Raw genomic sequence first — 112,763 nt, forward strand, 5'->3', positions numbered from 1 at the left:
GACGAGAAAATCCCAGATGTGGTACCGAGCACCGCCACCCACTTCCACCGGCTGGCACGCCGCCGCGACCGACAGCGCGTGCGCCAACGACAGCCGCGCGAAGGCGGGCGTGTCGCGGTGGATCGCGATCGCGCCGAGCGCGGCCCGGCGCAGGCCGAACGGGTCGCCCCGGCCGCTGGGCAGGCCGACGGTCACGGCGAGACCCGTCAGCGAGTCGAGCCGGTCGGCGAGGGCGACAAGCGCACCGCGGGGCCCGGCGTGTTCATCGGTGGCCAGGGCGAGCGCGATGGTCGCGACGCGGTCGGCGCGGTCGGCTGTATGACGCACGGAATCCCTACTTGATGGGGTAGACGGTCGTTGGCACGAACGTTTCCACCTCGACCGGCTCTCCGGCGCGCAGTTTCAGCAGTTGCCGCACGGCCAGGTCGGCGACCTTCTGGGAATCTTGCGCAACGGTGGCCCGAAACGGCGTCCCGCCCGACCGGATCACCGCCAGCGCCTCATCGGTGCCGTCGACGCCTATCACGGCGATGTCGGCGGACCCGGTGCCGGCTGTGGTCCGTTGCTGGATCGCGTCGACGGCGCCCAGGGCCATCTCGTCGTTGGTGCAGAAAATGATGTGCGGGTGTTCGCCCTTCTGGCCGAGCTGCGTGAGGTGCCGGTCGACGATTTCACGGCACCGTTCAACCATGCATTGCAGTCGATGGAAGAACTGTAGGGTGGTTACGGCGTGCCGTCGAGGAACATGCGCAGCCGGGCGAAGGTGCGCTGGTCATCGCCTGGGACATGCCCGTTGACCGCGCGGCACGCCCAGCCCAGGCGCAGCGCCAGTTTGGCCGCGGCCACGAGGTCGCCGCCGAATCGCTCGGCGAAGGGCGCCAGATAGGCGTCGCGGAACGGGGCCGTGTCAACGGAGTTGGCGACATCGTCGAGGCCCCACGCCAGCATGCCTTCGAGGGTCACGGACAGGGTGAAGAACGGGTGCGAGACGCACGCGTCTCCCCAGTCGAGCACGAGGTGCCGGCCATCGCGCACGAACACCTGCGCGTCGTGCAGGTCGTCGTGCTGCACGAGCTCGGGCAGCCCGTATGAAGCGAGCTCGGCACACATGTCGGCGACCATCGGCGCCGCGTCGCGGAACCGCCGCTCGGCGGCGAACTCGTCCATCAGGCGCTCGTATGCCTTTGGCAGCACCGCGAGCCGCATGTCCGGCAGGCCCATGGCGAGCAGGTCGTCCACGTCGCCTGCCAGGTCAAGCTGGACACCGGCATAGCGCGACAGGATGTCGTGCCACCGGTCGAGGCTGCGCTCCCGCGCCGACACCACGCGCAGGCTCTCCCCGGCATCGGACATCAGCATCCAGCCGGACACGGTGTCCGCGGCGAGCAGCGGGGGCACGACATCCGGGCGGCGCAAGGCGATCCGTTGCACCACCGCGGCCTCGTGCCGCAGCGAGTCGGCGTTGGCCTTGAACCAGACATCGCCAGCATCGGTCGGCACCCGCAGCACCGTCGACCACAGGACCAGGTGCGGCTGCTCGATGTCGCCCGTGCGGGCGACGCCCAGCTCGCCCAGCCGGGCATCGATCCACGTGTGCACCCCGGCCAGCCAATCGGGGTCCCGCCAACGCTGCTCATCCACGGCGACGAGACTAGCGAGGATCGCCTGCCCGCGACACCTGTTATTCCGGCAGAGCCTCGCCGGTTTCGAGCAGCGTCTTGAGCCCCGACAGCAGGTGCGGCCACCCGTCGCCGACCATGGTCGCCAGCGTGCTGCCGGGCTCGAAATCGCCGTGCGTCACGGTCAGTTTGACGACAGCTCCGGCCGGCTCGATGTCGAACGTGACCTTCGACCGACGCTCGGTGGAGATTTTCTCGTACACCTCGGGGGTCACGCCGACCGCTTCGGCGAACTCCGGCGTGATGCTGTGCCACGTGTAGGAGAGCCGACTGTATGGATTGGACTCCAGCACCACCTGCTCGGGGTCATCCATGATGGTGCCCTTCATGTCCCAGACGATGCGCGAGCCCGGCTTCCAGTCGCTCTTGAAGGTCACGCCCCAGTAGCGGCTGGTGAACGAGGGATCGGTCAGCGCCTGCCACAGCTGCTCGGGCGTGGTCTTGATGTAGGTCTTGTAGACGAAATCGTTGTCTGCCATGGCTGTTGCCTCCAGTGCCTCTTTCAGGTCGTCGAGCGCGCGCACGCGCTCGCGGGCGTATCGCCCGATCCAGCGTTCGGCGATGGCGTTGACCGGTGCGGCGTTGAGGAAGTGAAGCTTCTCCCGCCCCCGCCAGGACGTGGTCACCAGGTCGGCCGCCTCAAGCACGGCCAGGTGCTTGCTCACCGACTGCCGCGCCATGTCGAGGCCCTCGCACAGCTCGCGCAGGGTCTGGCCGTTGCGCTCGTTGAGCCGGTCGAGCAACTTCCGCCGGCTCGGGTCGGCCAGCGCCTTGAAAATCTCGTCCACGCCGATCATCATCCCCACCAAACATGCAGCCGCGAGGCTGCATTACCCACGATAGGCAGCCAACTGGCTGCATGTCAACCACAGCTTTTTCGCAACAGGACCGCATGCGCTCGCCCATCCACTGGTCTCAAGCGAGAGACAAGGAGACAGACCGATGACAAAAAGATGGGCAAGCCTGCTGACGGTGTCGGCGATGGTGATCGCGCAGGGCGCGCTCTGGGCCGGCACCGCGCACGCCGCGACGGGCAACGTGTCCCTGAACGGCTCCGTGGTCCACTACGAGGCCGACAACGTGAACAACCTGATCACGATCACACACGTCGGTACCAACATCATCATTGACGACGTCTGGCCGATGACGGCGGGAGTGGGGTGCTGGACGCTCGACAGCACGAGGGTCGCCTGCGCCGACAGCGGGGTGACGGCCGTGCGGGTGGACGGCAACGATGGCGACGACCGGATCAACAGCGCGATGGACCTGCCGGTGGGGCTGTCCGGCGGGGACGGCGACGACGTGCTCTCCGGCGGCGACGGCAATGACACGCTGCGCGGCGGGCCGGGCTCGGACACCATGGCCGGTGACGGCGGGCGTGACGTCGTGACCTACTCCGGGCAGCTCCGCGGCATCCAGGCCGACCTTGAGGGCGACCGGGACGACGGCGCCTCCGGCGAGGGCGATCTGATCGACGCGGATGTCGAGGACCTGATCGGCGGCGACGGCGACGACACGCTGCGCGGAGACCACGGCAGCAACCGCCTGTACGGCAACGGCGGTGACGACACCGTCTTCGGTCGCAGCGGCGCGGACACGATCTACGGCGGCGCGGGCAACGACGTTCTCGAAGGCATGGACGACGACGACGATGTCTACGGCGGGGATGGCAACGACCGGATCGGCGGTGGCAACGGCGACGACTTCCTCTCCGGCGAGGCGGGCAACGATGTGCTGGAGGGCGGCTTCGGGTTCGACAGCCTCCTCGGCGGCGCCGGCAACGACCAGCTGTTTGGCCAGGGCGATCCCGATTTCATGGACGGCGGCCCGGACGGCGACATCTGCGAGGATTCGTCCACGTGGGTGGCCGTGAGCTGCGAATAATCCAACGGTCGTCCCTGCGAAGGGGCGGCCACAACATTTTCGCAACTGGTAGGAGCTACAAAGATGCGCATGAAGTGGTTGAGAGCCGTGCTCGCCGTCCCGTTGCTGCTCATGCCCACCGCCCCGGCGGCCGCGTCCGATACGTCGACGCCCATTCCGGCTTGGTGTGTCCGCGACCTCGCCATCCGTCCGGTGCAGATGGCCGAGGGCACGCTCGGCCCAGGCGACACCTCGCCCTTCACCTGGTTTGGTTTCACCGTGCACGCCACCGGCTGCCAGATGACCGGCGCGACCGTTGTCTATCGCACCGTGCCGCTGAGCACCGAGGAGGACGACCTCATCGCCGAAAGCGGCACGCTCACCTGGAATGCGTTCGACATGTCCACCCGCACTGTCTACTACAGAGTGTACAAAGACGACAATCGGGAGTCCGACGAGGAATTCGTGTTCAAGGTCGTCTGCGAGGAGTCGCAGGGCATCTCCGCCGGCACCTACGCCAGGGGAACCATCCTCAACGATGACGGGCTGACGTTCAGCTCCGAGCAGCTGGTCTATCACTACCACTGTCGGCAATAGACAGTAGTTCGGTGAGCCGTGCCAGTTCGTAATCGTCGGGCAGGGTGCGGCGCAGCGCCAGCGCGAGGCTCAAGTGTTCGGTCGCACTTGGAAAATCCTCTTTGATGAGGTACGCGTGTGCGACGTGGCCGAGCACGATCGACTCCACGTGCTGGTCGCCGAGCTCCCGGCACAGCGCCCTGGCCCGCGTGAGGTGGGCCAGGGCGGCGTCGTGGTCGCCCATCGCGAGCAGCGTCGCGCCGATGTCGGCCAGCGTGTCGGGCACCCTGTGCTGGTCGCCGATCCGCCGGTAGGTCTCGACCGACTCGTGCAGCGCGTCGAGCGCCTCCGTGAAGCGGGAGCCGTTGCGGTGAGCCAGCCCCAGCCCGTGCAGTACGGCGGCTTCCAGCGGGGCGTTGCCGGTTTCGCGGGCGAGTTCGAGTGCCCGCGTCAGATGGCTCACGTCGCTTCGCCCGGCCTGCGCTCCCGCGTACCCCACGTTGTTGAGCGCGACCGCGAGCGCTGCCGGACTGTTGCGGGACAACAACTCCAGCGCGCGTTCGAAGTGTGCCGCCGCCTCGTCGAAGCGGCGCATGCCCGCGTGGGCCACGGCCATGTTGTTGTGCAGGTGTCCTTCGTCTGCTCCGCTTGCCAACGGCAACGCCGACCCGAGCACTTCCAACGCCTCGTCATGGCGGCGGCTCGCGTTGTAGGCGGCACCGAGCGCACTGAGCATCAACGCCTCATAGGTGACATCCCCAAGTCGTTGCGCCGCAAGCACACCCAGCTTGCAGATCGCGATGCGGTCGGCGCCGCTGCCCCGCCGCATGAAGAACCCACCGAGCAGATATGTCAGCTCGCACACCGCGCGATGGCGCCCGGCCTCCAGCGCGCGCGCCACGACCGGCAGGAGATTGTCCCGTTCACGGTCGAGAAAGCCAACGGCCGCAGCCGATTCGAGCGGGAATGGCAGCGACTCCGGCGGGTGCTCGATAGTGGGCACGAGCCTGGTCCGGGTGGGGCTCAGCGCGGTGTTCGTCGCGGCGCAGACAGCGAGGTACCAGTCGAAGAGACGATTTTCGTCGCCCTCGGAAAGCTCGCGGGCGTAGAGCCGGATGAGGTCGTGGAACCGGTACCGTCCACTTTCGATTTCCGTGATGAGGTGTGCGGCGGCCAGCTCGTCGACGCTGCGGCGCACCCGGCCGAGCGAGACACCCGCCAGCGCGGCGGCCAGGTGCGGTCCGAAGGTGTCACCCGGGTGCAGGCCAAGCAGCCGGAACAGCCGCGCGGCCGGCTCGCTGAGCGCGTGATAGGCGGTGGCGAGGACGGCGCGGACGCCGCGCGAGTCGCCCGGCACGGACAGCACGTCGAGTCGATCGTCATCATCGGACAGCTCGGCGACCAGATCGGCGACGCGCTGGCGCGGGCGTGCGGCGAGTTTGGCTGCGGCGATGCGCAGCGCGAGGGGAAGCCGCCCGCACAGTTGGCTCAGCCGGACCGTCGCCTCCGGCTCGGCGTCCACTCTGGACTGTCCCAGCACCCGGGCGAGCAGTTCGGTGGCGTCGGCCCGGTCCATCGCGCCGAGCCTGACCGGGTGCACGGCGTGGTGGATGAGCAGCGCGGAAAGCTGTTGCCGGCTGGTGACGACGAGCGCGCTGCTCGTGCTCGACAACGCGGGCACGAGCGGGAGCACATGATCGGCCATGCCCGCGTTGTCGAGCACGAGCAGCACCTGGCGTTCTTCAACCACGGAACGGAAAAGTGCGGCCTGAGCGTCCACTTCGGAAGGGACGCGGTCGGCGGGCACGCCGAGCGTGCGCAGCACGTGCGCCAGGGCTTCGGACGGGGTGAGCGCGGAGTCGGGGTCGTGCCCGCGCAGATCGAGGAACAGCTGGCCGTCGGGGTAACGCTCGCGCGCCTCATGCGCCCACTGCAGAGCGAGGGCGGTCTTGCCCGCGCCCGCTGGGCCGGAGATGACGGCGATGGACGTGTCCGGCTTCCAGCCGCGCAGGTCCGCCAGCTCGGCGTAGCGGCCGGAAAAGTGCCCGGCGGGTGGGGGGAGTTGGGCAGGCGCCTGCTTGCGAACGTCGAGTGTCCTATCGCGACGCAGGATCGCGAGGTGGAGATCCTGGATCCGGGCGCCGGGCGCGATTCCGAGCTCATCGGACAGTCGCGAATAGAGGCGCTGATAGTGGTCGAGCGCGTCGGCTTGGCGGCCCGCACGGTACAAAGAAAGCATGAGAAGCTCAATTGTCCGCTCGCGCAACGGGTTCGCGGCGGCCAGCTTCTCCAATTCGGCCACGGCAGGCAGATGGTCGCCCAGCCGCAGCCGGATCTCCCACATCTCCTCGGCGGCGGCCAGGCGCAGGGCGCGCAGGCGTTCGCGCTCGGCGGTGGACCAGTCGTCCTCGCCAACGTCGTTGAGCGCGCCGCCGCGCCACAGGCCCAGCGCCGTCGCGTATTTGTCGGCCGACGACTCGGCGCGGGCCTCGCGCACCAGATCCTCGAACCGGTGGGCGTCGACGTCTCGCCGGTCGACGGCGAGGGCGTAGCCTGGGCCGCGGGTCACCAGCAGGTCGGGCAGGCCGCACGCGTCCAGTGCCTGGCGCACGCGGGCGACGTGACTCTGCAGCGTGCGCAGCGCGGTGCGGGGAGGGTTATCGCCCCACAGCGCGTCGATCAGGCGCGACTGCGTGACGACCGTGCCGGGTTCGAGGGCGAGCAGCGCGACCAGGGCCCGCTGCCGCGTGCCGGCCAGGCCCGTGGACGCGACCGGCCCGACCACCTCGACCGGTCCCAATATCCGCACCCGCACGATCAGAAGGATCGCATGCGGACGCCATCCAGGTCGTCGGGATCACGACTTGTACACGCGAAGGTGCAGATGCGTCACGCGATCACCCTGGACGATGCGTGGGTCGTCGGCGGGGTGGCGTAGATTCTGGCCGTGACATCACAGCATTCTGACCTGGCGCTGCGCCCGGCGAACCCGGAGGATGCGCCGATCGTGGCCCGGATCTGGCATGACGCCTGGGGCGACGGGCACCTCGGCAATGTTCCTGACGCACTGGTCGCCGTGCGGACCCGCGAGTGGTTCGACGCCTGGGCGGCGCAACGCGTGCCCCATGCCACCGTGGCAACCGTCGGCGGCGACATCGCGGGCTTCGTGGTGGTCGTCGACGACGAGGTCGAGCAGGTCTATGTGGACAGGCGCCACCGTGGCGCGGGCGTGGCCAACGTGTTGCTCGCCGAGGCGGAGCGTCAGGTCGCCGCCAACGGCCACGACCGCGCGTGGCTCGCCGTCGTCGGCGGCAACGCCCGCGCCCGCAGGTTCTATGAGCGCAACGGCTGGCACAGCGAGGGCCTGTTCGACTACCTCGCCACCACGGCCGACGGCCCGCTGCCCGTGCCGTGCCACCGCTACGTCAAGCCCGTATCCGCCACGACAACGACCTAGCCGGACGCCTCGCTGGCGCAAGGCCTCGCCTCGCGGTTCCGTTTCCAGCCAACTGGTGTGCTTCCGGTTGGCGGTCGCGCGCTTTGGGCCGAGGCGGTTTTACCGTCCGCGCAGCCGACCGTTGCTTTCTGCGGCCTACTGTTGGCCTTTGGCGGGTGGATACGCAGCAGCCATGATCCGGGCCAATCGCGTTACGTCATCAGGCCTGGCTCTGTCACGCACGAGTCCAAGTCCGGCTGGACCGATGGCTGATTGATGACTGCCACTATGCTTCGTGGGGACGGCATATCACGAGGTCAGGTGGCGATCATGGGATGGAAGGTTGCAGGCAACATAATCATCGTGCTGGCCATTGCGTTTCCCACCCTCGTGGCGCTTGATGGAGCCGCCTGCCTGTTTGGTCTTACCGAGGTCAGGCAGGTTCATATCGTCAGCGAAGAAGAGCGGTGGGGGGTCCAGCCACATATCGGGGAGCCGTCGAGCATCGAGTCGATCGATCTGCGCCATGGCTACTACACAGATTCTGCGGGCAAGCGCTGGAAGACGTTGCTCATCAGCGATTCCCTTGAGGTGGGAACGACCGTGACGGCGTACGGAACTCTTTTTGATCCTCCCTGGACAGAGACCAAGGTCAGCTTCGTAAGTCGAGGACAGGGCGCGTTCTTCATGTTCTGTGGAATTCTTCTCGCCCTTGTGGCGGTGATCGGCAGGAAGTGGCTGGACAACCCGGATCTGAAGCAGCCTAAAGACCAGGACCGCTGATCTCGGGCATGCCCGGAGGCTCGGTCGGGCGTGACCAGATCGAGCTCGACGCGTCACCGCTCGATCTCCCAGGAGAACTGCTCGGGCAGCGGACCGTCCACATGCGACGGCGGTTTGTCCAGGCCCCAGAACGACTCCGTCGGCGCTACGAACACCCCGCGCCGGTCCGTGTCGGACTCGGGCCCGGCGAGCCCATATGCCCGCGACCCGACCACGCACGAGTACACGGTCTTCACAGCCGCGGGTCCACGGGCTCCGACTCGCACGCGAGAATGCCGAACACCAGCTCGTGGAAGGCCCGCCCGGCCGCGACCGCGTCGAGCGCGGCGAGGCCGAGGGCGTGCTCGCGCAGGGCAAGGCTGCGCTTGCGCCCGAGCCGCCGCTGCCGAAGCTGCGCCAGCTGGTCGGGCTCGGTGTAGGACGGCCCGTAAATGATGCGCAGGTATTCACGCCCGCGGCACTTCACGCCGGGCTGCACCCGACCCCCGCCGAACGCCAACCCGTCGTAGGGCTTGACGACCATGCCCTCCCCGCCTGCGGCCGTGAGCTCCAGCCACCAATCAGTAACCGAAGCTTCGGCGTCGGGCGTGACCACGAGCCGCCGCGTGGGTGTGAAAAGCGAAGGGTCCGCCTCGACGAGCCGATCCGCGATCGCCAGGTGCCATCCGTGGTCGCGCGCGGCGTAGGAAACCCCTTTGCCGGCCAGCACAGCGAACGGCGCGAGCGTTACCTCCGCCTCGGAAACGTACGGCCGATAGGCGGCCGAATAGGCGTGCACACCGTCCAAAGCCGACTCCACGCGCCCCCGCAGCTCGCCGACCTCCAGCCCGCGCGCCGCCGCCTGGTCGAGCACCGAGAGCGCGACGGGCAGGGCCGCCCGCCCGGCGGCACCCACAGCCGCGAACCCCTGGATCAGGGTGTGCGCCTTGGCAGACCACGGCAGCAGCTCGCAGTCAAGCATCAGCCAGTCGGTGTCGAGCTCGTCCCAAACCCCGGCCGCGTCGATCGCCGCCCGCACCCGCGCGAGCAACGCCTCCGTCTTCGCACTGTCGAAAAAGGACCGACCGGTGCGGGTGTAGATGACCCCGGTCGAGCCGTCATCGGCAAACCGTTGCGCCGCAATCTCCTGCGAACGGCAGACAACCACGACCGCCCGCGAGCCCATGTGCTTCTCCTCGCACACCACCCGCTCCACGCCCGCCTTGCGCATGTCGGCCAGTGCCTCGATCGGGTGCTCCAGATAACCGTCCACACTGGACGACGGCGCGGGCGCCATGGTCGGCGGAAGCCAGAGCAGCCAGCGCGGATCGACGGCGTACCGGCTCATGACCTCAAGCGCGGCCGCCGCGTGCTCGGCCGGGACGGTTACGGTCCCGTAGTCCGTCGTGATGTGCCGCCGCCCCGTGACCTCCGACAGCTTCGACAAGCCTCCCGAAGCAATCGACGGGGCCTGCAACGGCCGGACCGGCTCGTAGTATTGCCGCTCCGCTTCAACAAAGACCAATTCCTTTTCCGGGTACCGCATCGCGGTCAGCCTGCCGCCGAACACCGCACCCGTGTCGAGGCAGATCGTGTTGTTCACCCACTCGGGGATGAGCACCGGCGTGTGTCCATAAACGACCATCGCGCGCCCGCGATAGTCGTTTGCCCATGGATATCGCACGGGCAATCCGTATTCATCGGTCTCGCCGGTCGTGTCACCGTACATGGCGAACGCACGGACCCGGCCCGACGCCCGCCCGTGGTATTCCTCCTTGAGCCCGGCGTGCGCCACGACCAGCCGCCCGCCATCGAGCACATAGTGCGAGATGAGGCCGTCCAAAAACGACACCAGCCCCTCGACGGGCGAGGTCTCCAATTGCGCAAGCGTCTCGCCGAGCCCGTGGCTCACCCTGACCTTGCGCCCCTGCAAATGCTTGAGCAGCTTCGCCTCATGGTTTCCGGAAACACACAAAGCCCGCCCGCGCGCCACCATGTCCATCACGAGCCGCAGCACGCCCGGCGAGTCGGGCCCGCGATCGACGAGATCGCCCACGAACACGGCCGTCCGCCCTGCCGGGTGCGCCCAACCGTCCACGGTGGACTCCCACCCGAGCTTGCCCAGCAACAGCTCCAGCTCGGCCCGGCAGCCATGCACATCGCCGATGATGTCGAACGGCCCGCTCAGCTCCCGCCGGTCGTTGAACAGCTTGTCGAACCGGACCTCCACATCGGACGGATCGGTGAGCACGTGCACCCTGCGGAATCCCTCGCGCTGCAGCTGCCCGATCGACCGGCGCAGATCGCGCCCCTGCCGGCGCAGCACCTCGCGCCCGAACTCCCGGTCGGGCCGGGCCTGCGTGCGCTCCCAGCACACCGCCTCGGGCGTGTTGAGCACGATGGCGACCGGGAGCACGTCATGCTCCCGCGCCACCCGCACCAGATCGGCCCGCGCGTGCGCCTGCACGTTGGTCGCGTCGACCACCGTGAGCCGCCCGGCGCGCAGCCGCTTGCCCGCAACATGGTGCAGCACCTCGAACGCGTCGCCCGAGGCCGACTGTTCGTTTTCGTCGTCGGCCACCATCGCGCGGAACGCGTCGCTCGACAGCACCTGCGTCGGCCGAAAATGCTTGCGGGCGAACGTCGACTTGCCCGAGCCCGAGATGCCAACGAGCACGACCAGTGACAGCTCCGGCAGATCCACAATGGACATCAGTTCACCCCGCTCCTTTTGAACAGCGCGAGTTGTGTGGGCGCGCCCAGCTGTGGGTCGTTGTCGCCCACCCCTCGCAAGTCGACCGTGTAACCGTAGGCTGAAGCCACCTCGTTGGCCCACGCCGCGAACTCCGCACGCGTCCATTCGAAACGGTGGTCGCGATGCCGCATCGTCCCGGCCGCCAGCGACTCGTAGCGCACGTTGTATTCAGCATTCGGCGTGGTGACGACGACAAACGCCGGGGCGGCATGCCCGAACACCGCTTCGCACAGGGCGGGCAACCGCGGCTCGTCCACGTGCTCGATGACCTCCATCAGCACGGCCGCGTCGAATCCCGCCAACCGATCGTCCACATAGGTCAGTGCGGTCTGGATCAGCTCCGCGCGCCCGCGCAGCCGCCGCGACGCGAGCTCGAGCGCGCGCACCGACACATCGGCCCCGACGACGCGCGTGTAACGCCTGCCCCGTACCAAATCGCTCAACAAAGCGCCCGCACCACACCCGAGATCGAGCACACTCTTCGCACCCGTCGACGCGAGCGCCTCAAGCACGGCCTCCCGCCGAAGCACATTGAGCGGTTTGCTCTCGTTGTCGAGGTCCTCCACCACGACCGCATCCGGAGCCAGCTCGTCGAAACGCGACTCGGCCTGCTTGGCGAGCGCACCTTGATGGGCAAGGAATCGCTTGGTAATCAACGACCTTTCGGGATGCGCGCCGAGCCAGCCCTCGCCCTTGTCCAGCAGCTTGTCGATTTCATCGGGCGCGACCCAATAATGCTTGGCATCATCCAGTACCGGAATAAGCACATAGAGATGGTTGAGTGCATCGGCAAGCCGCACCGTGCCGCTCAGCGTCAGGTCGACGTAGCGGCTGTCGCCCCACGCCGGGAAAGCCGGATCGAGCGGCACCGCAACACCGCGCACCTCCCACCCCAGGGGCGCGAAAAGCCGTTGCGCCAGGTCGATTCCGCCCTTGCAGCGCAGCGCGGGCACGCGCACCTCCAACGGGATCGGCGCAGCCGCAAGCTCCGGCCGGTCCCGGCTCTCACCCCGCGCCGCCGTGCGGAACACCCGGTTGAGTGCGGCCGACAACAGGCTGGACGCGGCGAACGGGCGATCATTAACATAACGGTTCAGCTGTTCGCCCGCGTTGTTCTCCAGACGCCGCGGATCGGCCTCCAGCAGGAGCGCAGCCGTGCAACGCCGCTCGGTCGCCTCGGGAAACACCACCGTGGCCGTGCCGTAGGGCAGGTCGAACCGGTGCACCCGATCCGGATGCTTCACCAGCAGATATCCCAGATCGGTCGCCGGCCGGTGAGTCGTGGTCAGGGTGAGTAGCACCCAGTCATCGTAGTGGGAGGGCGCGTGCGCCGTAATGTGGATTTCACCGTGCTGCTTGCCTACGCGGCCTTCGTGCTGATCGGCCTGAGCACGGGCGTGAGCGGCGTGCTCCTGCTGTCGCAAATGCACGATTACGGCGTGGACCGGGCGGTGATCGGCATCACGTTCTTCACCGGGTCCGGGGGCTTCCTGTTGGGCAGCACGACCGTCGGTGTGCTGATGAGCCGGTTCGGCACGCGTGCGGCGGTGGTCGCGGGCGGTGTGCTGTTCCTGGTCGCCGGGCTCTACACGGCCACACGCCCGTCGTTCGTGGTTTTCCTTGCGGTGCAAGTGGTTCTTGGCTACGGCACGGGCTTGCTGGAGTCGGTGCTCAACGCGCATCTGGCCGCGCTGCCCAACGCCACCAATCGGCTCAACCGGCTGCACGCGTTCTTCGGTGTGGGCGCGCTGCTCGGGCCGCTGCTCGCCACGTGGGTCACCGGATTCGCCTCATGGCCCATCGTCTGGCTGGTGCTCGGGCTCGCCGCGCTCCCACTCGTCGTGGGTTTCCGCATGGCGTATCCGAGCGTGGCGCGTGCGGCCGAGCCGGTGGTGGCCACGGGCGAGCGTGGCGTGTTGCGCCGGCCGGCTGTGCTTCTCGGCGCGGCGTTGCTCGCGGTCTACGTGGGCATCGAATTCTCCATGGGCAACTGGAGTTTCGGCTATCTGGTCCAGGAGCGCGGGCAGTCCGAGGCGATATCGGGCTATGCGGTCAGCGGGTACTGGTTCGGGCTCACCGCGGGCCGGTTCGTGCTCAGCCCGATCGTGGCGCGGCTGGGCCTGGGCACGGTGGGCCTGATGTACACGTGCCTGGTCGGCGTCGCCGGGTCGGTCGGCCTCACCTGGCTCGCGCCCATCGCGGGCCTCGCCGTGCTCGGCTTCTTCCTCGGGCCCATCTTCCCGACCACCATGGCGGTCACGCCGCAACTCGTTGAGCCGCGCATGGTCCCGTCCGCGATCGGGATGCTCAACGCCGGTTCGGTGGTGGGCGGTTCGCTCATGCCGTGGCTGGCCGGTGTGGTCGCGCAGGGCGTGGGCGTGTGGACGCTGCTGCCGTTCACCCTGGCGCTCGCCCTGCTCCAGCTGGCCGTCTGGTGGCCGATGGCGCGGGGGCTGGACGGCGTACCCCCTAAAAATCCAAATCCACCCACACCGCTGCATGATCCGAAGCAGCATGCTTCGCCGCTGTGATGTCCTCGTAGACGGTCCAGTGTTTGGACGCCTTGACGTTGCCGGAGTCGCCCCACAGGCCCTTGCGGAAGATGCCGCCATCGACCACCCGATCCGCCAACTCGGGCGACAGCAGGATGTAGTCGAGCCGGTTGCGCAGCGTGCACGACTGGAACGTGCCCGGCCGCTCGCGCTTGAGGTCCTTCGGGTCGAACACGCCGGTGAACTTCGGCAGCCGGTAGGCGTCGGTCAGCGGTGACTTCGGGCCGAGCAGGGCCTCCAGAGTGGGCGGCGGCAGCTCGGGGTGGTCGCGGTCGGGGCCCTTGTTGAGATCGCCCACCACCGCGACGAACTTCGCGCCCTCCTTGCGCATCTGCTTATAGATCTTCAACACCTGGTCGGCCTGCCTGGTGCGCAAGGGATCCGGGTCGCCACCGATGAACGACTGCGACTTGAGATGGTTGACCATTACGAACAGGTCGTCGCCCGATGGCAGGCGCAGGCTGAACACCGGGCAATCCCGGCTGAACAGCCGCCGCTTCGCGTTGGCCGGGTCGGGCACATCGACGTGGCTGCGCATCCACCGGATGTCGATTCCTTCGGCACACATGATGCCGACATCGATGCCGCGTAAGTCGTTACCGTCGATGAGCATGGCGTGCGGATACCTCCCGCGCAGCAGCTCGTCGTTGAACCGGGCCAGCGACGGCCGGCTCTCCGCCTCGACCACGCACAGCACGTCAGCGCGCACGTCCTTGATGACCTGCGCGGTCATCCGCGTGGCGATCTCGTCAACCGGCTCGGTGGCCAGCTCCACCCAACCGATCCAGTCCCCACGACCCTTCGCCACGATTCGCGGCTCACGGTGGGGCGGTGCGGAAAGGAAATCGCCGCGGTTTTCCCGCAGCAGTGCCCAGGCATCCTCGAATTGACGCTTGTTGAGCCTCAATCCTTCTTTGGTATGGACGATGATGCGCAGAGTTTCCAGCGCCCGCAGCATCACGGCCTTGTCGTCGTCGCTGTAGTCGCGCTGCGCGGCGATCCGGTTGAACGTCTCGAACGCCTCCAGCGCGGCCCGCCCCTTCGACCACGTGGCGGTATGGAGCGCCTTCGCCCGCGCGAACAGGTTTTCGACGTTGAACGTCGCGAGCCTGATGCTCATGCCCTCATTGTCACAACCGAAGCGGCACGCTGGGGCCGATAGTCCCAGATCTGATAGGCATGGTGCATGAGTACACCCTGGTTTCACCTCGCCATCCCCGTCGACGACCTGTCTGCCGCCCGTGCCTTCTACGGCGGGGTGCTCGGCCTGCCCGAGGGCCGCTCCGCCGAGCATTGGGTGGACTGGAACTTCTACGGCCACCAACTGGTGACGCATGTGGCTCCTGGCGCGGCAGCGAAGGCGACGAATCCCGTTGACGGGCATGAGGTCCCGGTGCCGCACTTCGGTTTGATCCTGTCGATCCCGGCCTTCCACCAGCTCGCCGAGCGCCTGCGCGCCGCGGGCACGAAGTTCGTCATCGAGCCATACCTGCGTTTCGAGGGCCTGCCGGGGGAGCAGTGGACGATGTTCCTCACCGATCCTGCCGGAAACGCCTTGGAGTTCAAGGCGTTCCGCGACGAGTCGCAGGTGTTCGCCAAATGAGCCGGGGGGTACTGGTCACGGGCGCGTCGCGCGGGATCGGGCGCGCCGTCGCGGATGCGTTCGAGGCAAACGGCGACCGGGTGGTCAGGCACAGCACGGGCCAGGGCGACCTGCGCGATCCCGAACAGGCCCGCACGGTGGTGCAGCGGGCGGTCGAGACCCTGGGCGGGATCGACGTTCTGGTCAACAACGCGGCTGTCTACATCGGACACCCGATCGCCACGACCTCCTACGAGGACTGGCAGGCGGCGTGGCGGGAGACGTTCGCGGTCAACGTCTTCGGCGCGGCCAACGTGACCTACTGCTCGGCCCGGCACATGATCGAGCGCGGTGCGGGCGGGCGGATCATCAACGTCGGCTCGCGCGGGGCATACCGGGGTGAGCCGGACCATCCGGCATACGGGGCCAGCAAGGCCGCATTGCACTCGTTCGGCCAGTCGCTCGCGGTCGCGCTCGGCCCGCACGGCATCGCCGTCGCCAGCGTCGCACCCGGGTTTGTGCACACCGAGCGCCAGCATGACGCGATCACCGGGCCGGAGGGCGAGCGGATCCGGGCGCAGAGCCCCTTCGGCCGGGTGGGCACGCCCGAGGAGGTCGCCGCGGCTGTGATGTACCTCGCATCAGGCCCCGCGACCTGGGCTTCCGGCACCGTACTCGACCTCAACGGGGCCTCCTATCTCCACTAAAAGCCGATCATCGGGAATTGAGTCGACCCGACTCAAGTTTCCTCTGACACCGGCACCTAGAGGCACCTAGATAGGAGAGAACAGGACATGAGCGCATTGACGTTGTGGACCCGTCGCGACCCGTTCGCGGAGTTCTTCGGTCCGGTCGGGATCGAGCGCGGCTTCGTTCCCGCCGCCGAGATCGTGCGCGACGGCGACGACGCGGTCGTCCGGCTGGAGCTGCCGGGCGTCGACCCGGACAAGGACGTGACCGTCGAGCTCGACCGCGGCCGGTTGGTCGTGCGCGGTGAGCGGCGCGACGAGCGGGCCGAGCAGGAGGATGGGCGGACGCTGCGTGAGGTGCGCTACGGCTCGTTCAAGCGGTCGTTCGTGCTTCCCGCCCACGTGACTTCCGAGGCGGTGAGCGCGTCCTACGACGCGGGCGTGCTGAGCGTGCGCATCACCAACGCCCACGTCAACAACGAAGCGAAGAAGATTAGCATTACCGTTTGATGCCAACGGCCGGGTGCTGTCCTATATGGACAGCGCCCGGCCGGCCCACGTTTCGGTGTGCTGCCCGATGGGTACCGTCCACATGTGATAGTTGACCGGCTACGCCCTGGCGACCACGTCTGCTGGGCATTCGATGCGGATGACACGGCAACGGAAGTGGTCACCGAATATGTCGAGAGCGGACTGCGCGACGAGCACAAGGTGCTCTACTTCGGCGCCGAGCTGCTTCCCGCCGCGCTGCTCGACACGCTCGACGGAGCCGATGGCCAGTTCGAGGCGAGCCCGGCCGCGCAGATTTTCCGGCCCGACGGCAGTTTCGAGCCCTCGCGCGCGGTCGAGACGATGGCGGGCCACATCGCCACCGCGCGCAGCGAAGGCTGGACCGGCCTGCGGGTGCTGGGCGAGATGGCATGGGCGGCCACGGACCGGCCCGTTGCGGTCAAGCGGCTGGCGCAGTTCGAGGCCGACGTCAACCAGCTGTTCATCGACGACTACGCGATGGCCGTATGTGCGTACAACCGCAGGCTTTTCAATTGGACCGACTTGAGCGAGGTCTGCGCGAGCCATCCGGGGGCGGTCACGTCCAATCATTCCATTGACTGGGACCCGTTGCTGCGCATGCGCCGCACAACCGATCCGTTTGGCGTCGCACTCTCCGGTGAGGCCGACGCGTCCAATCAGCGCTCGCTGGCCGCCGTGCTGCGCGCGCTCATCGCCGAGTCCAATGGCGACACTCTCACCGTCGACGCCACCGGCCTGCGCTTTGCCGACGTGTCCACGGCCCGCCAGATTATCGGCGCGGCGGAAGCGGTGCAGGGCGTCGTGCGGGTGGTCGGCGCGTCGCCCACGCTTGAGTGGTTGCTCAGCTTCGTGCCGAGCCGGCCCGTGCCGAACCTGACCGTGGAGCGTGCGTGACAGCTCTCTGCGGTAGTGTCCACGGCTGTGTCATTCACGTTTCACGTCGATCTGCGCGGGATCGTCGACCTGCTGAGCCATCACCTCTACGCGAGCCCCCGGGTCTACGTCCGCGAGCTGATGCAGAATGCCGTCGACGCCATCACGGCCGCGGGCCGCACAGCGGAGGGCCGCATCGACATCGAGACGCAGGCGGTCACCGGCGGACCGCTGCGCATCACCGACAACGGCATCGGTCTGACCGAGGCACAGGTCCACGAGCTGCTCGCCACGATCGGGCGCAGCTCCAAACGCGACGATCTGGGCTTCGCCCGGCACGAGTTCCTCGGCCAGTTCGGCATCGGGTTGCTGTCGTGCTTCCTGGTCGCCGACGAGATTGTGGTGCACACGCGCTGTGACGGTCACCCGGCGGTCGAATGGGTCGGCTCATCGGACGGAAGCTACCGCGTTTCCGTGCTTCCAGATTCAAACCTCCCCTTTGGTACGGTCGTGAGCCTGCAGCCGCGCCATGGTGCGCGCGAGTGGCTGGAGCCCGCGACGGTGCGCGAGTTGGCCACCCTCTACGGCTCGATGCTGCCGATCCCGGTGCGCGTCGACGGTGAGCCCATCACCTTGGGCCTGCGGCCGTGGGAGACCGCCGACGGCGAGTCGGCTCTGGCCCGCCGCACGCGGCTGTTGTCATACGCCGAGGAGCACTTCGGCTTCCTGCCGTTCGACATCATCGATCTGGAGGCGGCCGAGGCGGGCCTGCGCGGTGTGGCGTTCGTGCTTCCCGTGCCGTCGTCTCCGTCGTCGCGTGCGGCACACCGTGTCTATCTCAAGCAGATGCTCCTGGGTGAGGGCATCGAGGGACTGCTGCCCGAGTGGGCGTTCTTCGTGCGCTGCGTGGTCGACACCACCGAGCTGCGGCCCACCGCCAGCCGCGAGGCGCTGTATGAGGACAGTCTGCTCGAACAGGTGCGTGACGCGCTCGGCGACCAGCTGCGCGGCTGGATGACCCGGCTGGGCGCCACCGACCACCACCGGCTCGACGCGTTCCTGCGCATCCACCACCTGGGCGTCAAGGCGCTGGCCGCGCACGACGACGAGATGCTGCGGCTCGTGGCGCAGTGGTGGCCGTTCGAGACCACGGTCGGAGCCATGACCCTCGCGGAGTTTCGCGACCGGCACGGGCTCATCCGCTACGCGCCCTCGCTCGACGAGTTCCGCCAGATCGCCGCGGTCGCGTCCGCGCAAGGCATCGCGGTCGTCAACGCCGGTTATGTGTACGACGCCGACCTCATCGCGCGCCTGCCCGAGGTCGACAAGGAGGCGGTGGTCGAGCCGCTCGCGGCGACCGATCTGACCACCCGGCTGGACGAGCTCGAACCCGACGTCGAGCTCGGTCTGCGCCCGTTCCAGCTTGCGGCGCAACGCATCCTGGACCGGTTCGGGGTGGAGCTGCTGATCCGGGCGTTCGACCCGGTGAGCCTGCCCGCGCTGTACCTGCTCGACGGCGACACCGCGTTCAACATCGACCTGCGCCGGGGCCAGGAACAGGTCGACGACGTGTGGGCGTCGATCCTGGGCTCGTTCACCGCCGGGCGCACCGACCGCCCGCAGCTCGTGCTGAACCACCGCAATCCGTTGGTGCGCCAGGCGATGTCCATCGCCGAGCCCGACCTGGCGGTGCTCGCGGTGGAGGGCCTGTATGTGCAGGCGCTGCTGCTCGGGCACCAGCCGCTGCGCCCGGTCGACACGGCGGCGATGAACCAGTCGTTCCTCGGACTGCTGGGCCGTGCGATGAAGGCGCAGTCATGATTTTGTCCGAAGTGGAGCTCAGCCAGCGTTGGGTGCAGGCCTACGGCATGCCGCGCGGCCCGGCGAAGTTCGAGGCGCTCGACTACGTGCTGCGGCACGCCGACGCGGCCGGGCTTACCCAGCATGCGCTCAGCTGGCGCATGATGGCGCTCACCGAGTTCCACCACGGCGGCGACCCGGCGCGGGTGTTCCTCGCGTTCTCCCAGTGCCTGGCGGCGATCGACCGCGACCCGTCGCTTCAGTACAGCGAGCACAGTCTGCTGTGGACGTTCAAGTGGGTGGTGTGGGCGCTGCCGCAGTTCCCGGAGATCCCGCTGGAGCGCACGTTCGCCGTGCTCGACGATATGCAGGCGCGCTATCTGCGCGCCGGGCACAGCCTGCACGCCTTCTATCAGCACCGATGGCTGGTCTCCCACCACATCGGACTGTCCGATGCGGAGGAATGGTACGTCAGGCTCGTCACGGCCGAGCGAGACAGCCTGTCCGACTGCCGGCATTGCGTCCCGTCGTCGCAGGTGCGCCACCTGGCGACGATGGGACGCGACGAGGAGGCCATCGAGGTGGGCGCGCCGTTCACCAGTGGCGGCTGCACTGAGCAGCCCCAATGGATGCTCTCCGAGCTGCTTGTGCCATACCTGCGCACGGGCCGTTGGGAGCAGGCGGCCGACGCCCACCGGGTCGGCTACGCGCACATGCGCGGCGACCGGCACCACCTGGACAACATCGCGCAGCACGTGTTCTTCTGCGGTTTGAGCGGCAACGAGGTGCGCGGGCTGGAGCTCGTCGACCGGCATCGCGGCTGGCTCGACGCGCCGTCGTCGCCTTATGCCGCAATGGAGTTCGCGTCCGCGGCGGCGCTCGTGCTGCGCCGGGTCGGTGAGGCGGACGACGCGGCGCGCATGGCGCGCCTTGCCCGTGACATCGCCGCGCGGTTCGACGCCCGCAACGGCAACACCCATCAGAGCACCCGCATCGAGGCTCGCATGGCCGCCGAGCCGTTGGCCGAGCGTGTGGCGCTCACGGCCGTCGGCGGATATCGGCGCGGCATGCCGAAGGCCGCGGCCAGGCTGCTGGATCTCGTCGGCGAGCTGACCGCGCAGGGCGATCCGGAGACGGCGGCGAGCACGCTGTTCGCGGCGGCGCGCCATCTGCACGCGGCCGGGCAGGCCGACGACGCCATCGAGACCGCCGAGGAGGCGGTGCGCGCGCTCGACCGGCACGCTCTGACCGAGGAGGCGCTGCGCTGCCGGGCCCTGCTCTGGGAGCTCTACCTGGACTGGACGAACGACCGCGAACGGGCCGACGCGCTGCTCGACGAGCTGTTGGCCGCACCGAGCCTGCCCGAGGGCGTGCCGTCGCACGCCGACATGTGCCAGCGGGCGGGGCGTTACGTCGAGGCGGCCGCGCACCATCGGCAAGCCGGTGATCGGTTGGGCGAGCTGCGGGCGCTGCTGTGTGCGCTGCCCTCCGACGACGCGGCGACCCTCGCACACGCGGAGGCGGTGGCGGCCGGCGACTGGGCGCCCACGGAGCTCCTGGCCGCGCTCGACAGCTTCGCCGCGGAGGCGCTCTATCGCGCGGGCGACTACGTGGGCGCCGTTGCCCGCACAGAGGTGGGGCTGCGCCGCGAGCCCGGCGACGAATTCTCGGCGCGGCACCGGCTCCGGATGACGGCGGCGCAGGCGCTGGTGCGTTTGGGCAGACCGGCCGAGGCCGAACCGCTGGCGCGCGCCGAAACCGATGACTACTCGGTCGCCGGGCCCTGTGTGCTGGCTCTGGTCCTGCGGCGGCTCGGCCGCGACGCCGAGGCCGAAGCGGTGATGGACCTCTACGGGCTCGACGAGCACGATCTCTATCTGGAGTAGAGGAACCTCCAAATGTCCAGTGAGCAGGAACTGCAGCGCATGTTCGGCGACGCCATGGCCATGCCCGACAGCGTGGTCAAGATGGCCGCGCTGGACGCGGCGATCCGGCACGCCGACGCGGCCGGCAGCCAGAAGCTGGCGTTCCAGTTCCGGCACCAGGCGATCACGCCGTTCCACTTCGCGGGCGACGACCGGCGCGCGTTTCTGGCGTTCTCGCAGAGCCTGGCCGCGTACGACCGGGACCCGACGATCGCGCCCAACGCCGAGCACTCGATCCTGTGGCAGTTCAAATGGATGGTCAGCGCGCTGACCGAGTTCCCGGAGATCCCGCTGGACCGGACGTATGCGGTGCTTGCCGATATGCAGCAGCGGTACCAGCGTGCCGGCTACAGTCTGCACCCCGTGCACCAGCGGCGGTGCCAACTCGCGCTGCACATCGGCGACTTCGAGCAGGCGGCACGGTCCTATCACGACATGGTCACGGCCAAGCGGGACGGCATGTCCGACTGCGCGGTGTGCGTGCCGTCCGGGCAGACCCGCATCCTGTCGGCGATGGGCCGGTGGGAGGAGGCGCTGGAGGCGGGGCATCCGGCACGCAACGGGCGCTGCGCGCGGCAGCCGCAGTGGGTGCAGGCCTTTCTGCTGCAGCCCTATGTGCGGGCGGGGCGGGTCGATGAGGCGGCCGAGATGTTCCGCGCGTCCTATCGGCGCATGCGCGAGGCGCACACCTACCTGGGCGGCATCGGGCTGCACCTGTCGTTCCTCGCGGCGACGGGCAACGAGGTGCGCGGGCTGGAGTTGATCGAGCGGCACCTGCCGTGGCTGGACGTGTCGCACACGCCAGGTGACCGCATGCACTTCGCGTCGGCTGCGGTCAATGTGCTGCGGCGCTTATCGGACAACGGTTATGGCGCGCAGGAGACGGCGCGAGGGTCCACTGTGGACGAGCTCGCGGCTTCGCTGCGCGCCTATGCGCTGGAGCTCGCCGCGAAGTTCGACGCGCGCAACGGGACCGACCGGCAGGCCCGACTCGCGGAGGAGCGCATGACGGCGCCGCGGCTGGTGGGGGATCGGGTGCGGCTCACGGTGCTTTCGCCCGGTACCAAAAATGGCAAGGAAATGCTCGACGCGGCGCTGGCCATGAAGGACCAGAAGCAGGTGGAGGAGGCGCTGTCGGCGGCCGAGGAGGCCGCCACCGCGCTGGAGCGGGCCGGAGAGAGCGAAGACCTTTGGCGCGCAAGGCTTTTGCTGTGGGAGTTGTACAGCCGGGATTACCGGCACACGGAAGCGGCGCTCGCCGTGCTGGAACTTTTGCTGGGCAACGAAAACCTGCCGGAGCGCGGCAAGCTCGCCGAGCGCGGTGCGCGGATGGCGTGGGGTGAGAAAGCTTTCCCGCGCTGGGTCGTGGCCGCGGACCTCTATCGGGCGGAGGGCGACGGGCTGAGCGAGCTGCGGGCGCTGCGCTGGGCGATCGCGACGGGCGGGTCGGTGGAGCTGCTGGAGCGCGCCGATGCGATCGAGGGCGAGCAGACCGCGCCGTGGCAGGAGGAGCGGGGGCACCTCGACATCGCGGCGGCAGGCCTGTTGCGGCGCCAGGGACGGCCCGAGGCGGCGCTGGCCCGGGTCAGCCAGGCGTCGATCGCGCGCGACGACTGGCTGATCTGCTCCCTGCTGCTGGAGCTCGGCCGGCCGGCCGAGGCGGAGGCGCTGGCCAGGGAAACCGAGCAATACGACATGCTGGTGCCGGCGTTGCGCGCGCTCGGCCGGCACGAGGAGGCCAAGGCCGTGATGGACGAGCAGGACCTGGAGGAGGAAGACCTCCACCAGTGACCCGCGGCTCGAAGATCTCGTCGATCGTCTTCGCGACGAGCGCCGCATCGCCGGTGTTGACCGCCTCCTCCAACCGTCTGAACATCGCTTTGTTGCTTGCTTTCTGCACTGTCGACATTGGATCTCCTGTCATGTCAGCCACCCCACGCCACGAAGACGCTGAGCGCGAGCAGGATCAGCGTCATTACGATTCCCCGGGCTTCGCGCCGGCGGACGTGCACGATGAACCCGCCGGCCATCAGCAACCCCAGACCGATCGCGGCCAGCGGCACCAGGATGGGCGCAATGCCAAGTGCAGCGGGCAGGATCAGGCCCACCGCAGCCAGGATCTCCAGGACTCCGATGGCCTTGATGCTGCCGGTGCTGAAGTCTTCGGCCCATCCCATGCCGGCGGCGGCCAGCTTCTCCTTGAACTGGGCCAGCTTCACGACACCGCTTGCCGCGAAGACCACGGTCAGCAGTCCCGCAACGACCCGGACAGCGATGCTCATGGCTCAGGCTCCGGGGTTCCATCGGTCCAAGGCGGCATAGGCGGGCTGCCACTGGTCCCGGTAGGCCGCGCGCACCGGTTCCGGCAGGAGCGCCAGCATCCTCGCGGCGACCGGCTCGTCCGCGTCGTCGAGCATCCACGGGGTAAGCAAAGACGCGTCGGGACCGATCCGCTTCCCGCTGACCACGCCGAAGTGCTGCCACTGCTCCAGCGTCAGGGTCGCCTCGATCAGTGGCAGTGCCTCGCCCTCCTCGTGCCTCAGGTGTCCGCTCAGCGCATCGACCAGCACACCGGACAGTTCCCCGACGCGTTCCGGCCCGGAGTCACGGTCGGCCAACGCGGCGTCGATCGCCTCGATGAGCGGGTCGATCGCGGCGTGCTCGGCCTCCATCGCATCCAGCAGGGCCAGGTCACCGGGCCGGTCGGCCAGGGCATCGCGCATCGCCGGCCACAGCGCCTCGTCCTCGGCGCTGTGGTGGATGTGCAGGGCCTTCTTGAAGATCCCCCAGCCGACGGCGTTGGCGAGGACGATCCGGGGGTCGTCGCCGGCGTTCGCCGTTATCTTCGCGATGTGCTCCAGTTCGCGCCGCAGCGCGTTGTGCAACGCATACATTGCTGTCATGTCGAGTCTGCCGCTCATGGTTTCTCCCGTGTTCGGTTCGTGTGTTGCTCTCAGGAGTCCGACGACACAGCCCTGCGGAATGTGACGTCGCCGTGCCGGCCTCACATTCGGGCGCCCCATCTCGTCGGAGAAGCATGAGCATCGAGTACGAGATCGTGCGGGAGCGGCGGCAGCTGATCAACCTCGCGTACCGGTTGCTCGGCTCGCTTTCCGAGGCCGAGGATGTCGTGCAGGAGACCTATGCCCGCTGGTACGCCATGTCCCCGCAGCAGCAGGAGGCGATCGAGTCGCCCGGCGCCTGGCTGATGAAGGTCGCCAGCCGCATCTGTCTCGACGTGCTCGGCTCGGCACGGGTCAGGCGGGAACGCTACGTGGGCGAGTGGATCCCGGAGCCGCTGCCCGATGACCCGGCGGATCCGGGTGACCGGGTCACCCTCGACGAGTCGATCAATATGGCCTTCCTCGTGGTGCTGGAGACGATGACTCCCGCCGAACGCGTCGCGTTCATCCTCCACGAGGTCTTCCGCTACTCGTTCGCCGAAGTGGCCGAGATCGTCGGCCGGACTCCGGCGGCATGCCGCCAGCTGGCCACGTCGGCCCGCCGCCGGATTCGCGCGGCGCAGCCTCCAGCGACTCCCACCGCCCGGCAGGCCGGCATCGTCCGGGAGTTCAAGCGGGTGTGGGAAGCGCACGACATCGACGGCCTCATCGGCCTGCTCGACCCGGACGCCACGGTGGTCGCCGACGGCGGCGGCGTGGTCAGTGCGGCGCTGCGCCCGATCGAGGGCCGCGAGCACATCGCGCGCACCTACATGGATATCGCCCGGCTCGCACCCGACCTGACGCTCCTGGAGCGCATGGTCAACGGCCAGCCCGGCCTGGTGGTCCAGCAGGGCGGGGTCACCCTGACGGTGTTCGCGTTCGCCATCGTGAACGATCGGATCAAGCACATCTGGGCCGTCCGCAACCCCGACAAGCTCCACGCCTGGACCGCCCCGCGTTGATCATGAATTAGCGTCCATGTTCGACGGCGTGTTTATCCTAGTGCTAGGATAAAAGGGTGACACCCTCGGAACTCGTCTTGCTGGGCCTGCTCGCCGAGCGCCCGCGGCACGGCTACGAGCTGGAAGAGGTCATAACCGCGCGGGGGATGCGCGAGTGGACCGAGATCGGGTTCAGCTCGATCTATTACGTGCTCGGCAAGCTGCGGGAGCGCGGGCTCGTCAGCGAAACGGCCGCGCCATCGGCCCGCGGCAAACCCCGCAAGGTATATGAGCCGACGCCGGCCGGCCTGCGCGAGCTGGCAAAGGCGGCGGAGGCGGCGGTCGCGCAGCTCCGCCCCGTCTATCCCGCACTGCTCGTGGGGCTGGCCAACGAGCCCTCGATTCCGCGCGCCCGCCTCGTCGCCGCGCTCCAGACCCGCCTGCACGCGATCGACGAGCGCCTCGCGGCCGTGCGTGCGGCGGCAACCGCGCAGCCCGGCGTGCCGGACTTCGTGACCGCCATTTTCGATTACAGCCTGGGCCAGCTGGAGGCGGAAAAACGCTGGCTGGAAAACTATCTGGGAGGCAGGACCGTGCCGGCATATGACGTGAAGAAGGACCTCAAGCCCTTCTACGCGCCGAAAAACACCGATTGGGAGATCGTCGAGGTGTCCCCGATGCGTTACATCGGGATCGACGGCTCCGGCGACCCCAACACCGACAAGTCCTATTCGGACGCTGTCGAGGCGCTCTACACGATCGCATACACCATCAAGTTCGCCCATAAGGACAGGCCGTTCACGGTGGCTCCGCTTGAGGGACTGTGGTGGGCCGACGACCCGTCCACCTTCGTCGCCCGCCAGAAGGCGGCGTGGAAGTGGACGATGCTGATCAGCCAGCCACCGTGGATCACCGACGCCGACATCGAATCGGCCAAGCGGACCGCGCTGGCGAAGAAGAAGCTTCCCGCCATCGAGCGGGTGCGGGTGGTCTCGCTGTCCGAGGGGCCAAGCGCGCAACTGCTGCACATCGGCTCGTACGACGACGAAGGGCCCAAACTGGCCCGGCTGCACGAGGAATTCATGACCCGACACGGGCTCGACTTCAACGGAAGGCATCACGAGATCTACATCAGCGACCCCCGCCGCACCGAACCGGCGAAACTGAAGACCATCCTGCGCCAGCCGGTCAAGCCAAATTGATGGGAACCCATCCGGCCTCCGCCGGGCGCGTCTTGCCAAACGGTTCTCAGGGGGAGGAAACCCAATGCCATTTTTGGGTACCCGGACAACCTCGGCCGCGTTGGCCGCGTCGCTCGGCGCTCCAGCTGGAGGCCGGCAACACGGCATGGTTGGAGCTCGCGCGATGCCAACAAACCGACTGCTCCCGTATATCGTCCAATTTGCTCAGTCAGGCCCGCTCGCACGCGTTCCCGCCGTACAACTCCCAAGCGGAGCGGCTGCAGTCGCGCTCCCGCTGGACCTTCATGGCGCTGAGCCGCAACGGCGACACGCCGGGGCGCAGGCCGGCTGGCGATGTTGGCATCGTGGCCGTCCTGCTCCGTTCCCGCCGAGGTCAGCGCGGTGGAGGATTTGGCCGGGCGGTCCGGGCCTCGCGCCGAGCGGGTCTGGGCCGCATCCGGATGACCTATAGTGGATCTCCGTTTCGCGTGCGAATGGAGGTCTGCGATGAGAAACCGGCGAGTCAATCTGCTCGACATCGGGCTCGACACGTCGTTCGACGCCTCCATGACGTTTGTGCAGTCGACACTGCAGAACATCAACGCGGGCTGGGATGCGCCCATTGTGGACATCGACTTCGTCCGGTCGCGGGACCTCGGCACGGTGCTCGCCGCCTTCACCGCCAAGTGCGACGTGCTGCATGTCATGGCCCACGGGGATCACAGCGAGACACCCACGTTCAGCAGTAGCGACGGGACCACCGTGGTGTCGATGGAGAAGCTCGGCCTGCTCGCCGCCGATCAGGGCAAGGGCATCCGGACCGGCGCCGTGCTCGCTGATGGGTGCAAGACCGGCACGGGCGCGTGGCAGACCGCCGTGCGGGACTGCCTGCACGACAACGTGACCTATATCGGCACCTCGGCGCAGGTGGGCTGGCACGAGGGCACGGTCTTCTGTTCCGCCTTCTATGGCGCGCTGTTTCGCAACAAGGGCAAGGGGATGCCGGCCGCCGAACAGGCCGAGGACGCGGCATATCGGGCCATCCGCGCGTATATGGAGATCACCGGCAAGCCATGTCCGTACAAGGTGAAAATCCTCAAACCAAGCAGCTGGGCACGCCGGGCGTTTTCCTGAACGGGTAGGGGACGACATCGGGTCTTGCCTGGCCGACCGGGTGAGCGGCGGCTACGACAACCCGACACTTCACCAATCGTTCACCCGATAATGAGTCATCAGCGGCCGCACTAGCCTCCGGGGCACGACTGTCTGGAGGCCTGCCAAAATGCGGATATCCCGCCTTGTTGCCCTGTTCGGGTGCGCGATCGTCACCACGGCAGCGTGCTCGGCGCAGCCCGACGACCCGCCGGAGCGCCCCTATCCCGGCGCGTTCATCTACGGTTCCGACGGAAACGTGCAGAACGGATTCGGCGCCCAGTTCAAGGACCACCCCGGCATGCTGCACGGCATGAAGGGCACGGCCCCGGCCGTCCGGCTCGACGCGGGCTTCCGCAATCGCCTGACCGCGATGGACTCGGGCCTCAACGACACGCTGTTCGCGGGCGAGACCTACGACGCGGTCGTCATCGTGAGCATCGCCGCGCAGCTGGCCGGCTCGACCGACCCGAAAGCGATCGCCAAGCAGATCAGCGGGGTGACGGTCGGGGCCAACGTGTGCACCACGGTCGCCGACTGCCTCGCGCACGCGCGGGCCGGGCGCGACCCCGCCTATCGAGGCGCCACGCTGCGGCACGGCTTCACGCCCGCGGGTGAGCCGTCCACGGCCAGCTACGGGATCTATCACTTCGGCTCGGACAACCGGCTCGACGACGGCAAGACGGAGTATCTCAACACGGGCAACGAAAGCGCGGCGACGAACGAGCAGCCGCCGGCCCCGGTCGTGGCCGGCGGGCGCGAACGCGGGCAGCAGCTCGTGCTCGGTGGGCTGCTTCCGGTCGAGGGCGGGCTGTCGTTCGCGTACCCGCCGATGATCGCTGGGGCGAGGCTGGCCCTCAAGGAGGTCAACGAGGCGGGCGGGGTGCTGGGCCAGCCGGTGCAGTGGCGCGACGGCAACGATTTCACCGATCCCGCGAAGGCGCTTGCCACCGTGCAAAAACACAAGTCCGACGGAGTGCACGTCATCATCGGCGCGGGCGCGTCGGGCGTGAGCCTGGCCGTGCTGCCGGAGGTGGTCAAGGCAGGCATGATCCTGTTCTCCTCGTCGAACACCGCCGCCGCACTGAGCACTGTGGACGATGCGGGGCTGTACTTCCGCAGCGCGCCTTCGGACATCCTGCAGGCCCGTGCGCTCGCCGACGTGATGCTGCGCGACGGCCTGCGGCGGATCTGCATCGTCGCGCGGGGCGATGCGTACGGCGAGGGCCTGATGAAGGACGTGCAGAAGGAGCTCGTCGCGGCCGGGGTGTCCGAAGGCGACATCCGGACGTTCAAATATGAGGTGGGCGAGAACGGCATGCTTGCGACGCCCGGCCAGGTCGAAGGCGTGATCGGGCAGATCGCCGATTGGCGGCCGGACGGGGTACTGGTGATCGGGTTCGAAGAGTCGGCCGAGGTGATCAAAGGTATGGCGAAGACCGGCCTCAAGTTCCGCCGCTAGCCGTTGCCTGTCACGTGGTCAACAGCAGCACGACAAATTCCCGCACCGACTGTCGATGCCGCGGATCGCCGCGCGGTGCGGGCTCGGTTGCGCCCGGACCCTCCGCTCGGCGTTCACCCGCAGATATGGCATCACGCCGTCGCATTGTCGAGCGGTCCACCGGCGAAGCGCCGCCCGAGCCCACGGGTGTGAAACCGCGGCCAGGGTGCTCAAAGGTATGGCGAAGACTGGCCTCAAGTCCCGCCGGCAGCCACCCGACGGTCCGGTCAGGAGCCGCCGCATGGCCGTTGACCAGGGAATCGACCGGATGAAACGCTGATCGGGCCGGGTTCGCTGGCCGCGCGTGGACATGGATCGCCTCTGGCCGGGCCGATTCCGACCCCTCGCCCGCGGGCCCGGCGCAACCTCACCCCGTGATCAGTTGGCGTGTAGACATCGGCCATGCGGACGCCGGCGCGAGTCGCCGGCGTCCGCATGATCCCTAGCGTCGGGTCGGCGCGCCCTCGACGAGGTCCACCCGGATCGTCTGCGACGGGTGGCCCGCCGCGGTGCGCAGTTCCGCGACGGTGTCGAGGCCCTGCATGAACACGGTGGCGTCGTCCATGACGGGCAGCTGGATGTTTCCTTGCGCGTCAACGGTTCCAAACATGTCACCGTTGCGGCTGATGGAGTACATGTCCGGCGCGTACGCGTGGCGGCCCTGCCGATCCAGGGAAACCACCACCCGTTCCAGGGCACGCAGGCCGTTCATCGCGGCGGTCGCGTCGGCGCCGCGGTCGATGATGACCGCGAACGTGACCGTGCGCTGCCCGGCGACCTTCCCCCAGGCCTCCTCGACGGCGAGCGTGACCTGCACCGTGCGCCACAGCGCGTCGGGCGCGTTGAAGTCGACCTGGGTCGACTTCGGCGCGTCATCGGGATGGGCGAATCCCCGTCCGGCACGCACGTCGGTGATCCGTCCAATCACTACTCCGCTGCCGCGCGGTGCGGCCGGTGCCCCGTTGACGCTGAAACTCTGCGAGGGAAGCATCTCGGCGAACGACGTCTCGACCCACACCGCGTCGGTCGCGTGGCTGCGAGATCGTAGATGGTCGATGAGATAGTGGGAGTCGGCGTGCGCGGAGGCTTGGCGCGCCTCCCAGGCGGCGAGCCCCAGCACGGACAGCAGTCCCGCCGCCACCAGCCCGCCCGCGACGAACTTTTTGCGATTCAAGGCATCTCCCCAGATCAGTAGTTGTCGTTGAGGTGGTCGCGGTCGTGCGTGGAATACGCGAGCGCCGGTTTGGGATAGCCCTGCTGCATGCACGAGGTGCTCGATGTCCTGTGCGCGAGCCCGAGGGTGTGTCCGAGTTCGTGGCAGGCCAAGCCCCGCCGGTTGGCCGTCGTCGTGCCGGCCGTGAAGTTGATGTTGTATCGGACCGTGTGCCGCTCACACTCGTTGGCGGAGTTGTCGTCGTCGCAGGAGGCGAGGCCGACGACGCCACTGTTGCCGGGCGTCATCCAGTCGTGGCCGCAATAGTCGTCGTAACGCTGGTCGCGGACCACCACATCGGTGAGGTCGTCCAAAGTGGAATCGTAGACCGTGTTGACGGCGGTCGGGTTCAGGATGTTCGCACGGGCCCAGGTCGTGGCATTCTCGTTGTGCTCGGCCAGATCCACGTAATGAAAGGTGTGCGTGGCGTTGTCGGCCTCGTTCAGACCCCCGTCGCAGCCGGTGCTTCCCGTCGCGCCCGAGTAGTTGTCGGCGTGTGCCGGCCAGGCCGGTGACAATGCGGTGCAGGCGAGAGCAGCGGTCATGACCACCGCCAGCCGTCTGGGTGCGGGTATGAATTTCATGCAGCCATCATGATCGCGTGGATATGCGCCGGGCATGCAGATGAATTGAATCTCCTGGTCAACGCGCCTTTGGCGGACCCTAGTCGTGCTGCTGCGGGGCCGGGATGGGCTTGCCGGTGTCGGCCCAGACGTTGCCCGAGTTCTGTGCGAGCACGGTCTTGGTGCTGATGAGGATCGGGCAGTTGAAGAAGGACTTGCGGCCGAACCGGTTGCCGATGACACGATTGCCGGTCAGGGGCCGGCCGTCACGGTGGGCGAAGTTGAGCGTGCAGCCGCCGCCGTCGAGCCAGTTGTCCTCGACGAGCGAGTCGCTGGCCGAGGTCTGCCAGGCGGCGTTGGCCCGCTTGTCTGACGACAGGTCAATATTGTTGTGCCGCAACGTGATCCCGCTGTCGCCCTCGAAGGACTGCACCCCGTCGTTGTGCGTCGGGCCGCCGCCCTGGTTGGGGTCGGAGGCGAACCACTTCATGTCGTGGATGTAGGAGTCCTGAATGAGCACATTGGACTCCGCCTTCACCCCATCGACCACACCGTGGATGTTGACCCTATACATCTTCGTGTTGCGCGCCCACACGCCGTCGATGCCCGCCGACGGGCTCGCGGCGACGAACTCGGAGTCCTCGACCACCGTGTTGGTGCTCTTGCGCGTGTCCAGCAGGGACGCGTTGTTGGACGTGGCCCGCCCGCGGAAGACGCATTTGCGGAACGTCACGTTGGCCGCCGTCACCTTGACGAACCCGCGGAACTCCTTGCCGGTGATGACCTGCCCGGGCGTGGAGAACGTCTGGTCGCCCGTCACGACGGTCAGCTCCGTGCCGGCCGGCACGCCCGTGTTGTCGGCCATGGGTTTGCCGCCGCGCGGCCGCGCGGGCGACGAGGGAGAAGGCGATGGGGCGGGCGCCTGGGTCGCGGAAAGCAGCGTAGGCTCGGGCGAAGCGCTTGCCGAGGGGGAGGGCAGGACGAGGGTGGGCTCCGGCGAGGAGGAGCACCCCGCCACGGCGAGGGACAGGGCGAGCACCATCACCACCGAGCGCACCCGGCCACGCTAGCATGCGTGCATGCCGACCCGTTACGTCATCGTCGGAGGCGGGATCGTCGGGCTGGCGACCGCGCACCGGCTCATGCTGGACCGACCCGACGCCGACATCACGGTGCTGGAGAAGGAAAACGCGGTCGGCCTGCACCAGACCGGGCACAATTCGGGCGTGATTCACGCGGGCGTCTACTACAAACCGGGGAGCTTGAAGGCGCTGCTGTGCAAGGCCGGAAGCCGTTCCATGGTCGATTTTTGCACCGAGCACGGCATCCCGGTCACCGTGTGCGGCAAGCTCATCGTGGCCACCGATGAGAGCGAGATGGCGCGCCTGCGCGCGCTGCATGAGCGGTCGGTGGCCAACGGCCTGCAGGTCAAGCTGCTCGACGGTGCCGCGGCGAAGGAGTTCGAGCCGCATGTGTCGGCCGTGGCCGCGATGCATGTGGCCACCACCGGCATCACCGACTTCGCCCAGGTGTGCCGCGTCCTGGCCGACCTGCTCGGCAAGGGCGGGGCGCAGGTGCGGCTGGGCACGCGCGTGACCGGCATCCGGCCCGACCGCGTGCTCACCAACCACGGCGACATCCCGGTCGATGTGCTGGTCAACTGCGCCGGCCTGCACGCCGACCGGGTGGCCCGCCTGGCCGGCGCCGACCCGCGGGTGCGGATAGTCCCGTTCCGAGGCGAATATTATGAGCTGCGGCCCGATCGGCGAGATCTGGTGAAGGGATTGATTTATCCGGTACCCGATCCGCAGTTCCCGTTCCTCGGAGTGCACTTCACCACCATGGTCGACGGCAACGTGCACGCCGGCCCCAACGCTGTGCTGGCCTTCAAGCGGGAGGGCTACGGGTGGGGCAAGGTGAGCGTGCGCGACCTCGCAGACTCGGTCGGGTACCGCGGAATGTGGAATCTTGCACGCAAGCACTGGCGCCACGGACTCGATGAGGTGCGCAGATCCTTGTCCCGCAAGCGGTTCGCGGCGAGCCTCGCCCGGCTCGTGCCGGAGGTGACGCCCGCCGACCTGACCCCTTCGGGCGCGGGCGTGCGCGCCCAGGCCATCCGGCCCGACGGCGCGCTCGTGGACGACTTCCTCATCGTGCGGCGGGAGCGGCAGGTGCACGTGCTCAACGCGCCGTCGCCCGCCGCGACCAGCTCGCTGGAAATCGCCCGTCATATCGTGGGACAGTTGCCGACCGTCGCCGAATAAGGACCGAACGGCCGATGCGCTAAATGTCCGTTGTGGACGTTTCGTCACCAGCTGTACGTCACACGGTCCGGAAGATGACAACACTGCGGCCTGATCTCGTGATTTCCTTTCTCCCAATCAAAGGCATTGGGAGGAATTATGGTGCGGCGCCGTTCCTTGCGCGCGCTGTTGGTCGGGGCGCTGGTCGCAGGCGCCATCGGGCCGCTGCACGCGGCCTCGCCCGCGGCGGCGATCACGCTGCCCGCAGGGTTCCAGGAGCAGATCGTGTACTCCGGGCTGACCCAGCCGACGAACATCGAGTTCGCCTCCGACGGGCGCGTGTTCGTGGCCGAAAAGGGCGGGCGTATCAAGGTTTTCGACGGCCTGGCCGACACCACGCCCACGGTCTTCGCCGACCTGTCCACCAACGTGCACAACCAATGGGACCGCGGCCTGCTGGGCCTCGCGCTCGCGCCGAACTTCCCGACCGACCCGTATGTGTATGTGCTCTACACCTATGACGCGCCGCCCGGCCGGACCGCGCCGGTGTGGAACGACGTCTGCACCAACGCCAACGACGGCCGGTGCGTGGTGACCGGGCGGCTGTCCCGCCTGCGGGCCAACGGCAACGTGATGACCGGCAGCGAGCAGGTGCTGCTGCACGACTGGTGCCAGCAGTTCCCGAGCCACTCCATCGGCGACATCGCGTTCGGCGCCGACGGCATGCTCTATGTCACGGCCGGCGACGGCGCGAGCTTCAACGTCGTGGACTACGGAAACCTGCCGGCCGGGGCGCCCACCAACCCGTGCAGCGACCCGGCCAATGAAGGCGGTGCGCTGCGCTCGCAGGACGTGCGCACCCTCGCCGACGAGACCCAGCTCGACGGCACGCTGCTGCGGCTGGACCCGGCCACGGGCGCCGCGGCGCCGGGCAATCCGCTGATCGGGTCGGCCGACCTCGACGCGCGGCGCATCGTCGCCACCGGCCTGCGCAACCCGTTCCGGCTCACCATGCGGCCCGGCACCAACGAGGCGTGGATCGCCGACACCGGCTGGACGACGTGGGAGGAGATCGACCGCGTGGTCAACCCGACCGCGGGCGTCACCAACTTCGGCTGGCCCTGCTATGAGGGCCCCAACCGGCAGTCCGGTTACGACAGCGCCAACCTGCCGGTTTGTGAAAACCTCTATGCGGAGGGTACGAGCGCGCACGCGCAGCCGTTCGTCGCGTGGCACCATTCGAACAGATTGGTGCCCAACGAGACCTGCCCGACGGGCAGCTCGTCCTCGACGGGTGTCGCGTTCTATCCCACCAGCGGTGGGCCGTACCCGGCCACATACAACGGGGCCATGTTCTTCGCCGACTACTCGCGCAAGTGCATCTGGGCGGCCCTGCCCACGACCCCCGGCGGCCTGCCCAGCGCATCCAACATCATCACGTTCGGGTCGAGCTCGGCGAACCCGGTCGACCTGGAGGTCGGCCCTGGAGGCGAGCTGTACTACGCGGACCTGGGCGGCACCGTGCGGCGGGTGCGGTATTCGCCGGGCAACCAGACGCCGGAGGCGGTCATCGAGGCCACGCCGACCCAGGGCCCGGCCCCGCTGACCGTTTCGTTCCATGCCAACGGGTCGACCGACCCGGACCCGGCGGACGCGGGCAAGCTCACGTACGCCTGGGACTTCACCAACGACGGGACGACCGACGCGACCACGGCAACGGCTTCGTTCACCTACACGGGTGTGGGCAACTACACGGCGAAGCTCACGGTCACGGACACGCTCGGGGCCACCGACACGGCAACGGTCGCGATCACGCCCGGCAACGAGGCTCCGACCGCCACCATCAACTCGCCGGTCACCGGTACCACATGGAAAGTCGGCGACACGATCGCCTTCTCCGGCAGCGCAACCGATCCGCAGCAGGGCAACCTGGCCGCCTCGGCACTGACCTGGCATCTGCGCATGCAGCACTGCGACACGGGCGGCAGCTGTCACACGCACTTCCTGCAGGACTGGACGGGCGTGGCGAGCGGATCGTTCATCGCACCCGACCACGAGTATCCGTCCTATTTGGAGCTTGAGCTGGTGGCGACCGACCAGGGTGGGCTGAGCCACTCGGTGGTGCGCCGGCTCGACCCGAAGACCGTGGCGCTGACGTTCGCCAGCAACCCGAGCGGTCTGCAGCTCGCGGTCGGCTCGACCGCGGCCGCGACCCCGTTCACCCGCACGGTCATCCAGGGCTCGACCAACTCGGTCTCGGCGCCGTCGCCGCAGACGCTGAGCGGGACCGGCTACGCGTTCGGGACCTGGTCGGACGGCGGCGCGCAGAACCACGTCATCACCGCGCCGACCACGGCAACGACCTACACCGCTTCGTTCAACACGGCCGTGCAGGAGACGTTCGGCAACACGCAGGTGGGCAGCCTGACCGACAGCGGCGACATGAACTTCATGAACGGGTCGCGATTCGTCACCGGGCCCAACGCGCTGACCATCACGTCGATGTCGGTGTATATCCGATCGGTCCAGGCCGCGCCGAACGACCAGTTCCAGCTCGCGATCTACAGTGATGCGAGCGGGTCGCCGGCCAACCGGGTCGCCTCAAGCACGAGCGGGGCGCTGACGGCCAACTCGTGGAACAGCCGGCCGGTCTCGGCCACGCTCGCGCCCAACACGGCGTACTGGCTGATGTATAACACCAACGGCGACAACAACATGGCATATGCGACGGGTGCGGCCGGGCAGGGCGCGTGGAGCGCGGGCTCGCAACCATTCGGCACGTGGCCCGCCGCGTTCGGCGGCTCATACAAGACGAGCTATCTTTTCTCGATCTATGCCTCAGCCGGTACCGACACCAACCCACCGGTCGTCACGTCGACAGTGCCGGCATCGGGTGCGACCGGCGTGCCGGTCACCACGCCCGTCACCATCCAGTTCAGCGAGCCGATGACCGCGTCCACCATCACGGCCGGCAACATCGAGCTGCGCAACGGTGCGACACTGGTCAACTCGACCGTGGCCTACGACGTGGCCAACAACCGGGCCACCCTGACACCGGCGGCGGCGCTCGCGCCGACCACGACCTACGGGGTCACGGTCAAGGGCGGCACCAACGGCGTGGCCGATGTGGCGGGCAACCGCATGGCGGCAAACCACGCGTTCTCGTTCACCACGGGCACCGTCTCAAGTGGACAGATTCTTGGCTACAACCAGATCGGGACGCAGCTGGACTCCGGCGACATGAACTACATGAACGGCTCGCGGTTCGTCACGGGCGCAAACTCCATGACAGTCTCCGAAGCGTTCGTGTACATGAAGTCCGTACAGGCCGCGCCGAACAACCAGTTCCAGATCGCCATCTATACCGATTCGGGTGGCTCGCCCGGCACACTGGTCGCCTCCACCGCGAGCGCACCACTGACCGCCAACTCCTGGAACAGCGCACCGGTCGCGGCCACGCTCGCGCCGAACACGGCGTACTGGCTGATGTACAACACCAACGGCGACAACAATCTCAGCTATGACACGGCGACCACCGGGTCGGGCGCCTGGAGCACGACCGGCCGCACGTTCGGCACGTGGCCAAGCACCTTCGGCCCGGCCACGCTGAGCAACTTCAAGATGTCCATCTACGTCAGGTAGCGGCACCTGCCGTCAAGCAGCGCCGCGCGGGCCTGTCCCGCGCGGCGCTGCTCATTGCCCGGCCGGCACGACAGCCCGCAGACCAGGTCGTCTATGGACATGTACCGCGGAAGTTGTAGATGGAATTCAAACCCTTGCTGTACTCATGAATCGGCCGATCTCGGTAATGTCCGGGCGTGGCACTCCAGGATGAACTTGAGCCGATCCTTAGCAAGATCTGGTCCGAGGCCCAGGTGGCGTGGGACAAGTCCCTCAGCCACATCCCGGCCGAAGACCAGGCGCGAGACGCCGCGACATATCAGAAGGCCGCCAAGGAGTTCTACGGCACGGTCGAGGATCTGATAACCCGCTTCCGCAGATACTACGTTTTCGATGGACACGACTTCCAGGTGAACGTCGACCAGCTGGCCGATTCCAGCGGGGGCGGCGGACCGGCCGCCCGGCCACACGGCGGGACGGTGGACGGGTGCATCTTCTCCGCCAAGGAGAACTTCATGAAGCCCGTCGCCGACATGATTGACCAGGACGAGTGGATCGGACCGGCCGCCAAGACGTTCGAGTCGAACTTCCTCAAGAAGTTCGACACCGCTTCGCTGTGGCAAAGGCAGTATGCCAGGGAGCTCGCCATCGCCGCGGCCGCATTCCAGGTGGCCTCCAGCCGATCCAGGCGGGCAATCAAGTTCGTCGCGGAAAGCTGCCTGAGCGCGCTGAGCGGCGGCCGGCCGATGTATCAAGGCGAGTTGGGCTTCGCCGATACCTCCAAGGATCTGCCGGGCAAGAGCGCCGCAGAGGCGGTGGGGATCATTGCCGGCGTGATCGGCCTCTTCGCGACCGGCCCGGTCGGGCTCGCCCTAGGTGGGGTCGGGTTGGCCAGCGGCCTCTGGGGTGTGTCGAAAACCGGTAGCACGGAGCCTTACCTCCAGGTGGACCACACCGGGTCGCCGCAGGGCGTCGTAAGGAACACGGAGACCGCCATCAAGAACCTGGAGGAGTGGATCGCTGACCAGGATGAGGCGCTTTCCAAGGGGTTGAACGAAGATCTCGGCGCCTACGACTCCTTCGGCAGCCCGAATCTGAAGGTGCCGGCCCCAGGCATCGGCGCGGGCACATACAGGCAGCTCGACTTCTACGAGCGCCCCGGTGGGGAGAACCAGACCGTCATCTCGGTGGTCAAACTCGGCCGGGCGGGAGCCTATAACCTGCCGGATGCCGCCGCGCAATACGAGCAGGCGGCAAGCAACGTGGGAAGGTGCGAGGTCCCCGGCAGCCTGAGCCAGTTTTTCCCGCGGTCGGTCGGGCCCTTCAACACCGCCGTCGACCGGCTCGGTGACATCCTGCGCGACGTCGGTGAAAGCCTCAGACGAGCGGGCGACGTCATGCTGACCGCGGCGCGCAACTACGAGGCAACAGACGCGGACAGGGCGGAGATCATCCGGCAGATCGAGGTGGTCCCGTCACACCGCACCATCGCACCCACGAAGTGATCGCCGGACTTGCGCGAAGGCTGCGCATGACGCGACCAAAATGACCAAAACAATCGTTGGCTACACAAGCGTGACTTGGCTCACGGGGCCGGGCATGTTTCGGAAATGCTTCGACGGATTTTCATCGGTGTTATTCCCGCGGTGCTCCTGGCCGCCGCGGGTTGTGCTGAACAGTCGGTCGGTGGGGACACCGCATCGACCGGGCAGGCCATCGCCTACCCAACAAAGACTGTAAATATCATGGCGCCCGCAGGCGCCGGCGGCGGCTGGGACACCACGGCCCGGTCGCTGCAAAAGGCCCTGCAGGACGCGAACCTCCTCAATGGACAGTCGGCCGAGGTGCGCAACGTGACCGGCGCGGCCGGCACGATCGGCCTGGCCGAGCTGGTGAGCAGCCACGCCAAAAACCCGCACCAGCTGATGGTGACGGGGTTGGTGATGGTCGGCGGCGTCGTGACCAACAAGACGCCGGTGAGCCTGGCCGACACCACGCCGATCGCCACGCTGACCGCCGAGTCAGAGGTCATCGTTGTGCGCAGCGACTCCAAATACACCAGCCTCAAGCAGCTCGTCGATGACGTGAAGGCCAACCCGGCTTCGGTCAAGTGGGGCGGTGGCTCGGCGGGCGGCACCGACCAGATTCTGGTGGGGCTGCTGGCCAAGGCGGCGGGCGCGGACGCGAAGGCGGTCGCCAAGCAGTACGTGGCCTATTCGGGCGGCGGTGAGACCAAGGCCGGCCTGCTGTCGGGCGATGTGAGCGTGGCCGTGTCCGGCACGAGCGAGTTCGCCGACCTCATCAAGGCCGGAACCGTTCGCGCCCTCGCGGTTTCCAGCGCCAAGGCCGAGGATGGCGTGCCGTCCATCAAGGAGAGTGGGTACGACCTCGAGCTCATGAACTGGCGGGGGATCGTTGCCCCGCCCGGGATTACCGACGCCGAGCGCGCGGCGGTCATCGCTCTGCTGGACAAGCTGCACGCCTCGCCGGCGTGGCAGCAGACGCTCAAAGACAAGAAGTGGCAAGACTTCTACAAGTCGGGCGACGCCGCGAAGTCCTATTTCGACAGCGAGAGCACGCGCATCAAGGGTGTGCTGACCGAGATCGGGCTGGGGTAGTGGGCGTTCGCATCGCCGGTGCGGTCGTGCTCGCTGTCGGCATTGGACTGTTCGTCCAGGCGCTGACGGGGGCCAACGGGAGCGGGGCGAGCTACGCCCCGCTCCTGATCACGGGGATGTGGGTGGTCGTGGCGACGCTCTATCTGGTCAAGCACAGCGGGCCGCTGCAGGTGCGGTGGCGCACGCCACTGCTCCTGCTCGGTGTGCTTGTCGCGTATGCGGTGGTGCTCAAGTACACGGTCGTGGGCTATGTGCTGGCGACGTTCGTTTTCTTCGTGGTTGCGGCGCGCCTGATGAGCACGAAGCCACATTGGATACGTGACCTGTCGGTCGCGATCGGACTTTCGCTGGGGATCTATCTCGTGTTCACCAAGCTGCTCGGGATCTCGCTGCCCGCCGGGGTGTTGCCGATATGAGTGATCTGCTTGGCGGGTTCGCCGACGTGCTCACCGTGCAAAATCTGTTGTACGCGGCGATCGGTGTCACCATCGGCACGCTGGTGGGAGTGCTGCCGGGCATCGGGCCGGCGCTCACCATCGCGTTGCTGCTGCCGGTCGCCCTGAAACTGGACGATCCCACCGGCACCCTCATCATGTTCGCCGGGATCTACGCCGGCGGGATGTATGGCGGCTCCACCACCTCCATCCTGCTCAACACGCCCGGAGAGTCGGCGTCGGTGGCCACGTCGATCGAGGGCTATCAGATGGCGTTGCGCGGCCGGGCGCGGGCGGCCTTGGCGACGGCGGCGATCGGGTCGTTCGTGGCGGGCACGCTTTCCACGATCCTGCTGACGTTCGTGGCCAACCCGATGGCCAAACTGGCGGTCACGTTCCGCGCGTCGGACTACTTCGCGCTCTCGGTGCTCGCGATGGTTGCGGTCACGGCGCTGGTCGGGTCGTCGCTCATCCGCGGGCTCATGTCGCTGACGTTCGGGCTCTTCCTCGGGCTCATCGGGATCGACTCGCTCACCGGGCAGGCCCGGTTCACCTTCGGTGTGCCGTCGCTTTTGGACGGCGTGGACATCGTGGTCGTCATTGTCGGCCTGTTCGCGATCGGTGAGACGCTTTATATCGCCTCGCGCCTGCGTGAGCTGCCCTCGCAGGTGGCGCCGCTGTCCAAGCAGGGCATGACGAGAGATGACTGGCGGCGCTCGTGGAAGCCGTGGCTGCGCGGCACGGCGCTCGGGTTCCCGTTCGGCGCGCTGCCCTCGGGCGGAGCCGAACTCCCGACGTTCCTGTCCTATCTGAACGAGAAGCGGTTGTCCAAGCGCAAGGAGGAGTGGGGCAAGGGCGCCATCGAGGGTGTGGCTGGGCCGGAGGCCGCCAACAATGCGTCCTTCTCGGGTGTGCTCGTGCCGCTGCTGACGCTCGGCATCCCGACCTCGGCCACGGCCGCCGTGATGCTGGCCGCGTTTAACTATTTCGACCTGTCGCCCGGCCCGCAGCTGTTCGAGAAGTCTTCGGCGTTGGTGTGGGCGCTCATCGCGTCGTTGTTCATCGGCAACATCATGCTGCTCACGCTGAACCTGCCGATGATCCGGGTATGGGTGAAGGTGCTGCAGATCCCGCGGCCCGTGCTTTATTCGGGCATCCTGGTGTTCGCTACCTTGGGTGTGTATGCGGTGTCGGGCAACATCATCGATGTCCTCATCGCGTACGCCATCGGCATTATCGCCATGTTCATGCGGCATCTGGAGTTTCCGGTCGCGCCCGTCATCCTCGGTGTGATCCTGGGCCCGATGATGGAGACCCAGTTCCGCCGGGCCATGCTGCTGGCCGACAACGACCTGTCCGTCTTCGTGACCCGCCCGCTGACCCTGACCCTGCTGCTGCTCGCGGTCGCGGCGATCGGCCTGCCGCACCTGCCCAAGCTGTTCAAGCGCAACCGGTTGGCGTTGGGGGAGGACGACTGAGCGGCTAACGTTGCCACATGAGGTTGGGTAAGACGTCGGACACCGGGGCGGGCTACGTGCGCGAGATCGTGGACGAGCTCGTGCCGGTCTTCGAGCGGCTGGAGGCCAAGCATCCCGATGCCGACGTGGAGGTGTTCACGTGTTTCCGATGCCTGCCGGATGCGTTGGGGCGCAAGACTCATCGCCGATACGACAAGCGCGACAACGTGCTCTACCTCGATATGACGTTCAGCGAGGACCGATACGTCACACTGTCCAAGGAGGAGCAGCGGCGCGAGCTGAGCCACGAATTCTACGACTATCTCGGCGATAGTTTGCGCAAATATCGGTTCGCGGGGTTGGATGTGGACGCCTTCCTGCTCGACCTGCGGGCAGAGCTCCGCGAGATCGGCTGGCTCAAGGAGCCACGGGAAATCTACCTGTGCGCTGGCGCACAGCGCGACGAATGCGCATGCATCACGTGCATCCTCTACCCCAGCCCATAAAGCATTGCCAGATCAATGAGTTCGACGTCGGGCCGGTGCGCGGCGGAGCGTCGCAGCGCCACGCTGAACCCGGCCCGCCCAAACAGCAACAGCTTCGCCTCGCCCACCCCGATCAGCTCTCGCACATGCTCCAACCGGCGCAGGTGCTCCTCGCCCAGCACCCTGGTCGACGCCTTCGCCTCGCCTATCGCCAGCACCCGATCCGCGCCCGGCCCGCCCAGCACCACAACGTCGAGCTCGTGCCCGCCACGATGCTCGCGGCAGGCAACGGTCGCAGGTCGGATTCCTCTTGGGACACCCCCAATCATCTCACGCGGTGCGTAGCGGAGCGCCCATTCTCGAGAGATGGTCGCGAACGCCGGCCCATAGATCTTGGAGCTGATGGTCTCCTGCACCGACTTCCACACCTCGTTGCCATGACCGCTGACGATCAGTGCCTCGTTGTCCCGGATAATGAGCTCATGGAACCGGATCACCGGCTCGGTGATCCGGTAGATCGGGCGCCGTGCATGAAGCGCATCCTCGACCCGCTCCACTAACTGGATTTCTTCAAGCAAGGCCAATGGGTGGGCGAGTGCGTTGTCCGGACGCCCAAGGCGGCCCGCAATCTCGCTGCGCCGGCCCGCTCCACCCGCGATGGCGCTCAGCACCGAGAAGTACAGTGTGGCGTCGGTCAACTCCGGTTGCTCGTAAAGCAGGGTGTTGCCCTCACGGAAAATCGCTGAGGCAGGATTGAGTAGTCCACGGATCACCCAGTCGTCGAAGTCACGCACGCCCCGCACCGGTCCATGGCTCATGGCTAAGTAGGCGGGTGTCCCGCCGACTAATGCATACACCCGGAAGGCGAGATCTGCGTTGGTGTCTATGCCCCACAGCCGTGCAGCCTCCCGATAGTCCAAAGTAGGCAGGTTGAGCTCCATCGTGGCCCGTCCGCGCAGGGGCGCGGTTCCCAACAGCAGTTTTCGCATCGTTGTCAGCGCGCTGCCACAGAGGATCAGGCGGGTGCGGCTCTGCCGCATTGCCCGGCTTCGCGGGCTCAATGCGATCTGGATGAAGGAGGAAAGCCCCGGTTCGGTCTCGAGCAGATAGGGGAACTCATCCAACACCACCAGAGTCGGCTTGCTGTCCCGCTCACCGAGCCGGAGCAGACCGTCGACCGCTGCCTGCCAGTCGGTAAACGCCCCTACGGTGTCGGTATATGCTTGGTAGGCATGGCTGAGCGTGCGCAGGTTAGCCGGTCCATATCGCTGGGCCGCCGTGAACATGAAGCCATTGGTGGCCTCGCTCAGCAGCTCCAGCATGAACGTCTTGCCTTGGCGGCGCCTGCCGTAGAGCAGCCCTAGGGTCGCGCCGAGGTCGGGCTTTGTGGCGAAGTTGACCAGGGTTTTCCACTCCGAGTCGCGTTCCAGCAGTTCGGACGGCTTTCGATCATGCTGCCTCACTCCATCACATCTCCAGTTATGGTAACTCTACTTGTGATGAAGTGAAAATAGCAGCTACTGGGCCCAGCGGTAGCGGTGTTCGGGGCGGCCCGTGCCGCCGTAGCGCATGCGCACCTCTGCCCGGCCCGTCAGGACCAGATGTTCGAGGTAGCGGCGGGTGCTGACCCGCGACAGGCCGGCGAGCTCGGCGCATTCCGCTGCGGACAGGTCGGTGGCACTCGCCCTGAGGACCCCGGCTACCAGCGCCGCCGTGGTTTCTGTCAGACCCTTTGGCAAGGGGGTACCGGTTGAGGTGCGCAGCGTCCCGAAGAGCTTGTCTACATCGGACTGCGCTGCGGCCTCGCCCCGCGTGCCGAGGTGGTGCACGGCAGTACGGTACCGCTCCAGCCGGTCGCGCAGCGTGTCGAACGTGAACGGCTTGATGATGTATTGCACCACTCCACTGCGCAAAGCCGTGCGGATGGTCTCGACGTCGCGCGCCGCCGTGATGGCGAGGACGTCCACCTCGGACCCGCCGGAACGCAAGCGCCGCAACACCTCAAGCCCTGAGATGTCGGGCAGGTAGATGTCGAGCAGCACCAGGTCGGGCTTTTGCGCGGCGACCGCTTCGAGCGCCGCCTCGCCGGTGTGGGCCATGCCGATCACGGTGAACCCGGGCAGCTTCTCCACGAAACCCTTGTGCACGCGGGCCACCATGAAATCGTCGTCGACGATCAGCACACGGGTCATCGCGCCACCGCCCCCAGCTCGGCTGTGAACGTGGCCCCGTCCACCTTTACCGTGCCACCGCGCGATCGGCAGATCTGCCGCACGAGGGCCAGCCCCAGCCCGCGGTGGCCGCCCGTGCCCTTGGTCGTGAAGCCGCTCGTGAACACCTTGTCGGCCAAGGGCTTCGCGACCCCGTCGCCCGAGTCCCGCACGGTCACGGTCACCGCCGCTCCCGTCTGTCCGATCAGGACGTTGACCCAGCCGCCCGCCTCGACCGCGTCCACCGCGTTGTCGATGAGATTGCCGGCGACGGTGACGAGATCTGACGACAGCACCTCGTCGACCGGGCCGGGCAGGGACGTGGCCGGGTCGAGTTCGAGCCGCACGTGCTGCTCCGCCGCCACGCTCGACTTGGCGACGATGAGCGCGGCCAGCGCCGGGTCGGCGATGCGCGACTGGACCTCCCGGCTCAACGACTCCTGCGCCCGGCTGGCCTGCATGATGAAGTTGACCGCCTCCTCGTAGTGGCCGAGCTGCACCAGGCCCGAGATGGTGTGCAGGCGGTTGGTGAACTCGTGTGCCTGCGCCCGGAGCGTGTCGGTGGCGTGCCGGCTCACGTCCAGTTCCCGCTGCAGCGAGGTGAGCTCGGTCTGGTCCCGCAGGGTCGTGACGGACCCGACCGTCTGGCCGCGCACGAGCACCGGCATCCGGTTGAGCACGAGCACCCGGGAATGGTGCAGGACCACCTCGTCGGCCTGTGCTGACGCGCCGATCAGCATGTCGAGCCCGAGCGCCCGCAACGACGAGCCCACCGGGTTGCGCGGCAGGTCCAGTAGCCGGATGGCCTCGTCGTTGGCCAGCGTCACCCGCCCGCTGGTATCGACTCCCATCAAGCCTTCCTTGATCCCGTGCAGCATGGCCTCGCGGTGCTCGACCAGCCCGGCGATCTCATTGGGCTCCAGGCCCAGCGTCTGCCGCTTGACCCGGCGGGCCAGCAGCAGCGAGCCGGCAACCCCGATGGCCGAGCCCAGCAGCAGATACGTCAGCAGGTTGCGCGTCGAGTTGCTCAGCAGCTCCCACGTCGTCGGGTAGCTCTTGCCCACCGCGACCACGCCCAGCACCCGCCGTCCATTGGCCGCGTCGAGCACGGGTGCGTGCGCGACCAGAGCCCGGTCGATCACGCCCTCCCACGACCGCCCGGTGAGCGCGTCGCTGTCGCCCATTGCGGCCGGTCGGCCCTTGTCGGACCCGTTCAGCAGCATGCCATTGGCGTCGATCAGGAGCACAAAGCTCGGTCCCGACACGGCGCGGTTGGTCTCGGCCAGCGCGGCGAGCGAATCGTGCCAGGCCGCACTGCCGAAGCCTTGGCGCACCGAGTCGTTGGCCGCCAGGGCTTCGGCGGTCGAGCGCAGTCTCTCCCCCTGCTCGCTGCGGAACGCGCTGTCGGCCTCCGCCAGGGACACCGCCGCGACCGCGCCGACCACCAGCACGACGATGCCGAGCTGGAAGAGCAGGAACTGCCGGGCCAGTGAGACCTTCAACATGCCTTCCTCGGGTGGTTACGCTGGGGCGATGCTTCGCCGAACAGTACTCGCCGCTGCCCTGCTGGGTGTAGTGGCGGCCTGCGCGCGGCCACGCTCCGGCGACCTGCGGATCATGGTGCCGAACGCGCCGGGGTCCGGCTACGACATCACCGCGCGGACCATCGCGACCGCGCTCGACAACTCCGGGATCCGGCGCGGTGTCGAGGTGTTCAACCTGCCGGGCGGGCAGGGCGCCGTGGGACTGCAGCGGCTGGTTTATGAGCGCGGCAACGGTACCCTCATGATGCTTATGGGTTTGGGTCTTGTCGGTGCGCAACTGGAGGCCGGCCTGCCGGAAATCACCCCGATCGCCCGCCTGATCTCCGAGCCGGAGATCCTCGTGGTCACGCCCGACTCGCCGCTGCGGACCATCGACGACCTGGTGGCGGCGTGGCAGCGGGATCCGGACAATACGGCCGTCGGGGGAGGTTCCGCTCGGGGCGGGCCGGACCATTTGGCGCCGATGCTCATCGCCAGAGCGATCGGTGTCGAGCCGAAGCGGGTCAACTATCAGCAGTACGACGGCGGCGGAGCGCTGCTGGCGGCGATCCTGTCCCGGCAGGTGACGTTCGCGGTGTCAAGCGTGGGGGAGTGGGCCGGCCAGATCGACAAGGGCCAGCTGCGCGTGCTCGCGGTGACCGGCGACGAGCGCATCACGGGCGTGCGGGCTCCCACCCTGCGGCAGGCGGGCGTCGACGTCGTGTTCGCCAACTGGCGCGGGCTGGTCGCGCCGCCGGGACTGTCCACACACGACAGTTCGGCCTTGGCAGACCTGACGGAGCGGCTGCGCGGCTCGGCCGACTGGCGCGAGGCGATTGCGGGCCATCGATGGAGCGACGCGTACCTGGCGGGCCCCGGCTTCGGCTCCTTCCTGCGCGGCGAGCTGACCCGGGTGAGCCAGGTCCTCGGCGACCTCGGGCTGGGAGTGCCCTCGAACTAGTCTTGGCGCATGTGCACCGTGATCGTCAGCTTCGAGCCGGACTCGCCCACGCCGGTGCTCCTGGTGGGCGTGCGGGACGAGTTCCTGGATCGGCCGTGGGTCCGGCCGGGCCATCACTGGCCGCAGTGGCCCGAGCTGTCCGGCGGGCAGGACCTGCAGGCGGGCGGGACATGGTTGGCGGTCAACGAGGCCGTGCCGCGGGTCGCGTGCGTGCTCAATGGGATTGGCGAGCCGGCGGCCATTCGTCGATCGCGCGGTGAACTGCCGCTGCTCGCCGCGCGGGGCTTGGCGACCGAGGGCACGGGATACGACCCGTACCACCTGGTGGTCGCCTCGCCGCACGAGGTCTGGATGTCCACTTGGGACGGTGCCGAGCTGACGAGGCAGGAGCTCGGGCCGGGCCTGCACTTCATCGTGAACAGCGGGCTCGAAGGCGAGCTGGACTTCCCCGATCGGCGGGGGCGCGACGACATGCTGCGCCGGATCGCCCACTTCCGGCCGCGGCTGGCGTCCGTACCCAGGCCCGACCCGGTCAAGGACGACTGGGGCGACTGGCTGCCGATCGTCGAAGGGGACGGGCTCGAACCGCTCGAACCGCGCGCCATCGTGCTGCGGCGAGAGCTCGCGGACGGGCACTTCTGGGGCACGAGCTCCGTATCGCTGGTGGCCCTCGGCCGCGACACACATCGATACGACTTCATCGATAAGAGTCGCTAGATCGGCGCCGGTTCCACCGGCCGATCCATGTGCCGCAGCCGTTTTGTCGGTGGGGTGGTCTAACATCGAATACGTGTCCGGTCATGTTGATCAAAGGGCAGCTCTTGTCGCGTTGCTGCGTGAGCATGGGACGGGTTGGTCCGATATCGTCCATGACGTTCTCGAGCACGGCGATGCGATGACCGTCTTGGCCGCCAGGGTCGGTGCGGCGGACACCTTGCTGCCCGACGGCGAGGCCGTCGAGCGGGCCCTCGCCGCCGCGTCAGATTTGATCGCCGGCTGGGAGGCGTGCGGCATCGGAGTGCACTCCTTCTTCGATACGACCTACCCGGAGCAGTTGCGGAGCGTCCATCAGATGCCACCGCTGTTGTTCACGCGGGGGGCGCTTAAGCCCGATCCGCGAGCGGTCGCCATCGTGGGGACGCGCCAAGCGTCGGAGGAAGGCAAGCGGGCGGCCGCAAACGCCGCAGCGGCACTGACCGCATCGGGTGTGACGGTCGTGTCCGGCCTGGCCAAGGGAATCGACACCGCGGCACATCAGGCCACGCTGAGGTGCGGTGGCCGCACTGTCGCGGTGATCGGCACCGGCATCGACCGGTTCTACCCGGCGGAGAACGAGGCGCTCCAGCGTCGCATCGCCGCGGAAGGCTTGGTGCTGAGCCAGTTCTGGCCCGGATTCGCACCGACGAGGTTCAGCTTCCCTATGCGCAATGCGGTGATGAGTGGTTATGCGGCCGCAACCGTGGTCATCGAGGCCGCATACCGCAGCGGCGCCAGGATGCAGGCTCGGCTTGCCCTTGAGCACGGTCGGGCCGTGGTGCTTCGTCGCGAACTGCTGGCTCACGACTGGGCCCGCTCCTACGCGCAGCGACCCGGCGTTTACGTGGTGGGCAGCATCTCTGAGTTGCTCACCGTGGTCGACGAGATCATCAATAGCGTTCCCGTGAGCCCGGCGTCGCTTGAGGAGCTTCCCGATTTCGCAGCCGTCTGACCCATGGGCGATCGCTTATGACCATGTTGCCCGCCAGTCCAACTTTCTTAAGAACCCACTTCCGCCGGGTCCGGGGATATGCGTTGTCTGCCGCGGATACACCCGACCGGGCTATAACCGCTGCTTCAAGTGCAACGCCCACCATGGGATGGCCGGGGATAGCGTGGCGGACTTCGTTGTGCCCATTGCCTACAAGATCAATCAGCACTCGCACAATCTCTGGTCCTACAAGGCCGATCCACCTGTCGTGCAGGCTCAGGTAAGCCTCTCGGCGCTCCTGCGGGTCTTCCTTCGGACGCACTATCAGTGCCTGCGGGCAGCAGCGGGCGGCCGTTTCACCACATGGGCTCTCGTCCCAAGCACCAAAGGGCGCAGGGGAGCACACCCCATCGAAAGCCTATGGAATGGAGGCGGGTTGAGCCGTGTCCCGGCCACGGTCAACCCGCGCCACGACCCATCGAGCCGTGACTTCCACGCCGACTGGTTTCGAGTCGACTCGCCTTTGTCGGGTCATCGCACGCTCATCATCGATGACACGTGGACAACCGGAAGCCGCGCTCAATCCCTTGCTTATGCGATCAAACAGGCTGGTGCTGCGTCCGTCGTGACCGTCGTCCTCGGTCGCCACCTGAACCCGGAAACCCGAAACAACGAGGACATCATCAATCGACTTCGGGCTCAGCGACAGTTCCGCATCGAGCGCTGCGTGCTCGATGAAACGTCGAGTGGGCCTAGTCGATCACCTTGAGGAAGGCGTCGGCCAGGACGGCGTGGCCGGGAAGGTTGGGGTGGATGCGGTCGTCCGACCAGTCGGTGGGTTTGGAGGCGGCCAGGACGCGGTCGTAGGCGAGCTGGGTGGGCACGTGCAGTGCGCCGAACTCGCCCGCCAGCCGGGCGACGACCTCGCAGTATTGGTCGGTCATGGCCCGCTGCGGGTCGTTGCTGTCAGGCTCGATGATGTAGGGGTCGGCCAGGATGAGTTTGCAGGCCGTGGTTTCCACCGCCCGGCGCAGCAGGCTGCGATAGGTGTCTTCATATTCTTTGATGGGTACGCCTTCGTGCTCCCGCCCGTCGCTGAAGAAGCGCCACACGTCGTTGATGCCGATCATCACACTGAGCCAGTCGGGCCGGGCCTCGATGACGTCGGTGTCCCAGCGGGCGGCCAGGTGGCGCACGGTGTCGCCGCCGACGCCGTGGTTGGACCAGGTGAGCCCGAGCTCGGGATGGCGGGCGGTGACGAAACTGCGCACGAGGTTGAAGTATCCGTTGCCGAACGGCGGGTCGCCCCACGTCCGGCCGGCGTCGGTGATGCTGTCGCCGATGAACACAACCCGTTGACCCGCTTGGAAAATCATGCTTACACACCCTCCGGGTAGGACCACACCGCAACGTCGCGTGGATCAAGCTTAGCCGTGCCGATGAGCGGTGTTCCGCCCGGTGGAACGGCGACGGTCACCCGCTCACCGGAGTGGTTGAGCAGGAACAGATGCCGGCCGCGCCGGATCGCCTGCACGCCCTCGGGCAGGCCGGTCAGCACCGGCTGGACTCCGGCCTCGGCGCACGCGTTGTCCAGCAGCGTGCGCATCAGGCTTGGGGAAGGGCGGGTGGCTACATACCACGCGAGTCCTGCGCCATGGGCGTGCCGGGTCACCGCGGGCCGCCCGTCGTCGAACGTCGCGACCACGTCCGCGCCCTCAAGCGTGAGCCATTCCGACCATAGCGATGCCGTGTCACGCGTCCCGTTGAACGAGAGCATCGTTGGTTCGGACAACGGCCAGAACTCGTCCACGCGCAGGCCGAGCACCTCGCGCAGCGGCGCGGGATAGCCACCGGGATGAACCCGATCGTGCGCGTCGACAATGCCCGAGAAGTAGGACACCAGCAGGTGCCCTCCATTGTGGACATAGCGGGTCAGCGCGCTTCCGTCGTGCAGCAGATAGAGATTGGGCACCACCACCAGCTTGTAGCCGGACAGGTCCGCTGACGGGTGCACGACATCGCACGTCACATTGGCGTCGAACAGCGGCTCGTAGTGTGCCATCAGCGTCTCGAACAGGTCGATGCGGGCCGGATGCGCGTCGCCCTCGACCGCGTGCCAGTTGTCCCAGTCGTGCAACACCGCGACATCGGCCCGGATCCGCCCGCCGCCTTCGACAAGGGTGAGTTCCTGCCCCAGCGCCCGGATCTCCTCATACACACGGGTCTGCGTCCCGCCGTGCGGGACCATCGCCGAGTGGAACCGCTCCGCCCCGCCCAGCGACTGCCGCCATTGGAAGAACATCACCGCGTCGGCCCCCTGCGCCACGGCCTGCCAGCTCCACAGCCGCATCGTCCCGGGTGGCTTGGGCACGTTGTGCTCGCGCCAGTTGACCGCGCTCGGCGCCTGCTCCATCAACAGCCACGGCTGCCCGCCCCGGGCGGACCGCACCAGGTCGTATCCGAGTGCGGCCTCCTTGTGTGCCCGCCCCGACACCGGATCGGGGTAGCTGTCGAGGCTGACGACATCCTGTTCCAACGCCCATTTGAACGAGTCGATCGGCTTGTGCACCAGCCCGATGAAGTTCGTCGTCACGGGCTTGTCCGAAAACCGGCGCACGATCTCCCGCTCGGCCCGATAGCACTCGAGGAGAGCGTCGTCGCTGAACCGCGCGAAGTCCAGCCGCTGCCCCGGGTTGAGCAACGTCGGCGCCGTCCGCGGCGGGTGAATCTCCGCCCAGTCGCTGTAGCGCTGCGACCAGAAGCTGGTCGCCCAGGCCCGGTTCAGCTCGTCGATCGTGCCGTAGCGAGCACGCAGCCAGCGCCGGAAATCCTCCGCCGACACGTCGCAGAAGCATTGGCGCACATGGCATCCGAACTCGTTGCCGATGTGCCAGATGGTCAGCGCGGGATGGCCGGAATAGCGCGCCGCCACCTGTTCCACCAGCCGGGCCGCGTAATCCCGGTAGACCGGGCTCGACGGGCAGTAGTGCTGGCGCGAGCCGGGCCACAGGATCGTGCCATCCTCCTGCCGCGGGAGCACCTCGGGATGCCGGTGCGACAACCAAGGCGGGGGAGAGGCGGTCATCGTGGCCAGGCTCGCCCCGATCCCGTTGTCCGCGAAGTTGTCCATCACGCGGTCGAACCAGCCGAAGTCGAACTCGCCGGGCCGCGGTTCGACGCTCGCCCATGAGAAGATGCCGACCGACATCAGGTTGACGCCCGCCCGCCGCATGAGCGCCATGTCTTCGGTCCACACCTCGGGGCCCCACTGCTCCGGGTTGTAGTCGCCGCCGTACCAGATAGTCATTATGCTCCAAACGTGGGACATGGGATGTCCCTGCACGAAGCTAGAGTGACATCCAAACATGCGTCAAGCGGAGGTTCGATGGCCAAGGCTACGGTCCAGGATCGCATCGTCGACCTGATCCATGAGCGCGGGCTGCTTCCGGGCGCGCCCATGCCCACCGAGCCGCAGCTGATGGACCTGCTCGGGGCCAGCCGCAACAGCGTGCGTGAGGCCGTCCGTGCCCTGCAGGCACTGGGCATCGTCGAGATCCGGCACGGCTTCGGGACCTTCGTGGGGCGGGCCTCCCTCGACGTGATGAGCCCATCGCTGCGCTTTCGCATCCGCTCGGGTCCGTCCGGTGGCATCCACGCCCTGCGCGACCTGGTCGAGGTGCGCGAGCTGCTTGAGGTCGGCCTCATCGCGCGCGTCGCCGGCTCGACCACCCCCGCGCGACTGTCGGCATTGGACGCTCTGGTGACGGCGATGCGGACCGACCTGGAGGCCGACCGGGCGTTCCACGCGCTGCTCTACGAGTCGTGCGGCAACGAGCTCGTGCTGCAGCTGATCGATCTTTTTTGGATTGTGTACCACGACGTGGAGGCGCTGCTCGGGGCGCCGTCCGAGGGCAACGAGCAGATCGTGGCCAACCACCGGCGCATCGTCGACGCGCTGCGCCGCAGCGATTCCGACGCCGCCCAGCAGGCGATGCGCAACCACTTCCGCGACGTCAAGGCCCGCGTCGCCCGCGCGGAAAACAAGGCTGAGCAAGCCGGCTAGCCGGCGGAGACGATCGGGCGCACCTCGACCAGCCCATGCCCCGCTTCGGGGATGCGCGCCGCGTATTCGATCGCCCGATCCGCCTCGCACTCGACCACAAAAAACCCGGCCAGATATTCCTTCGCCTCCGCGAACGGCCCGTCGGTCACCACGGCCGAGCCATCGTCCTCCGTCGTCACGACCTTGCCCCGCGACGGGTCGGCCAGCCCTTGCACCAGCACGAGCTCCTCGGCCGCGGCCATGTCGGCCATCAGCGACCGATGCGCCGCCCAGCCCTCGGCCCGCTGCTCGTCGGTGAAGCCCTCCCAAATCTCCCGCGACTTCGGGTTGCTATAAATCATGATGAGGTACCGCATACAGCCTCCAAGATTTTTTGCCGATCATGTCGAGACGGGCCGCCCGGCTCCGACCCCTCCTCGAAGGCACGATGCACGAGAAGGGATTTTCGATGAGCAAGCTCATGGTCTGCAACCACGTGACGCTCGACGGGGTCATGCAGGCGCCCGCCGCGCCCGACGAGGATCGCAGCGGCGGATTCGCTCACGGCGGCTGGGCCATGTCGCGCAATGACGAGGTGATGGGCCGCTTCATGGGCGAGAAGATGGCCGGCGGCGAGGGCACGCTGCTGCTCGGGCGGCGCACCTACGAAAACATGGCCGCGTTTTGGCCGCGCCAGGGCGACGACAACCCCTATGCCGCGGTCATCAACCGCACCCGCAAATATGTCGTCTCGCGCACGTCGACCGGCCCGCTGGAGTGGCACAATTCCGTGCTGCTCGAAGGCGACGTGGCCGAGGCGGTCCGCGAGCTCAAGCAGACCACCGATCTGACCGTGCTCGGCAGCGGCAATCTCATCCAGACACTGCTGCGCCACGGGCTCGTGGACGGATACCTCCTCCTCATCCACCCGCTCGTGCTCGGCACGGGCAAGCGGCTGTTCCCCGACGGCGTCCCGGCGGACGCATTGCGCCTCACCGATTCTGTGACCACCACGACGGGCGTGATCATCGCGGTCTACGAGGACGAGCGTGGCGCGGTAGGCTGACTGCCCATGACGGGGAGATTCAAAAGCACGCATGCGGTCGTGTTGGGCATGGCACTTGTCGTGCTCAGCATCACCGGTGCGGGAGTGTTGATGCTGCGCGGAAACGGCGGCTCGGCGGCCAACACGTTCGTGGCAGCGGAGTCGCCCGTGCCCAGTGTGGCGCCGTCGCCGGAGTTCACGCCCACGCCCACGCCCTCACCGAGCCCGACCCCGTCACCTTCCGCGTCGCGATCGCCTTCGCCCAAACCGAAGCCGAGCCGCAAGCCGACCACGAGCCCGGTGCCCGCCCCGCCCGCACCCCCGGCCGAGCCCAGCGGATGCGCCCCGCACTACGAGGGCACCAACGCGCCGCGCGAGCAGGTCGGTGCGGCCCTGTCGGCGGCTGCGGCCAAACGGTTCTGGACCGTCTCCAACGTCACGCTTCCGGAAAATCTCATCAAGGCGGTGGCCGAGCAGGAGAGCGGATGGCAGTCGGCGATCGTGTCGTGCGTGGGCGCGATCGGCGCGATGCAGGTGTTGCCCTCGACAGCCGATTGGATGAACCGCCGATTTGGTACCGGTTACAGCGTGCGTGAGGTCTCCGGCAACGCGATGCTGGGCAGTGCATACCTGCAGTGGCTCATCAAATACTTCGCCGACAGCTACTTCGACAGCGACTACGCGCTACGCGCGTCGCACTGCTCGCAGGATCCGGCGGTCCCCGACCACCGTGAGTGGTGCCTGCTCAACGCCGTGATCTCGGCGTACAACATCGGGCACGGCGCGGTGGACAAATCGGCGACCGATGACGTGCCCGGATATTTCACCAACCACGCTTATATCGAAAACGTCCGCGCGCTGGCGTCCAGGTTCTAGAAGCGGTGTGGGGCGCGCGGCAGCTGCGCGCCCCACACCCGGGGTGTTTCTCGACCGCCGCGGCGTGCGGCGGTCGAGAAACACCCGGACCGATCAGGCGATCGACTCCAACGGCAACCGCAAGCCGAGGCGTCCGCCGATCGGGAGATTGTGTGTGCGGATGAGGTCGAGCTCGGTCGGGTGCAGCGCGCGGCGATAGACCCGGACCTCGTCGAGTGCGCCGAGGAGGCGGTCCACGCCGTCGATGCGCTGTCCGATGTGGATGCCGTGCACGCCGAACTCCTTGCCCGCGGTGACTGAGCCGGGCGGGACCGAGGTGGCGCCCACCTCCACGCCGTCCACGCTGAGCACGAAACGACCGTTCGCGCGCTGTAGCACGACATGGTGCCACTGTCCGTCGTTGTAGGACCGTGTGGATTGGACGGAGACGTTGAACCGGTCCACCATGATGAGCGCGCGGATGCGGTTGCTCGCGGGTTCGGCGCGCAGCCAGATTTGCGGCGTCGTCCCCGAACCAACGCGATATGCCCACAGGATGGCATGGGAGCCCGAGGTCGCCGAATAGCGCAACCACGTCATCATCGTGAAGTCATCGCCCGCGACGTCGATCGACTCGTCGAACGGGACCTCGATCCGGTCGTCGACGCGGTCGAACGCCATCCCCTTGCCGAACCGCCCGTCCACCAGCGACGCCCCGCCGCGCACATAGGCGGGAGTGCGGCTGTGCGAAGGTGTCGTGGGCCCGGGCTCCGGTGGAGCGGGGATGCCGGGCGGCGTTGCGTTGGGCGTCTTCAGGTAGGCATCGTTGAAGCGCGCGAAACGAATCGACTCGTAGGGCGAGGCGTTGCCGGCCTCATAGAGCAGCCCGGTCAAACCGCCGATCGCGACCAGATCGGAGTATGCCGTTGGGCCCCAATGGATTACCTTGCCCTCCTGCCACGTCTCCCACGTGCGCCCGTCATCCCACGACGATCGGACGCTCATCACTTCGCGGGCCACGGGATGCGCGGGCGAAGACAGGAGCACCCGATTGCCGACCTTCAGTGTGGACGCCTGCACGTCGGGCATTTCCAGTCCGCGCACTATCCTGAACGGAGCGTCGAACGTGAGCCCGCCGTCGCTGCTGACGGCGTAGGCGCGGTGGCCCGGGTCGGTGCCGCGCTCCCGCGCCAGCGCATAGACCGCGCCGTCCGAGCGCTCGAAGACGGTCACCTCCTGCGCGATGATCGTGCCATCGTCGACCTGCGCGCTGGCGCCCACCCGCCAGGTCAGCCCGGCGTCATCGCTGACCAGCAGGTGCGTACCGTACACGTGCCGCGTGCCGTCGAACGATTCGTGTGATGCGCCCACGACGAGCCGCCCGTTGCGCAGCTGGATGCCGTGCATGGGACCCGTTGCGTACCAATGGTTCCAGCTCAGGTCCTTGGCGATCTCGCGCGGCGCCGACCAAGTGGCACCGTGGTCGTCGCTGTGCAGCACCCACGGGTCGCGGTCGCACCCGTTGGGGCACGGTTCCGGTCCGTTGCGCGTCGTCACGAGCACGACCCGGCCGCTTGCCTCGTCGACGATCGGCACGGGATTGCCATGCGTCGAGCCGTTTCCGGGATCGACCACCTGAACCGGTCCCCAGGTGCGACCGCCGTCGGTCGAGCGCTTCATCACCAGGTCGATGTCGCCGTCGTCGCCGCAGTCGACGACGCGGCCCTCGGCGAACGCGAGCAGATCCCCGTTGCCCGCCTTGACGATTGCCGGGATGCGGAAGCAGAAGTAGCCCGCTTCCCTTTGCTTGAACAGTGTTTGCTCTTCGAAGATGGGGCCTGAATCCACGGCCACAGGATTGAGGAGGGTCACCGCGAGGACGGTCGCGAGGAGGTTCATGCCGGGGATACTACGTGGGACGTGGGATGTCCTCAAGACGCTTGAGCCGGTTTCGCACCCCGTCGAAGTGCGCCCGCATCGCCGCGACGGCCGCGACCCGGTCGCCGGCCATCACCGCCTCGTAGATGTCCCGATGTTTCTTGGCGACCACGACCGGACCCTCGTCGGGTGTGCCCAGCGTGTCCCGCAGCTGGTGGTAGACATCCCAGAACGCGCCAAGCAGACTACCGACGAGCGGATTGCCCAGCGGCCGATAAAGCACCTCGTGGAACAGTTTGTCGGTCTCCGGCGACACGGGTCCGACTCGTGCCTCGGCCTCCATCCGCTCGATCACCAGCGCGGTCTCGCGGTCCTCGCAGCCGCGCTCGATGAGCAACTCCACCAGCCCGCATTCGAGCAGCTCGCGGATCTCGATCAGGTCGCTCAGGTGGGAGCGCAGGTCCATCCGCCCATGGAACGCGAGCTCGTCGACCAGCCCGTTGAACGACATGCGCCCGACGAACATGCCGAACCCGTGCCGGATGTCCACGATCCCGACCGCCTGCAGCGACTTGAGCGCCTCGCGCACCGAGTTGCGCCCGATGCCCAGGGTGTCCATGAGCTCGGCCTCGGTGGGCAGGGGATCGCCCGCCACCAGGCCCCGCTGCAGGATGATGTTCTTGACTGCCTCCTGCACCTCCGCTGAGCGGGTCAAACGTCGGTTTTGAAACACCATGGACATCTCCTGGTCATCAGGCCTTGACCCGAGGCATGATCGCCCCTAGCCTCAACACCCTAGGACATCGGACGTGGGACGTCCAACGGTGTTAACTAGCAGCGGTTCGGGCCGGATCGCTCCGCGCCCGGCCCGAACCGCGCAAGAGCACGGCTTCGCCTGAAGGAACCAGAGCCTTCGGGGCGTAGTCGGCGGGCAGGGTTGGGATCGCTTCGCTTCCGGCCCGAACCGCGCAAGAGCACGGCTTCGCCTGAAGGAACCAACCTTCAGGACTCACCCTCGATAAGGAGGCACCGTTGAACGCCTTCGATAGACGCGATTTCTTGCGATACAGCGGCACGCTCGGCGCGGCGGCGGCCATCACCGCCACGCTCAACGCGTGCAGCGGTCCCGCCTCCACCACGACCACCGGTGCGGGCGGCGACAAGGATCTCGTCACGGCCGTCATCGGATACGGCAACAACCAGAGCTGGGACCCGACGATGACGGCGTCGGCGTTCTCGATGGCCGCCAACAACCACATCTACGAGGGCCTGATCGACACCGACCCGATCACGCGTGAGCCCTATCCGGCCCTGGCCACGGCGCTGCCCGGCGACACGAGCGCGACGTCGTGGAAGTTCAGCCTGCGCCAGGGCGCCAAGTGGCACGACGGCAAGCCGGTCACGGTCGACGACGTGCTGTTCACGTTCCAGCGCGTGCTCGACCCGCAGGCCAACACGCTCGTGCGCTCGTTCTTCGCGTCGTGGCTCAAGGAGGTCCGCGCGGCCGGTGACAGCGCGGTGGAGCTCGTGTTCCACTTCCCGTTCCCGGACGCGCTGCAGCGCCTGACGATCGCCAAAATCATGCCCAAGCACGTGTTCGGCGCGTCCGGCGGATGGGACGAGGCCAAGGGCGGCAAGGCGGTGGGCTCGGGCCCGTACAAGCAGACCGCGCACAACCCGAAGTCCAACACCACGTTCGAGGCGTTCGCCGACTACAACGGTCCGCGCAAGCCAGCAATCAAGAAGATGAACTGGCTGTCCATTGTGGACGCCCCGGCCCGCGTCGCGAAGATCTCCGGTGGCAGCGCGGAGGCACAGATCGCGGACAACGTGCCCTACGCCAACATCGACGCGCTGCGCAAGCAGGGCCTCACGGTCGAGGGCGGCAAGGGCATGAACCACATGTTCCTCATGTTCAATACGGCCAACAAGCCGTTCGACGACGTGCGAGTCCGCCAGGCACTGCTCTACGCCATCGATACCAAGAAAATGATTGAGGTCGCGCTGAAGGGGCACGGCAGCCCGTCGACCAGCTTCCTCAACGAGCAGAACCCGTCCTATGCCAAGGCCAAGACGGTGTACGACTACAACCCCGACAAGGCCAAGCAGCTGCTCGCGGCCGCGGGAGTGTCCAATCTGTCCATCACGCTGATGGCCGTCAACGTGAGCTGGATCGCCGACTGCCTGCCCACCATCGCCAACTCCTGGGAGGCGATCGGGATCAAAACCACGCTGGAGCCACAGGACACGAGCGCGCTGTTCACCAAGATGGACCAGTCGCAGTCGTATCAGGTGGTCGCGGCCGCGTCGAACCCCAACCAGTTCGGCCTCGACGCCGACCTGATCCTGCGCTACAACTACACATCCGGCGGCACGTGGATGAAATACACCAAGTGGGATGGCAGCCCGGAGGCCAAAAACCTCTTCCAGCTCATGGACGCGGCGACGCGGGAGCCCAGCCCGGCCAAGAAACTCGCGCTGGTACACCAATATCTGGACATCATCGCCGAGCAGGCGGTGCTCTATCCGGTGGTGCACACCGAGTTGATGACCGCTTGGGACGCCAAGAAGCTGACCGGTGTGAGACCGCAGGCCTACCCTGGCATCACCTTGTTGCAGGCTAAGAGGTCGTAAATGGTTGTTGTCGTCAGGATGCTGGTGCGCCGGCTCCTCCTGTTGGTGCCACTGCTGCTCGGCGTCATCCTGTTCGTCTTCATCATCATGCGGTTCTCCAACAACAAACCGGAGTACGCATACTTCCAGGGGGCGAACCCGACGCAGGAACAGATCAGGCAGTTCCAGGAGGAAAACGGCCTGCTCGACCCGCTGCCCGTGCGCTACGTGCGGTTCGTCGGCGATCTCGTGCAGGGCGACATGGGCACCAGCGTGCTGACGAAGGCACCGGTGTTGGACTCGGTGCTCACGGCCATGCCGCTGACGCTGCAACTGACGTTCATGGGGCTGGCGATCGCGATCGTGCTGGCGCTGGTCTTCGGGATCATCGCCGCGCTGTTCCGCGATCGCTGGCCCGATCAGGTGATCCGCCTGGTGTCGCTGATCGGGGTCGCCGCGCCCGCCTTCTGGTTGGCGCTGTTGATGATTCAGTGGCTGGCCGTGGATCGCGGCTGGTTCCCGACGGGGGGTTACATCAACCCGGCCGACTCGCTGGGCGGCTGGTTCAACTCGATGATCCTGCCTGCCCTGTCGCTGTCGTTGCCCGTTGCGGCGCAACTGACCCGCATCATCCGCACCTCGATGGTCGAAGAGCTCGACAAAGACTATGTGCGCACAGCGATCGGCAGCGGCCTGCCGCCGATCGTCGTGGTGGGGCGCAACGTGTTGCGTAACGCGCTCATCAATCCCTTGACGGTGCTGGGTTTGCGGATCGGCTACCTGCTCGGCGGGGCGGTGGTCATCGAACAGATCTATTCACTGCCCGGCATGGGGACGTTGATGATCAATGCGGTACGGGATGGCGATCCGGCGGTGGTGCAGGGCGTGGTGCTCACCATCGCGACCGGATTCGTGGTGGTGAACTTCCTCGTCGACGTGCTCTATTTGCTGGTCAACCCGCGGTTGAGGGCGGCGTCATGAAGCTTTCGTCAAAGGTGTCGCTCGCGGTGCTCCTGCTCGTCGCGCTGGCCGCTGTGCTGTCGCCGTGGATCGCGCCCGACTCGCCCTACGTGCAGCACGCCGCCGGGGGCGGGCCCAGCGCCGAACACTGGATGGGGCTCGACAGCTCCAACCGCGACATCTTCACCCGGCTGCTTTACGGGGCGCGGTGGTCGCTCCTGATCGGGCTCGGCGCGACCGCGATCGCGCTCGTGGTCGGAGCCGTGATCGGTGCCATCGCGGCCACCTCCCGACCGTCGATCGACGAGGGCATCATGCGGGTGCTCGACGTCATCATGGCGTTCCCGGGCATCGCGCTCGCGGCGGTGCTCGTGGCGGTGTTCGGGGGCAGCGTCCCGGTGCTGGTGCTCGCGATCGCGTTCCTCTACATGCCGTCGATCGCCCGCGTGGTCCGGGCCAACGTGATCGCGCAATACAGCGAAGACTACGTGGCGGCCGAGAAGGTGATCGGCGCCCGCGTGCCGCACATCATCATCAAGCACGTCGCCGTCAACTGCGCCGCGCCGATTCTGGTGTTCTGCACGGTGATGGTCGCCGACGCGATCGTGTTCGAGGCGTCGCTGTCGTTCATCGGCGCGGGCGTGCGCCCGCCCGACCCGTCGTGGGGCAGCGTCATCGCCGACGGGCGCAACATGGTGCTGCTGGGCGGCTGGTGGGCCACGGTGTTCCCGGGCCTGCTGATCCTGCTCACCGTGCTGGCGCTCAACATCCTGTCGGAGGGCGTGTCCGACGCTTGGGCGGCGCCAAGCGCGAGGCGAGCGCCGGCCTCGGTGTCCAAACAGGACCGTGTGGAGCGCGCCGAGCTGGTCGAGCTGCCTGGACTGGCCGAAGCGGCACGCCGGCTCGCCGAACGGGCGCGGCCGCTGCCCACGGGCGAGCCCGTGCTGTCGGTGAAGGAGCTCGCGATCGGGTTCGACGGGCAGCACGGCGGCGTCGACATCGTCGACCGGGTGTCGTTCGAGGTGCGGCCGGGCGAGGTGCTCGGCCTGGTGGGCGAGTCCGGGTGCGGCAAGTCGCTGACCGCGCTGACCATCATGGGGCTGCAGCCGCGCGACGCCCGCGTCCGCGGGCGGATCCGGTTCGCCGGCAGGGATCTGCTCGCACTGTCCAAAGGGGAGCGGCGGCGGCTGCTCGGGCACGACATGGCCATGGTCTACCAGGACGCGCTGTCCTCGCTCAACCCGGCCATGACGATCCGCGCGCAGCTGAAACAGCTGATCCGGCGCGGCGGCAAGCGCACGGCGGTCGAGCTGCTCGAAATGGTCGGGCTCGACCCGGCGCGCACGCTGTCCTCGTATCCGCACGAGCTGTCCGGCGGGCAGCGGCAGCGGGTGCTCATCGCGATGGCGCTGTCGCGCAATCCCAAGCTCATCGTGGCCGACGAGCCCACGACCGCGCTCGACGTGACGGTGCAGGCCCAGGTGATCGAGCTGCTGCTGCGGCTGCGGGCCGAGCTCGGGTTCGCGCTGATCCTCGTGTCGCACGATCTGGCGCTCGTCGCCGACATCACCGACCGGGTGGTCGTGATGTATGGCGGGCAGATCGTCGAAACCGGTGTCACCGCAACGGTCGTCGGGTCGCCACGGCACCACTACGCTCGCGGGCTGCTCGGCTCGGTGCTCTCGCTGGAGGCGGGCGCGGCCCGGCTGACCCAGATCCGCGGTGTCGTGCCCTCGCCCGCCGACTTCCCGGCCGGCTGCCGCTTCGCCGACCGCTGCCCGGCGGCCACGGACATCTGCCTGACCGATCCGCCCGTGCTGCGGGGCGAGGCCGGTCGGCACGAGTTCGCCTGCCACCACCCCGCGGAGGTGAAGACGTATGAGCCTGCTTGAGCTCAAGGATGTGCACGTGGTGCACAAGGCGCGGTCGGGTGGGCTGTTCCGGCGCGACCGGGTTTACGCGCTCACCGGGGCCGATCTGACGGTCGCCAAGGGTGAGACCGTGGGCATCGTCGGCGAGTCGGGTTGTGGCAAGTCGACGCTGGCAAAAGTCATTGTAGGGCTGCAGAAGCCGACGCAAGGGACCGTCGCCTATGGAGGGTCGCATGTGGGCATGGTGTTCCAGGACCCGTCCACCGCGATGAACCGGCGCCTGCCCATCCGCCAGATCCTGCGCGACCCGCTCGACGTGCACAAGCGCGGGACGATGGCGCAGCGGGAGGCTCGCGTGCGTGAGCTGCTCGACCTGGTCGGCCTTCCGGCGAGCGTGGCCGACGTGCTCCCCGGGCAGGTGTCCGGCGGGCAGCGGCAGCGGGTCGCGATCGCGCGGGCCCTGGCGTTGGAGCCCGAACTGGTCGTGGCCGACGAGCCGACGAGCGCACTGGACGTGTCCGTCCGGGCCCAGATCCTCAACCTGTTGCAGGACCTGAAGGAGCGGCTCGGGCTGGCGATGGTGTTCGTGTCGCACGACATCCAGACCGTGCGGCGGATGAGCGACCGGGTCGTCACCATGTATCTCGGCCGGATCGTGGAGCAGGCCCCGGCACTGGCCGTGCCCGACGCGACACGGCATCCATACACGCGCGCGCTGTTCTCGGCCACACCCGGGCTGCTGCACCCGATCGACCCCATCCCGCTGAGCGGACCCGTCCCATCGGCGACCCACCCGCCCAGCGGCTGCCCGTTTCGGACCAGATGCTGGCGCGCCGACGATGTCTGCGCGACCGAGATGCCCCCGACGGCGGGGGACGGCGGTCACGAATTCCGTTGCTACCACCCGATTTCCCGTGGAGAAGACCTATGACGACCGCCTCGCTGACCGGAGTCATCCCGCCGGTCTGCACGCCGCTGACACCCGAGTTCGAAGTGGACGTCAAGTCGCTGACCCGGCTCGTCGACCACCTGCTGGACGGCGCGGTGGATGGGCTGTTCGTGCTCGGCTCGTCTTCGGAGGCGGCGTTCCTGCCGGATGCGCATCGCCGGGTCGTGGTGGACACGGTGGTGCGGCACGTGGCGGGGCAGGTGCCGGTGGTCGCGGGTGCCATCGACATGACCGCGCTGCGCGTCGCCGACCACGCGCGGACCGCGGTCGCGGCGGGGGCGGACGGGATCGTGGTGACGGCCCCGTTTTACACGCGCACGCACCCGGCCGAAATCGAGGTGCACTTCCGGACGATCGCGGCGGCTGCGGCCGTACCAATATATGCTTATGACTTGCCGGTATCGGTCCACAGCAAGCTTCCCGGGGAGCTGTTGTTGCGATTGGGGGCCGAGGGCGTCCTCGCCGGGCTCAAAGACTCCAGCGGAGACGAGGGCGGGTTCAGGTCGGTCATTCTCGGCAAGCGGGATCGCGGGCTGGCGTTCAGCGTGCTGACCGGTTCTGAGCTCACCGTCGACTCGGCGCTGTGGATGGGCGCCGACGGGGTCGTGCCGGGACTGGGCAATGTGGACCCGCACGGCTATGTCCGGCTGTTCCGGGCCGCGCGCAGCGGCGACTGGGCGGCTGCACGGGCCGAGCAGGAGCGCCTCGTCCGCCTGTTCACCCTGGTCGGCGTCGGCGGCCCGCACATGGGCCGGGGCTCCTCGGCGCTCGGCGCGTTCAAGGCCGCGCTCTATCTGCGCGGAATTATCGACTACCCGACAACGGCCGTGCCTCAGATTCCGCTCGACGCGGACGAAATCGCCCAGGTCGGCAAGCATTTGGCGGATGCACAACTCCTCTGATGCGCAACTAACGATCAGGTGCGATGATGGGAGCCCTTCGAACCCCTCGGCACTAAGGAGCGCAAACATGGTCGAAGGTGAGGGCGGCGGGGCGAAAGTCCTGCGCGGCCTTTTGATCGCGGCGCTGATCGTCATCGGGATCGTGCTGCTCGTCGTGTTCTGGCGGCAGGTCCTCGACGCCGGCGAGGCGACCTTCAACTACATCTCGGATCGCTTCCCGACAGAGGCCGGCCAACAGGCGACGGTCATCATCTACCTGGTGGTCGCGGGGATCCTCGGCATCCTGTTCTCCAAGGCGGGCCATTTCACGGCATACGGGATCGCCATCGGGCTGGGCACGTTGCTATGGTTCCTGTTCTGGGAGGGCTTCCCGGCCATCGGCCTGTCGCCCAGCTGGGCGGAGAGCGCGGGCCTCGGCCACCTACCCCCGTCGATCGTCATCCTGTGGGCGGTCGTGGGCGCGGCCGTCATCACACTGGTGTTCGTGCCGCTGGAGGTCTGGGAAAAATTCCGTAAGCGCAAGCGTAGCCTGAGCGCCGAGCAATAACGCCGGCGCCGAACCAAAGCCCAATCCCGGCAGTGCCACCGCTATGGCACTGCCGGATTCTTCTTATCTGGTACCGGTTTCGTTGCGCGGGCCACGCTGGAGTCCTGACGACTGGTCACACTGGACAGTCGTGTCGGCCGGTGGTAGCGGTCGCTGGTCAGTTGGTGGGAGGGCCTTTATGATCTGGGTGCGCTGGTCGGGCCGGGTGCCATGTCGTGCGAGCCACAGGAAGAGGCAGTTGCGGGCTTCCCGAGCCACGGTGGCCAGCGCTCGGACGAGCAGGGTCGTGGTGGCCAGTGCGGCCAGTGCGAGGCTCAGGGTGCTGGATGCCATGCTGCTTATGGGAGCACCTAGCTGGGCCGTGGGGCCGCTGCCGCGCATCCACCCCGTATGGATTCGGTCCACCCGGGGTGGACCTGACTGTCTCACGGATGAGCGCGGATGCCTCTAATGTGGCGCGGGTGGACGAATGGCAGAGCAATCACTGGAAGGCCCCTCCCCGCACCTCGGATGCCTGGCCGTATTCCCCCGACATCGCTGTGTTCGAAGCAACAAGTTCGGGGCCGGAACGTGACACCGATGTGGGCTGATCTGGACCAAATGCGAGGGCTGCGTCGCCGCGGACTGAGGCCGGCTGCTCGAACCCAGGCCAGAAGCAGCGGGCTGTCGATCGTGCACGCGCCGGTCGGCACGCCAACTGCGGGCTAGGCTCGGTAGCGTCACGCGTCACTGATCGATGACGTACCCCACCACCAAGACGGCGCGTTGGGCTATCACCGCCCTGCTGTCGGCGTCTCTGGCCGCAACGGTCGCGGTCTGGCCCCGCACGGGATCGCGGGCAGCCGCCCGGCCGAGGAAGCTAATCTAAATCCACCGCATTCGCAGAGTTAGTCTAAGCAAATTTGCATGGATGGATCAGACCTACCTTGCGAAGCGCTGGTCAGCCGACTGGCTCTTCGCAACCCTCGTCCGGATCGGACATCCGTAGCCTTCAAGCCGACCTCCCATGACCCTTGCTTTCACTCCACGAGGGCCTAAAGGGTCGGCGCGGGGATGGGCCCGGCCCACCAAGGCGCTCTCCCCTGGCGGGCTGGGCGGCGTGATCGGTTCCAGAACCCACACCGGCAACGCACCCCATGACACAAACTCTTGCCTCACAAAAAAGTTCCGCATCACCTTCGCGCGAGGCGGGTCCAGAGGGCGGTGGCGAGCCAGAGGCAGCCGGCGGCCATGAGCACGCCGTGGGCGATGCGGGCCGCGGGTGGGGCGAAGAACTGCGGCAGGAAGAGGACGAAGCCGAGCGCGAACGGTATGGCGGACAAGCGCGGAAGTTCGCCGGAACGCCAGACCGCGACGGCCGCAAGCACGGCGCCGATGCCGAGAGTGATCAGGCCGATGGCGAACATGGTGGCGGCGACGGTGTTGTAGCGGAACGCTTCGGCGATCCCCACGAGGTCGGCTCCCGGGCTGTGTGCGACGGCGTAGAGCCCGAAATCCTCGGCGCCATAATAGGGCAGGGTCAGGCCAGCACCGATCCACGTGACGACGGCCGCCGCGAGCCCGAGCCGGAACCGGTGCAGCGCAAGCAACCCCAGCGGCACGAGGACGAAGCCGAGCATGGCGAACAGGTGCGAGGCGACCCACGCGCCAGACCCGATCGAAGCGCGTGCACCCTCCAAAGTAGACTCGTCGTGCCACGGCCGGAACACCGGATAGAGCAGGAACAGCACTCCGGCCGCGGCCAGGGCGACGGACGCGAAGCGGTAACGTTGAATCACCTTATTTTCTCCTTGGGCAGGCTCGCGACGAACATGTCGATGAGCTGTTGATAGGTGTCGTCGAGCCTTTCGGGCAGGCCGAAGCCACCGGCCGCCTCCAGTGAGGCGAAGCCGTGCATGATGACCCGCATGCAGCGCGTGGCATGCACCGCAGCCGCGCCGCGCAGGCCGTAACCGCGCAGCACCGCGAGTAACACGTTTATCAGCTTGGCGCCCGCGTCTGCCGTGAGCGGATGGTGCAGCGCGTCGAGCGGCATCAGCGCGTATCGGTGCGGATGCTTGACCACATAGGATCGCCCAGTCTGCAGCAGCGCCGACACGGCCTCGTCGCGGCTGAGGCCCATCACCGCGTCGGTCAGCTCCTGGGCGAGCTCGGACATCACCCGCGCGCCGGCGAGCGCGCGCAGCTCGGCCAGGCCCGCGACGTGCTTGTAGAGCGACGGCGTCGCCACACCCGTGCGGGCGGCCACCGATGCCAGCGTGAGCGCCCCATGTCCTTGCGCATCAACGATTTCCAGTGCCGCATCGATGACCGCCGACGGCGACAACCCTGCCCTAGGACTCATAGCCTAAAAGCTAACATCATTAGCCTGTACGGGTCAAGGCCGCTACGACAGCGCGATCGGCTCCCAGGAGAAGACGGTGGGCGTGCGGGGGTCAACGGTGACGCGCAGCCACGCGGTGGCCGTGTCGCCGAACGTTTCCAGGCGGGTCAGGTTGGGCACGCCGGCGTAGCCGGGCTCGACCTCGTACACGTGCTCGTCGCCGTGGGCCAGGATCACGGGCTTGCCGAAAGCCGTGGCACGCGAAGCGATTCTGGCTCGGATGTCGGCGAAGCCCGGCGTGCCCAACGGCTCGGCCTGCATGAGCAGGAACACGCCGGCCGCCTTCGCCGCAGAGGCTGTGGCGAACGCGGCATCGATCCAGTCGAGCGAGGCCGCCTTGCGCGCCTCGAACTCTGCCAACCGAAGGTCGGGCCGGTCACCGCCGGGCAGCTGCGCCCATGGGGCGAGGTCGTTCTCGCTGCCGACGACGTGGACGGTGGCGAACACGACACGGCTGCGCACGAACATCACGTTTTCGATGTACGGGCGGTGACGCGGGTCGAGCGACTGCGGCACGACCGGCATCGGGCGGCCGCCGGTGGTCCAACCCGGGTTGGGGAAGAACACGCGGCGCACGGCTTCGAGACGCTCGGTGGGAAGGTATCCTCCGGCCGCCGTGCGGTGGCAATCGGTCCATTCGTTGTCGCCCGGCGTGAGCACGAACGGGTCTTCGAAGGTGTTGTACAGCGTGGCCAGATCGGCGAACCGGGCATCGTCGCATGTGGACGATCCGTTCTTGATGTCGCCCGCGTGCAGCACGATGCGTACCTTATTGTCGGCGTTGACGGCCGCAACGAGCTGCGGAAAGACGGCCCGCTGCGCGTCGCCGTAGGGCGTGTCGCCGAGCAGCGCGAAGGTGATGGCTGACGCGGAGGGCGGGGCCGATGCGTTGGCTGCGGCGGGGGCCAAGACAAGTGCGGCGGTCAGGCCGGTCGCGATGAGTCGAAGTCTCATGCGGCGATTGTTGGCATGCCGAGCTGACCGTCGGGTTAACTTTGCACGACCTGTTCGGGGCTGGCAGGGCTTTCGTTCCAGAGCCGGTCGAGTGTGGTGACGCAGTAGGCGTACGGCCGGCCGGGCTCCGCGGTCTTGTCGACCCAGGTGCGGGTGCCACCCGCCACGGTGGCGAGGAGCTGCGCGGGGTCCTGGCCGGACATGTCCACGCGGTAGATGGCGTGGCGCGTGTTGGCGGGTTTGCTGTCGGCTCGCCAGGTCAGCGTGACCGTGGCATCGGCCCGCTTGGCGCCGGCGATGGCCGGCGGTTGCGGGCGGACGCCCGGCAGGTGCGGCATCGCGGGCACGAGCGCGGGCGTGCCATAGTGCGCGTCACGGTAGCGGCTGACCGCACCGAGCGGGTCGTCGCGCACCTGCCTGGCGCTGAAATGGATGCTGCCACTGACCTGGTGGTCTCGGTTGAGCGCGAGCTGGCGTTCGAGCTCGGCGGGGTCGCCCCACACGCCCTTCTGCCCGATCCGGTAGTCGGCCTGTCCAATGTAGAGCTGCACATTGGTACCAGAAACAAGTTTTGACCACCATGGAAGCAGCACCGAATAATCGGCCACCTCGAATCCGATATGCCAATAGAGTTGCGGCACAATGTAGTCGAGCCAGCCGTTGGTCACCCACAGCCGGGTGTCGGCATAGATCGCGTCGTAGCTTTGCAGTCCGCTGGTGGCCGAGCCGCGCGCGTCGGTCGACTTGTTGCGCCAGATCCCGAACGGGCTGATGCCAAACTTGACCCAGGGTTTGATTTGCTTTATTCGGGTGTACGTTTCCTGCACGAACACGTTGACGTTCGCCCTGCGCCAGTCGTCCCTCGACGCGCCCGCGCCGTAGCGGGCAAACGCGTCGTCGTCCGGGAAATCCTGCTCGCCGGATGGGTACGGGTAAAAGAAATCATCGAAGTGTATGCCGTCGATGTCGTACTTCTCCGCCACCTCGAGGATGGAATCCTCCACAAAGCGGCGGGCCTCGGGGATGCCGGGGTTGTAGTAGATCCGGGCCGAGCTGGATTCGGCGGGGCCGGGGTAGGTGACCGCCCACTCGGGATGCCGGCGCAGCGGATGATCGGGCGCCAGGCCGTCCAGCTTGCCGGTCTGGCCCGCCTTGTACGGGTTGAACCAGGCGTGGAACTCCATGCTGCGGGCGTGGGTTTCGGCCACCATGAACGCCATCGGGTCCCAGCCCGGCGACCTGCCGTCGGCGCGGCCGGTCAGCCAATAAGACCACGGCGCGAACCGCGAGGGCCAGAAGGCGTCGCCGCTGGGACGCACGTGGACAAAGATGGCATTGTGGTTCATCCGCTGCGCGAGATCGAGCCAGCTTCGGAACTCGGCCTTGACCGTCTTCTCATCCAGCCCCGGCTTGCTCGGCCAGTCCCGGTTGCTGATCGTCGTCAACCACATGCCGCGCAATTGCCGCGCCCCGGTCGCCGTGCGTCCGGCGCAGGTGAACGGCGGTGCTGCGGCCAGCAGGCGGGGCGTCTCGGCGGTGTTGACCGGCGTCGAGGGCTTGGCGACGACGCGCAAGGCTAAGAATGAGCCCGCGAGCAGGGCCCCCGCGAGGACAGCGACCATTCCCAGCATCGCGGCGGGACGTTCTTGCCACGATGGTTGTTTGCTGCGGTGCGAGATCACCGGGCCTGGCATCAGGCAACAGGCTCTCACACCCCGGATCCCGCCGCAAACCACGACGGCACGCGCAGCCCCGCGGCTGTTCGACCATTCCAGCGCCACATCGGCGGTCTGGCACGATGTTGGGCATGCGCGCCATTGAGGAACTCATCAACCCAACCGGTTCCGCCTGGCCCAAGCTGGACTCGGAATTGGCTGCCTGTCCCAGCGCCGAAGTGCTGCCTGTCGATCCTGCCGCGGGTCGACGCTGCCTCCACGCGATCCAGGTGACGACGCGGTCGAGAATCGGGGCCATGGCGTTGCACGCGGGCGGCGTGGTGCTGGACCACGGCTGGCTGCGAGTCTATGGCGGGGGTTGCCCGGAGCGCGGGTTGGTCAGCCTGCGGCTGGATCAGGGCATGATGATTTACCCATTCTTGTGTACCGAGCAGGCCCAGGCCGATCTGGCCGCCGCCTCGCGCGAGGCCGCGCCGATCGAGCAGGTGCTCGCCTGTCAGGCTGGCGCGATCGATCGACGGATTTGTTTTGATAATTAAGACCATTCCTCGGGTTGTATCGGAAAAACTTTCGGAACTTCTCCCGCCCCTCCATAATGGACGCGTGTTGGGTGTGATTGCGGCCGCGTTGGGTGGGCCCGAGGTTCTGCGTGTCACCGAGCTGCCGGATCCTCAGGCGCAGCCGGGGCAGGTGGTCGTCCGGGTGCGTGCGGTGTGCGTGCATCCCGCTGACCTCGCCGCCACCACCGGGGAGATCCCGACCGGGCCGGTGCTGCCGCCGTTCCTGCCCGGATGGGACATAGCCGGTGAGGTGGTCTCGGTCGCTCCCGATACGGCGGACTTCCGGGTCGGTGATCGGGTGGTCGGGATGATTCCGTGGTTCGTGACCCGCGGAGCGCCGGGTGGCTATGCCGAGCTCGTGGCCGCCGACGCGGAATGGCTGGTGCCGTTGCCCGACGAGATGGACTTCGTGTCTGCCTCCACGTTGCCGCTCAACGTCCAGACCGCGCATCAGGCACTGAAGCTGCTGTCACTGGGTTGGCTGCCCGCCGACGCGAGCATTCTCGTGACCGGTGCGAGCGGCGGTGTCGGTGGCTTCGCAACCCAGCTTGCCGTGCAGCGTGGCTACCGTGTCCTGGCGCAGGCCGCCCACGGCGATGAGGAGTGGGTGCGCGGTCTCGGCGCCGACGAGGTGATCTCCCGTGCCGCCGACCTGGCCGGGGTCGGGCCGGTGGCCGGGGTGCTCGACGCGGTTCCGCTGGGCGACGCGGCCGCCGCAGCCGTCGACGACGGCGGAGTCGTGGTCACCACCCGGCCCACGCCGCCGATCGACCAGGCGCGAGGCGTGCGGCAGGACCTGCAGATCATCCGCCTCGACCGGGCGCTGCTCGCCGAGCTGGTGGGGCAGGTGGCGGCGGGCAAGCTGCGCACGCGCGTCGCGGACACCATGCCATTGACCGAGGCGGCCGAGGCGCACCGCCGGGTCGAGGCGCACGGTTTGCGCGGAAAGATCGTGCTGATTCCGGGTTAGTCCGGTCGCCTTTGCAAAGCGGCCTTAACCGGTCGGAAGTAGGTTTACCTCCGAGTTGGCAACGGCGATTCCGCGCTCATCCTCCACATGGGACTGTTGACCTTACCCGTCCGCGCAGACGGCGGGCGGTTGACCATGAAGTTAACGTGGCGACACGCCGTCGAACATGGACGTAAGTTCATGATCAACCGGTGGGGGAGATGTGGGTCACGTAGGTTCGACAAGTTAGGGTTGCCTAACTAGGCTGGCGCGTCGTGAAGAGGAGCGCAGTACTCGTCCTCGGTGCGCTCCTGCTCGGGGTGGCTGTGGCGGCCAGCCTGGCGATCGGCGCACGGTCGGTCCCTCTGAGCGAGGTGCTTGCCGCGCTGCTGGGCGAACTGACCGGGGATAACGCGGTCATCGTGCGCGACATGCGGCTGCCCCGCACCCTGGTTGGGATCGAGGTCGGCGTGGCGCTGGCGATGGCCGGCGCGATGATGCAGACGCTGACCCGCAACCCCATCGCCGAGCCCCGCATTCTGGGCATTTCGGCCGGAGCCTCCACGGGAGTCGTGGTCGCGATCGCGCTGTTCGGCGTGGGCACGCTCGGTGGCTGGATCTGGTTCGGCCTGCTGGGCGCGGGCCTGGCGGGCACGCTCGTGTTCGCGGTCGCCGCCCGTGCCCGCGAGGGCGCGAGCCCGGTGAACCTTGCGCTTGCCGGGGCCGCGATCGACGCGGGGCTCGGCGCGCTCATCTACGGGTTGCTGAGCATCGACGCGGCAACGTTCGACCAGTTCAGGTTCTGGGTGGTCGGCGCGCTGTCGGGGCGCACGTCGCAGATGGCGCTTCAAGTCCTACCGTTCGTGCTCGCCGGGGTCGTGCTGGCGGCCGTGTCCGCGCGCGGGTTGGACGCGCTGAGCCTCGGCGACGACGTGGCCCGCGGGCTTGGCCATCGTGTCGGGCGGGTACGCATCACGGCCGGCGCGGCTTCGATACTGCTGACCGGTGCGGCCGTCGCCGTGGCCGGGCCGATCGCCTTCGTCGGACTGGCCGTGCCGCATGCCGCCCGCGCGTTGGTCGGAACCGGGCACCGCTGGGTGCTGCCGGTGTCGGCCCTGCTCGGCGCGGTGCTCGTGCTGAGCGCGGATGTGTTGGGGCGCGTGCTGTTTCCGCCCGGCGAAGTGCCGGCCGGAGTCATCACCGCGCTCGTGGGTGCGCCCGTTCTGCTTTGGACGGTGCGGCGCCGATGAGATACGCGGTACTCGTGCTCGTCCTGTGCGCCGCTGTTGTGGCGAGCGTGAGCCTGGGCGACATCGCCGTCCCGCCCATGGACGTGCTCCAGTCGCTCCTGTTCGGCGGCGGCGAATACGACCTTGTCGTGCGTGAGCTGCGCTGGCCCCGCACCCTGCTCGCGGCTGTGGGCGGTGCCGCCCTCGCGATCGGCGGCGCGCTGATCCAGTCCGTGACACGAAACCCGCTCGCCAGCCCCGACATCATCGGCATCACGCAGGGCGCGGGGCTCGCTGCGACGATCGCGCTCACGACCGGGATCGTGAGCGTCGCACCCGCCGCCACGGCGGGCGGGCTGCTCGCCGCCGCCGCCGTTTTCGCGTTCGGCGGTGCGCAGACGTCACGCAGATTCGTGCTCGCCGGCGTCGCCATCGCGTTCGCGCTCCGCGCCGGGATCGAGATCGTACTGACGAGCGCCGAAACCCTTGATGCGCAACGGGCCCAGATCTGGCTGATCGGCTCGCTCAACGGGCGCGGGTTTGAGGAGGCGGCACCGATCGGTGTCGTGCTCGCGCTCACGATGGCACCCCTGGCCTGGGCCGCGTGGGCGTTGCGCACCACCTCACTTGACGACGACGTCGCCCGCGGGATCGGGGTCCGGCCCGTCGCCCGGCGCTACGGGCTGGCCGCCCTCGGCGTGGTCATCGCGGCCACCGCCACGGCACAGATCGGCGCCGTCGATTTCGTCGCGCTCGTCGCGCCGCAGCTCGCCCAGCGACTGTCCAAACGCGAGCGCCCGCCGATCGTGGCTTCCGCGCTCATCGGCGCCACTCTCGTCGTGTTCGCCGATCTGCTGGGGCGGCGGCTGCTCGCCCCGACCCAGCTGCCGGCCGGTGTGCTCACAGCCGCGCTCGGCGCGCCCTATCTCGTGTACTTGCTGCTGAAGAGGAGGCGCGCGTGAAACTCACCGCCGCCGAGCTGAAGGCCGGCTATGAGGCCCGCACCGTCCTGGATGGACTGTCGCTGGAGGTGCCGCCCGGTCGGCTGACCGTCATCGTCGGGCCGAACGCCTGCGGCAAAAGCACTCTGCTGCGCACGCTGGCTCGCCTGCTGAAGCCGCGCGGTGGGGCGGTGCTCCTGGATGGACAGTCCATTCACGAGCTTCCACCGCGCCAGGTGGCCCAGCGTTTGGGCGTGCTGCCGCAGGCGCCGCTCGTGCCGGAAGGGCTGTCCGTTTCGGACCTCGTGTCCCGCGGGCGGCAGCCCTACCAACGGTGGTGGCAGCAGTGGTCGAAGGAGGACGAGGCGGCGGTCGCGGAAGCCATGCGCGACGCGGATGTCGCCGACCTCGCCGAGCGGCCCGTGGAATCGTTGTCGGGCGGGCAACGGCAGCGTGTCTGGATCGCGATGGCGCTCGCCCAGCAGACCGAGGCCCTGTTGTTGGACGAGCCGACGACCTATTTGGACCTGGCGCATCAGGTCGAGGTGCTCGGGCTGATGCGGCGTCTGCAGCGGGGCGGGCGGACGGTCGTGGCCGTGCTGCACGACCTGAACCAGGCGGCGCGCTACGCCGATCACATCGTGGCGATGCGCGACGGCTCGATCGCGGCCGAGGGCGCGCCGCCCGACGTGTTCACCGAATCCCTTGTGCGCGAGGTGTTCGGGCTCGACTGCGTCATCGCGCGTTGTCCCGTTTCCGGCGCGCCGCAAGTGGTACCCAAATGAAAGGAATGGTTTTGAAAAAGGTTTTGATCGGTCTGGCTCTGCTCGCCCTCGCGGCGTGCGGCAGCCCGGCGAAGAACGAGCCCGCCGGGAGCACCGTGGAGTTCAAGCACGCCATGGGAACCACGGCGATCCCGGCCGCGCCCAAGCGTGTCGTCGTGCTGGACACCGACAAGGTGGACACCGCGCTGTCCCTGGGCATCAAGCCGGTCGGGGCGGCCCGCGCGGGTGAGCTGACCGGCTGGCCGACCTACTTCGGCGCCGACGCGACCAAGGACATCAAGGAGGTGGGCACCGTCCAGGAGCCCAACCTTGAGGCCATCGCCGCGCTCAAGCCCGACCTGATCCTCGGCTCAAAGATCCGGCAGGAGAAGTTCTACGCCGAGCTCAACAAGATCGCGCCCACCGTGTACACAGAGAACATCGGCAAGCCGTGGAAGGAGAACTTCCTGCTCGACGGCGCGGCACTGGGCAAGGGCGAGCAGGCGAAGTCGCTTTTGGACGCCTACCAGAAGCGTGCCTCCGGCCTGAAGGTGAACAAGTCGCTCAAGGTCTCGCTGGTGCGCTTCATGCCCGACCACATCCGCGTCTACGGCCCGGAGTCGTTCTCCGGCATCGTGCTCGGCGACGCGGGCGTGCAGCGCACGCAGTTTCAGAAGCTGGAGAGCCAGCAGGACAAGCGGTTCGCGAAGGTGAGCCCGGAGCGGATCTCCGATGTGGACGGTGACTTCATCTTCGTCGCGGCGTATGGCGAGAAGGCCGCCGCCGAGCAGACCCGCATCACGGCCGGTCCACTGTGGACGTCGCTGTCGGCGGTCAAGGCGGGCAAGGTGCAGATCGTGCCCGACGAGACCTGGATGACGGGCATCGGCGTGACGGCCGCCAACAAGATTCTCGACGACCTGGAGAAGTACCTGGCATAGCCTGCCGAGGTTGGCGGCACGGGAACGCCAACCTCGGATGCTTCGCGCATCGCGGGAGGCCGGCTCACTCGGGCGTGGTGTAGGTGACCCGGACGTCGAGGTAGGTGGCCAACCCGCGGTCCGAGCCGTGGATAGCGAGCAGGTTGCACGGTTCCAGAACTTCCGGCGGCACAACGACGTTGATGTCGTTGGTTCGGCAGGAGCCGCTGCTGACGGTTTGCAGAAGCTGGCCGTTGAGGTAGACAAGGGCGTCGTTGTCGACGGTGCCCTCGATACGAACCTCCTGCGCGTTGGTCGGGAGGTGCACCCAGCGCCGCACCAGCAGATCGGTGTTCGGCTGCCACTGGGTCTTGACCGATTCATTGTGGGAGCAGCCGGTGCTTGTGCCGAAGGGGGCCTGGCCGACCGGCCAATCACTGTCGTCAAAACCGGATGTCTCGAACGGTGGTGTGTCTTCGTCCTGCGCCACCTGAAGGTATGCCCAGCCGCTGCTGTTGTAGTCGACCGCGATGACGGTCGCCTCCGTTGGCACCGCCTTCGCGGTGGCTGCGGCCGCCGGCCAGGACAGAACCATCACGGCCAGTAAAGCCGACACCGCCACGCGGGCAAGCCTGTAGATCATCACGGACCTCCTCTAAGGACAATCGGGCGGGACACCCGGAGCACGTTATGTGCCTCGATGGTGACTCTAAGTGACGAAGAGGAGCTCGGTGGACGATTTCGCAAGGACGGCCGGGCCCTTCGCACGCGAAAGGCCCGGCCGCGGGAATTTCAGTTGGTGCTGCAGAGCATTCCGTTGAGGGTGAACAGGATCGGCTGCACGTTTGGTCCGGCGTAGACGCCGACGAAGCCGACGTTGGCCGTGGCGCCCGGCTCGATCCGGCTGTTCCAGTCGGCCGGGGTGACCGTGATGCGGCCCGCGTCCTGGGTCCATGTGCCGTTCCAGCCGTTGTCCAGCCGCTGCCAGCCGGTCGGCCATGCGTAGGTGAGCGTCCAACCGTTGATCGGGCTGGTGCTCGTGTTGGTGATGTCGATGCTCGCCACGTAACCGTTGCCCCAGTCGGTGGCATACGTCCAGCGGACATTGCACGTGCTGGTCGCAGGCGCGCTTGTCGTGAACGTGAGCGCGGACGAGGCCCACGAGACCTTCCCGGCTGTGTCGCGGGTCAGCACGTTGACCGTGTAGCGCGTGCCCGGACGCAGGTTGTGCACCGTGAACGACGTGCCGGTGGTCTCGCCCCACTGCTCGCTCACCGCGCCGAGCTGCCGGTAGACCTCGTGCTTGGCGACCGGGTGGGCACCCGCGCCGCCCGCAGGCCACGAGATCGTGGCGCTCGTGTCGGACACCGCGCTCACCGTCGGCTGTCCGGGCGCGCTGGGCGGCCCGCTCACTGTGATTTGTGGACGAAGTTCTATCACCATCATCGAGTACGGCGGAAGCGTCTGACTGGTCGCCGTGCCCGCACGCGCGGTCGTGATGCCGGTCGCGCCGTTGGTGTAGGAGTGCACGAGCGGCGCCCCCGCCGCGGGTGTGTACCCGGCGTAGGAAAGGTTCACCGGATAGGCGTTGTCGGGGTCCATATTGGACAGCAGCACCGTGAGATCCCCGTTGGGCCTGCGGGCAGCGTGCGCGCTGACGAGCGGCTGGTCCGTTGCCGCGCGGATGAACTGGTCGCCCGGCCGGGCCAGCCTGCTCACCATGGTCAGCCCGTAGTACGGCGCGAACGGCGTGTTGAGCGCGGGCTCGCACGTTACCCCGTCGGGCAGGCAGTTGCCGCTGGAGAGCAGGCCGTAGTCCTTGTAGTCGGTCTGGCCGCCGATCGTCGAGACTTCCTCGATGCCGTTGTGCACGTTCCACCACTGCACCGTGAACAGGCCCTGCTCCAGCAGGCCCGTGTAGGTCTCGGCCAGGAACAGCGCGCCGGGTTGGGTGTTGCGCCCGACGCCGACGTTGAGCTCGGTCATGCTGATGCCGATGCGCGCGGCGTTGGCGGCCCCGGCGTGCCGCGCGATCTGTTGGCGCAGCAGATACATCGCGTCCGCGATGTGCGCCGATTTGGACAGTGACTCGGCCGGCGTGTCTCCGCCCGGGTACCAGTGCACATCCACAAAGTCTATTTTGGACCCGGCGACCGACAGCACCACCTGGTTCCACGAGCCCGCGTCGCCGCCCGCGACGATCGCGTCCGGCCAGTTGCCGGGCATGGTCAGCACGGCGCCCACCTTGATGCTCGGATCGACCGCCTTCATCGCATCGGCATATTCGACGACGAGCGAGGCGTACTGATTCGGGCTCTTGTCGGCGTGGTTGTCCTCCTCCCACTTCGAGCCGTAATGCCCGTTGCCGTAGTTCTCGTTGCCGACGGTCCAGTACTTGACCCCATAACGCTTGGTCACGTTGGCGTAGTGCACCCACCCGGCCGCCTCCGCCGGTGTGCCGGTGCCATAGTTGGCCACGATCATCGGTTGCGCGCCGGTGCGGCGCACGCCCGCCATGAACGTGTCGAAATCAGTGTTGGGCGCGACATATCCACCGGGCGCTGTGTGGGTCTCCCAGTGATAGATGTCGCTGTATGATCCTCCGGGGTAGCGGCGCATCTTGACCCCCGCCTGGCCGAGCAGGTCGGCGACCTCGGCTGTGCCGAGGGTCGTGTCCCAGATCGCGTCGTTGATCCCGAGCCCGGTCTCGGGCATGGTCGCGAGCCCCGCTCGCGTGTTGACGGTGACCGTGACCGGCGCGGCGACCGCCTGCGCGGCGGGCTGGCCGATCGCCACGAGCGTCCCGCTCACCAGAAGCAGGGCCCCGGTTAAGTGCTTCAGTCTCATGAACTTTTCCTCCGGAACAGGCGCATGGAAAAGGAAGGGTTGACCGATCGTGGGCGTCCCGGGCGCCTGACCGTGTCCGGAAAGGAGGCAGTCAGCAGTATCGAGGAGAGTCCATCGCTTTGGCAAGCCTCGCCAGTGGGCTGAGCCGCTTCGCAGTGGGCTGGGCTCCTTCGCAGTAGGCTGACCCGCTTCGCGGTGGGCTGAGCCGCTTCAGGCTGACCCGCTTCGCAGTGGGCTGAGCCGCTTCGCAGTAGGCTGAACCCGGAGGGGTATGGGCCGGCTTGTCGCAACTGCAGCGTGCGTGGTGCTGGTGGCCGCGGTGGTCACGGGTTCCACCGCTCCGCCTCGGACCATCCGCATCCTGCAGATGAACCTGTGCAACAGCGGCATCGCGGGCTGCTACACCGGCCGCGCGGTCCAGCAGGCCACCGCGCTCATCGCGGCCGAATCACCCGACGTGGTCGCGCTCAACGAGGTCTGCCGCGACGACGTGGCCGCGCTCGGCGAGGCGGTGGGGAAGGCGGGCTGGACCGTGGTGTCCGCGTTTCACCCGGCTCCCGACCGGCGTACCGGGCAGGCGACCCTGTGCCGCAACGGCCAGCCGTTCGGCATCGGCCTCGTGATGCGCCTGCCACGCCCGACCCAGACCACGACCCACCCGGGCGCCTATCCGATGCAGGATCCGGGCGATCCGGAGGAGCGTGTCTGGTTGTGCCTCGCGGCGGCCGGCCGGTTCACGGCGTGCACGACGCACCTTGCCATCAACCCGGCGATAGCGTTGGCCCAGTGCCGCCACCTGCTCAGCGCGGTGATCTCGGCACGGCCCGCGCTCGCCGCCGGCGACTTCAATCTGCGTGACATGCGCGAATGCGTGCCGCCCGGCTATCACAGCCGAAACGACGAAGGCCTGCAGCACGTGGTGGCGACCACCGGTGTGACGCTGCGCTCCGGCAGGCCGATCGACATGGCCGGGGCCACCGACCACCCGGCACTGCTCGTGGCCGGTGCCTTGACCCGGGACACCGGCCACGATTGAGGGAGTTATGCCACTGAGCAGGCCACGCCGTTGAGCGTGAACGAGGTGGGTCTGCCCGTGTTGCCGTTGTGGGTGGCTTGGAATCCGATGTCGCGCACGGACCCGCCGTTGGCCGGGATGGTGCCGTTGTACGACACATTGCGCGCGGTCAATGCGCCACTCGTCGGTGAATAGGTCGCGTTCCACTGCCCGGTGATGGTCTGTCCACTCGGGAGGGTGAACGCCAGCGTCCAGCCGTTGATCGGCGTCGCGCTGTTGTTGGTGATCTGGATTGACGCGGTGAACCCTGAGTTCCAGGTGTTCATCGTGTACGCGACGCGGCACGGCCCGCCCGTGGGGTTGGGGCTCGGGCTGGAGCTCGGACTCGGGCTCGGGCTCGCCGAAGGCGACACGCTGGGCGACACGCTCGGCGAGGGCCCGGTCGTGTTCAGCCCGAAGAAGCGGATCACCTCGGCCGCGTTGACCGGCAGGTTGTGCGACACGCCCTGCATGCTGATCGCCTCGACCGGGGCCTGCCCGCCGCTGCCGCCGTAGCGGGTGCGGGTCTGACCCGACGCGGGCGTGTCGGTGAACGTCGGCGTCTGGCTCAGGCCGTGCGCGTTGGTCCACTGCTTGATCTGCTCGCCGAAGTTGGGATATCGCAGTGTTTCGTCGTTGGTGCCGTGCCAGATCTGCATGCGTGGGCGTTGGCCCGTGTAGCCGGGGAACGCGTTGCGCACGGCGTCGCCCCACTGCTGAGCGGTCCGGATGATCTGGCCCTGGGCGCACTGGCTGTTCCACTCCGAGCCGCCGGTCGTCGCGAAGCACGTGTAGGGCACGCCCGCGAACGAGGCGCCCGCCCGGAACACGTCCGGATAGAGCGCGAGCATCACGTTGGTCATCATCGCGCCCGACGACGTGCCGGTGGCGAAAATCCGGTTGGGGTCAACGTTGTGGCGCGATTGCACGTAGCTGACCATCGACCTGATCCCGACCGGGTCGCTCCCGCCACCGCGGGTCAGCGCCTGTTGCGAGTAGACGTCGAAGCACTGCGAACTGCGGGTCGCCGTCGGGTAGATGACGATAAATCCGTACTGGTCGGCAAGCGTCCGGTACTGCGTGTTCTGGAAGAACACGGGTCCGGTGCCGGTGCAGTAGTGGATGGCGACCAACAGCCCGGGCCGGGCCTGGACGTTGTCGGGCACATAGAGGTGCATACGCAGGTTGCTCGGGTTGGTGCCGAAGTTCGTCACCTCGGTGAGCGTGGCCGCCTGGGCTGGCGGGGCGACGAACATCAGGGCTCCCGTTGCTAACGCCGCCGCGGCGGCGAATAGCATTTTGGTGCGCGGTTTCATGAAGCCTCCGAGAGTTTGGGCGCATAACTGTGGACCGATCGAAGGCTGCCCGGCGCTCGATCACCCAGTGTCCCGGCTCCCAGAAGACAATCAGCAGTATCAATCGCCCCGGCGGCGGCAACAAGCGGCCGGTCGTGCTGCCGCGCCGGGCGGTCACCGTTGCGCGCCGGGCGGGACGCTCATGCGATGAGCGGCCAATCGAAACTTGCCGGGCCGATTACCGCTACACGGCGCCTTTGGGCGATGGTGGGAGATCACGAGCCCACCTTGCGGGCGCCGGTGGCCCCGTCCACGATCCAACGCATGTCCATCTTGCAGGCCGACACATGAGGCATCGTCCGCAGCTGCTCCAGATGGTTGCCCGCGTAGAACTCCTGATCGAAGGTCAGCTGCACCTGCGGCGGCGTCAGTTCGACGGACACCTGCGTCGGTGACAGCGGGATCCTGACGTTGCGCGCGATGAACAGCGCGGCGAGGTCGCCGGTGGTTCCTCCGATGAGCTCGCACGGACCCCGCTGGGCGTTGCCGCTGTCCGCCGGGTGCAGATAATCGAAGTGCCTACCCTCGTAGGTGGCCGCGTATTTGTTGGCGGTCACCGCGTTCCACTGTCCACCCGAGTCGAGATCCTCCTGCGGTTCGCGCTTGGCCCACATGAACAAGCTCGGCATCCGCAGGGCCTGAAGGGTTCCGATCGGGTTGGGTAGCTCCGAGAAGCCACCGCCGAGGCTGATGAAGGCGCCAAACTCCGGGTGGGCACCGGCGATCGTGGCGGCGGTGAGCGCGCCGTATGAGTGTCCCGCAACGGCGGTCAGCTCCGGCTGTTTGGCCACCCAGGCGGAGTTGGACCACTGGTTGCGGACGAAATTGAGGTCCGCCTCGGCTGCCGAGATGTCGGGATTGGACGGGAGGCGGGCGTCGTGGCTTGGCACCACGACGACGAAGCCGCTGCGGGCCAGGCTGATGGCAAAGCGAAACCATTTCTTGTGGTACCCGGGATTCTGCACACCGACGGGCGGATCCCCATGGAGGAAGTGGACGACGGGCCAGCGGGTGAGGCACTGCTTGAGGATCGGCGGTGCGTTGGTGAAGCCCTCGAAGGTCGGGTAGAAGATCTGCATGTCCCGTGGGGCACCTGCGGCCACGGTCAGATCCTGCATGCCCCAGAACACCGGACGGCCGACATCCGGAGTCCAACTGATACCACCGCCTTCCTCGAAGCTGCTCGGGCACGTGCCAAGCACGGCCTCGATGTTTTCCTTGGTACAGGCCAGCATGACGGCCAGCGTGGATAGCGCGGCCACGGCTGCCAGAAGTCGATTCCGTTTCATGGCTTGACATTCACACACCAAGCCACGCGGCACACCGCGTTCGTTGAGTTCCGGACACGGCCAATCGGGCCGTGCCTGCTCACGCCGTTGCCGTGTGTGGCGTTTCAGCGCCGCTTCAGTCCGACGTCAGCCCGCGCTGCTCGTAGATCGCCGCAATGGCACGGGCGGTGGCATTGCGCGAGTCATAGACGTAGACCAGGTGTCCCGTGAGCGCCGCGGCGAACACGATCGCACCCGGAAGCAGGTTGCCGATGAGCAGGCTGAACCCGAACCCGACGATGGCGCTGTTGAGGATGCCGATGGTCCCGGCGAACCCGCCGAAGGGCGACAGCCGCGCCGGGAAAGCACCGCGATCGGCGCCGACCGGCAACAGCAGATAGGGCTTGAGGTCCGGTGCGCGCCGCGCCAGGTACACCCGAATGGCATTGCCGGAGGCTTTCAGACGGGCGCTGTAGGACGTGAACGCCACCTGCCGCGCGAAGATGGAGATCCCGAACAGCAGCGCGATGGCGGCCAGGGCGAGCACGGTCTGGTCGTCGGGACGCTCCGGCAGCAGCCCGGCCGACACGGCGATGACCGCGGTCACCAGAGCCAGGTAGAAGTTGAACCGGTTGGACGACTTTTGGTCGATCTGGTTGCGCAGCTCGTTGATGTGGGCGTATTCGGCGAGCGCGATCTCGAGTTCCGGGTCGCTGTCGGGGGTGGACACACGCGCAGGGTAGCAAGCGGCCGCTAAGCGGGCGGGGCCGTGCTGCCGCGCGGGGTGAGCCGGGATCTGATGCCCTCATAGGACTCGGGCCGCTCCTGGGCGATCGCGGCGAGCAGGGTGCGTGCCGCAAGTGCGCCGTAGGCCGGGATGTCGCGCCCGATCGCGGTGAGCGCCGGGTGGACCAGTTGGCACAGCGGCGAGTCGTCCCATGCCACGATGGACAGTCGGGCGGGCACGGTCACGCCCATCTCCTGTGCCACACCGAGCCCGGCGATCGCCATCACGTCGTTGTCGTAAATGATGGCCGTCGGCCGCTCGCGCGCGCTGAGCAGGCGCCGGGTCACGCGGCCGCCCTCCTCGCCGGAGTAGTCCGTGCACACCGTGGTTGCCTCGGGCAGGCCGAGCCGCTCACACGCGGCCACGAAGGCCCGGCTGCGGATCTCGGTGTGCAGCAGGTCGGGCAGCCCGCCGACCCGGGCGATGCGCCGATGCCCAAGGGCCGCAAGGTATTCGACGGTCTCGGTGACCGCGGCCGCGTCGTCGGACGACACGCTGGTGAGCCCGCCGTCGACCGGGCCACCGATGACCACGGCGGGCAGTTGCAGCTCGTCGAGCACGGCCATGCGCTCGTCGGTCACCCGCAGGTCGCACACCAGCACGCCGTCGACGCGCCGCTCGCCCCACCACCGCCGGTAGATCGCGACCTCTTCGTCCACAGTGGACACCACCTGCAGCGTGAGCGCATAGGACCGGGCCGACAGCTCGGCCTCCACCCCGCTGATGAGCTCCATGAAGAACGGCTCGATGCCGAGGATGCGGGCGGGCCGGCGCAGCGCGAGCCCGACGGCCATGGCCGTGGCGCCGGACAGCGCGCGGGCCGCGCTGCTCGGGCGGAAGCCGAGGCTGTCGGCGATCGCGAGGATGCGCTGCCGGGTCGCCTCGCTCACCCCGCGCTGGCCGTTGAGCGCGTAGGACACGGCGCCCTTGGACACGCCCGCCGCCCGCGCGACGTCCGCGATCGTCGGCCGTTTCATGGGCCCAACTGTAACGGCAGCTGGACGGGTTAAGTAAAGATTTGGGAGCGATCCCATCGATCTTCGTCGGCCTATTGACGTCGAGCTTCCTCCATGTTTCTCTGTTGTGAACTTACCCGGTTCAGTGATCATCGAAGGCTGTGGAAGCAGTTGAAAGGTGGAGCGATGCGAGGCCGAGTAGCCCTTGTGACAGCTCTCCTGCTGGCGGTCAGCCAGACCGCGTCGGCCTGCCCGGGCGACGGCGGGCAGCAGGCGGCACCCGCGGGTGCGGGCGGATATCCGCGCAACGAGACGCTATACACCAGCGGGACCCAGTGGGGCCCGCCGAGCAGTTGGAACCCGGTCATCCCCGGCGGCGTGACGGGAACCGTCGGTCTCATCTACGAGACGTTGTTCCTGTATGACCCGAACAAGCTGGCGATGACGCCGTGGCTCGCCGAGAAGGGCGAGTGGACCGGCGACAAGGTGTACACGCTGACCATTCGCGAGGGCGTGACGTGGGGCGACGGCAAGCCGTTCACCGCCGAGGACGTCAAGTACACATTGGAGCTCGGCAAGATCAAGGCTGTGCCGTACTCGAACCTGTGGACGTGGCTGGCCAGTGCCGAGGTGACCGACCCCAAGACCGTGAAGTTCACCTTCTCCGACGTGCGCTACCAGGAGTGGGACAACTTCCTCTACGAAAACGCCATCGTGCCCAAGCACATCTGGTCGACGCGGTCCGAGGCCGACATCACGACCACGAAGAACGAGAAGCCCGTCGGCACCGGGCCGTATGAGTACCTGACGCACGACCAGGACCGCTCCGTCTACAAGAAGAAGGCGAGCTGGTGGGCGACTAAAGCCCTTAAGCTGGAGGTCAAGCCGACCTACATCGTGGACATCGTGAACTCCAGCAACGAGGTCGCGATGGGCCTTCTGCTGCAGGGCAAGATGGACCTGAGCAACAACTTCCTGCCCGGCGTCGCCAACCTGGTGAAGGGCAGCTTCAACATCAAGACGTATTACCCCGAACCGCCGTACATGCTGTCGGCCAACGTGGCGATGCTCATCCCCAACACCACCAAGGCGCCGATGAACGACGCGGCGTTCCGCCGGGCACTCGCCCACTCGATCGACACGAAGAAGATCGTGGAGGGTGTGTACGGCAAGCTCGTGAAGCAGGCCGACCCGACCGGGCTGCTGCCGGTCTGGGAGAAATACATCGACAAGGCCGCGGTCAGCGCGCTCGGCTTCACCTTCGACACGGCGAAGGCGAAGTCCATGCTCACCGCCGCCGGATACACGGATAAAAATGGAGACGGCTTCGTCGAGGCGCCCAACGGCTCGGCCATCAAGCTGTCGCTCATCGTCCCGGCCGGATGGACCGATTGGATGGAGGCCATCCGGGTGATCAGCTCGGGCGCGCAGGCGGCCGGCATCAACATTGTGCCGGAGTTCCCCGACTCGGGCGCGCTCGACGACGCGCGCACCGCGGGCAACTTCGACCTGCTGATCAACAACTGGACCGAGATGAGCAACACGCCGTGGACCTTCTACAACTACCTGTTCCAGCTGCCGGTACAGGAAAAGCAGTTCAATGCCAACTTCGAGCGTTACACCAACGACTCGGCGTGGGCCTTGGTGCAGAAGCTGTCGCGCACGCCGACCGACAAGCCGGAGTTCCAAACGACGCTGGCTGAGCTGCAAAAGATCCACCTGACCGAACTGCCCGCGATCCCGTTGTGGTTCAACGGGTTGTGGTCGCAGGTCAACGACAGCGTGTGGACCAACTGGCCGTCGTCGGCGCCGGACGCGCCCAAGCACCTGCCGACGACGTGGAACAACTTCTGGGAGCGCGGCGCCATCTACATGTTGTGCGACCTGAAGCCAGTGTCCAAGTAAGTCCACATAGGAGGCTGGCGGCATGCACCGGTACTTCGGGCGCAAAACGCTCATCTACCTGTTGACGTTCATCGTCGCGGTGACGCTCAACTGGCTGATCCCGCGGTTCATGCCCGGGGATCCGGTGCTGCGCATGCTCACCCGCACGTCGGTGTCCAACCCGGAGGCGATCGCGCCCATGCGCGAGTACTACGAGCGCGTCTTCGGGTTGGACGTCCCGCTCTGGCAGCAATACGTGAACTATTGGGTGCAGCTGCTCAAGGGCAACATGGGCGTGAGCGTGTGGCTGTTCCCGACACCGGTCACCGAGGTCATCACGCGGGCCGTTCCCTACACGCTCGCGTTGTTGATACCGGCGATCCTGCTCAGCTGGATCGCCGGCAACAAGGTGGGCGCGCTCGCGGCGCGGCGCAAGTGGCTGGACAACACCGTGCTTCCGGTGGGCTATGTGCTCACGGCCACGCCCTACATGTGGCTGGGCATCCTGCTCGCGTGGAGCCTGGGGATCGTCGGCGGAATCTTCCCCGTGGCGGGCGGATACAGCTTCGAGCTTCGGCCGGAGTGGTCGCTGGCGTTCGTTGGAAACCTGTTCAGCCACTGGTTCCTGCCGTTCCTGTCGCTGTTTCTGGTCGCTTTTGGAGGGTGGGCGATCGGCATGCGAAATCTGATCATCTATGAGCTGGAGGCGGATTACGCCAACTACCTGGAAACGCTTGGGGCGCCGCGCTCTTTGATCAGACGGTACGCATTCCGCAACGCGCTCTTGCCTCAGCTCACCGGGCTGGCGCTGCAGCTGGGCGTCCTGGTGGCCGGGGCGCTCGTCACGGAGATCGTGTTCGCCTATCCGGGCCTGGGTTACCTCATCCTCTCGGCGATCCAGAACCAGGACTTCTTCCTCCTGCAGGGCACGTTCCTGTTCGTGGTGATCGGCGTGCTGCTGGCCAACTTCGTGATCGATGTCATTTACGTGATCGTCGACCCGCGGGTGCGGGTGGGAATGCAGGGCGCGTCATGAGCGAGGGTTTGTCCCGAGTGAATCAGCAGGCATGCCCCGCGAAGCGAAGCGTAGGGAGGCCATGGTGAGAGAGCAGTTCTATTTCGCGTTTCGCAATCGCAAAGTGGTGGGCGGGCTCTCGGTCATTCTCGGGTTGCTCGTGTTGGGGCTGGTGGCTCCGCTGTTCGCCGACTACGGGCCCAATGAGTATGTGGGCCCGCCGGCCGCGCCGCCGTCCGGCGAATTCCTGTTCGGCACCACGACCTTCGGCCAGGACGTGTTCCTCCAGTTCACCACGGGCCTGCGCTCGACCTTCCTGGTGGGAGTGCTCGGCGGCGGGATCGCCGCGCTGATCGGGATGACCATCGGGTTCGTCGCGGGTTACCGGGGCGGGCTGCTCGACGAGGTGCTCAACATGCTGACCAACGTGGTGCTGGTGCTGCCCGCGCTCGCGGTGCTGATCATCCTGCATGCCTATCTGGGCATCAAAAGTATTCCCGCGCAGGCGCTTTTCATCGGGGCGTTCTCGTGGCCGTGGGTGGCGCGGGCGGTGCGAGCGCAGACGCTCTCGTTACGTTCGCGTGAGTTCGTCGACCTGGCAAGGCTTTCCGGGATGGGTACGATGCGCATCATCCGGCGCGAGATCGCGCCCAACATGAGCTCCTATCTGCTGCTCACGTTCATCCTCCTGTTTGGAGGCGCCGTGCTGTTCGCGGCCACACTGGACTTCATCGGGCTCGGGCCGACCGAGTCCGTGTCGTTGGGCCTGATGATGAACAACGCCGTGCACTGGAGCGCCCTCCACTTGGGACTGTGGTGGTGGTTCGTGCCGCCGGGGCTCGGCATCACCGCGATCGTGGGCGCGCTATATGTCACCAATGTCGGGCTGGACGAGGTGTTCAACCCGCGGCTTCGAGAGATGTGAGCGCCGTGAGCCTTCAGGTGGACAACCTGCGCGTGTACTACCGCACGACGCGGGGCGATGTGAAAGCGCTCGACGGGGTCACGTTCGAGGTGGCCGACCGGGAAATCATGGGGCTGGCCGGCGAGTCGGGCTGCGGCAAGTCGACCCTTGCCAAAAGCCTTATCCGGTACGACGGCAGGATGCGCCATGTGAGCGGCAAGGCCCTGCTGGACGGGTTGTCGTTGCCGGGCGGGCGATACACGAAGGTGTCGCTGATCCCGCAGTACGCGATGAGCGCGATGAACCCGACCGTCAAGATTGGACGGTTGATTGCGGACCTCGTGCGGGCGCACGGATGGTCGTATCGTGAGCTGCTGCCCGAGCTGGTGCGCCGGCTCGAACTGGTCGGGCTGTCGGCGGACGTGCTGAACAACTATCCCATCGAGCTGTCGGGCGGGATGAAGCAGCGCGCGGTGATGGTGCTGTCCACTCTGCTCAACCCGTCGCTGCTGATCGCCGACGAGGTGACGTCCGCATTGGACGTGACCAACCAGCGGGCGGTCGCCGAGACGCTGGTGCAGTTCAGGGATCGCGGGTTCGTCACGAGCATGATCGTGGTGACGCACGATATCTCGCTGGTGTACCAGATCGCCGACACGATCCTGGTGATGTATGCGGGCAAGCTCGCCGAGAAGGCTCCAGCCGAGGTGCTCGTGAACGCGCCGAAGCACCCCTACACGCGCTTGCTCATCTCGTCGCTGCCCGAAGTGGGCGTGCGGCACGCGACACGCAAGCTGACAGGGATTCCGGGGCGGCCGCCGCACCTGCTCAACCCGCCGACCGGATGTCGGTTCAGGGATCGGTGCCCGCTCGCGTATGACCGGTGCGCCGAGGAGCCGCCGTTCACGGAGGTCGAGCCGGGCCACTTCGTGGCGTGCTGGAAGGCCATGAGCGAGGGCTCGCCCGGAGAGAATCAGGAGGCGTGCGCCGCGGAGCGCAGCGGAGGGACGCCATGGTGATGCTCGCGCTCGAAGGTGTGACTAAGGTTTATCAGGTCGGCGCGTTCGGGCGGCGCAAGCTCACGGCCGTGAGTGAGGTCAGCTTCGACGTGGGTGAGGGTGAAGTCATCGCGCTGATCGGGGAGAGCGGCAGCGGCAAGTCCACCATCGGGCGCATGGTGCTACGCCTGGCAAGCCCGTCCGGTGGACGAATTCTCTTCGGGGGCAAGGACATCACCGGCATCCGCGAGCATGACTACCGGCGCGAGGTGCAGGGCGTGTTTCAGGACCCGTTCAGCAGCTTCAACCCGATCTTCAGGGCTGACCGGGTACTGCATATGATTAGAGAAGGGTTTTTCCCTCGTCTCAACAATGCGCAGTGGATGTCCAAAGTGGAGGCCGCGCTGGAGTCGGTCAGCCTGGACCCGGCGCAGGTGCTCGGCCGCTATCCGCACCAGCTTTCCGGCGGGCAGATGCAGCGCATGCTCATCGCCCGCGCGCTGCTCCTGGACATCCGGCTGCTGGTGGCCGATGAGCTGATCAGCATGCTCGACGCGTCCACACGGATCGATGTGCTGAATCTTTTGGCCGACTTGAAGCAGCGCGGGCTGGGCATCCTGTTCATCACGCACGATCTGTCGCTCGGGCACTACCTGAGCGATCGCACGGTCATCCTGCGCCGGGGCGAGGTGGTCGAGACCGGACCGACGACCGAGGTCTTCGCCGCGCCGAGCCATGCGTACACGCGGCTCATGCTCGAGTCCGTCCCTCGGCTGCACCAAAAATGGGAGAGCAAATGATCAGGCGGCTTTTGGCGCTCGTGGCGGTGTCGACTCTCGCATTGCTGTCGGGCGCGGCGGCGGTGCAGGCGCATGCCGAGTCCGGCTTCGTGACGCGGCATGGAAAAGACCTGCGGCTCAATGGAAAGACATTTCGATTTGGCGGTACCAATAACTACTACCTGATGTACAAGTCCCCGCTGATGGTCGACGACGTGTTCGCCGACGCCAAGGCGGCCGGCTTCACGGTGCTGCGCACGTGGGGCTTCCTGGACATCGGCAACCAGGACGGGTCAAACTCGGTGCGGGGCAAGGCCGACGGCATCTACTTCCAATACTGGGACGGCGATTCGCCCGCCTACAATGACGGCGCGGATGGCTTGCAGAAGCTGGACTACGTGTTGTATTCGGCGCGGCGGCACGGCGTCAAACTCATCATCCCGCTCACTAATAACTGGAACGACTTCGGCGGCATGGACCAATATGTGCGCTGGGCGGGCGGGCAATACCATGACGACTTCTACACCAATCCCGTGATTCGCGGATGGTATCAGGACTGGATCACGCACGTCCTGACCCGCGTGAACCCGTTGACGGGAGTGGCATACAAGGACGATCCGACGGTGATGGCTTGGGAGCTGGGCAACGAGCCGCGGTGCCTGTCGGCCGGTGCATATCCACGCTCGCCGAACTGCACGACCGCGACGCTGGTGGCCTGGGCCGACCAGATCAGCCGGCACATCAAGTCGGTGGACCCGAACCACCTGGTGGGTGTCGGTGACGAGGGCTTCTTCTGCGACGACCCGGCACACTCGGATTGGACCCGCAACTGTGGGGAGGGTGTGGACACGGTCGCGTTCACGCGGTTGCCTGGGATCGACCTGATGTCGTTCCACATCTACCCCACCTCGTGGGGCAAAGACCTTCCGTGGACTTATGAGTGGATCAAGCGGCACGTGCGGGAGGCCGACCGGATCGGCAAGCCCGTGCTGTGGGGAGAGTTCGGCTGGCTCGACAAGTCGACGAGGAACATTGTCTTCAAGACGTGGACCGACCTGTTCGACCGCGAAGGCGGGGACGGTTGGCTGTACTGGATTCTGAGCGGCGTGCAGGACGACGGCTCGCTGTATCCCGACTACGACGGCTATACGGTCTATTGCCCGTCGCCGGTCTGCACGACCTTGACCAACGCACATCAAGAGTTGGCCGGGCCGCAGCGGTCGCGCCCGCCAGTGGCCGACCACGACTCGGCCGTCGTCGAGTTCGGGCAGTCGGCGACACTCACGCCGCTCGCGAATGACGTGGCATATCGCACGTATCTTCAGCCGTCGACACTGCGGGTATTCGACGCGACCGGCGGCACATTCGACGTGGGTCCAAACGGGACGGTCGCTTTCACGCCTGCTTCGGGCTTCGTGGGTCGGGCAACCGCACACTACACCGTGCGCGATGCGGCCGGGCGGGTGTCCAATGTGGCCAATCTGGTGGTGACCGTGAAGCCGGACCCGACCGCGGCCATCGACATCGCGACATTCGAAAGCGGCACGCAGGAATGGGCGCCGGGCAACTGGCTGCCCGACGCGGGAGTGCTCACGCAGACCGCAGACTTCTCGCCGCAGGGCGACTTCGGTCTGCACCTGGACGTGACGGCCGGGCACTGGTTCGGTGTGTCGTTCGCCGAGCCGCTCGACCTCTCGACGAAGTCGCAGATCGTGTACGACCTGCGCACCGGCGCCAGCGGCACGCCGGTCTCCCTGGCCGTCCAGGTCGGACCGGCGTACACCTGGTGCCAGACACCGTTCCCGTGGATCCAGCCCGACACGACCACCACGATCACGGTCGACCTGTTCACCGACCTGTCCTCATGTGTCGATCAGCTCAATGACGTGAAGGTGCTGTACATCTTCTTCAACCCCGGCTCTTTCGACATCGACCACGTGCGCGCCCTTTAGCGGACACGATGACCGGCAGGTGCCTCGCGCGCACCTGCCGGAGTGCAACGGTTGCCACCATCCCGCTGCCGAACCGCCTACCCCGCGATGCAGGCTGCCCGGATCGAGCCGGTCGAGGCCCTTCGCCGGTAGCGTCACTGCCTGGTGTAGTCCGGGTCGTCGGGGCCCTCGGCGGGGTCGCTCGGGCGGTCCGGCCGCACGGCTTCGCGGTCGCGCGTGTCTTCCCACGGCTCGCCCTCGGCCGGGGGTTCCTTCTCCTGCCACGGCTCGCCCACGCGCTCCACGTCCGGGTCGCCGGCGTCCTCGTCCGTGGGCTGGCGCAGCAGCGCGTCGTCCTCGGCGGGCAGCGACCCATCGCCGGAGCGGAGGTGGCCGGCCTCAAAGTCTTGGCTCGTCATACCCGGACGGTTACCCCGTGGGTGCCCCGCCCAACCCGAGCCCTGTCTGGCGATGCGCCACTACATGGCGGAGAGGTTAAGGATGTTGCCGTCGGGGTCGGTGAACCAGACGGCGCGCATGTTTTCGGTCTTGGCCACGTCACCGTCCCAGACCATGCCCTCGTAGTCGAACGTCAGGAACGTGACGCCCTTCGAGCGCAGCTGCGCCACCTCGGAGTCGAACTTCGACTGGTCGGTCTCGAACGTGACCGCCGTGGCCTGGTTGGTGCCCGCGTAGGAGGACTCGTACACAAACAGGCGTCCCTGCCCGCAGCGGTAGAACAGACCGCCCGGCTCGTCGCCGCCTTCCGGGCGCAGGCCGAGCGTGTCCTCGTAGAACGTGCGCGCCCTGGCCAGGTCGGCCGTGGGCAGCGTGGGTACTGCATTCAGCTCACTAATCATGGTTTTCACGCTACGCCGAGTTGCACGACCGTGTTGGTGCGTCGCGCTTTCTCGGCGGCGAACACGGCAAGATGGCTGTTCAGCGTGGCGGCCGGGCCCGAAAGGACGAGGTTGCGGTCGCCGGTGGCGACGGCCCCGATGAACGCGTCCATCAGGCCCGCGTCACCGCCGCCGTGGCCGTCCGCCGCAGAGGAGCCGCCCGCTGTGGTGTCGATGATTTCCGTGTGGTTGGTGAGAAAGTCGAACACCTTGATGGTCTGCCCGTCGCCTTCGAGCGCTCCCGCGGTACCAAATAGACGGGTTTTTCTATGTTCACTGTCGGTGAATGCGGTCATCGTGAACGTGGCGGTCGCGCCGTCGGCGAATTCGAGCAGGACCACCTGGTGGTCGACGACATCGTTGTCACACGCGTAGACGCACCGGCCGTATGGGCCCTCGCGCAGGGCCTGGTGCAGGGCTTCCGGCGTGAAGTCGTCGATGACGACATCGAGTGGCCAGTAGTGGCGGCCATCGCGCAACCGTGAGCCGTAGAACCGCACGGCCGAGAACGCGCACGTCGACTCGACGCGCGGCGGGCAGTCCAGACAGCGCCCGGCCGCATCCGGCGGGCGGTTCTCCGGCGTGAAATGCGTGAGCGAGCCGAAACTCGACACCCGCGCGATCGGCTGCCCCACAATGTGCTGGAGCCAATCGATGTCGTGGCACGACTTGGCCATGAGCATGAAGCTCGACTCGTCCTCGCGCCGCCAGTTGCCCCGCACAAACGAATGCGCCTGATGCCAGTAGCCGACCGGCTCAAGATGTTGCGCGGAAACGATTCTGCCCAGCCGCCCACTGTCCACAATGGACCTCACCGCACGCGTGTAGGGCGTATAACGCAACACGTGCCCCACGGCGAGGATGACATCGTTGGACAAGGCCGCCGCCACCATCTCGCGGCACTCGGATTCCGTTGGTGCCAACGGTTTTTCCACCATGATGTGGTATCCCTGGGCGGCGAACGCCAGCACCGGGTCGCGATGCATGGCGTCCTGCGTCGCGACGATCACGCAGTCGGCGATGCGCCCCCGGGCAGCCAGGTCCTTCCAATCGGTGAACACATGCTCGACGCCGGCCGGCCGCCTGCGCGGGTTGGGATCGGCCACCGCCACGACCCGCGCCCGATCCGGGTGCGCCCCGATCCACTCCGCGTAGCCCCTGCCCCTGATGCCCGCACCCACCACCGCCACCGTGACCGCCACGGCCGGTAGTCTGGCACACGAGATGACTACCTCCACAACCCCCACCATGGGCGCGCTCGGCCGTGCGGGCGCCGCCGTCAGTGTCGCCTCGGCAGTGGCCAACCTGCTCGGATATCTGGTGCCGCTGCTCGCGGCGCGAACCATGGAGGCGGCCGACGTCGGCGCCGTGGCCTCCATCATGGCGATCCTCTCCATCGTCGCGGTGCCGGGCCTGGGCCTGCAGATCGCGATCGCCGTCGCCGTCGCCAAGCACGGCGCGGTCGACCGGATCGGCCGGCTCACGACCGTGGTCGCCGCCCTGACCGTGCTCCCGCTGCTGCCGCTGACGCCCGTGCTGGCGAGCGCGCTGAGCCTGCCGTGGCAGGCGGTCCCCCTGACCGCGCTGATCGCCGGGCTGGTCATCGTGGGGTTCGGCCGGATCGGTGTGCTGCAGGGCAACCTGAAGTTCGGCGGAGTTGCCGTCGGGCTCGCGCTGATCGGCCTGGCCCGCACGGGTGGCATCATCATCGGGCTGATCGCCGGGATGAGCCTGACCAACATGCTCCTGCTCGGTGTCGTCATCGCGGCGCTGGCGATCGCCCCGCTGCTGCGGCTGACGGCCCCGTCAGCGCCGACTCCCGGGCTGATCCGGGCCGTGTGGGCGGCCACGAGCGCGACGCTGGCCTTCTTCCTGCTGTCATATGCGGATTTGATCGCGGCGCGCTATCTGCTGACGGGGCAGGCATCGGGTGAATATGCGGTGCTGTCCGTGCTCACCAAGGGCGCGATCTGGGCACCGCAGATGTTCGCCATCGTGGCCCTGCCGTTCTTCGCCCGCAACGTGCGCGGTTCTCGCCTCCTGGCCGGGGGCGGGGTGGCAGCCGTCGGCGGGATCCTCGTGGTGGCCAGTGTCCTGTTTGGACCGCTGGCGCTGCGGCTGGCGGGCGGCCCGGCATACGAGCACCTGGCCGGCTACGCGCCCTGGTTCGCGGCCATCGGCTCGGTTTACGCGCTGGTCCTCGTGCTCACCAACTCGCAGCTGGCCAGCGGCGCGACCGCGCCGGCCGCGCCGCTGTGGGTGGGATTCATCGCGTTCGTGGCGGGCGTGCTGTTCGTGGCACCGGCGACCATCACCGGCATCGTGAGCACGGCCCTCATCGTCGCGACGCTCGTGCTCGCCGCGACGATGGTCCTCATGAACCGGGCTAGGGCCGCAGCTCCTGCTCAGCCCGTGCCGCCGCAGTAAGGATCGCTTGGCGCTGGGCGCGGGTGTGACGGCCCGTGCTCAGCCATTGCGCGGTCACCTCCTCGACCCGCCGCACGAACAGGCCGTGGTTGGCGAACGGGGCGGCGTCCCAGATGCGGTCGAGCACGGTGAACCCCTGGTCGTCGGGGGTCGCATCGTTGGGCACGCCCGCGGTGATGGAGCCGAACACGACCTCGGGTTCATCGCGCTTGAAGTAGCAGTGCTGGGGCTGCGTGTCGCCGAGGTAGAGCGGCCGCACGGTGTGGGTGCCGATCGTGAAATGGCTGGGCTGCCCGGTCGGTGTGGCCGCACGCGACAGGTCGCCGTCGAGCTTGAGGTGCCGATACAACGACAGCCGCACGAACCGGCGGTCCGGTGGGCTGCCGATCGGCGCGCCGAGCACCGGCAGCAGCACCGGCCCGTGGAACAGCGACTGGACCGACGGGTCGTCGAGCGCCCGTTCCACCCGCAGGGGGAACGGCATCGCGATTTCGACGGTGTCGCCGGTGTGCCAATCCCGGTGGAGGGTGAGATAGCTGCCGGGGATGGCGTCGGCCTCCTGGTCCAAGCCGTTGATTTTTATCCGGTACCCGTGTGAGGCCCACGCCGGCACGCGGAGTTTGAGGGTCAGCGGCCCGCTTGCGCCGGTGAACGTCAGCGTGCTCGACTCGCTGCGCGGAAAGTCCGTCGCCTGCTCGATGGTCAAGCCCCGCTCGGGCCACGACAGCGTGGAGGCGAGGTAGAGGTTGACCCAAAGCGTCGAGCCGTCGGCGGAACGGAAGTAGACCGTCTCCTGGTGTTTGGTGTGGTTCTCCAGACCGGTGCCGCCGCAGCAGGTGCCCGTGTTGCCGTAGCCGCGGTCGGCTCCCGCGAACACCGGCAGGAAGTAGGTGACCTGCGGGGAGGTCGCGCTGTTGGCGTCCTGCCGGGAGCCCAGGATGTGGTTGGTCAGCCCGCGCTCGTAATAGTCCATATAGGACGGATCGGGGTCGTGGAAGAACAGGTTGCGGGCCAGCTTGAGCAGGTTATAGGTGGTGCACGACTCCGCGCCGGTGCCCGTGATCGTGACCGTCTGCGTGCCCGAAACGTACTGGCCGCCAAGCAGATTGCGGGCGATGTCGCGCCGCGGTTGGAACAGCTCCGAGTTGTTGTTGCCCGCCGCGCCTGGCGTCAAGGGAAGGAACTGCGATCCGGTACCGCCGTGGGCGTACATCCGCTCGGGGATGATCATTCGATAGAAGTTGGCCGCGGCCAGGTGGTAGTCGGCCTCGCCGGTCTGCTCGAAAATCCGGAGATAGCCGGTGAACTGCGGCACGTGCGTGTTGGCGTGGAGCACGGCCGGGCGGCGCCGCCCCGGGCGGGTCTGCGCGGTGGTCACGAGGATGTCGCGATTGCGCACGCAGGCGTCGAACAGGGACTCCCGGTTGTCGAACAGCTTCGCGGTGCGCAGGTGCTTCTCGTCGCCGGTGAGCGCGTAAATCTCGGGGAACACCTCGTTCGCGCCGCCGAACTCGCCCCCGATATACAGATCCCACATGTAGTTCAGGTCATCGCGGGTGATCGGCCCCGGATAGTCGGGGTGGTTCATGTCGCCGAGGGTGAGCGCGAGGTGCGCCCAGTCGGCCATCTTCACGACCACGTCGAAGGCGAGTTGGTTGCCGGTGAGGGTGTAGGCGTCGAGCAGCCCGCGCATGATCTTGTGCTGCGTGTACCACGGTGCCCACGTGTTGGTGTCGGGGTTGCCGCCATACACGGCAAAACGGGGCGGGCCGAGGCGAAGCACGGCATCCTCGGGATAGGCGCCCAGATAACCGGGGTGGGTCGGGATCCAGCCGGCGGCACCACCGGACTGGACCGGCACGATGCCCGCGCCCCGGTTGTTGCCCGAGGAATCGGTGGCCGCCGTGCCACCCTGCTCGTCGAAGCGGTACCACGCGATGTTGCCGCCGCCGGTCGTGCCCTCGGGCGATTCGAGCAGCGAGGCCACCTCGGCCGGGGTGAGGGCCCGGTTGAACACGTGGAACTCGTCGACCGCGGCGTTCAGGGCCGGGTCGTTGTATTGGGAGCGGCCGACCCAGTTGTTGCCCGGCCCGATCTGCGCCGGAGTGAGCGTGATGCCGGTGTTGTTGGCCGCGACCTGCCCGTTGAGGTAAACCGTGCCGGTGCCCGCCGAGAGCGTCACCGCGACGTGGGTCCACTGGTTGAGCGGAAGCTGCCCCGGCACGTTGATGCGCTGCTCGCCCTGCGAACCGCTGGTGGTGATGGCGAAACGCGGCCCGGACCCCGCATTGACGGTCAGGAACATGTTGGCCGCGGTGCCCGTGCCGAAATCGAAGATGCGGCTCCACTGGGTCGTTGCCGCCGGGTTGACCCACGCGGCGATGGTGAAGTCCGATAGCTGGGCACCGACCTCCTGCGGCAGCCGGACGTGGTTGGCCGTGCTGGGCCCGTTGAGCCGCAACGCGTTGCCGAACCTGCCGGCGACCCGGCCGATCGGCGGCGGCGTGCTTGGGCCGCCCCCGCCGCCACCGCTCTCCATGCGCGCGGTGATCGCCTCCTGGCACGCGGCGAGCTCCGCGACCATGAAGTCCAGCTTGTCCTGGAAGACCTGCTCGCCGGTGCTCGCGTGGCTTTGCGCCAGCAGGGTCAGGTAGTGCCCCGCGTAATGTCCGCTGAGCAGGCCACCGTCCTCCCAGCCGCCGGGTGGGGTGACCCCCGGTGGATTCGGCCGGCCAGCCTGGTTGTTGAACAGCACGAGGAACCGGCGATGGTCGTACTGACGGGCGAAATTGAGCATCCGGTCCCGCTTCTCCAGGAACAGCCCGGCGCCCAATCTCACGTCCTGCAACGGAAACGGCAGGATCGCCGTGTTGCTGCCCGCGCCCACATAGGGCGGAAGAGATGCTTCTGCTGCTTGTCCCGGCACCCGCGCAAGGGTATCGGTCGCCGCCGCAGCGGCCGCGCCCGCAGCGGAGGCGCGAAGGAAGTCACGTCGTTTCATCGGGTTCTCCAGCGCACCATGCCCAAGATCTTTCTTGTTCGTGGGGAGTGCGGTGCGGGCCCGGTCCGTACCACGGGGGTTTAGATAGAGATCGATCTAACGCGAAGCGTATGCCTCTTCCTGGCCTTCGACAAGTGCCCCGACCGATGCTGCCTTCGCGGCTTGGGAGTTCATCAGGGGTTCGCTCTGCACGAGCCCGCGACGAGTTGGCGCCTTCGCGCTGAGCGTGGCGTTCAAGCGGCTGCGCGGCACGCGGCCCAGCGACCACCGCCGCCCGGAACCAGCGTGGCGGGCCGGATGAAGGCCGGGTCGCCTGAATGGGCCCTGTTGAGGGTCCCGGCGACCCGGGCCATACCGGTCAACTGACCTCGATCGGCACCTCGTAGACCTCGGCGGTCGGATGTCCGGCCCGCTCGTGCACCCGCATGACGGCCTCTTTGCTCGGCCCGTGGGAGATGCACCAGGCCTTGCCGGACACCGGATCCAGCCACGCCCGCTCGAAGTGCACCCCTTCTTCGCCTTCAATCCGAAGGTCGGCATCGTGGGCGGCCTGCAGGTCCTGCGCCGTCGCCCCCACGAAGCCCTCGTGAACGTCCATGAACGTCGGCATCGCTGCCCCCCAAAAGAGATCTGCTCAAGGCATAGCTGTCCACCCCTGAGCATCCCGCACTCAGCCGCACTCAGCAGTAGAAATAGACTGATAATGATGGATTCGGCCTGTTAAGACACCTACGCCGGGCGGGACGGATCGCCGCCGCCTGGGCTGCCACCTGTGCAACCGCGGGGATAGTGGCCGTTTGACCGGGCGCGCGAGTGGCGTGGGCTGGCCATGATGGGGCACGTGGCTGTGTTTCGGTGGATCGGGCAGGGGTTGAAGATCGTGGCCAACTCGCCGCGGTCGTTGATCACCTGCTATTTGAGCATGATTGTGATTTTTGGGCTACTTTACTGGTACTTCGAAGATAATCCGCCTGAAAAAGACGTGAACCTCGGCGACGCGGTGTGGTGGGCGGTGGTGACCGCGTCGACGGTGGGTTATGGGGACACGTATCCGAGCACGTGGCAGGGGCGGGTCCTGGCCGGTGTGCTGATCTCGGTGATGGTGCTGCTGGTGATCCCGCTGATCACCGCGCATTTCGCCAGCAAGCTGATCGTCGACAACGACGCGTTCAAGCATGAGGAGCAGGAGGAGATCAAGACGAGCCTGCGCGAGATCCGCGGGCTATTGCAGCGGCTGGCCGAACACCCGGCGGGTGAGCAGCGTCCCGCCCGCGACCGCCGCGGGCATGACCAGGATCGTGCCGAGCGGGATGAGGAAGCACAGGAAGACCGCCACGCCGAACCCTAGCGCAACCGGACGGTGCTGGCGCAGCATCCGCCGACGGTCGCGCAGGCGCAGGCCGCGCCGGTAGAACGGGATCCCGACCAGCTCGACCGCCAGGAACCAGCCGCCGACCGCGCCGCCCAGGATGGGCCCGATGATCTGGCCGACGACCGGGATCAGGCCGAGCAGCAGCAGCGGGATCGCGATGAGCAGGGTGAGCAGCACAAGGCGCAGCGAGTCGACGATGCTGCGGGGCAGCGATCGCCACCAGGGCGTGTCGACCGCGCCCGGCACGCCACCGAGCCGGTCCTCGACCATCTCCGAGATCTTCTCGTAGAACGGGTCGCCGATCAGCAGCGTGATCGCCGTGAAGGACACCAGCGTGAGCAGGACCGCTACGCCCGCGATCGCGACGCCTGTGACGATTTCGACAGTGGCGCGCCAGAATGCCGACTCCCAATCCTGCGCGTACCAGGTCGCCGCGTCGACCACGTCGCCGTAGAACGTGATCAGCAATGTGTACAGACCGGTGAACAGCAGCACGCTCAGCACCGCAGGGATCATCCCGAGCAGGATCAGCCGCGGGCTGCGGCCCACCGCCCGCATGCCCTGGCCGAGCAACTTGACGCCCGCGAAGAACTCCCTCATGGAGGAGGAATTTACCGGTCCTTGATACATATAGTCATGCGTTGATAATTCCGGTATCGTGCCGCCATGCCTCGCCGTGAAAAAATCCTTCGCCGCGTAGCGGTCGCTGTGGCTATTGCCTTCACACTGACTTTGGCGGTACCCGGTGTGCTGCCCACCAACGGGCCGAAGTTCCCGCTGTCGTGGCTGTGGAGCTGGACCTCCTCGGCGGCGTGGGCGTTCACCGGCGAGCGCGCTCCGACCCAGGCACGCGGCCGCCCTGTCTACAGTGGACACTACGTGGACGGTGGGGTCACGCGGGCCAACCGAGGCGAGGGCAGCGCGCCGCAGCGCGTGCCCGACGGGCTCAAGCCCTACGCGCCGCACGACCCCGACATCCGCCCCGGCCGCGCGGGCGGGGTCCCGCAGGGCTTCGACGCCGCGACCAGTGTGCGGTCCCATGCCGGCGCGCGCACCGACGTGTTCGAAAACGCCGACGGTTCGACGACGCAGCGCATCTCGGGCGGGGCCACCAACTATCGTGCGAAAAACGGCGCCTGGTACCCGATCGACACCCGCCTCGTGCAGCGCGCCGACGGGCGCTGGCACATGGCCGCAAACTCGCTCGGCGTGAGCGTCGGCCCGCGCGCAGACAAACCCCTGGCCACGCTGACCCTGCCCACCGGCGAGCACGTGGAATACGACCTGCTCGGCGCGCACCGCGCCGACGCCATCGTGGACGGGTCCACCGCGCTCTACCCGAACATCCTGCCGCACACCGATCTCGAACTGGTCGCCAACGGCACGGGCCTGAAGGAAACCCTGATCCTGCGCTCACCCGAGGCCGCGCACGAGTGGACGTTCCCCTTGCGCACCAAGGGCTTGACGCCGCGCATCGACTCCTACGGCGGGGTCGAGTTCGTCGACGCGTCCGGCACGCCGAAGGCGTGGTTCCCACCCGGGTACATGCAGGACTCCAAAGTGGACCCCCGGCACGGCGGGCACGAGGAGTCGACCAACCTGCGCTACGAGCTCGTCGACGGCAGCCTGAAGGTCACGGCCGACCCGAACTGGCTCAAGGATCCGAAACGGGTGTATCCCGTCCGGGTCGACCCGACCGCGACCACCGGCACCACCGGCGACGTGTTCGTGGACAACAACGCCTCCGGCCCCGACCACAACGGCGACAACCTCCCGGTGGGCACGTGGGACGGCGGCGCGACCAAGACCCGCTCGTTCATCGCCTTCGACACCGCGGGCTTCTCGGCGCGCAAGCTCAGCGACGTCAAGCTCAAACTCTTTCTGACCTGGACCTACTCGTGCGGCAACTACCGTCCGTTCAACGTGCACGCCGTGAATCAGTCGTGGACGGTGGCCGGACTGGACGCGGGCAGCTATCCCGGCCCGTCCATCGGCAGCACGCCCATCGGCACCCTCAACACCACCGACTACAGCGTGGCGTGCACCAACTCGGCGGGCAACCGCAGTGTCGGGCGCTGGGTGACGGTCCCGCTCAACGTGGCCACGTTTGACGCGTGGGCCCGCGGCACCGCCTCCAACTTCGGCATCGCGCTCACCGCGTCCGAGACCGACAACTACGCGTGGAAGCGCTTCACGAGCGCCAACTACTCCAGCGGGCAGTACAAGCCGTACCTCGAACTCACCTACACGGCCAACGTCGCGCCCCAGATCACCATGCGCTACCCGACCAACAACTTCGCGGCCACCACGCTCACGCCGACCCTCGTCGCGCGTGGCCACGACCCCGACCGCTGGCCGGATCGTGGCCTGCAATACCAATTCAATGTGTACAACGAGACCGGGCAGACGCTCATCGTCTCAAGTGGACCCGTCGACAGTGGGGTGTGGACGGTACCGGCTGGAAAACTCAATTGGGGCAAGTCTTATCTCTACACCGTCCAGATCGGCGACCGGTCGAGTTACAGCGCCGTCTATCCGGCTTACGCGTTCGCGACTCCCGTGCCGCAGCCTCAATTGACGAGCCGCTTGGCCCAAAACGCCAACAAGGGCTTCGACCCGAGCATCGGCAACTACACCACGTCGGCCACCGACGCGCAGGTCGCGACCAACGGGCCCGAGCTCGAACTCGTGCGCAGCTACAACAGCCTGGACCTGCGCACCGGCGGCGCCTTCGGCCGCAGCTGGTCGACCCTGCTGGACATGCGCGCCGTGGACGAGGGCGACACGGTCAAGGTGACCTATCCCGACGGTGCGGAGGTCGCGTTCGGACGCGAGGCCAACGGGACTTTTGTCGCACCACAAGGACGTTTCGCCACGCTCGGCGGGACCTACACGCTGACCGACAAGGACGCGACCGTCTACCGCTTCACACAGGGGAAGATCGCGTCCATCACCGACGCCAACGGGCGCGCGCTCACGTTCACCTACGACGCCAACGGGCAGGCGACCCGCATCCAGTCGGCCTCCGGACGCTCGCTGCACGTCACGTGGAGCGGTTCCCGCGTCGCGTCCGTGCACAACGACCTGAACGAGACGTGGCAATACACCTACGACACGACCGGCAACCTCACCAAGGTGTGCGACCCGACCAACGCCTGCACACACTATTCCTATACATGGATTTCTCAGTACGCCAACGCGATGCACAATCTCGGGCCGTACTCCTACTGGCGGCTGAACGAACCGCCAACCGAGTCGATTGCGCGCAGCGGCACGCTCCAGCACTCCGGAGTGGACAACGGCGTGTTCAATGACGTGGCGCTGGGCCAGCCGCCCGCGCTCGAACACTCGACGTCCTCATCTGCCGGCTTCAACGGCACGACCTCGCACGTGCGCCTGCCCAGCAAGCTCATCACCGACGGGCCCAACCAGTCGATCGCGCTGTGGTTCAAGACGACCGCCAATGGCGTGCTCGTCAGCACGCAAAACACCGACGGCACGGCGTCGCACCCGATCCTGCAGGTGGGCTCGGACGGCAAACTGCAAGGCCACTTCTGGACCGGCACCGTGGAGCCCATGGTCTCGCCCGCGCCCGTCAACGACGGCCAATGGCACCACGCCGTGCTCACCGCGGGCGCCGGCACGCAGTCGCTCTACCTCGACGGCGTGCGCGTCGGCACGCTCAACAAGGGCCTGGCCGCCGCCGACATGCCGCACGCCTATCTGGGCAAGGGCTTTACCGGGCAGATGTCGGACGCCGCGTTCTTCGCACAGGCGCTTTCCGCCTCCGCCGTCGCCGACCTGCACAACGTGGGCAAGTGGCCCCGCTCGGCGCTGACGAAGATCACCCGCCCGTCGGGTGGCGTGTCGGCGGCCGTCGCCTATGACATGAAGACCGGCCGGGTCGAAACCGTCACCGACGAAAACGGTGGCGTGTGGACGATGCGGCCCACCAAGGTGGAGGGCAACAGCGGCGTCTACGCGGCGTCCGTGCTCGGCGGCAAGCCGCTGGACTATTGGCGACTGTCCGATGTGCCCGGTGACGCCGAGGCGGTGAACGAGGTCGCGGGCGGCACAGCGTCCTACAACGACAGCGTCACCCTGGGCGTGCCCGGTCCGTTCGCGGATGCCAAGGCGGCCTCGTTCAACGGCACGAGCTCCGTGGTCACCAACGCGGCGCCCACATTGGACACCACCAAGAACTTCAGCATCTCGGCGTGGGTCAAACTGGCCGACAACACCAGGCATCAGCGCGCCGTGTCGGTGCTGGGCAACCGCGTCTCCGGGCTCTGGCTGGGCTACAACAAAGACGTCAACAAGTGGCAGTCCACCATGTACCTTTCCGACACCGACGGCCCGGCAAGCAACCGCGTTTCGTCGACGGCGGTCGCCGCACTCAACACATGGACCCATCTCATCACCACCTACGACGCGACCTCACGCGCACTCAAGCTCTACGTCAACGGCGTGCTGCAGGAGACCGTGACCGTCGGCGGCACCAAGTGGCGGGCGTCGAACGCGCTCGTGCTCGGGCGCGATGTTTACAACGGCGTCGCGGGCAACTATTGGAAGGGCGACATCGCCGACGTGGCGACGTTCGGCTCGGTGCTGTCGCCGGAACAGGTTGCGGCGCAACACGTCGCGTCGCGGCAGGCCGCGCCGGTCGCCATCACGAAGGTGGCCGACGGCGTCGCGGGGGTCGTCATGCCGGTCGCGACCGTCGGGGTCGTCGATCCCGGCGGGCGCGAGATCTCGTACTCGTATGACGTCATCAATGGGTATCGAATCGTGGCGCAGACGGACGCACTCGGCAACACCACCAAATACGGCTATGACGTGGGCGGCTACAGCAGCCTGACCTACGACCCGCTGGGCGTGCTGACCGAGGAGATCAGCGACGTGCGGGGCAACACGCTCCAGACCATCACGTGCCAGGATCAGTCGGCGCGCAAGTGCTCGTCGGTGCACTACACCTACTATCCCGACGCCACGTCGACCACGCTCACGCCCGATCCGCGCAACGACGTGATGCTCAGCATGCGCGACGCGCTCGGCAACACGACAACGTACACCTATGACGCGCAGGGCAACCAGACCGAGGTCGTGGAGCCGTTGGGACGGTCGACAAAGACCGTCTACACCAACGGTCTGCCGGTAAAGGTGACCTCGCCGGGCGGCGGCGTGGACACGATGGAGTACAACGCGGCCGGCGATGTCGTGCGCACCGTCGATGAGATCGGCAAGGTGACCACGTACACCTACGACGCGGTCGGGCGGGTCCTCACCGAGACCGAGACCACGAGCACCTTCTCCAACGGCCTCGCCACCCGGTTCACCTACGACGCGATGGGCCGCGTGCTCACGCAGACCGAGCCGAGCGTGACCAACCGCGTCACCGGAGCCGTCCACACCTCGGTGACGACGTCGGTGTACAACGTGGACGGTCTGGTCACCTCGCAGACCGTGAGTGACTCGACCGGTGGTGACGCCCCGCGCACGGTTGCGACCGCGTACAACGCCTACGGGCAGGTTGCGTCGGAGACCGATGCCACGGGCGGGATCACGCGGTACGAATACGACGCATACGGCAACATGGTGAAGGAGACGGAGCCGGACGGCAGCGAGGTGGTCAACACCTATGACGCCGAGGGCAACCTGCTCACGAGCAAGGTGGTGGCGCTCAATCTGACCACGGCGTCCAATGTGTACGACCCGGCCGGACGGGTCGCGTCGGAGACGGACTCGCAGGGACACTCCACCCTGTACACCTACACCGACAACGGGTTGGTGGCCAAGGCGGTCAGCACCGACGGCACGAGCTCGTTCGTCGTGGAGGAGAACTTCTACGACGCCGCGGGCAACCTCGTCAAAGAGGTCAACGACAACGGCACGACGACCACGGCCTACACCTACGACGCGGGCGGGCGGCAGACGTCGGTCACGATCGATCCGGCCGGGCTCAAACGGACGACGACATACACGTATTCGCCCGACGACGAGGTGCTGACCGCGACCGAAACGGATGCGGCGGGAGCGGTTGTCGGGTACACGGAATATCTCTACGACGCCGCCGGAAACCTTTTGTCGCAGACGGCTTACCCGAGCGCGGCCCTGTCGGCGACCGGCCGGTGGCGGCTGGCCAATAACGCCGACGCGGCCGGCAACAACAAGCTCACCCCGACCGGCAACGTCGGCTGGGCCACGTCGCCGCGCACGGCCGCCGTGCTCGACGGGACGAGCTCGCTGGCGACGGCCGGGCCGGTGCTCGACACGGCGCGCAGCTTCACCGTGGCGGCGTGGGCCAATCCGACCAACGCCGACCTCAACGCGGCGGTCGTCGCCCAGCAGGGCAAGACGGAGAGCGGGTTCTATCTCAAGCTCGACAGCATCGCGGGCGACAAGTGGTCGTTTGTCATGTACAACCACGACGACGCCGCCTCGCCGAACACGTATGCCACGTCTACCTCGGTGGCGCCGCTGAACACGTGGACGCACGTTGCCGCCGTGTATGACGGCCCGGCAAAGCAGATGCGGCTCTACGTCAACGGTGTGCTGCAGACCACGAAGGCCATCAACGCCGCGCACGTGCCGTGGAGTTCATACGGCCCGCTGACGATCGGGCGCCTGAAGTATCACGGCAACCAGACCGATTACTGGAAGGGCAGCATCAGCGACGTCCAGGTGTACCAGAAGGCGCTCACCACGGCCGAGGTCTCCACCGTCCACAGTGGAGGAACGGTCGAGCCGGTCATCCGGACGTGCTACAAGCTCGACGAGGATGGCCTCCCGCTGTCTGAGACCGACCCGATGGGCGACGTCACGGAGTACTCCTACGACGAGGAGGGCCGCGCGGTCGTGACCCTGGGCCCGGCCGTTTACACCGAGAACGGCGGCGGGCCGGCGGTGCTCGCGCGTCCAACCACGACGGTCGGCTACAACACGTTCGATGAGGTCGTGGAAACCAAGGACGCCAACGGAAACGTGACCACGTACGGGTACGACGCGGCCGGGCAGGTGACGTCGACGACGCTGCCCACGTACACGCCTCCGGGTTCGAGCACGCCGATCACGCCCGTTTCGCGCAACCAGTACGACTCGCGCGGGCACCTGACCCAGGCGACCGACGAACTGGGCAACGTCACGCGGTACGAGTACGACCCGCTGGGCCGGCTCGTCAAGCAGACCGCGCCCAACGGGGGAGTCTCGACCTACGCCTACGACCTGGGCGAGAACCTGCTGTCGGTGACGGACGCCAACGGCAACACGACCAGTGCCACCTATGACCACCTGGACCGGCGGCTCACGTCGACCCGTGGCGGGCACACGACCACGTACACGTACGACTCGGGCGGGCGGCTGGCGCAGGTGCGCACGCCCGCCGGGGTGACGACGTCGTACACGTACAACGCGGCCGACGAGGTGCTCACGTCCACGGACGGGGCCGGTGGGGTCACGCGGTACACGTACGACGGTGCGGGTCGCGTGACCAAGACGCAGTTGCCGGACAACACGTATTCGACGGTCACCTACGACCTCGCGGACCGGCCGTTGGCACGCAGCAACTACACGGCAGCGGGCGCGCTCGTCACGACCGAGTCCAACCGCTACGACGCGTCGGGCAACGTCATCGAGACCACGGACGCGCGTGGCACGAAGAACACCTTCACATACGACGCGACAGGCGTGGTTGTCCAGGCGCGCCAACCGATTTCGGCCACGGACGCGATCGTGACTTCGTTCGGGTACGACCTGATGGGCAACCGGACCAGGTTCACCGACGGGCGTGGCAACGCGTTTCTGGCCACCTACAACCGCTGGAACCTGCCCGAGTCGGTGATCGAGCCGGCGACCGCGCGGCACCCGAACCTGGCCGACCGCACCTGGACCAACGCCTACGACGCGACGGGACAGGTCAGCCAGCAGGTGTTGCCGGGCGGAGTACGGATCACGAACACGTATGACAGCCTCGGCAACCTCACCCGGCAGGTGGGCACGGGCGCCGAGGCCCCGACCGCCGATCGGGAGTTCGGCTACGACATCGGCGGGCGTCTGACGACGCTGTCCAGCAACACCATCACGTATGACGATCGCGACCTGATCCTGTCGGTGACGGGGCCGTCAGGCAACTCGTCGTTCACGTATGACGCGGACGGCAAGACGACCTCGCGCGTGGACGCGGCGGGCACCACCAACTACACCTACGACACGGCGGGCCGGCTCAAGACCGTGTCCAATGTGGCCAGAGCGGTCAACCTGACGCTCAACTACAACGCCGCGTCGCTTGTGGACAGGATTGTCTACGGTACCAACGGCAACTCGCGCACGTTCGCCTACGACGCTCTGCACCGGATCACAGCGGATGAACTGAAGACCCCGGCGGGCGCGTCGATCGCGAAGATCGCGTATGGGTGGGATCCGAACAGCAACCTGATTTCGAAGACGACGGCCGCCGGGAGCAACACCTACGCCTATGATCTGGCGGACCGGCTGACCTCGTGGAACTCGACCGGGTACACCTATGACAAATCTGGAAACCGGCTCACCAACGGGGTGCTGAGCTTCCGCTACGACGAACGCAACCGCCTGCTCGACGAGGGTGACGGCACGGCCTACACCTATACGGCCCGTGGCACGCTGCGGGAGACGATCGAGGGCACGGTCGTCATGGGTACCTTCGCCGATGCGTTCGGTCAGGTGACCCGGCAATACAACGCGGCGCAGAACTACCGCGACTACTCATATGACGGGCTCGGCCGCGTGATGCGCGCCGGGTTCGCCTACACCGGCCTCGGCAACCACCTCGCCGCCGATGGCGACGCGCTCTACACGCGCGACCCGGCCGGCATGCTGCTCGGCGTCGGCGACCGGTTGGCGTGGACCGACCTGCACACGGACGTGGTGGCCCAGTTCACGGCTTCCTCCAGCGCGTTGTCCGGCACGACCACGTACGACCCGCTGGGCAAGATCCTTGCCACGTCGGGCATGGTGGGCAACCTCGGCTACCAGTCGGAGTGGACCGACGCGTTCACCGGGCGGGTCAACATGTTCGCCCGCTGGTACAACACGAACACGGGCCAGTTCGACACGCGCGACACCGCCAACAACGACCCGATACCGGACTCCATCAACGCCAATCGGTACCAGTACGGCGACGGCAACCCGGTGACGGTGACCGATCCGACCGGCCACTGGGGCTGGAACCCCGTCAAGGCGATCAAGAAGGCCGCGTCGAAGGCGTGGAATCGCACCAAGAACTCCAGTGTCTACAAGTCCGCGTCACGCAAGGTCAGCCAGATCTACAACTACGGGAAGACGAAATACAAGCAGGTCAAGAAGGCCGTCAAGAAGAAGGCCAAGAACTTTGTCCGGTCCGTCAAGAAGACGTACACCGCCGCGAAGAAGTGGGCGAAGAAAAAATACAACGCGGCCAAGCGTTACGTGAAGAAGAAGTACAACGCGGCCAAGCGTTACGTGACGAAGAAGTACAAGGCCGCCAAGAAGTGGGTGGCCAAGAAATACCATCAGGTCAAGAAGAAACTCAAGCGTGCCTACCACCACGTCAAGCAGGCCGGGAAGAAGATCATCAGCAAGGCCAAGCGGGTGGTGAAGCGGACCGTCAACACGGTCAAGGACGCCTATAAGAAGACCGCCAAGTGGGTCAAGGAACACAAGGCCGAGATCGCGGGCTTTGTGGTCGGGGCCGTGGTCGGCATCGGCTGCGGTGTGGCCATCGGCTGGACCGGCGTCGGGGCGGTGGCGTGCGGTGCGCTCGCCGGGGCGGCCGGATCCCTTGTCACGGGCGCGATGCAGGGCCACCGTGGCTGGGATCTGGTCAAGGACGCGCTCATCGGAGGAACCATCGGCGCGGTCACGGGCGGCCTGTTCTCGGTCGGCGGCGCGGCGCTCGGGTCGGGTGTGCGCGCGGCGGTTTCGGGCGCTGGCGGGCGTGCGGCATTGCGGATGGCGGGCAACGCGGCCCGGTCGGAGGCGGGCAACATCGTTCGCGGGGTGAGCAACGCAGCGAGCGGGCTGCGCAACGCGCTCAGCCGCCGGGCGGTCCCGTGCCGGCACAGCTTCGATCCCAAGACCCCCGTGCTCATGGCCAACGGGCAGACGGTGGCGATCGAGAAGATCAAGCTGGGTGACCGGGTCCTGGCCACCGACCCGCGAACCGGCCGCACGGAGGCCAAGCCGGTCACCGCGCTGCACATCAACCTCGACAAGGAATTGACCGACCTGACCGTCCGTTCGGACAAGACCGGCAAGACGACGATTGTCAAGACGACCCAGCACCACCCGTTCTGGGACACGGCGGCAAAGTCGTGGGTGGACGCGGCCAAACTGCGGTCAGGCGGCAGCGTGCTGGTGGACGAGGCGGGCAACAGCAGCCGGGTCGTGCAGGTCCGCAACTACAGCGGCCAGCAGACGATGCGTGACCTCACGGTCGCCGACATCCACACGTATTATGTTGTCGCCGGCGATACGCCGATCCTCGTGCACAATTGCGGCGGGGAGGCCGTCGTGCACCTCGACCCGAAGGCCAAGCACGCGGCGATCACCGTGCGCGACGGCGATGAGGTGATGAGCACGGAACAGTTCGGCAGCACGCAGAACCCACGGGCCGGTGTGCAGCACTTCGACCCGGACAACCTGCCCAGCACGACCATCAACGTGCGGGTCAACGTTCCCAATCCGCAGGCCGCGATGGCGTACGCTGAGGTGATGATGGACAAGACGGCCAAAGGCCTCTATCCGTCCTACGATCTGTGGACCCAGAGTTGCGTCACCTACTGCGCCAATGTGTTGCGCGCGGGTGGGGTCGACATCCCGACCGGCACCACGGCGGCCACACGCTGGCTCATCAGACACCATGGTTAGCGTTCGACTGGGCAGAGAGGCGAGGTGAAGATGTCGCTTCCCGAAGGCTGGGAGTGGCTGGACGATGTCCCCGACGAGTGGGAGGCCCCCGAGGAACTGCGCCGCCCCACGCGCTTTCCGCACGCCAACCTCGCCATCCGCATGCTCTCGTGCGAATATCTCAGCCACGAGAATCGGGTCCTGCTCGGCCGGTTCATCAGCGAATACTCGCTGTTTCAGATGTGGTACCTGGACGAGCGCAAGGAGTCGGGCGGCGATCCGAAGGAGGCCGCCCTGCTCGCCCAGGTCCCGATGAACCAGACCCGGCTCGTGTACGAAGCGTGGAAGCAGCTCGAAAACGCCGAGGGCGCCCAGCTCAAGGACGCCGCGCAGGCGGCCCTCGCCGATGCGCTGTGGGAGGCCGTCGCCGGACTCGCGCACGCTAGAGAGGCAACGCCGCCGAGTTGATGTCCTTAGGGTGCAAAATCTTCTTCTCGGTACCGGACACAGCCAAGTTGATCATCGCCCTCGCTATATCCTCAGTCGTGGTCACCGCGTTGGGCGCGAGGCGTTTCAGCAACGGATACAGCGGTTTGGCCACCACATACAGTGCGGCATAAAGCCTCGTGCGCGACTTCTCGCCGTGGCTCGGGTGGATGTAGCCTGGCCGGAACATGTACCCGTCGAGGTCCATGGCCAACAGGTCGCTCTCGGTCTTACCCTTGACCTGGGACCACATGCTGCGCCCGTTGGCATCCGTGCCCGCACCCGACACGTAGACAAACGTCATCCCCGCATTCAGCCGGGCCAGCGTCTTGGCCGCAGCAATCGTCAGCTCATAGGTCACACGCCGATAATCGGCCCCGCTCATGCCCGCCGAAGACACACCCAGGCAAAAGAAACACGCCTTCACCCCGGTCAGCTGATCCTCCACAGTGGACAGATCGTAGAGGTCGGCCGGCACGATCTCACGCAGCTTCGCATGCCCCTGCCCAGTCGCCTTGCGCCCAACCGTGAGCACCTCCGTGACCCGCGGGTCCACCAGACACTCCCGCAGCACACCCTGCCCGATCATGCCCGTAGCACCAAACACGACCACCTTCATGCCCTATATCATCCCAGCACGGAAAACTCCCGCCGAATCCACCGCTCCACAAACTCCCGATAATCCACGGGCACCACGAGTCCTTCCACCGGCCGCCCCGCCCGCCTGCTGTCCACAAGCTCCGCAAACTTCGGAAGCTCGGCCCCCGACGCCTCTGCTGCTTCCAAGTACGGCAGCGCAAGGACCGGATGCTCGGCGCTGATGCCGTCCACAAACCTCATGCCAAACTCTGTGGGCAGCTTTTCGCGCGTCCGCAGCCAGGGCGTAGGTTGCCGCATGAGCCAGACGCTCGTCTCGTGGCACCACGGGTGATCATCCTGCCGCGTGACAGCAGGGTGCTCCAGGAAATTGAAGGCGCAACATACCAGATACAAGCATCGAGGGTCGTCCAGTACCGCCGTGGACTTGGGGTCGACCCAATCTCGATACTCCGCGTGCTGCCGCAGTGCTTCAGTTTCGTGCCACCAGTGCTCACCTCGACGGCCGCTCAGCAGTTTCCCGATCAGGAACATAGCGACCTTATCGCCAGCTGCTACAAGACTACCAAGGTGCCCGACAACGGCGCGGCCGAGATAGCGGAGGTTCCCGTCAAGGCTGTCGTTCAACAGCGATCTCAACGGCGCGTCGTTGCCGATGACTTGGCCCCACTGCTCGTCCGAGATGTCCAACCCGAATCGTTCGTCCAATGACGACATTCGTGCGGAATTAATTGCCAGGCCGACTATCCGGTCACTGAATGCCGGGGAGAACGGGACATGGCCGCTTGCCCGTGCCACGAAAGCGACCAGCGGACCGTCGCTCCGCTTGAGGAGCAGGTCGAGGATCTGCTCGGCGCCACCATCCCGATTGCGGTCGAAGAGCTGGATCGCGAGCTGCGCCACCTCCTCCCACGCGCCGCGCTGCACGTGCGGCCGGATCACCGCGCTGATATCCTCGGCGCTGGCGTGGTGGCGCACCAGATGCTCTGCCGCGAAGAACTCCATGAATGTGCGGTGGGCGAAGCCGTAGATCGGCTCGGACTCGGTCGAGCCCACCTCGGCGAGCACCCAGGCCCGACCGGCGCAGAAGTCGAGAAAGTCCGTCGCCTCCCGGCGTGCGTCGTCCTCGTCGAATCCCTTGGCGCGCAGGTACTCGATCACGATTGACATCACTTGGCGCTTCGGCATCTCCGCGTTCTCGGCGACGGCGAACATCTGCCAGGCCAGCTCCTGAATCCCGCCGCGCACGAAGCCCTGGAACGCCAGCGGCATCCTGATCCCGCGCATGGAGTCCCAGCGGTCGAAGAGCATCACGGCGCACTTCTCATACACCTCGGTGCGATTGCGTGGGATGTATTGCTCTGACGAATACATCCCGCACAGGAGTGCCAGCAACAGGGGATTGCTCCGAAGGTCGGGGATGCTTGTGCTCTCGGCGATGAAGGCCTCGCAGATGCGGTCGCGCTCGTGCACCGCCAGGGCCTCGTCGAGGGCGAACCAGTTGGCGGCGTAACGCTCGACCCGTTCGTCGTCAAACGGTTCGATCGATGCGGTCTGGAAGAGCGTCGTCCGCAACGGCACCTCGGGATAACCGATCCTGCGCGACGTCACGACGATTGGGGTCGTGGGGTAGAGGTGGGCGAAGCCGTCGATGAGGTCGACCACCCGTCGCCGCAGGCCTACATCGGTGAGCTCGTCGAGGCCATCGCAGATCACCATGGCGCGGCCGTTGAGGAGAAGGTATTCGACCGATTCGACTGGCATGTCAACGTTGTGAGGTGACGCGGCGACGGTGGCGAGGTGTTCTGCGAACCGGTGTTCGAGTGCGGACTGCGGCAGATCCCGAAGCACCACAAGGAAAGGCGTGACTTCCGTGCCGGCGGTGTCGTGGGCGAGTTTGGTGGCGAAGGTGGACTTGCCCGCACCGGGGTTGCCGAGGATTACGTTGCGAATGCCGGGTTCGCGCTTGATGTGAGGTTCGACGTAGAGGCGGTGCCAGGGCACGGTGCGGCTCGTGCCCGTGTGCGGCACGCGTAGCTCGCCGTGCATGGCACGCACCTGAGCGCGCAACTGCGCCGCCTTCTCGTGAATGGCATTCACGGAATTTATACGGCCCAGCAGCTCGCCGTTGCGGGCGGCGGCCGCGGCCAGGTGTGCCTTCACGGTCACGTCGATCGGGTCGAGCCGGATCTCATCCCTGCGGCTCGCCACCAATAGCGCATCGAACACCAGATCGGTAACGGCGACGAGCCGGTCAGGCGGGACGCCGGTGGCGTGGCGCAGGCCGTGCCGCAGCTCCTCGCGGACCATCGCGCCGATGCCGCCGGAATGCTTGTCCAGCAGCACAAGCTGTACCGCGAGCTGCTCGAAGTCGGGACTGTCGAGATAGGACGCCAGCCCGCGGGCCTCACTCTCCGTCAGCTCATCGATCGTAGCTCGGGCGACCGCAGCCGGGACGGTGGGCGTGCTCCACTCCCGTAACTGCTTGACGCGCATCCGTCGCCACAGCCGTTTGCCCAGGAACGCGGCGATGCTTCCGCCCGCGCGCACCGCCGGCCCCTCGATCCCACCCATCGCGCTTCCTCCCAAAGCCCGGGGGAGATACTCTCACAGAGTGACACCATCGTGTCCCACTTGCGGCAGCATTGGCACACCGGTCCTTTTTGGACTCCCGGCACCGTCCGCCCTTGAGGCCGAGGCGGAGGGTCTGCTTATCCTGCCCGGCTGCATCGAGCCGGAGGATCACCCACACTGGGAGTGCCACGAGGGCCACGGCTGGGCGACGGACGAGGCCGAGTGGGAGCGGGCGCTCAACGCGATCCTGGAGGGCCGCCCGCACTGCGCACGCTGCCGGGGGCCGATCAACGAGCCCAACCACGCCTTCGAACACCTGTGCCGATTCTGCCGGGCGGGTGCTTGACGCGCCGGTCGATCGCGTAGTTGCGGGTCGGCCGCGCGGTGAAACCTGCCCGCCCGAAGCCACCGCCAATACCGTAGCGCTCGCCAACACCGTCGAAGAACCATCCCTCGCCGTCGTTTGGCGAGCCGCGTTGCCCGCGTTGCCGCTGGGCGAGCTGCGCTGCCGTGTGTTGCCGCCGGGCGAGCCGTGTTGCCGCTGGGCGCCGGGCGGCCCGAGTTGCCGGTTGGATGAGCCGCGCTGCGTGTCGCGATCGCCGCACTGCCGTTTCGTGAGCCGCTGGCGTTTGGAAGGCTGCGGAACGCCGGATAGCCGGGGGAGGGTGGGTTGTTGCGTGCTACATCTCTGCGCCGAGTAGCCGGAGCAGAGATGTAGCGCTGCGACGACATGGCCGCTTCGCAGGCAATGGCGGCTTTTACCTGCGTAACGGGAAGAGTTTGACCCTGCGCGCGTGTCCGCATCGCATGCGCTGTCGTCCCTTGCAAGCCGACGGCGGCGAAGCGCGGTCCCGCCTTGTGTGCGGGGGGTTGTGGGCCGGGCGGTGGTGAGTGTGCGGCGACCTTGGCGGGGGGTGAAGCGCGAGGTCTGGCTTTGTGTGCGGGGGTGGTGGGCCGGGCGGTGGTGAGTGTGCGG

General features: G+C 67.3%; 94 protein-coding genes and 2 pseudogenes. 54 read left to right on the forward strand and 42 right to left on the reverse strand.

Annotated elements, in window-relative coordinates; translation table 11 throughout:
* The 4 genes from DM816_RS00460 to DM816_RS00475 form a co-directional block, all read right to left on the reverse strand.
* The coding region (locus tag DM816_RS00460; protein ID WP_117208013.1) for a glycine--tRNA ligase subunit beta at positions 1 to 327 on the reverse strand (327 nt) is incomplete at its 3' end.
* Positions 328 to 334: 7 nt separating this feature from the next.
* Positions 335 to 691 (reverse strand): substrate-binding domain-containing protein, encoded by a 357-nt coding sequence (locus tag DM816_RS00465; protein ID WP_117208014.1) that lies wholly within the window; start codon positions 689 to 691, stop codon positions 335 to 337.
* A gap of 32 nt (positions 692 to 723) precedes the next feature.
* Positions 724 to 1,641: an aminoglycoside phosphotransferase family protein gene (locus tag DM816_RS00470; protein WP_162906958.1), complete on the reverse strand. Its 918-nt coding sequence runs from the start codon at positions 1,639 to 1,641 to the stop codon at positions 724 to 726.
* Positions 1,642 to 1,681: 40 nt separating this feature from the next.
* Entirely contained in the window at positions 1,682 to 2,476 is a 795-nt protein-coding gene (locus DM816_RS00475; RefSeq protein WP_211588496.1) for an ArsR/SmtB family transcription factor, read from the reverse strand.
* Between the two features lie 145 nt (positions 2,477 to 2,621).
* On the opposite strand from DM816_RS00475, the gene DM816_RS00480 reads away from it, so the two are divergent.
* Together DM816_RS00480 and DM816_RS00485 are read left to right on the forward strand one after the other, a co-directional pair.
* Positions 2,622 to 3,563 carry a calcium-binding protein gene (locus tag DM816_RS00480; RefSeq protein WP_117208016.1) on the forward strand — a complete coding sequence of 314 codons (942 nt, stop codon included), beginning with the start codon at positions 2,622 to 2,624 and terminating at the stop codon, positions 3,561 to 3,563.
* Between the two features lie 69 nt (positions 3,564 to 3,632).
* On the forward strand, positions 3,633 to 4,139 hold the full coding sequence (locus DM816_RS00485; protein WP_117208017.1) for a hypothetical protein: 507 nt from the start codon (positions 3,633 to 3,635) through the stop codon (positions 4,137 to 4,139).
* Here DM816_RS00485 and DM816_RS00490 read toward each other — a convergent pair.
* Complete coding sequence (locus DM816_RS00490) at positions 4,096 to 6,933, reverse strand: AfsR/SARP family transcriptional regulator (protein ID WP_117208018.1); 2,838 nt, start codon at positions 6,931 to 6,933, stop codon at positions 4,096 to 4,098. The genes DM816_RS00485 and DM816_RS00490 overlap by 44 nt on opposite strands.
* A 132-nt stretch (positions 6,934 to 7,065) precedes the next feature.
* On the opposite strand from DM816_RS00490, the gene DM816_RS00495 reads away from it, so the two are divergent.
* A complete protein-coding gene (locus tag DM816_RS00495; protein WP_117208019.1) occupies positions 7,066 to 7,575 on the forward strand; it encodes a GNAT family N-acetyltransferase in 510 nt (169 codons plus the stop codon).
* A gap of 309 nt (positions 7,576 to 7,884) precedes the next feature.
* On the forward strand, positions 7,885 to 8,337 hold the full coding sequence (locus DM816_RS00500) for a hypothetical protein (RefSeq protein WP_162906960.1): 453 nt from the start codon (positions 7,885 to 7,887) through the stop codon (positions 8,335 to 8,337).
* A gap of 56 nt (positions 8,338 to 8,393) precedes the next feature.
* Here the strand turns inward: DM816_RS00500 and DM816_RS00505 are convergent.
* The 3 genes and pseudogenes from DM816_RS00505 to DM816_RS00515 all read right to left on the reverse strand — a co-directional run.
* Positions 8,394 to 8,573 (reverse strand): annotated as a pseudogene (locus DM816_RS00505) (DNA polymerase beta superfamily protein); the annotation flags it as partial.
* Positions 8,570 to 11,029 (reverse strand): polynucleotide kinase-phosphatase, encoded by a 2,460-nt coding sequence (locus tag DM816_RS00510; RefSeq protein WP_117208022.1) that lies wholly within the window; start codon positions 11,027 to 11,029, stop codon positions 8,570 to 8,572. The gene DM816_RS00510 and the pseudogene DM816_RS00505, both read right to left, overlap by 4 nt.
* Complete coding sequence (locus DM816_RS00515) at positions 11,029 to 12,372, reverse strand: 3' terminal RNA ribose 2'-O-methyltransferase Hen1 (RefSeq protein ID WP_117208023.1); 1,344 nt, start codon at positions 12,370 to 12,372, stop codon at positions 11,029 to 11,031. Before DM816_RS00515 ends, DM816_RS00510 begins: the two co-directional genes overlap by 1 nt.
* A gap of 24 nt (positions 12,373 to 12,396) precedes the next feature.
* Here DM816_RS00515 and DM816_RS00520 point away from each other — a divergent pair, with 24 nt between their 5' ends.
* Positions 12,397 to 13,602, forward strand: coding sequence for an MFS transporter (locus DM816_RS00520; protein WP_117208024.1), 1,206 nt, complete (start codon positions 12,397 to 12,399; stop codon positions 13,600 to 13,602).
* On the opposite strand, the gene DM816_RS00525 is transcribed toward DM816_RS00520, so the two are convergent.
* On the reverse strand, positions 13,541 to 14,743 hold the full coding sequence (locus tag DM816_RS00525) for an endonuclease/exonuclease/phosphatase family protein (RefSeq protein ID WP_117208025.1): 1,203 nt from the start codon (positions 14,741 to 14,743) through the stop codon (positions 13,541 to 13,543). The genes DM816_RS00520 and DM816_RS00525 overlap by 62 nt on opposite strands.
* Before the next feature lie 66 nt (positions 14,744 to 14,809).
* Between DM816_RS00525 and DM816_RS00530 the strand changes: the two genes are divergently transcribed.
* The 7 genes from DM816_RS00530 to DM816_RS00560 all read left to right on the forward strand — a co-directional run bounded on the left by DM816_RS00530 (position 14,810) and on the right by DM816_RS00560 (position 22,814).
* Complete coding sequence (locus DM816_RS00530; protein ID WP_117208026.1) at positions 14,810 to 15,226, forward strand: VOC family protein; 417 nt, start codon at positions 14,810 to 14,812, stop codon at positions 15,224 to 15,226.
* The gene (locus DM816_RS00535) at positions 15,223 to 15,912 is read left to right on the forward strand and encodes an SDR family NAD(P)-dependent oxidoreductase (RefSeq protein ID WP_117208027.1); all 690 of its coding nucleotides are present in this window, start codon (positions 15,223 to 15,225) and stop codon (positions 15,910 to 15,912) included. Before DM816_RS00530 ends, DM816_RS00535 begins: the two co-directional genes overlap by 4 nt.
* Before the next feature lie 87 nt (positions 15,913 to 15,999).
* Positions 16,000 to 16,404, forward strand: coding sequence for an Hsp20/alpha crystallin family protein (locus DM816_RS00540; protein WP_117208028.1), 405 nt, complete (start codon positions 16,000 to 16,002; stop codon positions 16,402 to 16,404).
* Positions 16,405 to 16,488: 84 nt separating this feature from the next.
* Complete coding sequence (locus tag DM816_RS00545) at positions 16,489 to 17,319, forward strand: MEDS domain-containing protein (RefSeq protein WP_162906961.1); 831 nt, start codon at positions 16,489 to 16,491, stop codon at positions 17,317 to 17,319.
* Between the two features lie 27 nt (positions 17,320 to 17,346).
* Positions 17,347 to 19,119, forward strand: coding sequence for an HSP90 family protein (locus tag DM816_RS00550; RefSeq protein WP_117208095.1), 1,773 nt, complete (start codon positions 17,347 to 17,349; stop codon positions 19,117 to 19,119).
* Entirely contained in the window at positions 19,116 to 20,984 is a 1,869-nt protein-coding gene (locus DM816_RS00555; RefSeq protein WP_246001383.1) for a tetratricopeptide repeat protein, read from the forward strand. Before DM816_RS00550 ends, DM816_RS00555 begins: the two co-directional genes overlap by 4 nt.
* Positions 20,985 to 20,996: 12 nt before the next feature.
* A complete protein-coding gene (locus tag DM816_RS00560) occupies positions 20,997 to 22,814 on the forward strand; it encodes a hypothetical protein (protein WP_117208030.1) in 1,818 nt (605 codons plus the stop codon).
* A gap of 134 nt (positions 22,815 to 22,948) precedes the next feature.
* On the opposite strand, the gene DM816_RS00565 is transcribed toward DM816_RS00560, so the two are convergent.
* Positions 22,949 to 23,305: a DoxX family protein gene (locus DM816_RS00565; protein WP_117208031.1), complete on the reverse strand. Its 357-nt coding sequence runs from the start codon at positions 23,303 to 23,305 to the stop codon at positions 22,949 to 22,951.
* A gap of 3 nt (positions 23,306 to 23,308) precedes the next feature.
* Complete coding sequence (locus tag DM816_RS00570; protein WP_117208032.1) at positions 23,309 to 23,944, reverse strand: hemerythrin domain-containing protein; 636 nt, start codon at positions 23,942 to 23,944, stop codon at positions 23,309 to 23,311.
* Positions 23,945 to 24,060: 116 nt separating this feature from the next.
* Between DM816_RS00570 and sigJ the strand changes: the two genes are divergently transcribed.
* On the forward strand, positions 24,061 to 24,930 hold the full coding sequence (gene sigJ, locus DM816_RS00575; protein ID WP_117208033.1) for an RNA polymerase sigma factor SigJ: 870 nt from the start codon (positions 24,061 to 24,063) through the stop codon (positions 24,928 to 24,930).
* 56 nt (positions 24,931 to 24,986) lie between these two features.
* Positions 24,987 to 26,111: a GyrI-like domain-containing protein gene (locus tag DM816_RS00580; RefSeq protein ID WP_117208034.1), complete on the forward strand. Its 1,125-nt coding sequence runs from the start codon at positions 24,987 to 24,989 to the stop codon at positions 26,109 to 26,111.
* 208 nt (positions 26,112 to 26,319) lie between these two features.
* On the opposite strand, the gene DM816_RS45105 is transcribed toward DM816_RS00580, so the two are convergent.
* Entirely contained in the window at positions 26,320 to 26,454 is a 135-nt protein-coding gene (locus DM816_RS45105) for a hypothetical protein (protein ID WP_281274279.1), read from the reverse strand.
* A gap of 143 nt (positions 26,455 to 26,597) precedes the next feature.
* On the opposite strand from DM816_RS45105, the gene DM816_RS00585 reads away from it, so the two are divergent.
* On the forward strand, positions 26,598 to 27,224 hold the full coding sequence (locus DM816_RS00585; RefSeq protein ID WP_117208035.1) for a hypothetical protein: 627 nt from the start codon (positions 26,598 to 26,600) through the stop codon (positions 27,222 to 27,224).
* Positions 27,225 to 27,372: 148 nt separating this feature from the next.
* Positions 27,373 to 28,704, forward strand: coding sequence for an ABC transporter substrate-binding protein (locus DM816_RS00590; RefSeq protein ID WP_117208036.1), 1,332 nt, complete (start codon positions 27,373 to 27,375; stop codon positions 28,702 to 28,704).
* Positions 28,705 to 29,185: 481 nt separating this feature from the next.
* Here DM816_RS00590 and DM816_RS00595 read toward each other — a convergent pair whose 3' ends face one another.
* From DM816_RS00595 to DM816_RS00605, 3 genes are all read right to left on the reverse strand, one after another.
* The gene (locus DM816_RS00595; RefSeq protein ID WP_117208037.1) at positions 29,186 to 29,917 is read right to left on the reverse strand and encodes a hypothetical protein; all 732 of its coding nucleotides are present in this window, start codon (positions 29,915 to 29,917) and stop codon (positions 29,186 to 29,188) included.
* 14 nt (positions 29,918 to 29,931) lie between these two features.
* On the reverse strand, positions 29,932 to 30,540 hold the full coding sequence (locus tag DM816_RS00600; RefSeq protein WP_162906962.1) for a matrixin family metalloprotease: 609 nt from the start codon (positions 30,538 to 30,540) through the stop codon (positions 29,932 to 29,934).
* Between the two features lie 79 nt (positions 30,541 to 30,619).
* A complete protein-coding gene (locus DM816_RS00605; RefSeq protein ID WP_162906963.1) occupies positions 30,620 to 31,576 on the reverse strand; it encodes a hypothetical protein in 957 nt (318 codons plus the stop codon).
* Between the two features lie 22 nt (positions 31,577 to 31,598).
* Here DM816_RS00605 and lhgO point away from each other — a divergent pair, with 22 nt between their 5' ends.
* From lhgO to DM816_RS00645, 7 genes are all read left to right on the forward strand, one after another.
* On the forward strand, positions 31,599 to 32,783 hold the full coding sequence (gene lhgO, locus DM816_RS00615) for an L-2-hydroxyglutarate oxidase (RefSeq protein WP_117208041.1): 1,185 nt from the start codon (positions 31,599 to 31,601) through the stop codon (positions 32,781 to 32,783).
* A gap of 138 nt (positions 32,784 to 32,921) precedes the next feature.
* Positions 32,922 to 36,404, forward strand: a complete 3,483-nt coding sequence (locus DM816_RS00620) for a PQQ-dependent sugar dehydrogenase (protein WP_117208042.1) — start codon at positions 32,922 to 32,924, stop codon at positions 36,402 to 36,404.
* Positions 36,405 to 36,580: 176 nt separating this feature from the next.
* The gene (locus tag DM816_RS00625; RefSeq protein ID WP_117208043.1) at positions 36,581 to 37,888 is read left to right on the forward strand and encodes a hypothetical protein; all 1,308 of its coding nucleotides are present in this window, start codon (positions 36,581 to 36,583) and stop codon (positions 37,886 to 37,888) included.
* A 240-nt stretch (positions 37,889 to 38,128) separates the two neighbouring features.
* Positions 38,129 to 39,001, forward strand: coding sequence for a Bug family tripartite tricarboxylate transporter substrate binding protein (locus DM816_RS00630; RefSeq protein WP_246001384.1), 873 nt, complete (start codon positions 38,129 to 38,131; stop codon positions 38,999 to 39,001).
* Complete coding sequence (locus DM816_RS00635) at positions 39,001 to 39,417, forward strand: tripartite tricarboxylate transporter TctB family protein (RefSeq protein ID WP_162906964.1); 417 nt, start codon at positions 39,001 to 39,003, stop codon at positions 39,415 to 39,417. The genes DM816_RS00630 and DM816_RS00635 overlap by 1 nt, the downstream gene beginning before the upstream one ends.
* Positions 39,414 to 40,913, forward strand: coding sequence for a tripartite tricarboxylate transporter permease (locus DM816_RS00640; RefSeq protein WP_117208045.1), 1,500 nt, complete (start codon positions 39,414 to 39,416; stop codon positions 40,911 to 40,913). Before DM816_RS00635 ends, DM816_RS00640 begins: the two co-directional genes overlap by 4 nt.
* Positions 40,914 to 40,930: 17 nt before the next feature.
* Positions 40,931 to 41,398 (forward strand): hypothetical protein, encoded by a 468-nt coding sequence (locus tag DM816_RS00645; RefSeq protein WP_117208046.1) that lies wholly within the window; start codon positions 40,931 to 40,933, stop codon positions 41,396 to 41,398.
* On the opposite strand, the gene DM816_RS00650 is transcribed toward DM816_RS00645, so the two are convergent.
* From DM816_RS00650 to DM816_RS00660, 3 genes are read right to left on the reverse strand one after another with little or no spacing between them, the layout of a single operon-like run.
* The gene (locus DM816_RS00650) at positions 41,383 to 42,840 is read right to left on the reverse strand and encodes an AAA family ATPase (RefSeq protein WP_117208047.1); all 1,458 of its coding nucleotides are present in this window, start codon (positions 42,838 to 42,840) and stop codon (positions 41,383 to 41,385) included. The genes DM816_RS00645 and DM816_RS00650 overlap by 16 nt on opposite strands.
* A gap of 54 nt (positions 42,841 to 42,894) precedes the next feature.
* Positions 42,895 to 43,569, reverse strand: a complete 675-nt coding sequence (locus tag DM816_RS00655) for a response regulator (RefSeq protein ID WP_117208048.1) — start codon at positions 43,567 to 43,569, stop codon at positions 42,895 to 42,897.
* Positions 43,566 to 45,092 carry a sensor histidine kinase gene (locus DM816_RS00660; RefSeq protein WP_117208049.1) on the reverse strand — a complete coding sequence of 509 codons (1,527 nt, stop codon included), beginning with the start codon at positions 45,090 to 45,092 and terminating at the stop codon, positions 43,566 to 43,568. The genes DM816_RS00655 and DM816_RS00660 overlap by 4 nt, the downstream gene beginning before the upstream one ends.
* A 28-nt stretch (positions 45,093 to 45,120) precedes the next feature.
* On the opposite strand from DM816_RS00660, the gene DM816_RS00665 reads away from it, so the two are divergent.
* The 4 genes from DM816_RS00665 to DM816_RS44110 all read left to right on the forward strand — a co-directional run bounded on the left by DM816_RS00665 (position 45,121) and on the right by DM816_RS44110 (position 48,527).
* Positions 45,121 to 46,071, forward strand: a complete 951-nt coding sequence (locus DM816_RS00665; protein ID WP_117208050.1) for a Bug family tripartite tricarboxylate transporter substrate binding protein — start codon at positions 45,121 to 45,123, stop codon at positions 46,069 to 46,071.
* Positions 46,072 to 46,080: 9 nt separating this feature from the next.
* Positions 46,081 to 46,788: an NRDE family protein gene (locus DM816_RS00670; RefSeq protein ID WP_117208051.1), complete on the forward strand. Its 708-nt coding sequence runs from the start codon at positions 46,081 to 46,083 to the stop codon at positions 46,786 to 46,788.
* Between the two features lie 73 nt (positions 46,789 to 46,861).
* The gene (locus DM816_RS00675) at positions 46,862 to 47,779 is read left to right on the forward strand and encodes a DNA-processing protein DprA (RefSeq protein WP_246001386.1); all 918 of its coding nucleotides are present in this window, start codon (positions 46,862 to 46,864) and stop codon (positions 47,777 to 47,779) included.
* A gap of 163 nt (positions 47,780 to 47,942) precedes the next feature.
* On the forward strand, positions 47,943 to 48,527 hold the full coding sequence (locus DM816_RS44110) for a phosphoribosyltransferase (protein ID WP_246001387.1): 585 nt from the start codon (positions 47,943 to 47,945) through the stop codon (positions 48,525 to 48,527).
* Here DM816_RS44110 and DM816_RS00685 read toward each other — a convergent pair.
* Both DM816_RS00685 and DM816_RS00690 read right to left on the reverse strand, forming a co-directional pair.
* On the reverse strand, positions 48,511 to 49,134 hold the full coding sequence (locus DM816_RS00685) for an SGNH/GDSL hydrolase family protein (protein ID WP_117208052.1): 624 nt from the start codon (positions 49,132 to 49,134) through the stop codon (positions 48,511 to 48,513). The genes DM816_RS44110 and DM816_RS00685 overlap by 17 nt on opposite strands.
* 2 nt (positions 49,135 to 49,136) lie before the next feature.
* On the reverse strand, positions 49,137 to 51,065 hold the full coding sequence (locus DM816_RS00690) for a beta-galactosidase (RefSeq protein WP_117208053.1): 1,929 nt from the start codon (positions 51,063 to 51,065) through the stop codon (positions 49,137 to 49,139).
* 78 nt (positions 51,066 to 51,143) lie between these two features.
* Here DM816_RS00690 and DM816_RS00695 point away from each other — a divergent pair, with 78 nt between their 5' ends.
* Positions 51,144 to 51,821, forward strand: coding sequence for a FadR/GntR family transcriptional regulator (locus tag DM816_RS00695; RefSeq protein WP_117208054.1), 678 nt, complete (start codon positions 51,144 to 51,146; stop codon positions 51,819 to 51,821).
* Here the strand turns inward: DM816_RS00695 and DM816_RS00700 are convergent.
* Positions 51,818 to 52,177, reverse strand: a complete 360-nt coding sequence (locus DM816_RS00700; RefSeq protein WP_117208055.1) for a YciI family protein — start codon at positions 52,175 to 52,177, stop codon at positions 51,818 to 51,820. The two genes, DM816_RS00695 and DM816_RS00700, sit on opposite strands and share 4 nt — an antisense overlap.
* A 92-nt stretch (positions 52,178 to 52,269) precedes the next feature.
* On the opposite strand from DM816_RS00700, the gene DM816_RS00705 reads away from it, so the two are divergent.
* Positions 52,270 to 52,866, forward strand: a complete 597-nt coding sequence (locus DM816_RS00705) for a dihydrofolate reductase family protein (protein WP_117208100.1) — start codon at positions 52,270 to 52,272, stop codon at positions 52,864 to 52,866.
* 6 nt (positions 52,867 to 52,872) lie between these two features.
* Positions 52,873 to 53,721, forward strand: coding sequence for a lytic transglycosylase domain-containing protein (locus DM816_RS00710; protein ID WP_246001389.1), 849 nt, complete (start codon positions 52,873 to 52,875; stop codon positions 53,719 to 53,721).
* 93 nt (positions 53,722 to 53,814) lie between these two features.
* Here the strand turns inward: DM816_RS00710 and DM816_RS00715 are convergent, their stop codons facing one another.
* The gene (locus DM816_RS00715; RefSeq protein WP_117208056.1) at positions 53,815 to 55,599 is read right to left on the reverse strand and encodes a sialidase family protein; all 1,785 of its coding nucleotides are present in this window, start codon (positions 55,597 to 55,599) and stop codon (positions 53,815 to 53,817) included.
* A 10-nt stretch (positions 55,600 to 55,609) separates the two neighbouring features.
* Complete coding sequence (locus DM816_RS00720; protein WP_162906965.1) at positions 55,610 to 56,293, reverse strand: FadR/GntR family transcriptional regulator; 684 nt, start codon at positions 56,291 to 56,293, stop codon at positions 55,610 to 55,612.
* Between the two features lie 317 nt (positions 56,294 to 56,610).
* Here DM816_RS00720 and DM816_RS00725 point away from each other — a divergent pair, with 317 nt between their 5' ends.
* From DM816_RS00725 to DM816_RS00750, 6 genes are all read left to right on the forward strand, one after another.
* Entirely contained in the window at positions 56,611 to 58,212 is a 1,602-nt protein-coding gene (locus tag DM816_RS00725; protein WP_117208058.1) for an ABC transporter substrate-binding protein, read from the forward strand.
* Entirely contained in the window at positions 58,213 to 59,172 is a 960-nt protein-coding gene (locus DM816_RS00730) for an ABC transporter permease (protein ID WP_117208059.1), read from the forward strand.
* Positions 59,169 to 61,043 carry a dipeptide/oligopeptide/nickel ABC transporter permease/ATP-binding protein gene (locus DM816_RS00735; protein ID WP_117208060.1) on the forward strand — a complete coding sequence of 625 codons (1,875 nt, stop codon included), beginning with the start codon at positions 59,169 to 59,171 and terminating at the stop codon, positions 61,041 to 61,043. The genes DM816_RS00730 and DM816_RS00735 overlap by 4 nt, the downstream gene beginning before the upstream one ends.
* Positions 61,030 to 61,953 (forward strand): oligopeptide/dipeptide ABC transporter ATP-binding protein, encoded by a 924-nt coding sequence (locus DM816_RS00740; RefSeq protein ID WP_117208061.1) that lies wholly within the window; start codon positions 61,030 to 61,032, stop codon positions 61,951 to 61,953. The genes DM816_RS00735 and DM816_RS00740 overlap by 14 nt, the downstream gene beginning before the upstream one ends.
* Complete coding sequence (locus DM816_RS00745; RefSeq protein WP_117208062.1) at positions 61,950 to 62,873, forward strand: dihydrodipicolinate synthase family protein; 924 nt, start codon at positions 61,950 to 61,952, stop codon at positions 62,871 to 62,873. The genes DM816_RS00740 and DM816_RS00745 overlap by 4 nt, the downstream gene beginning before the upstream one ends.
* 67 nt (positions 62,874 to 62,940) lie before the next feature.
* Entirely contained in the window at positions 62,941 to 63,420 is a 480-nt protein-coding gene (locus DM816_RS00750; RefSeq protein ID WP_117208063.1) for a hypothetical protein, read from the forward strand.
* A 63-nt stretch (positions 63,421 to 63,483) separates the two neighbouring features.
* Here the strand turns inward: DM816_RS00750 and DM816_RS42045 are convergent, their stop codons facing one another.
* The 5 genes from DM816_RS42045 to DM816_RS00770 form a co-directional block, all read right to left on the reverse strand.
* Entirely contained in the window at positions 63,484 to 63,753 is a 270-nt protein-coding gene (locus DM816_RS42045) for a hypothetical protein (protein ID WP_162906966.1), read from the reverse strand.
* Between the two features lie 839 nt (positions 63,754 to 64,592).
* A complete protein-coding gene (locus DM816_RS00755; protein ID WP_117208064.1) occupies positions 64,593 to 65,198 on the reverse strand; it encodes a hypothetical protein in 606 nt (201 codons plus the stop codon).
* Complete coding sequence (locus DM816_RS00760; RefSeq protein ID WP_117208065.1) at positions 65,195 to 65,764, reverse strand: TetR/AcrR family transcriptional regulator; 570 nt, start codon at positions 65,762 to 65,764, stop codon at positions 65,195 to 65,197. Before DM816_RS00760 ends, DM816_RS00755 begins: the two co-directional genes overlap by 4 nt.
* 42 nt (positions 65,765 to 65,806) lie before the next feature.
* Positions 65,807 to 66,757, reverse strand: coding sequence for a metallophosphoesterase (locus DM816_RS00765; RefSeq protein WP_211588493.1), 951 nt, complete (start codon positions 66,755 to 66,757; stop codon positions 65,807 to 65,809).
* 35 nt (positions 66,758 to 66,792) lie between these two features.
* Positions 66,793 to 68,379, reverse strand: coding sequence for a glycoside hydrolase family 10-like protein (locus DM816_RS00770; protein ID WP_246001391.1), 1,587 nt, complete (start codon positions 68,377 to 68,379; stop codon positions 66,793 to 66,795).
* Positions 68,380 to 68,564: 185 nt separating this feature from the next.
* Between DM816_RS00770 and DM816_RS00775 the strand changes: the two genes are divergently transcribed.
* The 6 genes from DM816_RS00775 to DM816_RS00800 all read left to right on the forward strand — a co-directional run bounded on the left by DM816_RS00775 (position 68,565) and on the right by DM816_RS00800 (position 73,817).
* A complete protein-coding gene (locus DM816_RS00775; RefSeq protein WP_117208102.1) occupies positions 68,565 to 68,972 on the forward strand; it encodes a DUF2625 family protein in 408 nt (135 codons plus the stop codon).
* Positions 68,973 to 69,036: 64 nt separating this feature from the next.
* A complete protein-coding gene (locus DM816_RS00780; RefSeq protein WP_117208067.1) occupies positions 69,037 to 69,963 on the forward strand; it encodes an NADP-dependent oxidoreductase in 927 nt (308 codons plus the stop codon).
* Positions 69,964 to 70,217: 254 nt separating this feature from the next.
* On the forward strand, positions 70,218 to 71,192 hold the full coding sequence (locus DM816_RS00785) for a FecCD family ABC transporter permease (RefSeq protein WP_117208068.1): 975 nt from the start codon (positions 70,218 to 70,220) through the stop codon (positions 71,190 to 71,192).
* Positions 71,189 to 72,133 (forward strand): FecCD family ABC transporter permease, encoded by a 945-nt coding sequence (locus DM816_RS00790; RefSeq protein WP_117208069.1) that lies wholly within the window; start codon positions 71,189 to 71,191, stop codon positions 72,131 to 72,133. The genes DM816_RS00785 and DM816_RS00790 overlap by 4 nt, the downstream gene beginning before the upstream one ends.
* A gap of 17 nt (positions 72,134 to 72,150) precedes the next feature.
* Positions 72,151 to 72,897, forward strand: coding sequence for an ABC transporter ATP-binding protein (locus DM816_RS00795; RefSeq protein ID WP_211588501.1), 747 nt, complete (start codon positions 72,151 to 72,153; stop codon positions 72,895 to 72,897).
* Positions 72,898 to 72,908: 11 nt separating this feature from the next.
* Positions 72,909 to 73,817, forward strand: coding sequence for an ABC transporter substrate-binding protein (locus tag DM816_RS00800; protein ID WP_425455199.1), 909 nt, complete (start codon positions 72,909 to 72,911; stop codon positions 73,815 to 73,817).
* Between the two features lie 64 nt (positions 73,818 to 73,881).
* Here DM816_RS00800 and DM816_RS00805 read toward each other — a convergent pair whose 3' ends face one another.
* Together DM816_RS00805 and DM816_RS00810 are read right to left on the reverse strand one after the other, a co-directional pair.
* Entirely contained in the window at positions 73,882 to 74,439 is a 558-nt protein-coding gene (locus tag DM816_RS00805) for a hypothetical protein (RefSeq protein ID WP_117208072.1), read from the reverse strand.
* A gap of 149 nt (positions 74,440 to 74,588) precedes the next feature.
* Positions 74,589 to 76,643 carry a cellulose binding domain-containing protein gene (locus DM816_RS00810; protein ID WP_117208073.1) on the reverse strand — a complete coding sequence of 685 codons (2,055 nt, stop codon included), beginning with the start codon at positions 76,641 to 76,643 and terminating at the stop codon, positions 74,589 to 74,591.
* Between the two features lie 301 nt (positions 76,644 to 76,944).
* Between DM816_RS00810 and DM816_RS00815 the strand changes: the two genes are divergently transcribed.
* Complete coding sequence (locus DM816_RS00815) at positions 76,945 to 77,679, forward strand: endonuclease/exonuclease/phosphatase family protein (RefSeq protein WP_246001393.1); 735 nt, start codon at positions 76,945 to 76,947, stop codon at positions 77,677 to 77,679.
* 5 nt (positions 77,680 to 77,684) lie between these two features.
* Here the strand turns inward: DM816_RS00815 and DM816_RS00820 are convergent, their stop codons facing one another.
* The 4 genes from DM816_RS00820 to DM816_RS00835 all read right to left on the reverse strand — a co-directional run bounded on the left by DM816_RS00820 (position 77,685) and on the right by DM816_RS00835 (position 82,084).
* Positions 77,685 to 79,013: an extracellular catalytic domain type 1 short-chain-length polyhydroxyalkanoate depolymerase gene (locus tag DM816_RS00820; RefSeq protein ID WP_117208075.1), complete on the reverse strand. Its 1,329-nt coding sequence runs from the start codon at positions 79,011 to 79,013 to the stop codon at positions 77,685 to 77,687.
* 254 nt (positions 79,014 to 79,267) lie between these two features.
* On the reverse strand, positions 79,268 to 80,341 hold the full coding sequence (locus DM816_RS00825) for an alpha/beta hydrolase (protein ID WP_162906967.1): 1,074 nt from the start codon (positions 80,339 to 80,341) through the stop codon (positions 79,268 to 79,270).
* 115 nt (positions 80,342 to 80,456) lie between these two features.
* Positions 80,457 to 81,050 (reverse strand): hypothetical protein, encoded by a 594-nt coding sequence (locus DM816_RS00830; RefSeq protein ID WP_117208077.1) that lies wholly within the window; start codon positions 81,048 to 81,050, stop codon positions 80,457 to 80,459.
* A gap of 23 nt (positions 81,051 to 81,073) precedes the next feature.
* Positions 81,074 to 82,084 carry a LacI family DNA-binding transcriptional regulator gene (locus tag DM816_RS00835; RefSeq protein ID WP_117208078.1) on the reverse strand — a complete coding sequence of 337 codons (1,011 nt, stop codon included), beginning with the start codon at positions 82,082 to 82,084 and terminating at the stop codon, positions 81,074 to 81,076.
* A gap of 165 nt (positions 82,085 to 82,249) precedes the next feature.
* Between DM816_RS00835 and DM816_RS00840 the strand changes: the two genes are divergently transcribed.
* The 6 genes from DM816_RS00840 to DM816_RS00865 all read left to right on the forward strand — a co-directional run bounded on the left by DM816_RS00840 (position 82,250) and on the right by DM816_RS00865 (position 89,595).
* Positions 82,250 to 83,968 carry an ABC transporter substrate-binding protein gene (locus DM816_RS00840; RefSeq protein ID WP_117208079.1) on the forward strand — a complete coding sequence of 573 codons (1,719 nt, stop codon included), beginning with the start codon at positions 82,250 to 82,252 and terminating at the stop codon, positions 83,966 to 83,968.
* A 22-nt stretch (positions 83,969 to 83,990) separates the two neighbouring features.
* Positions 83,991 to 84,983 (forward strand): ABC transporter permease, encoded by a 993-nt coding sequence (locus DM816_RS00845; RefSeq protein WP_117208080.1) that lies wholly within the window; start codon positions 83,991 to 83,993, stop codon positions 84,981 to 84,983.
* A gap of 61 nt (positions 84,984 to 85,044) precedes the next feature.
* Positions 85,045 to 85,887 carry an ABC transporter permease gene (locus tag DM816_RS00850; protein ID WP_211588494.1) on the forward strand — a complete coding sequence of 281 codons (843 nt, stop codon included), beginning with the start codon at positions 85,045 to 85,047 and terminating at the stop codon, positions 85,885 to 85,887.
* A 5-nt stretch (positions 85,888 to 85,892) separates the two neighbouring features.
* Positions 85,893 to 86,885, forward strand: a complete 993-nt coding sequence (locus DM816_RS00855; protein WP_117208103.1) for an ABC transporter ATP-binding protein — start codon at positions 85,893 to 85,895, stop codon at positions 86,883 to 86,885.
* 17 nt (positions 86,886 to 86,902) lie between these two features.
* Entirely contained in the window at positions 86,903 to 87,664 is a 762-nt protein-coding gene (locus tag DM816_RS00860; RefSeq protein WP_211588495.1) for an ABC transporter ATP-binding protein, read from the forward strand.
* Positions 87,661 to 89,595, forward strand: coding sequence for a cellulase family glycosylhydrolase (locus DM816_RS00865; RefSeq protein WP_162906968.1), 1,935 nt, complete (start codon positions 87,661 to 87,663; stop codon positions 89,593 to 89,595). The genes DM816_RS00860 and DM816_RS00865 overlap by 4 nt, the downstream gene beginning before the upstream one ends.
* Positions 89,596 to 89,729: 134 nt before the next feature.
* Here DM816_RS00865 and DM816_RS00870 read toward each other — a convergent pair whose 3' ends face one another.
* From DM816_RS00870 to DM816_RS00880, 3 genes are read right to left on the reverse strand one after another with little or no spacing between them, the layout of a single operon-like run.
* On the reverse strand, positions 89,730 to 89,993 hold the full coding sequence (locus DM816_RS00870; RefSeq protein WP_117208083.1) for a hypothetical protein: 264 nt from the start codon (positions 89,991 to 89,993) through the stop codon (positions 89,730 to 89,732).
* Positions 89,994 to 90,053: 60 nt separating this feature from the next.
* Positions 90,054 to 90,434, reverse strand: a complete 381-nt coding sequence (locus DM816_RS00875; RefSeq protein WP_117208084.1) for a VOC family protein — start codon at positions 90,432 to 90,434, stop codon at positions 90,054 to 90,056.
* 5 nt (positions 90,435 to 90,439) lie between these two features.
* Positions 90,440 to 91,675, reverse strand: coding sequence for a Gfo/Idh/MocA family protein (locus DM816_RS00880; RefSeq protein ID WP_246001395.1), 1,236 nt, complete (start codon positions 91,673 to 91,675; stop codon positions 90,440 to 90,442).
* Between the two features lie 22 nt (positions 91,676 to 91,697).
* On the opposite strand from DM816_RS00880, the gene DM816_RS00885 reads away from it, so the two are divergent.
* Positions 91,698 to 92,900 (forward strand): polysaccharide biosynthesis protein, encoded by a 1,203-nt coding sequence (locus tag DM816_RS00885; RefSeq protein WP_162906969.1) that lies wholly within the window; start codon positions 91,698 to 91,700, stop codon positions 92,898 to 92,900.
* Here the strand turns inward: DM816_RS00885 and DM816_RS00890 are convergent.
* Both DM816_RS00890 and DM816_RS00895 read right to left on the reverse strand, forming a co-directional pair.
* Positions 92,860 to 95,901, reverse strand: coding sequence for a beta-L-arabinofuranosidase domain-containing protein (locus DM816_RS00890; protein WP_117208086.1), 3,042 nt, complete (start codon positions 95,899 to 95,901; stop codon positions 92,860 to 92,862). The two genes, DM816_RS00885 and DM816_RS00890, sit on opposite strands and share 41 nt — an antisense overlap.
* A 358-nt stretch (positions 95,902 to 96,259) precedes the next feature.
* Complete coding sequence (locus tag DM816_RS00895; RefSeq protein ID WP_117208087.1) at positions 96,260 to 96,511, reverse strand: SCO4226 family nickel-binding protein; 252 nt, start codon at positions 96,509 to 96,511, stop codon at positions 96,260 to 96,262.
* Between the two features lie 222 nt (positions 96,512 to 96,733).
* On the opposite strand from DM816_RS00895, the pseudogene DM816_RS45110 reads away from it, so the two are divergent.
* Positions 96,734 to 97,027, forward strand: a pseudogene (locus tag DM816_RS45110) (potassium channel family protein); the annotation flags it as partial.
* A gap of 96 nt (positions 97,028 to 97,123) precedes the next feature.
* On the opposite strand, the gene DM816_RS00905 reads toward DM816_RS45110, so the two are convergent.
* Positions 97,124 to 97,873: an EI24 domain-containing protein gene (locus DM816_RS00905; RefSeq protein ID WP_246001397.1), complete on the reverse strand. Its 750-nt coding sequence runs from the start codon at positions 97,871 to 97,873 to the stop codon at positions 97,124 to 97,126.
* 66 nt (positions 97,874 to 97,939) lie between these two features.
* Here DM816_RS00905 and DM816_RS00910 point away from each other — a divergent pair, with 66 nt between their 5' ends.
* Entirely contained in the window at positions 97,940 to 108,151 is a 10,212-nt protein-coding gene (locus tag DM816_RS00910; protein WP_162906970.1) for a LamG-like jellyroll fold domain-containing protein, read from the forward strand.
* Between the two features lie 30 nt (positions 108,152 to 108,181).
* Entirely contained in the window at positions 108,182 to 108,598 is a 417-nt protein-coding gene (locus DM816_RS00915; RefSeq protein WP_162906971.1) for a hypothetical protein, read from the forward strand.
* Here DM816_RS00915 and DM816_RS00920 read toward each other — a convergent pair.
* The gene (locus tag DM816_RS00920; protein ID WP_117208091.1) at positions 108,573 to 109,235 is read right to left on the reverse strand and encodes an NAD-dependent epimerase/dehydratase family protein; all 663 of its coding nucleotides are present in this window, start codon (positions 109,233 to 109,235) and stop codon (positions 108,573 to 108,575) included. The two genes, DM816_RS00915 and DM816_RS00920, sit on opposite strands and share 26 nt — an antisense overlap.
* An 8-nt stretch (positions 109,236 to 109,243) precedes the next feature.
* Positions 109,244 to 111,787 (reverse strand): NACHT domain-containing protein, encoded by a 2,544-nt coding sequence (locus DM816_RS00925; RefSeq protein ID WP_117208092.1) that lies wholly within the window; start codon positions 111,785 to 111,787, stop codon positions 109,244 to 109,246.
* A gap of 40 nt (positions 111,788 to 111,827) precedes the next feature.
* On the opposite strand from DM816_RS00925, the gene DM816_RS00930 reads away from it, so the two are divergent.
* Complete coding sequence (locus DM816_RS00930; protein ID WP_117208093.1) at positions 111,828 to 112,133, forward strand: hypothetical protein; 306 nt, start codon at positions 111,828 to 111,830, stop codon at positions 112,131 to 112,133.
* The last annotated feature ends 630 nt before the right edge of the window (positions 112,134 to 112,763 follow it).

Origin of the sequence: Allorhizocola rhizosphaerae (genome assembly GCF_003426775.1) — a bacterium.
Taxonomy (GTDB): Bacteria; Actinomycetota; Actinomycetes; order Mycobacteriales; family Micromonosporaceae; genus Allorhizocola; species Allorhizocola rhizosphaerae.

What these genes read in the sequence shown, in the direction of transcription:
- DM816_RS00465 (WP_117208014.1), bottom strand. Translation starts at nt 691, where the DNA reads ATGGTTGAACGGTGCCGTGAAATCGTCGACCGGCACCTCACGCAGCTC.
- DM816_RS00475 (WP_211588496.1), bottom strand. Translation starts at nt 2,476, where the DNA reads ATGATCGGCGTGGACGAGATTTTCAAGGCGCTGGCCGACCCGAGCCGG.
- DM816_RS00480 (WP_117208016.1), top strand. Translation starts at nt 2,622, where the DNA reads ATGACAAAAAGATGGGCAAGCCTGCTGACGGTGTCGGCGATGGTGATC.
- DM816_RS00485 (WP_117208017.1), top strand. Translation starts at nt 3,633, where the DNA reads ATGAAGTGGTTGAGAGCCGTGCTCGCCGTCCCGTTGCTGCTCATGCCC.
- DM816_RS00500 (WP_162906960.1), top strand. Translation starts at nt 7,885, where the DNA reads ATGGGATGGAAGGTTGCAGGCAACATAATCATCGTGCTGGCCATTGCG.
- DM816_RS00510 (WP_117208022.1), bottom strand. Translation starts at nt 11,029, where the DNA reads ATGTCCATTGTGGATCTGCCGGAGCTGTCACTGGTCGTGCTCGTTGGC.
- DM816_RS00525 (WP_117208025.1), bottom strand. Translation starts at nt 14,743, where the DNA reads ATGAGCATCAGGCTCGCGACGTTCAACGTCGAAAACCTGTTCGCGCGG.
- DM816_RS00530 (WP_117208026.1), top strand. Translation starts at nt 14,810, where the DNA reads ATGAGTACACCCTGGTTTCACCTCGCCATCCCCGTCGACGACCTGTCT.
- DM816_RS00535 (WP_117208027.1), top strand. Translation starts at nt 15,223, where the DNA reads ATGAGCCGGGGGGTACTGGTCACGGGCGCGTCGCGCGGGATCGGGCGC.
- DM816_RS00540 (WP_117208028.1), top strand. Translation starts at nt 16,000, where the DNA reads ATGAGCGCATTGACGTTGTGGACCCGTCGCGACCCGTTCGCGGAGTTC.
- DM816_RS00555 (WP_246001383.1), top strand. Translation starts at nt 19,116, where the DNA reads ATGATTTTGTCCGAAGTGGAGCTCAGCCAGCGTTGGGTGCAGGCCTAC.
- DM816_RS00560 (WP_117208030.1), top strand. Translation starts at nt 20,997, where the DNA reads ATGTCCAGTGAGCAGGAACTGCAGCGCATGTTCGGCGACGCCATGGCC.
- DM816_RS00565 (WP_117208031.1), bottom strand. Translation starts at nt 23,305, where the DNA reads ATGAGCATCGCTGTCCGGGTCGTTGCGGGACTGCTGACCGTGGTCTTC.
- DM816_RS00570 (WP_117208032.1), bottom strand. Translation starts at nt 23,944, where the DNA reads ATGAGCGGCAGACTCGACATGACAGCAATGTATGCGTTGCACAACGCG.
- sigJ (WP_117208033.1), top strand. Translation starts at nt 24,061, where the DNA reads ATGAGCATCGAGTACGAGATCGTGCGGGAGCGGCGGCAGCTGATCAAC.
- DM816_RS45105 (WP_281274279.1), bottom strand. Translation starts at nt 26,454, where the DNA reads ATGCCAACATCGCCAGCCGGCCTGCGCCCCGGCGTGTCGCCGTTGCGG.
- DM816_RS00585 (WP_117208035.1), top strand. Translation starts at nt 26,598, where the DNA reads ATGAGAAACCGGCGAGTCAATCTGCTCGACATCGGGCTCGACACGTCG.
- DM816_RS00590 (WP_117208036.1), top strand. Translation starts at nt 27,373, where the DNA reads ATGCGGATATCCCGCCTTGTTGCCCTGTTCGGGTGCGCGATCGTCACC.
- DM816_RS00600 (WP_162906962.1), bottom strand. Translation starts at nt 30,540, where the DNA reads ATGAAATTCATACCCGCACCCAGACGGCTGGCGGTGGTCATGACCGCT.
- lhgO (WP_117208041.1), top strand. Translation starts at nt 31,599, where the DNA reads ATGCCGACCCGTTACGTCATCGTCGGAGGCGGGATCGTCGGGCTGGCG.
- DM816_RS00620 (WP_117208042.1), top strand. Translation starts at nt 32,922, where the DNA reads ATGGTGCGGCGCCGTTCCTTGCGCGCGCTGTTGGTCGGGGCGCTGGTC.
- DM816_RS00630 (WP_246001384.1), top strand. Translation starts at nt 38,129, where the DNA reads ATGGCGCCCGCAGGCGCCGGCGGCGGCTGGGACACCACGGCCCGGTCG.
- DM816_RS00640 (WP_117208045.1), top strand. Translation starts at nt 39,414, where the DNA reads ATGAGTGATCTGCTTGGCGGGTTCGCCGACGTGCTCACCGTGCAAAAT.
- DM816_RS00645 (WP_117208046.1), top strand. Translation starts at nt 40,931, where the DNA reads ATGAGGTTGGGTAAGACGTCGGACACCGGGGCGGGCTACGTGCGCGAG.
- DM816_RS00655 (WP_117208048.1), bottom strand. Translation starts at nt 43,569, where the DNA reads ATGACCCGTGTGCTGATCGTCGACGACGATTTCATGGTGGCCCGCGTG.
- DM816_RS00660 (WP_117208049.1), bottom strand. Translation starts at nt 45,092, where the DNA reads ATGTTGAAGGTCTCACTGGCCCGGCAGTTCCTGCTCTTCCAGCTCGGC.
- DM816_RS00665 (WP_117208050.1), top strand. Translation starts at nt 45,121, where the DNA reads ATGCTTCGCCGAACAGTACTCGCCGCTGCCCTGCTGGGTGTAGTGGCG.
- DM816_RS00670 (WP_117208051.1), top strand. Translation starts at nt 46,081, where the DNA reads ATGTGCACCGTGATCGTCAGCTTCGAGCCGGACTCGCCCACGCCGGTG.
- DM816_RS00685 (WP_117208052.1), bottom strand. Translation starts at nt 49,134, where the DNA reads ATGATTTTCCAAGCGGGTCAACGGGTTGTGTTCATCGGCGACAGCATC.
- DM816_RS00690 (WP_117208053.1), bottom strand. Translation starts at nt 51,065, where the DNA reads ATGACTATCTGGTACGGCGGCGACTACAACCCGGAGCAGTGGGGCCCC.
- DM816_RS00695 (WP_117208054.1), top strand. Translation starts at nt 51,144, where the DNA reads ATGGCCAAGGCTACGGTCCAGGATCGCATCGTCGACCTGATCCATGAG.
- DM816_RS00700 (WP_117208055.1), bottom strand. Translation starts at nt 52,177, where the DNA reads ATGCGGTACCTCATCATGATTTATAGCAACCCGAAGTCGCGGGAGATT.
- DM816_RS00705 (WP_117208100.1), top strand. Translation starts at nt 52,270, where the DNA reads ATGAGCAAGCTCATGGTCTGCAACCACGTGACGCTCGACGGGGTCATG.
- DM816_RS00710 (WP_246001389.1), top strand. Translation starts at nt 52,873, where the DNA reads ATGACGGGGAGATTCAAAAGCACGCATGCGGTCGTGTTGGGCATGGCA.
- DM816_RS00715 (WP_117208056.1), bottom strand. Translation starts at nt 55,599, where the DNA reads ATGAACCTCCTCGCGACCGTCCTCGCGGTGACCCTCCTCAATCCTGTG.
- DM816_RS00730 (WP_117208059.1), top strand. Translation starts at nt 58,213, where the DNA reads ATGGTTGTTGTCGTCAGGATGCTGGTGCGCCGGCTCCTCCTGTTGGTG.
- DM816_RS00735 (WP_117208060.1), top strand. Translation starts at nt 59,169, where the DNA reads ATGAAGCTTTCGTCAAAGGTGTCGCTCGCGGTGCTCCTGCTCGTCGCG.
- DM816_RS00740 (WP_117208061.1), top strand. Translation starts at nt 61,030, where the DNA reads ATGAGCCTGCTTGAGCTCAAGGATGTGCACGTGGTGCACAAGGCGCGG.
- DM816_RS00745 (WP_117208062.1), top strand. Translation starts at nt 61,950, where the DNA reads ATGACGACCGCCTCGCTGACCGGAGTCATCCCGCCGGTCTGCACGCCG.
- DM816_RS00750 (WP_117208063.1), top strand. Translation starts at nt 62,941, where the DNA reads ATGGTCGAAGGTGAGGGCGGCGGGGCGAAAGTCCTGCGCGGCCTTTTG.
- DM816_RS42045 (WP_162906966.1), bottom strand. Translation starts at nt 63,753, where the DNA reads ATGGCATCCAGCACCCTGAGCCTCGCACTGGCCGCACTGGCCACCACG.
- DM816_RS00760 (WP_117208065.1), bottom strand. Translation starts at nt 65,764, where the DNA reads ATGAGTCCTAGGGCAGGGTTGTCGCCGTCGGCGGTCATCGATGCGGCA.
- DM816_RS00765 (WP_211588493.1), bottom strand. Translation starts at nt 66,757, where the DNA reads ATGAGACTTCGACTCATCGCGACCGGCCTGACCGCCGCACTTGTCTTG.
- DM816_RS00770 (WP_246001391.1), bottom strand. Translation starts at nt 68,379, where the DNA reads ATGGTCGCTGTCCTCGCGGGGGCCCTGCTCGCGGGCTCATTCTTAGCC.
- DM816_RS00775 (WP_117208102.1), top strand. Translation starts at nt 68,565, where the DNA reads ATGCGCGCCATTGAGGAACTCATCAACCCAACCGGTTCCGCCTGGCCC.
- DM816_RS00790 (WP_117208069.1), top strand. Translation starts at nt 71,189, where the DNA reads ATGAGATACGCGGTACTCGTGCTCGTCCTGTGCGCCGCTGTTGTGGCG.
- DM816_RS00805 (WP_117208072.1), bottom strand. Translation starts at nt 74,439, where the DNA reads ATGATCTACAGGCTTGCCCGCGTGGCGGTGTCGGCTTTACTGGCCGTG.
- DM816_RS00810 (WP_117208073.1), bottom strand. Translation starts at nt 76,643, where the DNA reads ATGAGACTGAAGCACTTAACCGGGGCCCTGCTTCTGGTGAGCGGGACG.
- DM816_RS00820 (WP_117208075.1), bottom strand. Translation starts at nt 79,013, where the DNA reads ATGAAACCGCGCACCAAAATGCTATTCGCCGCCGCGGCGGCGTTAGCA.
- DM816_RS00825 (WP_162906967.1), bottom strand. Translation starts at nt 80,341, where the DNA reads ATGAAACGGAATCGACTTCTGGCAGCCGTGGCCGCGCTATCCACGCTG.
- DM816_RS00835 (WP_117208078.1), bottom strand. Translation starts at nt 82,084, where the DNA reads ATGAAACGGCCGACGATCGCGGACGTCGCGCGGGCGGCGGGCGTGTCC.
- DM816_RS00840 (WP_117208079.1), top strand. Translation starts at nt 82,250, where the DNA reads ATGCGAGGCCGAGTAGCCCTTGTGACAGCTCTCCTGCTGGCGGTCAGC.
- DM816_RS00845 (WP_117208080.1), top strand. Translation starts at nt 83,991, where the DNA reads ATGCACCGGTACTTCGGGCGCAAAACGCTCATCTACCTGTTGACGTTC.
- DM816_RS00850 (WP_211588494.1), top strand. Translation starts at nt 85,045, where the DNA reads ATGGTGAGAGAGCAGTTCTATTTCGCGTTTCGCAATCGCAAAGTGGTG.
- DM816_RS00865 (WP_162906968.1), top strand. Translation starts at nt 87,661, where the DNA reads ATGATCAGGCGGCTTTTGGCGCTCGTGGCGGTGTCGACTCTCGCATTG.
- DM816_RS00870 (WP_117208083.1), bottom strand. Translation starts at nt 89,993, where the DNA reads ATGACGAGCCAAGACTTTGAGGCCGGCCACCTCCGCTCCGGCGATGGG.
- DM816_RS00875 (WP_117208084.1), bottom strand. Translation starts at nt 90,434, where the DNA reads ATGATTAGTGAGCTGAATGCAGTACCCACGCTGCCCACGGCCGACCTG.
- DM816_RS00885 (WP_162906969.1), top strand. Translation starts at nt 91,698, where the DNA reads ATGACTACCTCCACAACCCCCACCATGGGCGCGCTCGGCCGTGCGGGC.
- DM816_RS00890 (WP_117208086.1), bottom strand. Translation starts at nt 95,901, where the DNA reads ATGAAACGACGTGACTTCCTTCGCGCCTCCGCTGCGGGCGCGGCCGCT.
- DM816_RS00895 (WP_117208087.1), bottom strand. Translation starts at nt 96,511, where the DNA reads ATGCCGACGTTCATGGACGTTCACGAGGGCTTCGTGGGGGCGACGGCG.
- DM816_RS00905 (WP_246001397.1), bottom strand. Translation starts at nt 97,873, where the DNA reads ATGAGGGAGTTCTTCGCGGGCGTCAAGTTGCTCGGCCAGGGCATGCGG.
- DM816_RS00910 (WP_162906970.1), top strand. Translation starts at nt 97,940, where the DNA reads ATGCCTCGCCGTGAAAAAATCCTTCGCCGCGTAGCGGTCGCTGTGGCT.
- DM816_RS00915 (WP_162906971.1), top strand. Translation starts at nt 108,182, where the DNA reads ATGTCGCTTCCCGAAGGCTGGGAGTGGCTGGACGATGTCCCCGACGAG.
- DM816_RS00920 (WP_117208091.1), bottom strand. Translation starts at nt 109,235, where the DNA reads ATGAAGGTGGTCGTGTTTGGTGCTACGGGCATGATCGGGCAGGGTGTG.
- DM816_RS00925 (WP_117208092.1), bottom strand. Translation starts at nt 111,787, where the DNA reads ATGGGTGGGATCGAGGGGCCGGCGGTGCGCGCGGGCGGAAGCATCGCC.